The 114,459-nt window shown below is 65.7% G+C and carries 107 protein-coding genes, 4 tRNA genes and 1 pseudogene (1 of these 112 cut by a window edge); 53 read left to right on the plus strand and 59 right to left on the minus strand.

Translation table 11 applies throughout. The features are described 5' to 3' along the window. A protein-coding gene (locus G6N38_RS12240) for an NAD(P)/FAD-dependent oxidoreductase (protein WP_163747765.1) crosses the window boundary here: on the plus strand, positions 1–695 show its 3' portion. 346 nt of this gene lie to the left of the window's left edge; 695 of the gene's 1,041 nt are visible here — the last part of the coding sequence; the start codon falls outside the window, past its left edge; the stop codon is at positions 693–695. A 50-nt stretch (positions 696–745) separates the two neighbouring features. On the opposite strand, the gene pip is transcribed toward G6N38_RS12240, so the two are convergent. Then, the gene (gene pip / locus G6N38_RS12245; RefSeq protein ID WP_163747766.1) at positions 746–1,723 is read right to left on the minus strand and encodes a prolyl aminopeptidase; all 978 of its coding nucleotides are present in this window, start codon (positions 1,721–1,723) and stop codon (positions 746–748) included. Positions 1,724–1,843: 120 nt separating this feature from the next. Here pip and G6N38_RS12250 point away from each other — a divergent pair, with 120 nt between their 5' ends. Genes G6N38_RS12250 through G6N38_RS12270 form a run of 5 tightly spaced genes read left to right on the plus strand, consistent with a single transcriptional unit; the run spans position 1,844 to position 6,655 of the window. Continuing rightward, positions 1,844–3,754 carry an ArnT family glycosyltransferase gene (locus G6N38_RS12250; protein WP_425563436.1) on the plus strand — a complete coding sequence of 637 codons (1,911 nt, stop codon included), beginning with the start codon at positions 1,844–1,846 and terminating at the stop codon, positions 3,752–3,754. An 11-nt stretch (positions 3,755–3,765) separates the two neighbouring features. Then, positions 3,766–4,527 (plus strand): SCO6745 family protein, encoded by a 762-nt coding sequence (locus G6N38_RS12255; RefSeq protein WP_163747767.1) that lies wholly within the window; start codon positions 3,766–3,768, stop codon positions 4,525–4,527. Positions 4,528–4,540: 13 nt separating this feature from the next. Next, the gene (locus tag G6N38_RS12260; RefSeq protein ID WP_163747768.1) at positions 4,541–4,933 is read left to right on the plus strand and encodes a hypothetical protein; all 393 of its coding nucleotides are present in this window, start codon (positions 4,541–4,543) and stop codon (positions 4,931–4,933) included. Then, positions 4,930–5,367, plus strand: a complete 438-nt coding sequence (locus G6N38_RS12265; protein WP_163747769.1) for an RDD family protein — start codon at positions 4,930–4,932, stop codon at positions 5,365–5,367. The genes G6N38_RS12260 and G6N38_RS12265 overlap by 4 nt, the downstream gene beginning before the upstream one ends. A gap of 28 nt (positions 5,368–5,395) precedes the next feature. After that, positions 5,396–6,655 carry a protein kinase domain-containing protein gene (locus tag G6N38_RS12270; protein ID WP_163747770.1) on the plus strand — a complete coding sequence of 420 codons (1,260 nt, stop codon included), beginning with the start codon at positions 5,396–5,398 and terminating at the stop codon, positions 6,653–6,655. A 48-nt stretch (positions 6,656–6,703) separates the two neighbouring features. On the opposite strand, the gene G6N38_RS12275 is transcribed toward G6N38_RS12270, so the two are convergent. Then, positions 6,704–7,171, minus strand: coding sequence for a hypothetical protein (locus tag G6N38_RS12275; RefSeq protein ID WP_163747771.1), 468 nt, complete (start codon positions 7,169–7,171; stop codon positions 6,704–6,706). Between the two features lie 239 nt (positions 7,172–7,410). On the opposite strand from G6N38_RS12275, the gene G6N38_RS12280 reads away from it, so the two are divergent. Then, entirely contained in the window at positions 7,411–7,803 is a 393-nt protein-coding gene (locus G6N38_RS12280) for a hypothetical protein (protein WP_163747772.1), read from the plus strand. Here G6N38_RS12280 and G6N38_RS12285 read toward each other — a convergent pair. The 9 genes from G6N38_RS12285 to G6N38_RS12325 all read right to left on the minus strand — a co-directional run bounded on the left by G6N38_RS12285 (position 7,800) and on the right by G6N38_RS12325 (position 24,455). Further along, positions 7,800–9,299 carry an APC family permease gene (locus G6N38_RS12285; RefSeq protein WP_163747773.1) on the minus strand — a complete coding sequence of 500 codons (1,500 nt, stop codon included), beginning with the start codon at positions 9,297–9,299 and terminating at the stop codon, positions 7,800–7,802. The genes G6N38_RS12280 and G6N38_RS12285 overlap by 4 nt on opposite strands. Before the next feature lie 66 nt (positions 9,300–9,365). Continuing rightward, positions 9,366–10,058, minus strand: coding sequence for a hypothetical protein (locus tag G6N38_RS12290; protein ID WP_163747774.1), 693 nt, complete (start codon positions 10,056–10,058; stop codon positions 9,366–9,368). Positions 10,059–10,122: 64 nt separating this feature from the next. Then, complete coding sequence (locus G6N38_RS12295) at positions 10,123–13,329, minus strand: arabinosyltransferase domain-containing protein (protein ID WP_163747775.1); 3,207 nt, start codon at positions 13,327–13,329, stop codon at positions 10,123–10,125. Beyond that, a complete protein-coding gene (locus tag G6N38_RS12300) occupies positions 13,326–16,631 on the minus strand; it encodes an arabinosyltransferase domain-containing protein (RefSeq protein ID WP_163747776.1) in 3,306 nt (1,101 codons plus the stop codon). The genes G6N38_RS12295 and G6N38_RS12300 overlap by 4 nt, the downstream gene beginning before the upstream one ends. A gap of 76 nt (positions 16,632–16,707) precedes the next feature. Beyond that, on the minus strand, positions 16,708–19,965 hold the full coding sequence (locus tag G6N38_RS12305; RefSeq protein ID WP_179968514.1) for an arabinosyltransferase domain-containing protein: 3,258 nt from the start codon (positions 19,963–19,965) through the stop codon (positions 16,708–16,710). Between the two features lie 2 nt (positions 19,966–19,967). Beyond that, the gene (locus G6N38_RS12310; protein ID WP_163747777.1) at positions 19,968–21,809 is read right to left on the minus strand and encodes a galactan 5-O-arabinofuranosyltransferase; all 1,842 of its coding nucleotides are present in this window, start codon (positions 21,807–21,809) and stop codon (positions 19,968–19,970) included. Positions 21,810–21,817: 8 nt separating this feature from the next. After that, complete coding sequence (locus G6N38_RS12315; protein WP_163747778.1) at positions 21,818–22,597, minus strand: decaprenylphospho-beta-D-erythro-pentofuranosid-2-ulose 2-reductase; 780 nt, start codon at positions 22,595–22,597, stop codon at positions 21,818–21,820. A gap of 19 nt (positions 22,598–22,616) precedes the next feature. Then, positions 22,617–24,017, minus strand: a complete 1,401-nt coding sequence (locus G6N38_RS12320) for a decaprenylphosphoryl-beta-D-ribose oxidase (RefSeq protein ID WP_163747779.1) — start codon at positions 24,015–24,017, stop codon at positions 22,617–22,619. A gap of 27 nt (positions 24,018–24,044) precedes the next feature. Further along, entirely contained in the window at positions 24,045–24,455 is a 411-nt protein-coding gene (locus G6N38_RS12325) for a GtrA family protein (protein WP_163747780.1), read from the minus strand. A 98-nt stretch (positions 24,456–24,553) separates the two neighbouring features. On the opposite strand from G6N38_RS12325, the gene G6N38_RS12330 reads away from it, so the two are divergent. Together G6N38_RS12330 and G6N38_RS12335 are read left to right on the plus strand one after the other, a co-directional pair. After that, entirely contained in the window at positions 24,554–25,177 is a 624-nt protein-coding gene (locus G6N38_RS12330; protein WP_163747781.1) for an HD domain-containing protein, read from the plus strand. 65 nt (positions 25,178–25,242) lie between these two features. Beyond that, entirely contained in the window at positions 25,243–25,677 is a 435-nt protein-coding gene (locus G6N38_RS12335) for a pyridoxamine 5'-phosphate oxidase family protein (RefSeq protein ID WP_407662969.1), read from the plus strand. Here G6N38_RS12335 and G6N38_RS12340 read toward each other — a convergent pair. Further along, positions 25,674–27,134, minus strand: coding sequence for an HNH endonuclease signature motif containing protein (locus G6N38_RS12340; protein ID WP_163747782.1), 1,461 nt, complete (start codon positions 27,132–27,134; stop codon positions 25,674–25,676). The genes G6N38_RS12335 and G6N38_RS12340 overlap by 4 nt on opposite strands. A 107-nt stretch (positions 27,135–27,241) precedes the next feature. Here G6N38_RS12340 and G6N38_RS12345 point away from each other — a divergent pair. Beyond that, positions 27,242–27,929, plus strand: a pseudogene (locus tag G6N38_RS12345) (DDE-type integrase/transposase/recombinase); the annotation flags it as partial. A 253-nt stretch (positions 27,930–28,182) separates the two neighbouring features. Here G6N38_RS12345 and G6N38_RS31185 read toward each other — a convergent pair. The 6 genes from G6N38_RS31185 to G6N38_RS12375 all read right to left on the minus strand — a co-directional run bounded on the left by G6N38_RS31185 (position 28,183) and on the right by G6N38_RS12375 (position 33,730). Beyond that, complete coding sequence (locus tag G6N38_RS31185; RefSeq protein ID WP_163747783.1) at positions 28,183–28,407, minus strand: hypothetical protein; 225 nt, start codon at positions 28,405–28,407, stop codon at positions 28,183–28,185. 239 nt (positions 28,408–28,646) lie between these two features. Further along, positions 28,647–29,477, minus strand: coding sequence for a galactan export ABC transporter permease subunit Wzm/RfbD (wzm, locus tag G6N38_RS12355; protein ID WP_163747784.1), 831 nt, complete (start codon positions 29,475–29,477; stop codon positions 28,647–28,649). Further along, positions 29,474–30,388, minus strand: coding sequence for a galactofuranosyltransferase GlfT1 (gene glfT1, locus G6N38_RS12360; RefSeq protein WP_163747785.1), 915 nt, complete (start codon positions 30,386–30,388; stop codon positions 29,474–29,476). Before glfT1 ends, wzm begins: the two co-directional genes overlap by 4 nt. After that, positions 30,385–31,209 carry a galactan export ABC transporter ATP-binding subunit Wzt/RfbE gene (gene wzt / locus G6N38_RS12365; protein WP_163747786.1) on the minus strand — a complete coding sequence of 275 codons (825 nt, stop codon included), beginning with the start codon at positions 31,207–31,209 and terminating at the stop codon, positions 30,385–30,387. The genes glfT1 and wzt overlap by 4 nt, the downstream gene beginning before the upstream one ends. A 15-nt stretch (positions 31,210–31,224) precedes the next feature. Further along, positions 31,225–31,722 carry a bacterial proteasome activator family protein gene (locus tag G6N38_RS12370; protein WP_163747787.1) on the minus strand — a complete coding sequence of 166 codons (498 nt, stop codon included), beginning with the start codon at positions 31,720–31,722 and terminating at the stop codon, positions 31,225–31,227. A 28-nt stretch (positions 31,723–31,750) separates the two neighbouring features. Further along, on the minus strand, positions 31,751–33,730 hold the full coding sequence (locus G6N38_RS12375) for a DUF6541 family protein (RefSeq protein WP_163747788.1): 1,980 nt from the start codon (positions 33,728–33,730) through the stop codon (positions 31,751–31,753). A gap of 98 nt (positions 33,731–33,828) precedes the next feature. On the opposite strand from G6N38_RS12375, the gene G6N38_RS12380 reads away from it, so the two are divergent. After that, positions 33,829–35,025: a cysteine desulfurase-like protein gene (locus G6N38_RS12380; protein WP_163747789.1), complete on the plus strand. Its 1,197-nt coding sequence runs from the start codon at positions 33,829–33,831 to the stop codon at positions 35,023–35,025. Positions 35,026–35,028: 3 nt separating this feature from the next. On the opposite strand, the gene G6N38_RS12385 is transcribed toward G6N38_RS12380, so the two are convergent. After that, complete coding sequence (locus G6N38_RS12385; protein ID WP_163747790.1) at positions 35,029–36,012, minus strand: NAD(P)H-quinone oxidoreductase; 984 nt, start codon at positions 36,010–36,012, stop codon at positions 35,029–35,031. A gap of 63 nt (positions 36,013–36,075) precedes the next feature. Here G6N38_RS12385 and G6N38_RS12390 point away from each other — a divergent pair, with 63 nt between their 5' ends. The 3 genes from G6N38_RS12390 (at position 36,076) to G6N38_RS12400 (ending at position 37,435) form a co-directional block, all read left to right on the plus strand. Further along, positions 36,076–36,588 carry a MarR family winged helix-turn-helix transcriptional regulator gene (locus G6N38_RS12390; protein ID WP_163747791.1) on the plus strand — a complete coding sequence of 171 codons (513 nt, stop codon included), beginning with the start codon at positions 36,076–36,078 and terminating at the stop codon, positions 36,586–36,588. Between the two features lie 18 nt (positions 36,589–36,606). Then, positions 36,607–36,693, plus strand: a tRNA-Ser gene (locus G6N38_RS12395). A gap of 421 nt (positions 36,694–37,114) precedes the next feature. After that, complete coding sequence (locus G6N38_RS12400) at positions 37,115–37,435, plus strand: hypothetical protein (RefSeq protein WP_163747792.1); 321 nt, start codon at positions 37,115–37,117, stop codon at positions 37,433–37,435. 3 nt (positions 37,436–37,438) lie between these two features. On the opposite strand, the gene G6N38_RS12405 is transcribed toward G6N38_RS12400, so the two are convergent. The 4 genes from G6N38_RS12405 to cysK all read right to left on the minus strand — a co-directional run bounded on the left by G6N38_RS12405 (position 37,439) and on the right by cysK (position 41,371). Beyond that, a complete protein-coding gene (locus G6N38_RS12405) occupies positions 37,439–38,263 on the minus strand; it encodes a crotonase/enoyl-CoA hydratase family protein (RefSeq protein ID WP_163747793.1) in 825 nt (274 codons plus the stop codon). 33 nt (positions 38,264–38,296) lie between these two features. After that, on the minus strand, positions 38,297–39,754 hold the full coding sequence (locus G6N38_RS12410) for an APC family permease (RefSeq protein ID WP_163747794.1): 1,458 nt from the start codon (positions 39,752–39,754) through the stop codon (positions 38,297–38,299). A 92-nt stretch (positions 39,755–39,846) separates the two neighbouring features. After that, on the minus strand, positions 39,847–40,431 hold the full coding sequence (epsC, locus tag G6N38_RS12415) for a serine O-acetyltransferase EpsC (protein ID WP_163747795.1): 585 nt from the start codon (positions 40,429–40,431) through the stop codon (positions 39,847–39,849). A gap of 4 nt (positions 40,432–40,435) precedes the next feature. Next, positions 40,436–41,371, minus strand: a complete 936-nt coding sequence (cysK, locus tag G6N38_RS12420) for a cysteine synthase A (protein WP_163747796.1) — start codon at positions 41,369–41,371, stop codon at positions 40,436–40,438. A gap of 69 nt (positions 41,372–41,440) precedes the next feature. Between cysK and G6N38_RS12425 the strand changes: the two genes are divergently transcribed. After that, entirely contained in the window at positions 41,441–42,031 is a 591-nt protein-coding gene (locus G6N38_RS12425; RefSeq protein WP_163747797.1) for a TIGR03086 family metal-binding protein, read from the plus strand. Here G6N38_RS12425 and hisC read toward each other — a convergent pair. Then, a complete protein-coding gene (hisC, locus tag G6N38_RS12430; protein ID WP_163747798.1) occupies positions 42,018–43,088 on the minus strand; it encodes a histidinol-phosphate transaminase in 1,071 nt (356 codons plus the stop codon). The two genes, G6N38_RS12425 and hisC, sit on opposite strands and share 14 nt — an antisense overlap. A gap of 152 nt (positions 43,089–43,240) precedes the next feature. On the opposite strand from hisC, the gene G6N38_RS12435 reads away from it, so the two are divergent. The 4 genes from G6N38_RS12435 to G6N38_RS12450 all read left to right on the plus strand — a co-directional run bounded on the left by G6N38_RS12435 (position 43,241) and on the right by G6N38_RS12450 (position 45,082). Next, positions 43,241–43,329 (plus strand) — tRNA-Ser (locus G6N38_RS12435). 41 nt (positions 43,330–43,370) lie between these two features. After that, positions 43,371–43,443 (plus strand) — tRNA-Arg (locus tag G6N38_RS12440). Between the two features lie 102 nt (positions 43,444–43,545). Continuing rightward, positions 43,546–44,718, plus strand: a complete 1,173-nt coding sequence (locus tag G6N38_RS12445; protein WP_246227887.1) for a GGDEF domain-containing protein — start codon at positions 43,546–43,548, stop codon at positions 44,716–44,718. A gap of 166 nt (positions 44,719–44,884) precedes the next feature. Beyond that, positions 44,885–45,082, plus strand: a complete 198-nt coding sequence (locus G6N38_RS12450; RefSeq protein WP_163747799.1) for a three-helix bundle dimerization domain-containing protein — start codon at positions 44,885–44,887, stop codon at positions 45,080–45,082. Positions 45,083–45,091: 9 nt separating this feature from the next. Here G6N38_RS12450 and G6N38_RS12455 read toward each other — a convergent pair whose 3' ends face one another. The 8 genes from G6N38_RS12455 to G6N38_RS12490 all read right to left on the minus strand — a co-directional run bounded on the left by G6N38_RS12455 (position 45,092) and on the right by G6N38_RS12490 (position 51,030). Beyond that, positions 45,092–45,391: a hypothetical protein gene (locus tag G6N38_RS12455; protein ID WP_163747800.1), complete on the minus strand. Its 300-nt coding sequence runs from the start codon at positions 45,389–45,391 to the stop codon at positions 45,092–45,094. 100 nt (positions 45,392–45,491) lie between these two features. Next, on the minus strand, positions 45,492–45,761 hold the full coding sequence (locus tag G6N38_RS12460) for a hypothetical protein (protein WP_163747801.1): 270 nt from the start codon (positions 45,759–45,761) through the stop codon (positions 45,492–45,494). A gap of 90 nt (positions 45,762–45,851) precedes the next feature. Then, on the minus strand, positions 45,852–46,613 hold the full coding sequence (locus G6N38_RS12465; RefSeq protein WP_163747802.1) for an SDR family NAD(P)-dependent oxidoreductase: 762 nt from the start codon (positions 46,611–46,613) through the stop codon (positions 45,852–45,854). Further along, positions 46,610–47,788, minus strand: coding sequence for an acyl-CoA dehydrogenase family protein (locus G6N38_RS12470; RefSeq protein WP_163747803.1), 1,179 nt, complete (start codon positions 47,786–47,788; stop codon positions 46,610–46,612). Before G6N38_RS12470 ends, G6N38_RS12465 begins: the two co-directional genes overlap by 4 nt. Continuing rightward, complete coding sequence (locus G6N38_RS12475) at positions 47,785–48,783, minus strand: phosphotransferase family protein (RefSeq protein ID WP_246228008.1); 999 nt, start codon at positions 48,781–48,783, stop codon at positions 47,785–47,787. The genes G6N38_RS12470 and G6N38_RS12475 overlap by 4 nt, the downstream gene beginning before the upstream one ends. 40 nt (positions 48,784–48,823) lie before the next feature. Then, entirely contained in the window at positions 48,824–50,140 is a 1,317-nt protein-coding gene (locus tag G6N38_RS12480) for a threonine/serine exporter family protein (protein WP_163747805.1), read from the minus strand. A 7-nt stretch (positions 50,141–50,147) separates the two neighbouring features. Beyond that, the gene (locus G6N38_RS12485; RefSeq protein ID WP_163747806.1) at positions 50,148–50,540 is read right to left on the minus strand and encodes a DUF1622 domain-containing protein; all 393 of its coding nucleotides are present in this window, start codon (positions 50,538–50,540) and stop codon (positions 50,148–50,150) included. A gap of 7 nt (positions 50,541–50,547) precedes the next feature. Further along, entirely contained in the window at positions 50,548–51,030 is a 483-nt protein-coding gene (locus G6N38_RS12490; protein ID WP_163747807.1) for a hypothetical protein, read from the minus strand. Positions 51,031–51,190: 160 nt separating this feature from the next. Here G6N38_RS12490 and G6N38_RS12495 point away from each other — a divergent pair, with 160 nt between their 5' ends. From G6N38_RS12495 to G6N38_RS12525, 7 genes are all read left to right on the plus strand, one after another. Beyond that, positions 51,191–51,895: a response regulator transcription factor gene (locus G6N38_RS12495; protein WP_163751970.1), complete on the plus strand. Its 705-nt coding sequence runs from the start codon at positions 51,191–51,193 to the stop codon at positions 51,893–51,895. Beyond that, positions 51,873–53,372: a sensor histidine kinase gene (locus tag G6N38_RS12500; RefSeq protein ID WP_163747808.1), complete on the plus strand. Its 1,500-nt coding sequence runs from the start codon at positions 51,873–51,875 to the stop codon at positions 53,370–53,372. Before G6N38_RS12495 ends, G6N38_RS12500 begins: the two co-directional genes overlap by 23 nt. Continuing rightward, complete coding sequence (locus G6N38_RS12505) at positions 53,369–55,165, plus strand: glycosyltransferase family 39 protein (RefSeq protein WP_163747809.1); 1,797 nt, start codon at positions 53,369–53,371, stop codon at positions 55,163–55,165. The genes G6N38_RS12500 and G6N38_RS12505 overlap by 4 nt, the downstream gene beginning before the upstream one ends. Before the next feature lie 44 nt (positions 55,166–55,209). Beyond that, positions 55,210–56,451 (plus strand): bifunctional glycosyltransferase family 2/GtrA family protein, encoded by a 1,242-nt coding sequence (locus G6N38_RS12510; RefSeq protein ID WP_163747810.1) that lies wholly within the window; start codon positions 55,210–55,212, stop codon positions 56,449–56,451. Then, complete coding sequence (locus G6N38_RS12515; RefSeq protein WP_163747811.1) at positions 56,451–58,358, plus strand: ArnT family glycosyltransferase; 1,908 nt, start codon at positions 56,451–56,453, stop codon at positions 58,356–58,358. Before G6N38_RS12510 ends, G6N38_RS12515 begins: the two co-directional genes overlap by 1 nt. A 72-nt stretch (positions 58,359–58,430) precedes the next feature. Further along, entirely contained in the window at positions 58,431–60,398 is a 1,968-nt protein-coding gene (locus G6N38_RS12520; RefSeq protein ID WP_163747812.1) for an alkaline phosphatase family protein, read from the plus strand. 29 nt (positions 60,399–60,427) lie between these two features. Next, entirely contained in the window at positions 60,428–62,305 is a 1,878-nt protein-coding gene (locus G6N38_RS12525) for an alkyl/aryl-sulfatase (protein WP_163747813.1), read from the plus strand. Here the strand turns inward: G6N38_RS12525 and G6N38_RS12530 are convergent. From G6N38_RS12530 to G6N38_RS12550, 5 genes are read right to left on the minus strand one after another with little or no spacing between them, the layout of a single operon-like run. Continuing rightward, positions 62,302–63,276, minus strand: coding sequence for an NADPH:quinone oxidoreductase family protein (locus G6N38_RS12530; protein ID WP_163747814.1), 975 nt, complete (start codon positions 63,274–63,276; stop codon positions 62,302–62,304). The two genes, G6N38_RS12525 and G6N38_RS12530, sit on opposite strands and share 4 nt — an antisense overlap. Beyond that, positions 63,276–63,899, minus strand: a complete 624-nt coding sequence (locus G6N38_RS12535; RefSeq protein ID WP_163747815.1) for a TetR/AcrR family transcriptional regulator — start codon at positions 63,897–63,899, stop codon at positions 63,276–63,278. Before G6N38_RS12535 ends, G6N38_RS12530 begins: the two co-directional genes overlap by 1 nt. Further along, positions 63,896–65,215, minus strand: coding sequence for an acyl-CoA dehydrogenase family protein (locus G6N38_RS12540; RefSeq protein ID WP_163747816.1), 1,320 nt, complete (start codon positions 65,213–65,215; stop codon positions 63,896–63,898). Before G6N38_RS12540 ends, G6N38_RS12535 begins: the two co-directional genes overlap by 4 nt. 11 nt (positions 65,216–65,226) lie before the next feature. Further along, positions 65,227–65,985, minus strand: coding sequence for an SDR family NAD(P)-dependent oxidoreductase (locus G6N38_RS12545; protein ID WP_163747817.1), 759 nt, complete (start codon positions 65,983–65,985; stop codon positions 65,227–65,229). Beyond that, positions 65,986–67,029: a phosphotransferase family protein gene (locus G6N38_RS12550; RefSeq protein ID WP_163747818.1), complete on the minus strand. Its 1,044-nt coding sequence runs from the start codon at positions 67,027–67,029 to the stop codon at positions 65,986–65,988. It abuts the gene before it with no gap. A gap of 88 nt (positions 67,030–67,117) precedes the next feature. Here G6N38_RS12550 and G6N38_RS12555 point away from each other — a divergent pair, with 88 nt between their 5' ends. Next, positions 67,118–68,278 carry a CaiB/BaiF CoA transferase family protein gene (locus G6N38_RS12555; protein ID WP_163747819.1) on the plus strand — a complete coding sequence of 387 codons (1,161 nt, stop codon included), beginning with the start codon at positions 67,118–67,120 and terminating at the stop codon, positions 68,276–68,278. Here G6N38_RS12555 and G6N38_RS12560 read toward each other — a convergent pair. After that, a complete protein-coding gene (locus G6N38_RS12560) occupies positions 68,264–69,325 on the minus strand; it encodes a zinc-binding metallopeptidase family protein (RefSeq protein WP_163747820.1) in 1,062 nt (353 codons plus the stop codon). The two genes, G6N38_RS12555 and G6N38_RS12560, sit on opposite strands and share 15 nt — an antisense overlap. Positions 69,326–69,373: 48 nt before the next feature. On the opposite strand from G6N38_RS12560, the gene G6N38_RS12565 reads away from it, so the two are divergent. After that, entirely contained in the window at positions 69,374–69,982 is a 609-nt protein-coding gene (locus G6N38_RS12565; RefSeq protein ID WP_163747821.1) for a histidine phosphatase family protein, read from the plus strand. A gap of 13 nt (positions 69,983–69,995) precedes the next feature. Continuing rightward, positions 69,996–71,021, plus strand: coding sequence for a phosphotransferase family protein (locus G6N38_RS12570; protein WP_163747822.1), 1,026 nt, complete (start codon positions 69,996–69,998; stop codon positions 71,019–71,021). On the opposite strand, the gene G6N38_RS12575 is transcribed toward G6N38_RS12570, so the two are convergent. Beyond that, positions 71,018–71,389 (minus strand): LapA family protein, encoded by a 372-nt coding sequence (locus G6N38_RS12575; protein ID WP_163747823.1) that lies wholly within the window; start codon positions 71,387–71,389, stop codon positions 71,018–71,020. The genes G6N38_RS12570 and G6N38_RS12575 overlap by 4 nt on opposite strands. A 165-nt stretch (positions 71,390–71,554) precedes the next feature. On the opposite strand from G6N38_RS12575, the gene G6N38_RS12580 reads away from it, so the two are divergent. The 5 genes from G6N38_RS12580 to G6N38_RS12600 are packed head-to-tail and all read left to right on the plus strand — an operon-like array spanning position 71,555 to position 75,619. Then, entirely contained in the window at positions 71,555–72,457 is a 903-nt protein-coding gene (locus tag G6N38_RS12580; protein ID WP_407662986.1) for an ABC transporter substrate-binding protein, read from the plus strand. After that, a complete protein-coding gene (locus tag G6N38_RS12585) occupies positions 72,458–73,588 on the plus strand; it encodes an ABC transporter ATP-binding protein (protein ID WP_163747825.1) in 1,131 nt (376 codons plus the stop codon). A gap of 2 nt (positions 73,589–73,590) precedes the next feature. After that, positions 73,591–74,235, plus strand: coding sequence for an ABC transporter permease (locus tag G6N38_RS12590; RefSeq protein WP_163747826.1), 645 nt, complete (start codon positions 73,591–73,593; stop codon positions 74,233–74,235). Continuing rightward, on the plus strand, positions 74,232–75,020 hold the full coding sequence (locus tag G6N38_RS12595; RefSeq protein ID WP_163747827.1) for an ABC transporter permease: 789 nt from the start codon (positions 74,232–74,234) through the stop codon (positions 75,018–75,020). The genes G6N38_RS12590 and G6N38_RS12595 overlap by 4 nt, the downstream gene beginning before the upstream one ends. Then, positions 75,017–75,619, plus strand: a complete 603-nt coding sequence (locus G6N38_RS12600; protein ID WP_163747828.1) for a putative glycolipid-binding domain-containing protein — start codon at positions 75,017–75,019, stop codon at positions 75,617–75,619. Before G6N38_RS12595 ends, G6N38_RS12600 begins: the two co-directional genes overlap by 4 nt. On the opposite strand, the gene G6N38_RS12605 is transcribed toward G6N38_RS12600, so the two are convergent. After that, positions 75,582–76,526, minus strand: a complete 945-nt coding sequence (locus G6N38_RS12605; protein WP_246228009.1) for a prephenate dehydrogenase — start codon at positions 76,524–76,526, stop codon at positions 75,582–75,584. The two genes, G6N38_RS12600 and G6N38_RS12605, sit on opposite strands and share 38 nt — an antisense overlap. A 96-nt stretch (positions 76,527–76,622) precedes the next feature. Between G6N38_RS12605 and G6N38_RS12610 the strand changes: the two genes are divergently transcribed. From G6N38_RS12610 to G6N38_RS12630, 5 genes are all read left to right on the plus strand, one after another. Next, positions 76,623–77,141: a tRNA adenosine deaminase-associated protein gene (locus G6N38_RS12610; RefSeq protein ID WP_163747830.1), complete on the plus strand. Its 519-nt coding sequence runs from the start codon at positions 76,623–76,625 to the stop codon at positions 77,139–77,141. Continuing rightward, positions 77,141–77,602 carry a nucleoside deaminase gene (locus G6N38_RS12615; RefSeq protein ID WP_163751971.1) on the plus strand — a complete coding sequence of 154 codons (462 nt, stop codon included), beginning with the start codon at positions 77,141–77,143 and terminating at the stop codon, positions 77,600–77,602. Before G6N38_RS12610 ends, G6N38_RS12615 begins: the two co-directional genes overlap by 1 nt. 28 nt (positions 77,603–77,630) lie before the next feature. Continuing rightward, a tRNA-Ser gene (locus G6N38_RS12620) sits at positions 77,631–77,721 on the plus strand. Between the two features lie 92 nt (positions 77,722–77,813). Further along, the gene (locus G6N38_RS12625; RefSeq protein WP_163747831.1) at positions 77,814–78,101 is read left to right on the plus strand and encodes a hypothetical protein; all 288 of its coding nucleotides are present in this window, start codon (positions 77,814–77,816) and stop codon (positions 78,099–78,101) included. Between the two features lie 694 nt (positions 78,102–78,795). Then, positions 78,796–78,939, plus strand: coding sequence for a hypothetical protein (locus tag G6N38_RS12630; RefSeq protein WP_163747832.1), 144 nt, complete (start codon positions 78,796–78,798; stop codon positions 78,937–78,939). Between the two features lie 57 nt (positions 78,940–78,996). Here G6N38_RS12630 and G6N38_RS12635 read toward each other — a convergent pair whose 3' ends face one another. Next, a complete protein-coding gene (locus G6N38_RS12635; RefSeq protein ID WP_246227889.1) occupies positions 78,997–79,599 on the minus strand; it encodes a TetR/AcrR family transcriptional regulator in 603 nt (200 codons plus the stop codon). Between the two features lie 160 nt (positions 79,600–79,759). On the opposite strand from G6N38_RS12635, the gene G6N38_RS12640 reads away from it, so the two are divergent. The 6 genes from G6N38_RS12640 to G6N38_RS12665 all read left to right on the plus strand — a co-directional run bounded on the left by G6N38_RS12640 (position 79,760) and on the right by G6N38_RS12665 (position 83,947). Beyond that, positions 79,760–80,464, plus strand: a complete 705-nt coding sequence (locus G6N38_RS12640) for a hypothetical protein (RefSeq protein ID WP_163747834.1) — start codon at positions 79,760–79,762, stop codon at positions 80,462–80,464. Between the two features lie 35 nt (positions 80,465–80,499). Continuing rightward, positions 80,500–81,210 (plus strand): hypothetical protein, encoded by a 711-nt coding sequence (locus G6N38_RS12645; protein WP_163751972.1) that lies wholly within the window; start codon positions 80,500–80,502, stop codon positions 81,208–81,210. Further along, entirely contained in the window at positions 81,207–81,776 is a 570-nt protein-coding gene (locus G6N38_RS12650; protein WP_163747835.1) for a cytochrome c oxidase subunit 3, read from the plus strand. Before G6N38_RS12645 ends, G6N38_RS12650 begins: the two co-directional genes overlap by 4 nt. A 4-nt stretch (positions 81,777–81,780) precedes the next feature. Further along, positions 81,781–82,059 (plus strand): cytochrome C oxidase subunit IV family protein, encoded by a 279-nt coding sequence (locus tag G6N38_RS12655; RefSeq protein WP_163751973.1) that lies wholly within the window; start codon positions 81,781–81,783, stop codon positions 82,057–82,059. Between the two features lie 146 nt (positions 82,060–82,205). After that, positions 82,206–82,496 carry a hypothetical protein gene (locus G6N38_RS12660; RefSeq protein ID WP_163747836.1) on the plus strand — a complete coding sequence of 97 codons (291 nt, stop codon included), beginning with the start codon at positions 82,206–82,208 and terminating at the stop codon, positions 82,494–82,496. 92 nt (positions 82,497–82,588) lie between these two features. Further along, the gene (locus tag G6N38_RS12665; RefSeq protein ID WP_163747837.1) at positions 82,589–83,947 is read left to right on the plus strand and encodes a WS/DGAT/MGAT family O-acyltransferase; all 1,359 of its coding nucleotides are present in this window, start codon (positions 82,589–82,591) and stop codon (positions 83,945–83,947) included. Between the two features lie 57 nt (positions 83,948–84,004). Here G6N38_RS12665 and G6N38_RS12670 read toward each other — a convergent pair whose 3' ends face one another. Beyond that, complete coding sequence (locus G6N38_RS12670) at positions 84,005–84,514, minus strand: lipoprotein LpqH (protein WP_163747838.1); 510 nt, start codon at positions 84,512–84,514, stop codon at positions 84,005–84,007. 183 nt (positions 84,515–84,697) lie between these two features. Between G6N38_RS12670 and G6N38_RS12675 the strand changes: the two genes are divergently transcribed. The 3 genes from G6N38_RS12675 to G6N38_RS12685 are packed head-to-tail and all read left to right on the plus strand — an operon-like array spanning position 84,698 to position 88,114. Beyond that, positions 84,698–85,609, plus strand: coding sequence for a haloalkane dehalogenase (locus G6N38_RS12675; RefSeq protein WP_163747839.1), 912 nt, complete (start codon positions 84,698–84,700; stop codon positions 85,607–85,609). Between the two features lie 8 nt (positions 85,610–85,617). Further along, positions 85,618–86,850, plus strand: coding sequence for a tRNA guanosine(34) transglycosylase Tgt (gene tgt / locus G6N38_RS12680; RefSeq protein ID WP_163747840.1), 1,233 nt, complete (start codon positions 85,618–85,620; stop codon positions 86,848–86,850). Between the two features lie 4 nt (positions 86,851–86,854). Next, positions 86,855–88,114 (plus strand): cytochrome P450, encoded by a 1,260-nt coding sequence (locus G6N38_RS12685; protein ID WP_163747841.1) that lies wholly within the window; start codon positions 86,855–86,857, stop codon positions 88,112–88,114. Here the strand turns inward: G6N38_RS12685 and G6N38_RS12690 are convergent. The 4 genes from G6N38_RS12690 to G6N38_RS12705 all read right to left on the minus strand — a co-directional run bounded on the left by G6N38_RS12690 (position 88,111) and on the right by G6N38_RS12705 (position 93,675). Then, positions 88,111–89,568: a FadD7 family fatty acid--CoA ligase gene (locus G6N38_RS12690; protein ID WP_163747842.1), complete on the minus strand. Its 1,458-nt coding sequence runs from the start codon at positions 89,566–89,568 to the stop codon at positions 88,111–88,113. The genes G6N38_RS12685 and G6N38_RS12690 overlap by 4 nt on opposite strands. Positions 89,569–89,581: 13 nt before the next feature. After that, complete coding sequence (gene frc / locus G6N38_RS12695; RefSeq protein ID WP_163747843.1) at positions 89,582–90,844, minus strand: formyl-CoA transferase; 1,263 nt, start codon at positions 90,842–90,844, stop codon at positions 89,582–89,584. 16 nt (positions 90,845–90,860) lie between these two features. Then, on the minus strand, positions 90,861–92,573 hold the full coding sequence (gene oxc / locus G6N38_RS12700; protein WP_163747844.1) for an oxalyl-CoA decarboxylase: 1,713 nt from the start codon (positions 92,571–92,573) through the stop codon (positions 90,861–90,863). 64 nt (positions 92,574–92,637) lie between these two features. After that, positions 92,638–93,675: an ATP-binding protein gene (locus G6N38_RS12705; RefSeq protein WP_163747845.1), complete on the minus strand. Its 1,038-nt coding sequence runs from the start codon at positions 93,673–93,675 to the stop codon at positions 92,638–92,640. A gap of 130 nt (positions 93,676–93,805) precedes the next feature. On the opposite strand from G6N38_RS12705, the gene G6N38_RS12710 reads away from it, so the two are divergent. After that, on the plus strand, positions 93,806–94,162 hold the full coding sequence (locus G6N38_RS12710) for a response regulator transcription factor (RefSeq protein WP_163751974.1): 357 nt from the start codon (positions 93,806–93,808) through the stop codon (positions 94,160–94,162). Positions 94,163–94,173: 11 nt separating this feature from the next. On the opposite strand, the gene G6N38_RS12715 is transcribed toward G6N38_RS12710, so the two are convergent. From G6N38_RS12715 to G6N38_RS12755, 9 genes are read right to left on the minus strand one after another with little or no spacing between them, the layout of a single operon-like run. Then, complete coding sequence (locus G6N38_RS12715) at positions 94,174–94,827, minus strand: response regulator transcription factor (protein WP_163747846.1); 654 nt, start codon at positions 94,825–94,827, stop codon at positions 94,174–94,176. Between the two features lie 34 nt (positions 94,828–94,861). Then, a complete protein-coding gene (locus tag G6N38_RS12720) occupies positions 94,862–96,241 on the minus strand; it encodes a flavin monoamine oxidase family protein (RefSeq protein ID WP_163747847.1) in 1,380 nt (459 codons plus the stop codon). A 30-nt stretch (positions 96,242–96,271) separates the two neighbouring features. Next, positions 96,272–97,048, minus strand: coding sequence for an amino acid ABC transporter ATP-binding protein (locus G6N38_RS12725; protein WP_163747848.1), 777 nt, complete (start codon positions 97,046–97,048; stop codon positions 96,272–96,274). Beyond that, positions 97,045–98,517 carry an ABC transporter permease subunit gene (locus G6N38_RS12730; protein ID WP_163747849.1) on the minus strand — a complete coding sequence of 491 codons (1,473 nt, stop codon included), beginning with the start codon at positions 98,515–98,517 and terminating at the stop codon, positions 97,045–97,047. The genes G6N38_RS12725 and G6N38_RS12730 overlap by 4 nt, the downstream gene beginning before the upstream one ends. Positions 98,518–98,562: 45 nt before the next feature. Next, on the minus strand, positions 98,563–99,447 hold the full coding sequence (gene gluQRS / locus G6N38_RS12735; RefSeq protein ID WP_163747850.1) for a tRNA glutamyl-Q(34) synthetase GluQRS: 885 nt from the start codon (positions 99,445–99,447) through the stop codon (positions 98,563–98,565). Between the two features lie 14 nt (positions 99,448–99,461). Next, on the minus strand, positions 99,462–102,317 hold the full coding sequence (locus G6N38_RS12740; RefSeq protein ID WP_163747851.1) for an MMPL/RND family transporter: 2,856 nt from the start codon (positions 102,315–102,317) through the stop codon (positions 99,462–99,464). Next, positions 102,314–102,751 (minus strand): MmpS family transport accessory protein, encoded by a 438-nt coding sequence (locus tag G6N38_RS12745; protein ID WP_163747852.1) that lies wholly within the window; start codon positions 102,749–102,751, stop codon positions 102,314–102,316. The genes G6N38_RS12740 and G6N38_RS12745 overlap by 4 nt, the downstream gene beginning before the upstream one ends. Further along, positions 102,748–104,502: an ABC transporter ATP-binding protein gene (locus tag G6N38_RS12750; protein ID WP_163747853.1), complete on the minus strand. Its 1,755-nt coding sequence runs from the start codon at positions 104,500–104,502 to the stop codon at positions 102,748–102,750. The genes G6N38_RS12745 and G6N38_RS12750 overlap by 4 nt, the downstream gene beginning before the upstream one ends. Then, positions 104,499–107,072: an ABC transporter ATP-binding protein/permease gene (locus G6N38_RS12755; RefSeq protein WP_163747854.1), complete on the minus strand. Its 2,574-nt coding sequence runs from the start codon at positions 107,070–107,072 to the stop codon at positions 104,499–104,501. The genes G6N38_RS12750 and G6N38_RS12755 overlap by 4 nt, the downstream gene beginning before the upstream one ends. A gap of 368 nt (positions 107,073–107,440) precedes the next feature. Here G6N38_RS12755 and bfr point away from each other — a divergent pair, with 368 nt between their 5' ends. Continuing rightward, a complete protein-coding gene (gene bfr, locus G6N38_RS12760) occupies positions 107,441–107,929 on the plus strand; it encodes a bacterioferritin (RefSeq protein WP_163747855.1) in 489 nt (162 codons plus the stop codon). Here bfr and G6N38_RS12765 read toward each other — a convergent pair. After that, positions 107,926–108,996, minus strand: a complete 1,071-nt coding sequence (locus G6N38_RS12765) for an ATP-dependent DNA ligase (protein ID WP_163747856.1) — start codon at positions 108,994–108,996, stop codon at positions 107,926–107,928. The genes bfr and G6N38_RS12765 overlap by 4 nt on opposite strands. A gap of 84 nt (positions 108,997–109,080) precedes the next feature. Between G6N38_RS12765 and G6N38_RS12770 the strand changes: the two genes are divergently transcribed. Both G6N38_RS12770 and G6N38_RS31190 read left to right on the plus strand, forming a co-directional pair. Next, positions 109,081–110,166: a DNA polymerase domain-containing protein gene (locus G6N38_RS12770; RefSeq protein ID WP_163747857.1), complete on the plus strand. Its 1,086-nt coding sequence runs from the start codon at positions 109,081–109,083 to the stop codon at positions 110,164–110,166. Then, complete coding sequence (locus G6N38_RS31190; protein ID WP_163747858.1) at positions 110,163–110,522, plus strand: PASTA domain-containing protein; 360 nt, start codon at positions 110,163–110,165, stop codon at positions 110,520–110,522. The genes G6N38_RS12770 and G6N38_RS31190 overlap by 4 nt, the downstream gene beginning before the upstream one ends. A gap of 94 nt (positions 110,523–110,616) precedes the next feature. Here the strand turns inward: G6N38_RS31190 and G6N38_RS12780 are convergent, their stop codons facing one another. Together G6N38_RS12780 and G6N38_RS12785 are read right to left on the minus strand one after the other, a co-directional pair. Further along, on the minus strand, positions 110,617–111,858 hold the full coding sequence (locus G6N38_RS12780; protein WP_163751975.1) for a cytochrome P450: 1,242 nt from the start codon (positions 111,856–111,858) through the stop codon (positions 110,617–110,619). Between the two features lie 410 nt (positions 111,859–112,268). Further along, entirely contained in the window at positions 112,269–112,631 is a 363-nt protein-coding gene (locus G6N38_RS12785) for a hypothetical protein (RefSeq protein ID WP_163747859.1), read from the minus strand. Between the two features lie 43 nt (positions 112,632–112,674). Between G6N38_RS12785 and G6N38_RS12790 the strand changes: the two genes are divergently transcribed. Continuing rightward, positions 112,675–113,883, plus strand: a complete 1,209-nt coding sequence (locus G6N38_RS12790) for a PecA family PE domain-processing aspartic protease (RefSeq protein WP_163747860.1) — start codon at positions 112,675–112,677, stop codon at positions 113,881–113,883. 361 nt (positions 113,884–114,244) lie between these two features. Here G6N38_RS12790 and G6N38_RS12795 read toward each other — a convergent pair whose 3' ends face one another. Continuing rightward, positions 114,245–114,430 carry a hypothetical protein gene (locus G6N38_RS12795; RefSeq protein ID WP_163747870.1) on the minus strand — a complete coding sequence of 62 codons (186 nt, stop codon included), beginning with the start codon at positions 114,428–114,430 and terminating at the stop codon, positions 114,245–114,247. Positions 114,431–114,459 lie beyond the last annotated feature (29 nt).

Genomic DNA, 114,459 nt, shown 5'->3' on the forward strand with positions numbered 1-114,459 from the left:
GCCATCGGATCGAACTTCTCTCCGGGGAGCAGGTGCTTGCTCGTGAGCCGGGATTGCGCCACATCCCGTCGGTGGCCGCGTACGCGCCGGGCGACGCCGGTATCGATCCGACTGCGTTCGTCAGGGAACTCCTTCGTTGCGCCGAAGAGCACGGCGCCACAGTGCATTCCGGGCAGACTGCACTCTCGATGCTCACGGAAGGGGCGAGGGTTTGCGGTGTAGTTACTTCTGATGGGCCGGTCTACGGATCGACCATCGTGCTCGCCGCCGGCACTGCGATCCCCGGGCTCGCGGCGTCGGTCGGGCTCACCGTCGAGATCGATGCCTCGCCGTGCTGCCTGATCAGATGCTCTACGCCGTATCCCCTGGTGAAGGGGATCCTTTCGACTCCGGATTTTGAGATCAGGCAATTGGACAACACGACACTGATTGCGGCCGAGGATGTCCCGATTGGGTTCGGGGGAAACGCTCGCGAGCTCGCCGAGCCGACTCTGCGGGCGCTCCGTACGCAACTGGTTGGTGGTGAACAGGTCGACCTGGTCGATGCCGTGGTAGCTGACCGTCCGATACCCCGCGGTGACCGTCCGCTTCTGGGCTACGCAGAGGGGGTATCGGGGCTCTATCTGGCTGCGGCGCACCCTGCGATCATCCTGGCTGGAGCAATCGGGGCGCGCGTGGCCCAGGATCTCACCTGAAGAATGATCGGCTGTTCCAGCTGGGTCAGGATCTGAGCCGGCGCGCTTCTTTAGAAGCGAGACAGCGCTGGGTCGAACTGGGCGATGGCGTCGAGGACGGCGGCCCGCATTGCCGGACTGCCGGTGTGACCGGAGTCGTCAATGATCTTCAGTTCGGCGTCAGGCCAAGCCTGAGCGAGTTCCCACGCGGTGAGCAACGGGCCGGACAGATCGAGGCGGCCATGGATCAACACTCCGGGAATTCCCTTGAGGCGGTAAGCATCGCGCAACAGCTGCCCCTCTTCCAGCCATGCGCAGTGGGCGAAGTAGTGCGTACATATCCGGACAAACGCCAGCTTCGCCGCATCCGGTTTGGCGCTGTACTGGCCGGGGTTGCCGAGGTGTTCGTGCGCGATGACGGCATCCTCCCAAGCGCACCAGTCGCGAGCGGCCTGCTCTCGCACCGCGGGATCGGGGCTCTCCATCAGCCGCCGATAAGCATCGACGAGGTTGCCGTTGCGGTCTTGGTCGGGCACCCCAGCGCGGAACCGTTCCCATTCGATCGGCAACAACAGGCGTAGTCCGTGGTACAGCCAGTCGATCTCTTGTGGTCGTGTCATGGTGACCCCCACCAAGACAATGCCGATCACCCTTTCCGGGTGGCGTTCGGCGTAGGCGAGGATCAGGGTAGACGCCCACGATCCGCCGTAGAGCAGCCAACTGTCGACGCCGAGGTGCTCGCGCAGCGTTTCCATGTCCGCCAGCAGGTGTTCGGTGGTGTTGTGGGTCATATCGGTCGACGCATTGGTCGCACTGGGAATGCTGTCACCGCACCCACGCTGGTCGAACGACACGACCTGGAACACATCGGGATCAAAGCCCTTGTGGGCTCCGCGCGGCCTTCCAGATCCCGGGCCGCCGTGAACGACGAGCGCAGGCCGACCAACCGGGTTGCCTCGGACCTCCCAGTAGATACGGTTGCCGTCACCCACATCGAGGAGCCCGTGGTCATACACCTGCGGCTCGGGGAACAATCGCCGTCCAGACACAATCGATTACGCTAACGCAGACGGCCGATGAGATCTCACCGCCAACTCCGATGAGACCGCACACGGTTCATAGCCAGCTCAAAAGTCCTACCCAGCTCGGACCGGAGTCCAGCGGTCCTAATGGGTGACATGGCCACAACTCTTTCCATGCCAGGCGCCCCGGTTCCTGGTGTGGATTCGCAGGTCACCGGCCGGTTCGGGTTGTCCAGCACGGCCTGGCGTCGAATTGCGCTCGGCGCGTTGCTATTGGCCACCGCGATCACCTATCTGTGGAACATCACGATCAATGGGATGGGCAACGGTTTCTATGCCGGTGCGGCACAGGCTGGTTCGAAGAACTGGGAGGCGCTGCTGTTCGGGTCGGTCGATCCGGACAACTTCATCACCGTGGACAAACCGCCGGTCTCCCAATGGGTGATGGGCTTGTCCGGCCAGATCTTCGGGTTCAGCAGCGCCAGCATGCTGATACCGGAAGCGCTGATGGCGGTGGGTGCGGTGGCACTGCTCTACGGCGCGGTACGCCGGATCTCAGGGACCGGAGCTGCCTTGTTCGCCGGCGCGGCGTTCGCACTGACTCCGGTGGTGGCGTTGATGTTCCGCTACAACAACCCCGACGCGGTCATGGTTCTACTCATGATGTTCGGTGCCTACTGCAGTGTCCGGGCGATGGAACGGGCCAGCGCCAAGTGGCTGATGTTGGCTGGCGCCGCCCTGGGTTTCGCCTTCCTGGCCAAAATGCTTGAAGGACTGATGGTCGCACCGGCGATCGGCCTGGCTTACCTCCTCATCGCACCGACAACGTTGCGCCGCCGGCTGGTTCATCTGGTGGCGGCGCTCGGCACCTTCCTGTTGTCGTCGGGCTGGTTCGTCGCGCTGACACTGTTGTGGCCCGCGTCGTCCCGGCCGTATCTGGCGGGCTCGACGGACAACAACTTCATGAATCTGGTCATCGGCTACAACGGCCTGGCAAGAATTCTCGGGCGCAACCAAAGCGACGGGCCCGCGAAAGGCACCGGCCCGCCTGCTGGGTTCGACCAGCACGGCGACTTCGGTGGCTTCGGTCGGCAGAATCCCGGCCTCACCAGACTTTTCACCGGTGAGTTCGGGTTCGAGATGGGCTGGCTGCTTCCTGCGGCGCTGCTCGGACTGGTGTTCGTCCTGGTAGTGCGCGCCCGTGCACCGCGAACCGACCTGATTCGGGGCGGGGCCGTGCTGTTCGGCGGCTGGCTGCTGGTCGACGGACTCGTCTTGAGCTTCATGAAGGGGATGGTCCACCCGTACTACTGCCTGTCGGTGGTTCCGGCGATGGTCGCGCTGGTCGCGATCGGGGGTCGCGAGATGTGGCGTGGCCGCGACCGCATCTACGGCCGAATCAGTTTATTTGCAATGATTTTGATGACCGGTGTGTGGAGCTGGTGGCTGCTGGACCGTAACGCGGACTGGGTGCCCGCGTTGCGTTGGGCGATTCTCGCCGTGACAGTCGTCGCGTCCGTCGTGCTGCTGCTGGCGCTGAGCACCCGCCGGTGTCGACTGGCGGCGGCGGCTCTGGTCCTCGGTGTCCTCGCCGGGGGAACCGGTTCGGCCGCATATGCATTCGCGACCATAGGCCAGTCGCATGACGGCGGCGGAGCCCAGGTCGGGCCCGCGCAGCCGGTGCGCAATGGCGCTTCGGGGCATGGCCGGCAGGACCAGGATGGGGACAACGCCCAGCTCGACGGCCTCCTGGAAGCCACCGACACGAAATGGTCGGCAGCGGTGAACGGATCGTCCGCGGCGGCCGGTCTCGAGTTGGCGACCAATACCTCGGTGATGGCGATCGGCGGATTCGGGGGAAGCGACCCGGTTCCCTCGTTGACCCAGTTCCAGGCCGACGTCGCCAACCACCAGATTGGCTACTACATCGCGCCGGGCAATCAGGGTGGGCCTGGCCGCGGTAACCAGCACGCCGATATCACCGCGTGGGTGGCGGCCAACTTCGCTGCCAAGACCGTCGGATCCGACACGGTGTACGACCTGGGTACCAGTCCGTAAGCTCAGCCACCATGAGCGATATCGACGCGATCCGCGCCGCCGGTGCGGCTATCGGCGAAGCCATCAGTGTCTTCATGCTGAACCCGGACACCTTCGAGAAGAGCCTGGCGGCCGGTTACCCCGACCCGTTCGCGGCGTACTTCGCCGGCCGCGGAGGCGTCCTGGGCGATGCCACCGGTACCACGGTCAACGCGGTGTTCGCGGTCTTCGAACCGAACCTCGCGCGGTCGTGCTGGGAAAAGGGCGTCGCCGTGCACGACGCGTCGGAGAGTTGCCGCCTGTATTGGGATCAGCTCGCCAACTTCGGGCGGACGTTCCTGGCGGGTGCCGAGGGATTGGACCGGATTGCCGCGCTGGGCGAGAAGGTGATCGAGCAGGCCCCCGAACCCGGCTTGCCGCTCTACGCGGGATGGCGAGCCATGCCGCTGGCCGATGACGCTGCCGCGAGGGCGCTGCAGGTGATGTTCGTACTCCGCGAACTGCGGGCCGCGGTGCATTTCAATGCCCTCACGATCTCGGGCTTGACTCCCGTGGAGGCGCACATCCTCAATCATGGGACCGATTACGCCGCATTCATGGGTTGGCAGCCGCCGTTCGTCGACGCGGCGGACAAGAAAGCCGTCTACGACGACGTCGAAGACGTCACCAACCGGCGGATGGCGCAGATCTTCGGATCCGCGCTAACCGCTGCCGAGGCCGACGAACTGGCCCGGTTGAGCGTTGCCGTCCTGGCGTCGCTGAAGGCGAGCGCGCCGCCGCCCGTGGGCGCCTGACTACGATTCCCTCGTGTTCTGGGAACGACTTCCGCTGATCGGCGGGCCGCTGCGGGCCACGCGGGTGGAAGCCACCCGGGCCGGTGTCGCGGTGCTCACCAGGATCGCTGAGCTGGTCATCGAGCAGATCGACCTGACGGCTCTGGTCCGCGACAGCGTCGACATCGACGCGATCGTGACCGATGTCGATATCGATGCGATCATCGCGCGTATCGATCTGATCGGGCTGGCCGACCAGATCATCGACGGAGTCGATCTGCCCGCGATCATCCGCGAGTCCACCGGAACCGTTACCGCCGAGGTGATCACGGATGTGCGCTCCCAAACCGCACGGGCCGACGACATGATCTCCGGCTTCGTCGACCGGATGCTCGGCCGGGAACCGGGCACTCAGGAACCCCAGTGACCAACGCCGGCATCGTGTCCCGAGGCCTGGCCGCCCTCGTCGATATCCTCGTCGTCGTCGTCACGATGGGTGCTCTCTATCTTGCGTTGGCGCTGACGACGCTGATCCTGAACCCGGCGTCGTTCCGTTTTCCCGCGCCGAACCTGATCTTCTCGACCACGGTGACGCTGGCGGTGTCGGTGCTCTACCTGACAGGGTGCTGGACGCTGTCCGGTCGGACGGTGGGCACTGTCCTGTTGGGCATTCGTGTCGTGGACCGGCAGGCCAACCGCCTGCGGATTGCTGTCGCGGCGTTGCGGGCGGTGACGTGTGTGTTGTTCCCGGTCGGGCTGCTGTGGGTGGCCGTCGACCGGCAGCGCCGGTCGGCGCAGGACATCGTGCTGGGCAGCCGGGTGGTTTACGACCGTCCCACCCCCGGCGCTCCGGTTCGATAATCGACACCCTGCCCTTTAAGATGCCCCAATGCCGTTAGCTGACGGCCAGGTTGTTGCTGGTTACACCATCCTGCGGACACTGGGGGCCGGAGGTATGGGTGAGGTGTACCTCGTCCAGCACCCCCGGCTGCCGCGATATGACGCGCTCAAAGTGCTCGGATCCGCGGTCAGCTCCGACGAGGAGTATCGGCAGCGGTTCATCCTCGAGGCCGACATGGTGGCGACGCTGTCGAACCCACACATCGTGACGATTTATGACCGCGGCGAGTTCGACGACAAGCTCTGGATCGCGATGGAGTACGTCGACGGAACCGACGCCTCCCGGCTGCTAGCCGAGCGCTATCCGTACGGGATGCCGCCCGACGAGGTGGTCCGCGTCATTTCCGGGATCGCCGATGCGCTCGACTACGCGCACGGTCACGGCCTGCTGCATCGCGATGTCAAGCCGGCCAACATCCTGCTTGGCGTTCCCGGCTCGGGCGACCAACGCGTCATGCTGGCCGACTTCGGCATCGCCCGCTGGATGGGCCAGACGAGCCAGTTGACCGGGACCAACATGACGGTCGGCACCGTCGCTTACGCCGCCCCCGAGCAGCTCAAGGGCGAGGACGTCGACGGCCAGGCAGACCAGTACGCGCTAGCCGCCACCGCCTATCACCTCCTGACCGGCATGCCGCCGTTCACGCACACCAATCCAGCGATCGTGATCAGTCAGCACTTGAGTTCCGATCCACCCGCTATTGGCGCCAAGCGGCCCGAGTTAGCCTGCCTGAGTGCGGTTTTCGCCAAGGCACTGGCCAAGGATGCCGGCAAGCGCTACAGGCGGTGCGGCGACTTTGCGCGAGCGTTGCAGCAGGGCCTGGGCACCGCCGAACGGGAACACCACGCGAGCGACGTGACCAGCCAGGCACTTGCGGTCAAGGCCGCGCGTGGTGCCCGGCACGCCAAACCGGAGGCGACGCCCTCACGCCGCCGGCTGCTGATCCCGGCCATCCTGGGAGCTGTCGTCATCATCGTCGGCGCGGCTGCGGGGATTTCGCTTCTGTTCGGCCACCGCGATGTGAGCAACACGGCGACCATCCAGGCACCGCGGACAGCATCGCCGCCGCCCGCCGTCTCGGGCCGGATGGACCTGCCAGTGGTGGTGATCGGCGCGAACTGCGCTGTGATGGGCGCGGCGGCCGTCAGCGAGAAGGGTGCGCCAGCCTACTGTGCGCACACGACCGCGGGGGCCGCAACCACCGTCTGGTCGCTACAGCCGGAGAAGCTGAGGGTCGGCGCCGGCTAGCAGGTCCCGTTCTGCACTGCAACGCGGGCCTGCTCAGTGTCCGAGTGGTTACAGCGGGATCCACTGTCCCAGGAACCAGAATCCCCAGCCGATACCGTTGCCGGCCGGCATTGGCTGCACCCACTGACCGTTCCAGTTGAACGGCTGGTGATCCTGGCGTGCCTGGTCGACGTTGCGGTGTTGCCAGTCGGCCGGTCCGTTGTTCCAGTTGTTGTTGGGCCCGTTGTCGGGACCGTTGTCGGGACCGTTGTGCCAGTCGTTGTTGTTGGGCCCGTTGTTGGGACCGTTGTTGGGACCGTTGTTGGGACCGTTGTTCGGCCCGTTGTTGGGACCGTTGTGCCAGCCGTTGTTGTTGGGACCGTTGTTGGGCCCGTTGTTGGGTCCCTGGCACTGTTGTTGCCCAGGCCCACCGCAGCCAGGATCGGCGCTGGCGGTGCCGATCCCCAGCCCGAACAGTCCAGCGGCACCGATGCTGGCGGCTGCTGTCGAGGCGAGCACCATGCGTTTGAGGTTCATCGTCTTCTCCGTTTCATTGCCCAATGCCTTTCGTTCATGACGTTATGGGCCGCCGATTTGTGCCAGCTGTGACGCGGGTGGGCGCGGCCTGGGGGAGTCGTAACGTATCGAAAACGATTCAATCTCAACGAATTTGCCCTATTCTCAGGGGCTGAAGAGTTTATTGACAGCGGACTATACGAACCTGCGCCGTTGTGGCGCAGCGAATTTCCGCGCGTCAATAATTGATCATGTCCGTTGTGAACACACGCAGGGGCTTGTTGTTGGCGTCCTTCTCGGCGCTGGTGGTGCTGGCCGCGGTGGCATGCGGCTCCAAGGGGACGACGGCGCCGTCAACCGTCACCGTCACCTCGACGCCGACAACCACAACCACAACCACTACGGCGACTCATCACCAGTACAACTCCGGCTCAGGGGGCAGTCAGCCGCAACCGCAGCAGACGATCGTCGAGACCCAGGCGCCGCAGACCATCGTGCAGACCCAGGATCCACCGACCGTCACCAACACCGAAACGGCAACGCAGACTGAAACATCGATCGCGACGTCAGTTCAGACCTCCACCCAGACCGTTACGGTGGAGCCCAATCACCAGTTCGGGCCCAATGGTTTCGGCAACCGGAACGGCGGTTAGGTCCGTTCCCTCGGCAGGGTCTCACCGCGGAAGAAGGCCGGAGCCTTGAGATTCCACACGATCATCACTACGACGCCGAATGCCAGGCTGAGCACGCCAACGACGAAGGCCGTGCCGATGCCGAGGATGGATCCTTCGGAACCGGAAGTCGGATTCGCCATCTGGTACGCCTCGATGACGCCCACCGGAATCAGAACCAGCGCGCCGATACCGGGCAGGATCACCTGTCCCATCGCCGTGCGCCATGATCGAAAAGCGGTGCGCCAGAAATACACCACCGAGGAGATCGCCACCACGGAGTAGTAGGTCATGATCGCGATCCCCACGCTGTACACCGAATCCGCCACCACACTGTCGCTGACCACATCCAGCGCGCAGTAGATCGCCAGACTGGTCAGGCCGATGACCCAGGTCGCAAACTTCGGCGTCGAGGTCACCTCGCTCACCGACGCGAACCGATCCGGTATTGCCTTGTAGGTCGCCATCGACAGCAACCCGCGGGCTGTCGGCATGACGGTGGACATCGTCGCCGAGAACGCGGACAACCCAACGACCAGCGCCGCGATCATCGCGCCGCGCTCGCCGATGGACTGGGTGGCCAGCGTGGTGAAGACGTCGTCGACGTTGGCTTCGTTCGTCAGGCTCGTCGGGCTGTTCGGGTCGATGCCCGCGAATGCCAGTGCGGCCACGCTGAAGATCACGTAGGTGGCGACGGTGATCAGGATCGCCGTCACCCCGCTGCGACCGGCCTGCGCTGACGTCCCCGAGGTCTCCTCGGACATCGCCAGTGAGGCGTCGAAGCCCCAGAAGATGAAGATGGCCACCAGGAATCCGCCGAGCAGTCCGCTGAAGTCATGGATTGCGAACGGGTTGAACCACTCCCAGGAGAACGACTCCACATCCGGACTCTGCTGACCGCGGAAGACGGCGACGAGCATGATGACCGCGAACAGGATCAGCCCGCCGTATTGGACGATCGTCAGAATCAGCGTCGTGCGCGACGATTCCTCCGCGCCGCGGGCGACCAGCCACGTCGTCAGCAGGATGAAGATCGTGGCGACGATGATGTCGAACCACACCGGCGAGCTGTCCATCCCGAGCCAGACGGCGGTGGCATTGGTGAGGATGCCCGCGGCGCCGACGCCGGCCAGGATGCTCGACAACACCAGAGCGAAACCGCCCATCCAGCCGATGTGCGGTGCGATTGCCTTGGCGCCCCAGGTGAATACGGTCCCGGCATCCGGGGCGGCGTCGGTGAGGTGTTTGTAGGCCAGCGCCACGAAGTACATCGGGATGACCGCGATGATGAAGACGATCGGCAGCTGATAGCCCGATTCCTCCGCGCCATGCCCGAGCGCACCCGTCAGGGAATAGGCGGGCGCAGTGGCCGCCAACCCGATCGCTACCGCCCCGACCAGGGAGACCGACCCCTTCTTCAGCCCTTTGGATCGCAGGCCATGCATCAAGGGGTCGACGATCGCCGCGTCTTCAGCCATGCGCGGATTCTGCCATCCGGCATCGCCGACAAACGTGGTTACGGCCCGATCCGGACCGCCATCTGGTCAGTGCCGTGCGACTCGATTCGTAGCGGTGACCCGCCCGCTGCCGCTACCGGCTCTGGCCGGGACCGAACGCTGTTGGGGGAGTGCCGCTTTGCTCGACGTCGAGGCTGATGGCTTCACGATCTGGCGGCTGGACCGTGAGCTTGGCTGAGTCGAGCGGTGCGACGTGGCAGTTGCCTTTCCGCCGGCGGCGGCCGGGCGGATAGATGCGGCCGGCGTCACTGCGGAAAAAACGCCTTGCACCAATCTCTCGACGGCAAAAACCGCACCTACGATAGCGCCGATCGGGGCACCCACTAGTGCGCCGACGAGAGCACCGACCGAGATGAGCGGTGTAAGTGCCGATTGCGCCACCGGTATCCGGTAGATCACGCTGGCGGCTATCTGACCGCCGACAAGGAAACCGAGGAAGAGTCCGGCGCTGACGCCGGCTGCCACCTGACTGATCGCCGTCGTGAAGAGGTTGCCGATCGCCAGCGGGCTGGCAGATGCCGCGACAGTGGTCTCGGGGCGCTGACTGGCCAGGGCCTGGGGTAGTGCAACCAGCTGAACGACCTGGGTGGAGATCCGGGCGCCCGTCAACTCCGCGGCCGGATTCGGCGGCGCCACCACGGGGGTGGCCGCGATGACTACGCCTGTGGCGACTACCGCCACCATGCGGAACAACGGCTGGCAGTGCGAGTCCTGGTTCATGGTCCCAAGGTGACACCACTAGCCCGCTGTGAAGTCAGTAGCGTGCTACTGCACTTCGCGGCAGCTAGGGCTTGATCCGGATGGGCCCCGGTTTCCATAAACCGCTGCGGGTGGCTGTGCCCAGGTCGATCTGCGCGGGCTGTGCCTCGACGATCGTCTGGAACTGCCGTAACGAGCCCCAGTCTCGACCCCAGTCATGCGACAGGTAGGTCGCCATCACCTGGGCGCGTAGCAGTAGGTCGGTGATGCCGAGCAGACCCCCGTTACGGCCGTCCTCCCAGGTGTCGGTGTCCTGCTTCTTGGCGGTGTAGTCCGGAGTGATCCGGAACTTCGGCACCTCGGTGACACCGTTCGCGTGCAACATGGGCTGCTGGCACGGGAAGGCCAGACCCACCGCCCAGTCCATCAGGACCGGCTGGGTGGAGCCGACGAACTCTTGCACTGACCGCAATTCGGGTACCCGCGGCGGGGTCACCGCTAGCCAGTCGCCGGGGGTCAAGGACCGGTCGGCGGCCACGATCCGCACGGTGGTGGCGTCGGCGGGCATCTCGGAGCGAGCGAACCGCAGGTTGCGCCACGACGGTGCGGGGCCGAGGTCATACGGGCTCACCCGGCCTGCGGGAACCGGGGCGCCGTCGGGTCCGGGCCTGCCGTACTCCAGTTCCACGGTCTGGCCGTCGGTGACGCCATTGAGCACGCTGCGGCCGGCGATGGTGCCTGCGGCGGTGACGACGACCAGCGGGTGGCCGCTGTCGATGGGGGGCAGCTGATACCAGGCCGAGTTCAGCGTGGCGACCTGCTGCGGGCCGGCGACATAGCTTCCGGCCAGCGCGACCCGCGCCGGGTCGAGGCCGTAGGGCAGCGGCACGGTCGACCCGTTGATGCCCGGGGTGTCGAGCTTGATCGGTTGATCCCAGTCATAATCGGTACCCGGCTGCGGGTTCGTCATCCGAATGGCTTCGGCGACAATGTGTTCAGGAATCCCGCTCGGAGTGAAGCCGACCGGATCGGTGCCGCCAAGTGGTCCCAGCGGGCCGTAATCCCCGGGCAGCGGGGCCAGGAATCCGGCGTTGGCGTCGGGTTCGACCAGCACATCGTCGGCCAGTCCGCAGCCGCCGGAGAACGACCGCAAATTGGCCCACGCGTTGGAGTAGGTCGGGTACTGGCGCACCACGCCCGCGGCCATCGAGCCGATGAACACCAGCACCATGAACCCGGCGGCCACCGGGATCGGCGCGGCTGTGACGGCCCGGGCGATCCGACCCTCACCGTGGTCGCGGGTGTTGAAGTGCAGCCAGACCGTGTAGATCGCCGACAGCGCGAACAGTGCGAAGAAGATTGTGCTGACCGTGATTCCGCCGATTCGCGGCATCGCGTTGTTGAACGGCACGCCGTAACTCGAGACGTACCACCAGCCGTTGGTGGTGGCGAAGCAGAGAGCGAGCAGGAAGAACACCGCGGTGACAACGGTCATCCGGTTACGTGACCACCGCAGCACCTTCGGCGAGGCAAGCACGGTGGCCAGCGCCGCCATGGCCGCGCCGACCGCGGCGAACAGACCGAAGTGGTGCACCCACTTGGTGGGGGTGAACATCAGGAAGAACATCGTCGCGAAGATGACGCCCATCAGTCGCCAGACGGGTCCGCGGGCAACACCCGGAATGCGCTTGCGGCGCAGGATGATGAACATCGAGGTGAACAGCGACAGTGCGGTGATGAAGAAGCCGAACCGTCGGGACAGCGAGCCGTCCACGGTCGGCAAGAACAGGTAGTAGTAGCGCAGGTTCTCGGTGTACCAGGCCTGGCTCGGCCCGATGTCGGTGCGAATCCTGGTCGCTTCCAACACTGTTGCCAGGGTTTGATCGGCGAAGACGACGGTCAGGATGATGGTGCCCGCGGCCAGCAGCGGTGCCACCAGCGGCCAGGTGCCCACCACGGCGCGCCGGCGCACCAGGATTCGCAGGATCGGACGGCCGCCGGCGATCAGTGCGGCGACCGCGATCAGACCGGTTGGCTGGATGCCGAGCGTGAACGCTGCGCTGACGATGGCCAGCGCGGCCGGCGTCAGCCGGCCCGAGATGACGGCGCGCTCGATGAGCACGTAGGTGATCAGCGCGCCGGTGGCGATCTGTCCTTCGGGACGCAGGCCGTTGTTGAACGGCATCCACGCTGCCATCAGCACCAGCCCGGCCGCCCATAGGGCGGGCCTGCTGGCGATCACCGCAGGGCCCAGCCGGGGCAGCACCTCACGGGACAGCAGCAGCCAACACACCAGCGCACAGATCAAGTCCGGCAACCGCATCCAGATGCTGGCATCGCTGACGTGGGTCATCAGCGCCAGCACGTTGTAGAACCAGCCGAACGGGTCTTCGGGGCTGCCGAACCAGCGGAAGTAGTTCGACATGTAGCCGGCGTGGTCGGCAACCCGGGCCATCTGCAGGATGTAGCCGTCGTCGGAGGAGTTGGCGCCGATCACGTGCCAGATCAGGAAGCCGGCCACTACGGCCACGTCGACCGCGGTGAACGTCCGCCAGCGCTGCGGGATCCACGCATGCATACGGCGTCCGTCGAGCCGATCCAGCCGCCACAGCGCCAACAGTGCGATCACCGTGGCGGTCATCGCCAGCAGCATCGCCGCCAACTTCAAAGCCGTTGGAGTGGAGGAGAACCGGGTATCGATCGTCGCCGAGAAGCTCAGTCCTGGCGGTGCGGGGCCGGTCAGGTCGGTGAACACCCCGACGATTGCGGGCCGCAGGTTGGGGTCGGCGAAGCCGCTGCGCATCTCCTTGCCGGTCGTGGGATCTGTCAAGCCCACGAAGGTGGCGAACGTTCCGTCGGTGTTCGAGGTGATCTCGAGGCGTGAGCAGCCGTCGATCCTTGCCCGCGGGACGCTGGCGACCACGACATTGCGGTCGGTGATGTCGACGCGCTGGGTGCTCACGTTGACGAACAGCGAATTCAGCGCCGCCTCTTTGCCTTTCTGCGGCGCCAGCCCCAGCACCATGCCGCCTGCCGGAGGCATGGACCGGATCACCTCGCAGGGCACCGTCGCCGTCAGCGACACTGGCGCCTGGGAGATCAGCGGGGACGTGACACTGCTCAGCTGACCGGCCTGCGGCCAGTTCAGCGTCGCGGTGGTCTGCTCCACCGGCAACAGCGGGGTCAGCACGGACAGCACGAAACCCACCAGCCCGGCGATCGTGGCCACCCAGCGGGTGATTCTCACGTCGCGGGCCGAGTCGCGGGCGTTGGCGGCGAGCGTCTGTGTCATGGCAGTGCCCTTATGGGTCCGCTACGGCTCCAGCCGAATACCGTCTTGGTGCCCTGGTCGATGACGGCATCGGGAGCCTGCGCCGACGGGACCAGGCGGATGTAGCGCTCAATGGCGCCCCAGTCGCGGTACCAGTCGCCCCGCAGATACGTCGGGACGGTCGCGGTGGTCAGCAGGCCCTGGATGAACAGGAAAGGCCCACCGGCGCGGGCGGACAGCCACATATTGCTCGACACAACCACCTGTTTGAGGTTCGGCAGGATCCGGTACTCCGGGAGTTCGGCGACGCCGAGGTGTTCGGCGAACGGCCGCTGGCATGGGAAATTCGCCGCGGTGGCGATGTCCATCATCACCGGAGTCTGCGAGCCGAGGAATTGCTGGGCGGTCTGCAGCACCGGCACCCGAGGCGGGGTGAAGCCGAACCACTGGTCGGTGCTCAGGTTCGGGTCGTCGGCGACGATACGCGCGACGTTGGCCTCCGGTGGCGCCCACGCCATCGGGAATCGCAGATTGCGCCACGCCTTTTGGGCGATCACATCGATGGGCTGTACCGAGTTCAGCGCCTGGAAGCTGCCATCGGGGCGCTGCACACCCCACTGCAGTTTCAGTGACTGGCCGTAGTTGAACTGGCCCTCTTCGTCGTAGAACCAGATTGCCCCGGCTGCCGCGACCGTGACCAGCGGTCGGTCCGGGCTGCGCGGGGGCAGTTGGTACCACGCCGAAGTCGCCTTGGCCGCAACGGTGTTCTCGTTGTAACTGCCCATCACCGGCGTGGTCTTGGGGTCCAATCCGAACGGCAAGAACACCCGCGACCCGTTGACCCCGACCGGTCCGTAGCCACCGCCGGTACCCGCGGCGAAGGCGATGCCCGCGTTGGGCTTGTTGGGCGAGCCGTCGGAGTTGACGGTGCCGGGGTTGGCCACGAACGGTTCGGCTGGCTCCAGGGTGTCGCTGATCCCGTTGGGGGTGAAGCCAACCGGGTTCTCGCCGCCGAGCGGACCGTACTGGCCCCATTTCTGGCCCGGAACCGGTTGCAGCATACCGGCATTCGGATCCGGCTCGACAAGGACAGCGTCGGCCATCGCGCAGCTTGCCGAGGACAGGCCCGACGTCAGTGCGGACAGGTTGGCGGACGCGGTGGTGTACACGGGGTAGCGCTGGGCGAAGGCCTTGGTCATGGAGCCCACCTCGAGCAGCACCATGATGAGCGCGACCACCAGCAGCGGGGTCGAGGCCAGCGCCCGGTTGCGGCCGGTGTTCTTGACCTCGGTGTGGCCGCTGTAGTCCATCCGGAAGTGCAGCCATCCCGCGATGAGACCGGTCAGGATTGCCAGCGCCAGGAACATGGTCGTCACGGGCTGGTGGGCGATGACCGGCTGACGGTCGAACCACGGCACCCCATAGCTGCCGACGTAGAACCAGCCGTTGGTACCCGAAGTCGCCCATGCCAGGACGAACAGCAGTGCGGTGACATACAGGGCCAGATTGCGTCGGTTGTGTAGGCCGACCCGGGCGAAGGTGAACGCGGTGACTGCGCCGAGCGCTCCGGCCAATCCGGCGAACGCACCGAACTGGACGGCCCATTTGGTGGGGGTGAAGGTCAGCAGCAGCAAGCCGATCGCGGTGCTGCCGATCAGCCGCCACACCGGTCCTCCTGCGACACCGGGAATGTGGCCACGGCGCAGCAGCACGGCCAGCATGCCGAACAGGCACAGCAGCATCACCAGGACGGCGAAACGGCGGGTCAGCGAGCTTTCCACATTGTCTTCGACCGTGAGGAAGTAGTACCGCAGGAAGTCCTGGTACCAGGCGATCGTCGGCCCGACAACATATTTGATGCGGGCGGATTCGGCGACGGCGGCCAAGGTCTGGTCGCGGAAGACGACGACGAAGATGACGGACAACGAGGCAGCCAGCGCGGCCAGCGGCGCCAGCAAGCCGTCTTTCGCGCGGCGCGCCGTGATCACCTTGGCGACGGCGCGGGACCCCACCAGCAGCGGGGCGAGAGCGATCAGCCCCTGCGGGGCGAGCGTCACGCTGAACACCGCGATGACGATCGCGACGGCCGCTGGAACCAGCCGTCTGGTGGCGATCGTATTCTCCACCAGGATCCACGCCGCGAGCACGCCGAAGGCGATCAGCGGTTCGGGCCGCAGCCCGTTGTTGAACGGCAACCAGGCAGCCAGGAACACCGCGGCGGCGGTCCACACCGTGACCCTGTTGAGCGCCAACCGCCTGCCCAGTCGGGGCAGCACCCAGCGGCTCAGAATCAGCCAGGTGCCGATGCCGGCGGCGGTGGCGGGCAGCCGCATCCACACCCCGGCGGTGCTGATCGCCGCGAGCTGGGCGAGCACCGTCTGGTACCAGTCGAACGGCGCCTCGGTGGCCCCGAAGAAGCGGAAGTAGTTAGCGGTGTAGCCGGCCTCGCCGGAAACCCGGGCGATGGTGAGGTTGTAGCCGTCGTCGGAAGAGATGGCGCCGACGACATGCCAGAGCAGCAGCCCGCCGATCACCCCGATATCGGCCAGCCAGGTGGACGGCCCGACCCCAAGGAAGCGCCGCCACGCCCCCGGTAGGCGACTCCGATCGGCACCGGGTCGCGTTGCTCCTGCCCGTCGGCCGGAGCGCCTGTCCAGCACACCCAGCGCGATGATCGAGGCGACCACGCATGCGATGCCCAGCACCATCACCGCGATCTTGAGTGTGCCCGGGTGGGTGATGAACCGGGTGTCGATATCGATGCGTGCCGACAAGGCCGGCTCGGGGGCCACCTTCAGATCCGTGAAGATCCCGTCGACCGCTGGCTTCTTCTCGGGGGCCAGCGTGCCGGTTGCGCCGGGGATGCCGACGAAATCGGCCCCGACCCCGGCGGCCCCGGCCCAAATGCGTAGATCGCTGCAGCCGCCGGCGGCGATGGCCGGGCGTGGGGCGACCGCAGCCACGGTGTCCCGGAACGCGACGACGACGGTGGCGGCGTTGGCGCGCACGAACAGCCCGTTGCGGCTGGCGTCGATACCGGCCGGCGGGATGGTCGAGAACACCAGGCCGCCGTCGGGGGGCAACGTCGCGATCACCCGGCAGGGGATGGACACCTCGAGTGACTGCGGTGCGCCGGAGACCAGCGGTGCGGTGATATCGCTGACCATGCCGTCCGGCCCCGGTGCCTGGGGCCAGTGGATGGTGGCCGTGGTCTGGGTGACCGGCAGCAGCGGTGTGACGCCGCACAGCAGTACGCCCAGGATTCCTGCGACGACCGCGATGAGCCGGGCGATCCGGGGGGACTCGGCTCTGTCGCTTGGCACGAGGCTCGATGTTAGGCGACGAACGTGAGTGGGTTCGGAAGGCCTGCGGGCGGCGCAGCGATTCGAGACGGGATCGCTACGTCGGCCGCAGCGGAGCGGGGCTCCACAGCCCGCTGCGGGTGGCGGTGCCCAGGTCCAGCCGGGCTGGCTGCGCGCCGGGGTAGAACGGGTTGAGCCGCTGCAGTGCCCCCCAGTCCCGGAACCAGTCGTCGCGCAGATAGCTGGGCACGGACGTCGCGCGGTACAGCAGCTCGCTGATGCCGAGCGGGCCGCCGCCGATGTTGTCCATCACCGGCGAGTTCGCCTCAGCACCGAACCGGTCCGGCAGGATCCGCCATTTCGGCGGTTCGATAACGCCGTATTGATGGCCGAATGGGCGCTGGCACGGGAAAGCCAGTCCGACAAGCCAATCCAGCAGCACGGGATCTTGCGATCCGACAACGTCCTGCAGGGTCCGCAGCTTCGGGATGCGCGGGGGAGTCAATGCGATCCAGTGCTGAGGCGACAGGTCGTCATCGGTGGCGACCAATCGGATCATGGTGGCCTCGCGTGGGATCGCGGCCAGCGGAGCACGCAGGTTGCGCCACGCCGGTGCCGCCCCGACATCGCCGAAGTTCACTGAGCCGCCGGGCTTCCCGTCGGCCGCCTGTGCCTCCGTCGCCCACTGCACCTGGACCTCGTCCTGGTCGAAGCGGCCGGCCGCCGTCACCACCAATAGCGGAGAGGACGCCCAATCGGTGGGCAGCCGGTACCACGCCGAGCGCAGCACAGCGGGCTGCTGCACGCCGGCGCGCCAGCTCCCCATCACCGGTGTGCGCGCCGGGTCCAGGCCGTAGGGCAGCCGGGCGCGCGAACCGTTGACCCCGCCGACCGCGTCGGTGCCGCCCTCGGTTCCGGCTTCGCTGCTGGTGATCACGCCGTCGGTGTCGGCGAAGTTGCCGCCCCCGGGAGGTTCGGACACCGGGTCGGCTGAGATGTCGGCGGGTATCCCGCCGGGGGTGAACCCTTCGGCCGTCGTCGCACCGAGCGCGTCGCCGACCGACACCCCGGCGATCGGGGCCAGGATGCCGGCGTTGGGGTCCTCTTCGACCAGCACGTCGTCGGCCAGCCCGCATGTCTTACCGGTGAGGGCCTGCAGGTTCGAGCGGCCGACTGACCACGCCGGCCACTGTTGGGTCATCCCCAGCGTCAGCGATCCCACCTCGAAAACCACCAGCAGCCAGGCCACGATCGCTAGCGGTGAGCCCACGATGCGTGACCACCAGTGTGTCTGCCCCGCAGTGCCGTTGTCGGCGCCGGAGAAGTGGAACCAGGCCGCCACCAGCAAAGTGAGGATAGTCAGCCCGAGCAATATCGTGGTGAAGCCGAAGTGCCACTCGGGGAACTGGTTTGACCACGGCACACCGAAGTTGGACACGTACCACCAGCCGTTGACGCTGGCGAACGACAGACCGGTCATGAACAGGACAGCCGCGGCGAATAGCGCCCGGTTTCTTCGGGACCTCAGCACGTGCGCGGTGACGGCCACGGCAGCCAGTGCTCCCAGCGAGCCGGCCAGCCCGGCGAACACCCCGAAGTGATGGGTCCACTTCGTCGGGGTGAACATCATCGCGATGAACGAGATGATCGTGATCCCGATGATGCGCGTACTGGGACCTGCCGCGGTCCCGGGAATGTGGCCGCGGCGCAGGATCATCGCCACGACGACTGCGAGCGCGATGAGCAGGGCCAGCACCGCGAACCGGCGGCTGATCGAGCCGTCGGGGCTGGCCATGAACAGCCGTTCGTAGCGGATGTGTTCGTCGAACCAGCTCAGGCTTGGGCCGACCGCAGACTTCAGCACGTTGGCCTGCACTTCGCCGACCAGGGTCTGGTCGCGGAAGATCAGGATGATCGTCACTGTTCCGGCGGCCAGGATCGGGGCCAGCAGCGGCAGCAGGCCGAACTGGCGGGATCGGCGGTGCAGGATCGTGCGCAGCGGGCCGATTGCGACCAGCAGCGCGCCGATCGACGCGATGCCGGTTGGCCCGGAGAACAACGTCAGTGCGCCGATGATGCAGGCGAATGCGACGGGAAGCAGGCGGCTGGTGGCCACACCGCGTTCGACCGAGCACCAGGTGAGCAGGATGCCCAGGGCGATGATCGGTTCGGGCCGCAGGCCGTTGTTCAGTGGCAGCCAGAACACCAGGAACATGCCGGCGGCAGTCCAGATGGCGGCGCGGCTGGTTTTGACCGCGTGGCCGAGCCGGGGGATCACCTCGCGGCTGATCAGCCACCAGCACACCAGTGCCATGGCCAGCGTCGGCAGCCGCATCCAGATGCTGCTGGTGGAGACGTGCGCCCACAGCGCGAGCAGGTCGTAGTACCAGCCGAACGGTGCCTCAGGCGTGCCGAACCAGCGGTAATAGTTGGCCATGTAGCCGGCGTGCTCGGACACCTTGGCCATGGTGAGGATGTAGCCGTCGTCGGAGGTGTTGGCTCCGACGAAGTGCCACCACAACAGAACGGCGAACACCACTCCGTCCAGGGCGCTCACCGACCACCAGCGCGACGGCAGGAAGCGCCGCTGGCGCACTCCGTCGGCACTGTCCAGGAGGTGCAGGGCGACCAGCGCGATGAGCGTCATCGCGACGCCGAGCACCATCGCTGCCATCTTCCACGCCGTCGGCGCGCTGCTGTAGCGGGTGTCGATGGTGGCCGAGAGGCTCAGCCCGGGCGGCGCCGGGCCGGTCAGATCGGTGAAGACGCCGACGATCTGGGGCCGGAAGTCGTAGCCGCTGCGCTCACCCTTCAGCGGGGCGCCGGGATTGTCGCTGTCGGGGCCCTGGGTGAGGCCGACGAACTCGGCGGTCACCCGGTCGGCATGGGCGGTGAACGTCAGCTTCTGGCACGCCGGGCTGAGCATCTGTTTCAGTGGAGCGACCACGACCGGGGTGTTGCGGACCACGACGACGAGGTCGTCGTTGGCGCGCTGGATCAACAGACCGCGGTCGACGGCCTTGGGTGCTTGCTTGGGAACCGTCGACAACAACACCGTCTTGGCGGGGCTGTCCAGGCCCGCGGCCGCGCTGCACGGCACGTCGATGGTCAGGTCGGTTGCCACGTAGCTGATCAGGGGTGCTGTGACGCTGTTGAGCACACCGTTTTGCGGCCAGTTCAGCTGCGCGGTGGTCTGCTTGACCGGCAATAGCGGTGTCAGGATCGCCAGCGCAGCACCCAGCAGGCCGGCGATGACGGCGACGAGACGGGCGGTTCGGTACTTGACCTGCAGGTCATCTTGGGCCCGCGTCTGTTCCACGGAGCTAGATGGTAATTGGCCGCTCGGGTGGTCCATCGCTATGGATTCCGGATGGCCAACACGAATGGCCCGATCGTCTTGACGGTGAAGTGCGGCCCGCTGAACAGTTTGCCGTCGAAGTCGACGGTGTAGCGGCGCACGTTGGGCTGATTGGGGTAGACGTCCTGGGCCAGTCGCAGCGAGTAGGTGTCATTGGCGCCGCGGCGCATCAGGAAGACCGTCGGTGGTGGCCATGGCAGCGTGTCCAGCGCGTGGGCCAGCTGGTCGGCGTTCCTCAGGTCGGCCCAGGACTCGATGGCCGCGGCCCGTTTGTCGAATTCGGCGAGCGGGTTGGCATAGTGCGAGGTCAGGCCCTGGAACCCGTAGTACGGGTAGTACGACAGGAAGCTGTAGTCAGCGGTCAGCACGACGGTGTCCTCGCGGGGCCGGCCGGTGGCCCGCTGGATGGCGGCGTCGACTTCCGCGTAGTACTTCTCGGCTCCGGGCGGTCGGCGATCGCCGCGCTGGCCGTAGCCGTCGGTGTCGGTATAGGCGACGGTCAGGTCCGGCCGCAGCACGTCGGGGATGTCTTGGCTGAAGCCGATTGCGCCGATCAGCCCGATGGCCGCGCCGACGGGGATGACCCTGCGGCTGGTCCGTGCGGCGAGCGCGAGTGTCACCTCGATGAAGCCGAACACCCCGGCTGCCGACAGCAGCACGGTCAGCGTCGGCTGCAGCCGGAAGGACAGCAGGGTGGTGCCGAGCAGGGTGGTCAGCATCGACAGCGCCGACCAGGCGTAGACCGTCAGCACGCCGATCCCCAGTGCGGTCGCGCGAGTTGAGGTGCGCGCGCGCCACACCAGCCACAGTGTCCCGAGCATGCACAGCGCTCCGAGCAGCGAGAACTGCAGCATCGGGAACGTCAGCACCGCACCGTCGGCGGGCAGGTAGTGGTTTGCACTGCCGGCGCCGCTCATCGGGTGGCTCGTCGCGTACACCAGGAACGGCAGCCAAGTGATTGCTGCGATAGCTCCAGTGATGACGGCGATGACCGCGAGCCGCAGCAGCGGTTCGGCGCTGCGTCGCGCGACCGCTACAACGGCGGCCATCACAGCCACGGTGAATGCGGTGTAGGCCGGTATCAGGTTGTAGAAGGTGGCGGAGACACCGAGGAACAGCCCGACGCCGGCCACGGCCGCCCAGCCGCCACCCCTGGTCTTGCCGCGCAGCCCGGACCACGCCAGCACCAGCACCGGCGGCATCAGGACGGTGATGATCGCGGCATACGGCTCCGGCGAGCTGTAGGCCAGCATCACCGCGGTGGTGGCGACGGTGACGATCAGCGCGTACTCGAACCGGATGAGCGCCGACCACAGCGCCATCGCCAGCACCACGGCGATGGCGATGGAGACAATGGCCCACGGCTTGAACATCTCCCAGGCCGGCGTGCCGGTCAGGGCGGCGGCCCGGCCGCCGAGCCAGAACCACCCGGCCGGGTAGTACGGCGGCAGGCCGATGTAGGTCATATCGTGCAGCGCCGGGCTCTCGGTGAGCCGGGTGAGGTATTCGGTGCGGAACTGCTGATCGACTGAGATACCGAAGAGGTAGAGCCGGCTCGCCCCCAATGGCATCCCCAGGGTGACCACCGTGAACGCCGAGAGGAACACCGCGGCGGCGATGCGTGCGACCCACTCATATCCCTTGCGCCAGGAGAATCCGGTGCCCAGCAGCAACACCAGGCAACCGACCTGTCCAACGGTGGTCAGCGCGTGCAGCTGATTCGACGACGGGAACGCCGGCCACTGGACCCGGGATATCGCGATCAGTGCGATCGCCGAAACGACCACGGCCACAGCAACTGCCGCGATCATCTGGCCCGCGGTGGCCAGCGCGCTCCTCATCGGGTTGGCTAGATCGGCAGCTTGCGGAAGATGGGCCGCGGGATGTGCCGCAGCACCGACATCAGCACACGGACCTGCCCGGGCGCCCACACCAGGTCTTTGCCCTTGGCTGCGGACGCCACCGCCAGCTCGGCGACCTCGTCGGCGTTCACGGTGAAGGGCGCTTCCTTGGCGCCGGTGGCTTTCCAGTGGTCCAAGGTGGTGGTGGTGCGCACCTGGCCCGGCCGGATCACGAGCACGTGAACGCCAAACTCGCGCAACGCTTCTCCGAGTCCTAGGTAGAAGCCGTCCAAGCCGGCCTTGGTGGAGCCGTAGACGAAGTTGTTGCGCCGTACTCGTTCGCCGGCCACCGATGACATCGCGATGATCTGCCCGAAGCCCTGGGCGCGCATCTTCTCGCCGATCAGCACGCCGACCGAGACGGCGGCGGTGTAGTTGATCTGGGCGCTCAGTACCGCCTTGGCCTGGTTCTGCCACAGCTCTTCGGCATCGCCGAGGATGCCGAACGCGACGATCGCCACGTCCACATCGCCGTTGGCCCAGGCGGATTCGATGACGGCCGGGTGGCTTGCGGTGTCAAGGGCGTCAAAATCGAGGTACTCGACCGACTTGGCGCCGGCGGCTTCTAGCTGGGCGATGGCGGTGTCGCGCTTGGGTGCATTCGGCAGATCGGCCAGAATGACTCGGGCCTTGGCGTTGCGTAGATAGCGCTCGACGATGGCCAGGCCGATTTCGGAGGTGCCGCCCAAGAGCAGGATGGTTTGCGGATTGCCTGTGGCGTCGATCATGGTTTGTGGGGATGCCTTTCTACAGCAGTTCGAGCCGGCGGGCCATATCGGAGGCAAACACGCCATTGGGATCGGCCTTGCGGCGCACGGCAATCCATTCATCGATCCGCGGATACATCTTGTGGAAATTCTCGGCGCTCACCCGAGAGTCCTTGGCGGTATAGACGCGACCGCCGAATTTCATGACACGGCTGTCGAGTTCGTTGAGGAACGCGTTGACGCCGGGATTGTTGGGGAAATCCATGGCCACATTCCAGCCGGCCATTGGAAAGCTCAGCGGGGCAGGGTTTCCCGGACCGAACAACTTGAAGACGTTCAGCGCGGAGTAGTGGCCCTGGGTCTGGATCCACCGGATGATGTCTTTGAATTCGTCCAGCGCGTTGGGCGGCACGAGGAACTGGTGCTGCGCGAAACCGGCTGGGCCGTAAGCGTATTGCCAGCCTGTCGTGATATCCAGCATGTGGTAGAACTGCGTCAGATTGACGATCTTGTTCTGGTAGTTGCCGCTCATCCGATAGAACGCCTCGCCGACGAGGTTGAGTGACAGCTTGTTCATGACGCTGACGGGGAAGATGTTTGGCAACCCGGGCAGCTTGGGCGCACTGAACTGCAGGGGGTCTTTCGCCAGCTTCGGCGGCAGTTGGTCCAGTTTGGCCAGGCTGCCCCGGCTGACCGCAGCGCGGCCCAGCTTCGGCGGTGGGTTGATGAGATCGAACCACGCGCTGGAATAGGTGTAGTTGTCCTCGCTGCCGTCCTGGTGGACCGCGACGGTCTCGTCCAGGTCGGCCGTGGCGATACCGTCGGCGATGAAATAGGCGGTCTCGGTGCGGGTCATCGCGATGCGGGCCCGGATCACGATGCCGGTCAAACCGTTTCCGCCTACCGTGGCCCAGAACAGTTCGCTGTCAGCTCCGTCTGGTGTCAGTGTGCGGACTTCACCGTCGGCCATCAGTAGGTCTAGTGACAGCACGTGATTGCCGAAGCTGCCCGCGCTGTGGTGGTTCTTTCCGTGGATGTCGGATCCGATGGCGCCGCCGACGGTCACCTGCCGGGTGCCCGGCAGAACCGGTACCCACAAACCGAACGGGAGCGCGGCCTTCATCAGCTGGTCCAGGCTCACCCCGGCGTCCACGTCGGCGACGGCGGTTTCAGCGGATAGCGAATGGATCCGGTTCAGCCGCGTCATGTCGACGACGATGCCGCCGCCGTTGCCGGCTTGATCTCCGTAGGAGCGGCCGAGCCCGCGCGCCACGATGCCCCGGCGCAGGTAGGACGGGCTGGCGGAATCGGCGTCGGCCACCTGCCGGACGGCAGCGGCAATCACGTCCACATCGGGGGTCGACAGCACGTGCGCCACACTGGGCGCGGTGCGGCCGAACCCGGTCAGGGAACGCTGCGTCAGGGGGAGTTCGGTAGCCATGTCAGTGCCAAAGGTTACCCGGCGGGATTACTTCAACCGGAATATCACTGCTCGCTGGACCACGAAGTTGATGACGGTGGCGGTGCCTTGCGCGATGACGAAGGCGACCGGAACCTGCCACGGCTGGCCGGCGAACTTCACATAGAACAGGTAATTGATGCCGACTTGGACCGCGTAGGTCAGTGCGTATAGGGCGATCACGGCGACGAACCGGGCCGTGCTGGGCGGTGCCTGGAACGTCCACCGGCGGTTGATCAGGTACGCGGTGGTGGTGCCGGCGATGAAGCTCAGCGTCTTGGCCACATTGACCTGCAGTCCGAGCTTGAGGAACAGCACGTAGAGCCCAAAATCGACGATCGCCGACAGCCCGCCGGTGAGGATGAATCGCAGCACCTGGGTCTTCAGGCTCAGGGGCGTCGGCGGGGCAAGTTCGGCCACGTCGGAAGCTTACTGATTGTCCCGGGTCGCTTCGCTCCTGCCCGCGGGTCTCAATCCCCGGGTCGCTTCGCTCCTGCCCGCCGGTGCACCATGGTGGGGTGCAGGATCTGGTTGAAGCCTGGGCGACACTGCTGTCCCGGCACACCGACAACCCGGCAGTGGCCGCGGTGGGGCGCGACTTGGTCGCGTCTTGGACGGAACCGCACCGCCACTACCACTCTGTCGAGCACCTGCGCGACATCCTCCGCCACGTCGAGGAGCTGGCTGATTTCGCCGACGACGCAGACGCTGTCCGCCTCGCGGCCTGGTACCACGACGCGGTGTACGCCGGGCGTCCCGACGACGAGGAACTCAGCGCGCGCCGCGCGGAGCTGGACCTGTCGCGGCTGGGTCTGCAGCCGCAACTGGTCGACGAGGTGGCGCGCTTGATTCGGATGACGATCACGCATGACCCCGCGGCAGGGGACCACAACGGCGAAGTTCTGTCCGATGCCGACTTGGCGGCGTTGGCGGTGCCGAGGGACCGCTACGTACGCAATACCGCGGCCATCCGCGCCGAGTACGACCACGTTCCCGGTGACGCGTTCCGCCGCGGACGCGTGCAGGTTCTGACGGCATTGTTAGGTGGTCCAGGGGTGTTCCGAACCGAGCGCGCGCGCCGCGAGTGGGAAGCGTCTGCGCAAGGCAATCTGCGGGCCGAGTTGGCCACGCTGATCGACTGAACGGCCCGGCCGCGAGGGCCGTTCGACCCTATGCGCGCCGGTTCTTGCCGAGGGAAAATCTGATCATGATAGGCGAACAGGACCCGATCACGGTCCTCAGCGACGACGAGAGCTGGGACCTGCTGAAGAGCGCCGCGCTGGGTCGGCTGGTGACCAACGTCGGCGGTGAGCTGGAAATCTTCCCGGTCAATTTCGTGACGCAGGGCCACACAGTGCTATTTCGGACTGCCGAAGGCACAAAGCTATTCGGCACGGTAATGAACGACAAGGTGCTCTTCGAGGTCGACGATCACAACGTCGTCGAAGGTTGGAGTGTCGTCATTCGCGGGACCGCACATGTGCTGACTGCCGCCGATGAAATCCACGAAGCCGACCGCGCCCAGCTGTTGCCGTGGGTGGCCACCGAGAAGCTGCGCTACGTCCGCATCACTCCGAACGATATGTCCGGCAGGCGGTTTGTCTTCGGGCCGGAGCCCGAGCACGGGGCATACCCCAGTTAGAACGGTGGTGGGCGGTTCCGCTGGGCGACGCGGGCATCGTTGAGTTTGCGTTCGGCGGCGATGCGATAGGCCCGCTGGGCCGCGCGAGTGCGTCGTCGGGTGGGCATCATGATGCCGATGGTGGGCGGCGGTTGGCCCACGGGTGCGGGCAGTGTCGCGGTGGTGACGTTCCACTGGGGGATCAGCAATCGGCTGCCGGGTTGAGTGAGGTAGGTGTGTCCGGTGGGTGAGGTCCACACGATTGAGCCGTCAGGGTGTTGCTTATCGCGCCAGCCGGCCCAAAAAGTCTTGAGCAGGTGGTGTTTTCGGCAGATGCAGGCCAGGTTGGAAGCGTGGGTGGGTCCCCAGGGCCAGGGGATGGTGTGGTCGACATCGCAGAACTCGGCCGGCATATCGCAGTTGGGGAACCGACAGGTGATATCGCGCATCCGGACAAACTCGTCCAACGCCGTCGAGGGGCGATAGCCCGGCTCGGGCTCCTCGTCCGGCCGTCGCAGCACCCGGACCTTCGCGCCGGCTGTAATCAGCTGCGCCAGCAACGGGGCCGGCACAACCCCACGATGTCCGGTCACCACACCACCAGCGGTGTGCGGGCCGGGCGACTCGGTTGGGGTACCGGCCCCTTCGGTCGGCATCGGCGGATCGGCAACCGTGCCCATCACGTCGGCCTCAGCCACCACATGCACCACCACGCTGGCCGCCCGGCCGTCGGGCTCGGCGGCCGGGCACTCGGGATTGCCGCAGTTGCAGGCCAGCCGATCCGACCCGGCATTGATCGCCCCTATGGCATCGGATCGGCGCTCACCGATGGTGCGCGGATCGTCCTCACACACCCCGTGCGCCATCACAGCCAACCGCCGATCCAGTGCAATGCCGTCGGTGATCAACAGCTCACCGCGGAGTTCCACGACCCCGTCGCGCGCATTGCCGACATCGACAACCACATCGCGATCCCGCAACCGGGACTGGGTCCGGCGCAGCGCACCCGGGTCAAACTCGTCCACCCACACATCGATGGCGCGCTGAAGTTTGAGGTCCGACAGCGGTCCCCACGACACCGCGTGCTCGGCAAGCGCGGCATCCACGAGCGCCAGCGTCTGCGGGTCGCCGATCAGGTCAGTGCGCGACACGATCGCTGCACACATCCGATAACTCAACACACCGGCCAACAACAACGCACCCACCTGCGGTACCCGATCCCGCAACGACAACGCCAGATGCATCTGCGCCGACGCCCGGCCATGGGTCACCCCCAGCTCGGCCGACACCTCGGCTGCCACGGCGTCCCAGTCATCACAGGCCCACCATGCGCGCTCCTCGTCACCGCAACGGCGCCGAACCAACTCCGCGATCGCCGCCAACCGCAGCCCCTCACCCTGAGCCGCCTGCCGAGCGCCGTCCCTGATCGCAGTCACCACCACCGCATCAGCCGAGGACCGTAACCCAACATCGAACACATGTTCGAGTATGCCACTGGGGTCTGACGGAAATCTGTCATCTCTCAGGACATCGGTGACAGTTCGGGTGGTCTTGGTGGTGACACTTGTGCCTCCAGGCTCGGGCGGTGGCTGTCAATGAACCCATCGATCCCCGCGTGCGGCTTGCGATCTCGCAGTGGCCTGATGACGCGCCCCGCGGGGCGGTCTCGACGTTCTGCGCCGAGCACGGTATCTCGCGAAAGTCGTTCTACGAGTTGCGTAAACGCTGCAGAAGCGACGGTCCGGCCGCGGTGCTCGAACCCAAAACGCGGCGACCGAAATCGAGCCCGTCGAAACTGAGCGATGAAGTCAAGGATCAGGCCGTGGCCGTGCGTGGTGCACTGGAGGCCTCCGGCCTGGACCTCGGGCCGATCAGTGTGCACGACAAGATGCACGCGATGGGCCTAGATCAGGTCCCCTCACACCGCGTCGCTGGCACGGATCTTCCGAGAAGCCCGTGTGGCCCGTGTTGAGCCGAAGAAGAAACCGCGCTCGGCATGGCGACGGTTCGTCTACCCGGCCCCGAACGCGTGCTGGCAGCTCGATGCCACCGAATACGTCCTCACCGGCGGGCGTAAATGCGTGATCTTCCAGCTCATTGACGATCACTCCCGCTACGCCGTTGCCTCGCATGTGGCCTGGGGTGAGACCGCTGCGGCCGCGATCACGGTGTTCGACAAGGCGGTGGCCGCCCACGGGGTGCCCCAACGGCTGCTGTCTGACAATGGGGCTGCGCTGAACCCTTCGCGGCGCGGGCACCTCGGCCGACTCGTCGGTATCAACTAAGTCGGCAACGGCCGACCCAGCGGCCCCCAACCCAAGACCAAAGAACTGTCACCGAAGTCCTGACACACCAACCGTCACCGATGTCCTGATACATCCCAGTCTGACCGTGTTGCCTCATCGGAAATGCGCGCGTAGACGGCGCGTCTGCCGGCTTGGTCAGCAATGACTTCGGTAGGTCCAGCTGATGGGGTTGATATTGGGCGAACGCGGAGCAGTGACGCTAGGCAGCGGCGATCCGCTATCAGCAGGCCAGTAAGCGCGGGAAGAGCCGGATTCTCGACGAGTTGTGCGCCAATACCGGCTGGCATCGCTGCCATGCCCGAAAGGCGCTCACAGCCGCGCTGATGCCCACGATCGCCACCGTGCGCGGTCGGCGGCCCGCGACGTACAGACCCGAGGTCATCGCCGCATTGACGGTCTGCTGGACGGTGCTGGGAATGCCCGCCGGCAAACGGCTCGCCCCCATGCTCGCAGTGCTGGTGGCAGTGCTGCGTTTACCCGGTCAGAGGACGTGTGCTCTTCACCCTGGCACCCTGGCACCCTGGCACCCTGGCACCCTGGCACCCTGGCACCCTGGCACCCTGGCACCCTGGCACCCTGGCACCCTGGCACCCTGGCACCCTGGCACCCTGGCCACCAGTAAAACCCCAGCCGGCACCCCCGCTTCAGTCACCAAGCGCGCACGCTTACGTGAGGCAACACCCTCTAGACCCAGTAGGCCACCCGCGATCGGTACTGCCGCAGCGCGAAAGCCGCCACCAGCCAGCCGAGAAGCGTCAGCACTATCACGACGACCCAATGCCGCAAGTGTTGGTCAGCGCCCAACAGGGGAGCTCGCAGGATGTCGAGGTAATGCAGCAGCGGATTCAGCTCGATGATCTTCGCCCACTGGCCGGCGCCCTGCTGCTGGAGCGTGTTGTCATTCCAGATGATCGGTGTCATGAAGAACAGCAGCTGCACGATCGAGAACAGCAGTGGGCCGATATCGCGGTACCGGGTGGCCAGGATGCCGAAGCAGAACGACACCCAGACGCAGTTCAGCATGATCAGCAGCAGCGCCGGGATCGCCGCCAAGTCGGCCCATGACCACGGTTTCGGGAAGATGATCGCAATCACCACATAGATGACGATGTTGTGTGCGAACAGAATCATCTGCCGCCACACCAGCCGATACACGTGCACGCTCAGTGGCGTTGGCAGTTGCTTGATCAAACCTTCGTTGGCGATGAACACATCGGAGCCCTCGAGGATCGCGGCGTTGATCATGTTCCAGATGATCAACCCGAGCGTCACATAGGGCAGGTGCTCGGAGAGTTTGAGGTGGAACAGCTGCGAGTACAGCCCACCCATCGCGACGGCGGTGGTCCCGGTCGCGATGGTGATCCAGAACGGGCCGAGCACTGAGCGGCGGTACTTCTGCTTGATGTCCTGCCAGCCGAGGTGCAGCCACAATTCGCGCTTGTGGAACCCGTCGCGAAGGTCGCCCCACGCGCGGGTGAACGTCTTCGACTGGGCTGCGGCGTCAATGAATGTCAAGACTGCTCCCGAGAATCCGGTGGACCAAACTGTTCGCGACGGCCGAGGCGCCGCAACCTGATCCACTCCCGAAGCCCGGCCGGATCGCGCCGAGTGATCAGGAAGTACCAGCCGAACCGCACCCACTCCTGCAACAGCAGCTTGCGCAGGCCGGGCTGCGACAACAGGTACCCGCGATTGCGGTAGGTGAAATACCGTTTGGTCGGATCGTCGGGGTACTGGGTGTGCATGCGACCGCCCAGGATCGGCTTGAATTCGTCGGTGCCGTACGGGTGTAGGTACACCGCATCCAGACAGGTGCCGAACGGCAAGCCGCTGCGTACCAGCCTGCGATGCAGTTCCACCTCGTCACCGCGCACGAACAACCGCAGATCCGGAACACCAACCGCGACAAAGGTTTCAGCGCGGAACAATGCACCGTTGAACAGTGACGCGATTCCTGGAAGCAGATCACCAGAGCCGTCGACGCGCAGTTCCGAGACTCGTCGCCGCCACACCAGGCCGCGGCGCAGCGGGAAGGCCAGCCGGTCAGGGTCGTTGATATCGCACACCATCGGCGACACCTCGGCCAGCCGGTGGTGGTCGGCGCAGGCCAGCAGTGTGGCCAGGACTTCGGCGTCCTTGGGGCGCCCGTCGTCGTCGGCCAGCCACACCCAATCCGCGCCCAGCGTCAGTGCATGCAGTATGCCCAACGCGAATCCGCCTGCGCCGCCGAGATTTCGGCGTGAGCCGAGGTAAGTCGACGGCACCGGTTGCCCGGCGACCAGGTCGCGCACCCGGTCGTCGGAATCGTTGTCGACGACGATCAGATGGTCGACCATGCGGCTCTGTGTGCTCAGCACGTCCAGCGACTTGGCCAGTTCATCAGGACGGCGATGCGTGACGACGACGGCGCACACCTTGCCGGTCACGGGGTGGCGACCCCGTCCGACCAGTCTGACTTGTGCTCCTCGAGCACCTCTCGCACATGCCGTGCGGCGTCCTCACCCTCGTAAGCCCGCACCACATCTTCGATGCCGCCGGTCATCTTGATTGTCCCGTGGTCGATCCACATCGCGTTCTTGCACAACCGGGCCAGGAACTCGTTGGAATGGCTGGCGAACACCAGGATTCCGGATCGCTCGACCAGATTCTGCAGACGCGATTGCGCCTTCTTGAGGAAGTCGGCGTCGACTGCGCCGATGCCCTCGTCGAGCAGCAGGATCTCCGGGTCGATGCTGGTGACCACGCCCATGGCCAGCCGCACCCGCATACCGGTGGAATACGTCCGCAGCGGCATCGACAGGTACTCGCCGAGTTCGGTGAATTCGGCGATCTCGTCGACCTTGGCTGCCATCTGCTTTCGCGTCTGGCCGAGGAAAAGGCCGCGGATGATGATGTTCTCGTAGCCGGAGATCTCCGGATCCATGCCGACGCCGAGGTCGAACACCGGCGCCACCCGCCCGCGAACGGTCGCCGAACCGCGGGTGGGCTCGTAGATCCCGGACAACAGCCGCAGCAGCGTCGACTTGCCCGCGCCGTTGTGGCCGACCAGGCCGATCCGATCGCCCATCTTCAACGACAACGTGATGTCCCGCAGCGCCTCGATGACGACGACGTTCTCGGTGTTGCGCCCGATCGCGCCGCCGGCCGCACCCAGGAAGGTCTTCTTCAGCGAGCGCGTCTTGGCATCAAAGATCGGAAACTCAACCCAGGCGTCGCGGGTTTCGATGAAGGGATCGTCGGCAGCCACCGTGAGTCTCGTGTGTTACAGGTACTGCCCGGTGCCATGACCGGGGACTCCAGGCGGGCCGGGCGGGGTCATGCCGGGCGGCAGTGCGCCCTGGCGCATGTGCTCGAGCTGCGCGCGCGCAGCCATCTGCTGGGCGAACAACGCGGTCTGGATTCCGTGGAACAGACCCTCGAGCCAGCCGACCAGCTGCGCCTGCGCGATGCGCAGCTCGGCGTCCGACGGGATGGTGTCGTCGGTGAACGGCAGCGCCAGGCGCTCCAGTTCGTCGCGCAGCTCGGGAGCCAGCCCGTCTTCGAGCTCGCGGATGGACGTCGCGTGAATCTCGCGCAGCCGGGCGCGGCTCGCGTCATCCAGCGGTGCGGCCCGCACCTCTTCGAGCAGCTGCTTGATCATCGTGCCGATCCGCATCACCTTGGCTGGCTGTTCGACCAGGTCGGTCACGGAGCGCCCGTCGTCGTCCCCGGCGTCGGGCCCGATGATCTCGATGTTGTCGTCGTCTGTGTTCGTCGTCATGCGGTGAGCGTTCCCTCGTGTCCCACTGTTATTGGGTGTCCGGCGGCGGAGATCCGCGCCATTCGTAGATGCGGGCCTCGCCGTTGTCGTAGATCTTCGCCCACGACTTGGACTTGTCTAGTGACACTAGTCCGTCGGGCATGACGAACCCGCGGACCACCGGCGTACTGGTCAACACATAGCGGATGTTCAGCGCCTTCACCGCCTCGGCGATTCGCGGATCGTGGTCGGCGTCGTCGGCGTAGGCCCAGAAGATGAAGCGGTGGTAACCCGGTCCCTGCTGCACGGGGTAGTCGTAGTGCGTCCACAGCGGGTGCAGGCCGGCCACCGCGTACATCCACGCGGTGCCGTCGACGTTGGCATCGCCGATCAGGGTGTCGCGGGCCCCCGGCAGGGTCGCCAGGTACGCCATCGCCTCCAGATCTTTGTCGTCGATGATCACCCGGTCGTACTTCTCGCCGATCAGGTAGCGGTGTCGGGGGAAGTAGTGCCAGGCCAACCCGACGGTGGCGGCCACCAGCAGCACCGCAGTCGCGCCGATCCAGAATCCGCGGCCGGGATCCCGGGCGGCGGCCCACCGCTGCGTCAACCGGCGCGCGCCAGCCACGATCAGCAGCGCCGCGGCGTACAACGCGATCCCGGCCATCGGCGCCAGCAACAGCGTCACCACCGCCGATAGCCGACGCGGGTCGCTGTAGAACAGGTCGCTGTACTTGCCGATGATGGCCCCCACGGGGCCGCCGAACGGCGCCCCGGAATGCACGATCGACACCATCATCAGCAGCCAGACCGCGGCCGGCCACCAGATGCGCTTGGTCAGTAGCAGTACGAAGCCCACCGCCGCCAGTCCGATCAGGACGTTCTGGATCGGGAAGTCATTGAGGTGCCGGGTGTGCTGGACGATCGCGTTGAACAGCGTCCGTTTGCGGCCCTGATAGGTGAGGAAGGCGTGCCCGGCGATGACCTCGGCCTGCTGCAGAACTCCGAGGAACTGCGGCAGCAGCACGGCCAGGGAAGGGGCCGCGATCGCGACCAGCGTGATGAAGTCGCGCGCCCGGCCCAATACCGGTCGCCTGAGCGCGTCCAGCAGCCACCACGCCACCACCAACGTGACCACGACCACGCCGCCGGTGATGTGCACCGAGAACACCCCCACCAATGCCAGCACGGCCAGTGGGACGCGATCTCGATGCCGCAGCGACGACGTGATCAGCACGAACGTTGGCACTGCGAGGCCGTAGGCCACCATGTTGGGCATCGAGGCCGTGTCGAACTCGACGTAGGGCACCGCGGTGAACGACGCCGACAGCGCAGCGGCAGTCGCGGCGGCCCCCGCCGTACGCCACTGCGTCGTGGTCCTGCGCAGCAGCTGCCAGGTCAGCAGCGCCGCGCTGAGTGGGAACAGCCACACCGCCCCCGCCAGCGAGCTCAACGTGTAGGCAGTGGTCGGTGCGGCGCCGATGAGCTGGGCTAGTACGGCGCCCAGCGCATGAAACACCGAGGGGTAATAGAGGGCCGCGTGCGTTTCGACGTTGCGCAGCTCACCCATGTGGGTCGACGAGGCCTGGCCGGTGTCGAGGATCCAGCGGATGGTGTTGGCATGCCAGACGGAGTCCCAGTTGCTGGGGATCGACTGCCAGTGCGGCATGCCCTTGGCGGCCGCTATTGCGATGAAGAGTGCGCCGAGGACGACCCCCGCCGCGACCGTCAGCGCTGGCCACACCGACACCGCGCCGCCGCTCGAATCGGCGTCGCGATATCGGGCGAGCAGAATCCGCAAACCGAATACCGCCGCCGTTACGATGGCCAGGGCAAGAAGCGCCGTCCAGGTGTTCCAGCGGATGCCGATCGCGCCGAACGGGATGATGGCCAGGCCTACAACGCCGTACGTCAGTGCCGGGCCTACCCCGAGTGCGACCGGCCAACTCAACCGCCCGGCCAGCGCGACCACCGCACCCGGCAGGATCAGCAACAAGACCGCGATCACCAGTCCGAACGCGAAGCTCACTGGACTAGTATGGCTGGCCAGGTGATCCTGTCCTCGGGGACCGCAGGCGCCCTTGCTGTCTCGATAGCGCTATCACCAACGCTTTAAGGTGGTTCTCCATGGCATATGACGTCGCCCGGGTGCGTGGTCTGCACCCAGCGCTGGGCGACGGATGGATGCGCTTTGACGCTCAGGCCGGGATGTTGATCCCGGAGTCGGTGGCCACGACGGTCTCCACGGCGTTCCGCGGTTCGGTGCCCAATACCGCCAGCCCCCACCCGGCGGCCCGGCGCAGCGTGGCTGTGCTGGAGGCCGCCCGCCAGGCGGTGGCCGACCTGGTCAACGGTGATCCGGGCGGCGTGGTGCTCGGCGCCGACCGCTCGATCCTGTTGACGTCACTGGCCGACGCGTCGTCCTCGCGGGCCGGGATTGGCTACGAGGTCGTCGTCAGCCGGCTCGACGATGAAGCAAACATCGCGCCGTGGCTGCGCGCGGCCAACCGGTACGGGGCCAAGGTCAAGTGGGCCGAGGTCGACATCGAAACCGGTGAGCTGCCGTCGTGGCAGTGGGAGAGCCTGATCACGCCGCCCACCAAGCTGGTGGCCATGTCGTCGGCATCGTCGACCCTCGGCACGATCACCGACGTCGGGGCGGTCACCAAACTCGTGCACGACGTCAGCGGTCTGGTTGTGGTGGACCACTCGGCGGCGGCGCCGTATCAGCTGATCGACATCAACGAGATCGAGGCCGACGTGGTTGCGCTCAATGCGCCGGCTTGGGGTGGCCCGCCGATCGGCGCGCTGGTTTTCCGCAACCCGTCTCTCATCGACACCTTCGGTTCGGTATCGATGAACCCCTACGCCAGCGGGCCGGCCCGGCTGGAATTGGGTGGACACCAATACGGACTGCTGGCCGGTGTGGTCGCCAGCATCGAGTATCTGGCCGGCCTGGACGAATCAGCGCGCGGCACCCGTCGTGAAAGGCTCGCGCTCTCAATGCAGTCCGCGGGTTCCTACCTCGGCGGCCTGTTCGACTATCTGATGGTGTCGCTGCGGTCGCTGCCCTTGGTCATGGTGATCGGCCGGCCCGAGGTGCACATACCGGTGGTCAGCTTCGCGGTCACCGGGGTGCCCGCCGAGCGGGTGGTCCAGCGGTTGGCCGACAACGGAATTCTGGCTGTTTCCAACGCCAATTCGCGGGTCCTGGACCTGATCGGGGTCAACGACATCGGCGGTGCGGTCACCGTCGGGCTGGCGCATTACTCGACGATGGCTGAGGTGGATCAGCTGGTGCGGGCGCTGGCGTCGCTGGGCTGACGCTCAGCTTTCGATAGTCAGCAGAATCTTGCCGAACGTCTCCCCGGAGGCCAGCACTCGGTGCGCTTCGGCAGCATCGGTGATGGGGAAGCGCGCACCGATGATCGGGCGGACCCGACCGTCGCCGATCATCGGCCACACCGAGTCCACCACCGCATCGACGATGGCGCCCTTGCCATGGGTACCGTCGACGGGCCGGCCCCGCAACGACGTAGCGATCACGCTGAGTCGCTTGGAGACCATCTTGGCAATGTTCAGTTCGCCTTTGATCCCGCCCTGCATGCCGATGATCACGAGTCGACCGTCGGGCGCGAGCGCGTCGAGGTTCCGGTCGAGATAGGCTGCGCCCATGATGTCGAAGATGACGTCGGCGCCGCGACCATCTGTGGCATTATTAACGCGCGCGACGAAATCCTCGTCGCGGTAAGAGATTTGCGTGTTGGCGCCCAATTCGGCGCATAGCGCGAGCTTGGATTGCGAGCCTGCGGTCACCGCGACCCGGCTGCCCAGAGCCGTCGCCACCTGAATAGCGTGCGTGCCGATGCCGCTGGCGCCACCGTGGACGAGGAGCATCTCGCCGGGCGCCAGATGCGCGGTCATGACGAGGTTCGACCACACCGTGCAGGCGACCTCCGGCAGTGCGGCCGCCTCGGCCACGCTGACGCCGGCGGGAATGGGCATCACCTGGCGGGCCGGCACCGCGACGTACTGGGCGTAGCCGCCTCCGGCCAAAAGTGCGCAGACCTGTTGTCCAACAGTCCATTCCGATACTTCGTCGCCCACTGCCTCGATGACGCCGGCGACTTCCAAACCCAAGATCTCGCTTTCGCCTGGCGGGGGTGGGTAGTGCCCGGCTGCCTGCAACAGATCAGCACGGTTGACCCCTGCGGTGCCGACCTTGATCAACACCTCGCCGGGTCTGGGGGCAACATCGGGTACCTCGCGCCAGATCAGGCGGTCGGCGGATTCAGCGACGATGGCCAGCATCGGAACAGGTTACTCCCGAGCCATTTCGGCATCGTACCGCGCTGTGTCGCTTACGATTGCGCTATGGGAGGGACCATTGGGGGGCGGACCGCGAGTGAGATGCCGGGGTTGGATATAGCCGAGCAGCGAGCTTGGCAGAACTTCCTCGACGCAGCACTGCGGCTCTACGGAACGCTGAATCGCGGACTCGTCGACAAGCACAAGTTGAGCTTGGTCGACGTTCGCTTGTTAGAGATACTGGACAACTCCGAAACGGGCTCGGCACGGATGGGGGATCTGGCCGAGCAGCTCATGTCATTACCGAGCCGGGTGACCCGTCAGATCCGCCGGCTGGAGACGGCCGGGCTGGTCCATCGGGAGGCGAGTCCCGACGACGGGCGCGGAGTCTTGGCTGGGATCACTGACCGTGGGCGCGAGGTCGTCGAGGACGCGATGCTGACGTACGCGACGGGGGTTCGGGAGAATTTCCTGGGCCCGCTGTCACGTCCGCAGATGGCGGCGATGGGGGAGAGCTGCCGCCGGATCAGTGCCTCATTGAAGGACAGCGGCGACTCGGCCAAGGTCGGCCGCGTCTGAACCGCTACGCTTGTCGGCGGTGGCGTGGCAGAGCGGCCTAATGCACTCGCCTTGAAAGCGAGAGACGGCTAACACCGTCCGGGGGTTCAAATCCCTCCGCCACCGCTTTTCGCGCGCTGCCGGGTATCCAGCGAACGTCCATTCGCCGCCCCGCTGCTTCCAGCGCGGCGACCGCGCGCCGGTAAGTGCTGGGTGCCCCAGAAGATGAGATTGGTTTTGTGCCAAGGTAATTGGAGCGTGCGCGCGGCCTCCAAGGCCGCCACATGGTAGCGCTTGAAAAGTCCCCGGGGCGGCTTCGAAGCCCGCATCGGGCAGCGCCCGCAGTGGGGCCCGTCGGCAGTCGTACATGGATGCTGTCACCACGATCACTGACTGCGAGCTACCTGTGGGGCTGGCTCCGGACTTCTGTGGATCAGCTTGGGATACGTGCTATTTGGTGCCGATCGGGCATACAAAGGAATGAAGGCGTTCGAATGGTTGCTTGGCGGCTCATGTGAGTGGCCAAGCTATCTGACGTTACGCAAAAATGTCCCGAAAGGTGCTGGTCAACATGTCCTCCCCCAAGAAGCTTCGGAAAAGCTTGGCTTTGGATAAGAGGTTGCTGGGTACCGTTGTGGGTGGTGGCGCGATCGCCGTTCTCGGCCTGTTTGGTCTGACCCACCCCGCCCCGGTCTCGGTAACCGGAAACGTCACCGCCGACTCCGGCGACGAGACGAAGTTCCCGCCCTACTCCTCGCCGGCCGTCGCCGGTATGAACATGGGTGCGACCACGACGACGCAGCCCACCGATGAACCAACCGCCTTGGCGACCACCAAGGCAGTTCCGGCCATCAAAGCCGGCAAATAGCAGCTATTCGCCGGTGAATTCCGGCTTCCGCTTGCCAAACATTGCCGAGATACCCTCGGACAGGTCCTTGGACGGCAGGAACGCCGAGTTCCACGCCGCCACGTACCGCAGGCTGGCCGCCACATCGGCGGTGCGCTGCTCGTCGAGGACGTCCTTGATGCCGTGGGTGACCAGCGGTGAGTTGGCGGCGATCTCTGCGGCCGTCTCGTGCGCGGCGGCCAGCGTGGCCTCGGCGTCCGGGTAGACGTCGTTGACCAGTCCGATCTTCTCGGCGCGCGCGGCGTCGATGTCCTTGCCGGTCAATGCCAATTCGCGCAGGTGTCCGTCGGACAGGATGTAAGGCAACCGGGCCAGGCTGCCGACGTCGGCGACGATCGATAGCTTGACCTCGCGCACCGAGAACTTCGCGTCGGCGCTGGCGTAGCGGATGTCGACCGCGCTGATCAGGTCGACGCCACCGCCGATGCACCAGCCATGGATCGCGGCGATGGTGGGGGTGCGGCAATCGGCCACCGCGGTGATCGACTGCTGCATGCGCTTGAGCTTGGTGTGGAAGTCCTTGCGTGGGCGCGCCGACACCTCCGTGGTCATGGCGCCGCCGATGGTGTCGCCCATGGCGACCAGATCCAGGCCGTAGCTGAAGTTGCGGCCCGACCCGGTCAGCACGATCGCCCGGACATCGGGATCGGCGTCGAGGTCGGCGAAGACCACCGGCATCTCGGCCCAGAATTGCGGGCCCATCGCATTGCCCTTCCCCGGGCCGATCAGCGTGACCTGGGCGACGTGGTCCTTGACCTCGACAGTGAGGGATTCATACGGCTCGCTCATGACCATGAAGGCTACGGCGCGCCGCCGCCTGCGTCACTCGAGGGTCACGTGGGGGCGCCGGGCCGCGATACCGGCACCGAGCGCGAAGAACGCGACCAACAGCGCAACCACCCCGATGGCGATCGGTGTCGAGTTGCCGACCAGGCCGGGCAGGTTCTGCAGGATCAGCACGAAGGAGATCACCAGGCCAACCAGCCCCAGAGCGGGCGCGATGAATGCCCGCCAGGTCGACACCTCCAGCTGGCCGGCGCGCTTGCGGCGGGTGAAGAAGGCCAGCACGGCGACGGTGGTCGCGATCAGCAGGCTGGTGACGCCAACCGTGGAGATGCCGGCCAGCCAGGTGTAGAACTGCGTCACCGGGTCGAGCTGGAACAGGATTGCGACGCCGATGGCCACCGCCACGACGATCGCGTCCACCCCGGAGGCGATGTGCGGGGAACCGTGGGTGGCGTGCGCCTCGCCGAACTGACCCGGGAACACCCTGCGGTTGGACAGCGTGAACACGTAGCGCGCGACGATGTTGTGGAACGACAGGATGCAGGCGAACAGGCTGGTGACAAACAGCACCTGGACGATGTGCAGTCCGACCGTGCCGAGGTATTGCTCGGTGGCGTTGGGTAACAGGGTGGACGGGTCGGCCTGTGCCTGCTCGACCGCCTTGCTGTCACCGACTGCGGAGATGAGCGCCCACGTCGAGACGGTGTAGAACACCCCGATCAGGATGACGGCCAGATATGTGGCCTTGGGGATGGTGCGCAGCGGGTCGCGCGCCTCGTCACGGAACACCGCGGTGGCCTCGAAGCCGATGAAGCTCAGGATTGCGAAGAGAAGTGCGATACCCGGTGCGCCCGAGAGGATTTCGGACGGGGTCACGATTCCGGTGGACAGACCTTCCTGGCCGCCACTAAAGACGACGGCGGCATCGAGCGCGAGCACGATTGCCACTTCACCGATCAGCAGGACGCCGAGAACGTTGCGGGACAGGTCGATGTTGAAGTGGCCCAGGGCTGTCACGATCGCGAAGGCAACGAAAGCCCAAATGCCCCAATGGATACTCGGAAGGCCATAGGAGGCAAACAGCGCCTGAGCGCCCTGACCGATCAGTCCGTAGACGGCGACCTCCAGCGTCAGGTAGGAGATCAGCGCGACGAACGCGAAGCCGAAGCCGGTCACTCGGCCCAAGCCCTTACCGATGTAGGAGTAGAAGGCACCCGCGTCTGGGACGTAAGGCGTCAGTGCGGTGAAACCGACCGCGAACAGCAGGATGATCAATGTGCTGACGACGAAGATGGCGGGAAATCCGATCCCGTTGCCGCTGGCGATGCCCAGGGGAACCGGGCCACCCATGACCCCCAGTGGCGATGCGGCAGCCACGACCACGAAGACGATGCCCCAGACACCAAGCGTCCCCCGAAGCTTGCGGTGTGGGCGGCCATCGGCCGTCGCCGCAGCAGCCGGAGCGCTGCTGGATTCCTCAATTTGGTTAGACATGATGCCCTTTCGACGGGTTCGCGCCTGCAGACGCTAATCCCGGCGAGGGTTCGATCAGACCCTTCGGATCAGCCGGATTCGAGGGTGCCGGCTCAGATGTACATGGCGGGATCGACATAGGTCGTCGGATCCACAAGCTGTTCGCGCTGCTTCGCGGTGCGGCGACGTACGACGGCGGGGATGCCGGTTGCGATCGAATCCGCAGGCACGTCGTGCGTGACGACGGCGTTGGCGCCGACGGCCGAATCGTCACCAATAGTCAAGGGGCCCAGTACCTTGGCGCCGGCGCCGACGACTACGCGATTTCCGAGGGTGGGATGGCGCTTCCCGTGCTCCAGGGAGCGGCCGCCGAGGGTGACACCGTGGTACAGCATCACGTCGTCGCCGATCTCGGCGGTCTCGCCGATCACCACGCCCATCCCGTGGTCGATGAAGAATCGACGGCCGATGGTGGCGCCGGGGTGAATTTCGATACCGGTGCAGAAGCGGGTCAGTTGCGACAGCACGCGCGCCGGGCCGCGCAGTGAAGGCCTGAGCCACAGCCGGTGCGCCAGCCGATAAGCCCAGATCGCGTGGAGGCCGGAGTAGACCAAGGCGTTCTCAAGGTCGCCGCGCGCAGCTGGGTCATGACCGCGCGCGTTGATCAGGTCTTCGCGAACTGTCGACAGCAGCCCCATGAATTCAGTCCCGGATGTGTTCGTAGAGCACGGTAGAGATGTAGCGCTCGCCATAATCACAGACCACCGCAACGATGAGTTTGCCGGCGTTTTCCGGACGCTTAGCGAGTTCCAGTGCAGCCCAGACGATCGCGCCTGACGAGATCCCGCCCAGAATGCCTTCCTGGGTCCCCAGATCCCTGGCAACCCGAATGGAGTCGTCGAGTTCGACATCGATGATCTCGTCGTAGACATCGCGATCGAGCACCTCGGGAACGAAGTTGGCCCCGATTCCCTGAATCTTGTGTGGCCCGGCGGTGCCCTCCGTAAGTAGCGGGGAATCCTTGGGTTCGACTCCGACGATCTGTACGCCGGGTTTGCGCGCCTTCAGCACGTGCCCCACCCCGGTGAGGGTTCCGCCGGTGCCGATACCAGCGACGAAGATGTCGACCTTGCCCTCGGTGTCCGCCCAGATCTCTTCGGCCGTGGTCTTTTCGTGGATCGCCGGATTCGCGGGGTTCGCGAACTGGTTTGCCGAGACGGCATTGTCGCTTTCGGCGATGATCTGCTTAGCCCGATCCACCGCGCCCGCCATACCCTCCGAGCCAGGGGTCAGCACGATCTCGGCACCGTAGGCGCGCAGCATCACCCGGCGCTCCGTGGACATCGTCTCCGGCATCGTGAGGATCACCTTGTAGCCGCGAGCCGCACCGACCATCGCCAGCGCTATGCCGGTGTTGCCACTGGTGGCCTCGACGATCGTGCCACCGGGCTTCAGCTCACCGGACGCTTCGACCGCGTCGATGATCGCCGCGCCGATCCGGTCCTTGACGCTGTTGGCCGGGTTGTAGAACTCGAGCTTCACCGCGACTTCGGCGTCGAGGCCCTCGGTCAAGCGGTTGAGCCGGACCAGCGGTGTACGGCCGACCAGCTCGGTGACGTTGTCATAGATCTTGCCCATGCTGCGCGTCCCTTCTCGGTCTACTCCAACGAACACTATTCTGTCGGCGCACAGTCGTACGGTTGGGGCATGGCTCACGAACTCTCCCCAGGACCGGACGCGCCGCCTGTCGACGAATTAGCCAGTGCCGAGGCGACGCTGCAGGTTCTTCAACAAGTAGTCCACGGTATTGCTTCCGATGATTTGAAAAAGCAGACCCCGTGCCGTGAGTTCGACATTGCGGGGCTGACCGATCACCTGCTGAACTCGATCACGGTGTTGGGCGGGGCGGCCGGTGCGGAACTGCCGGAGCGCAACCGCGACGACTCTGTCGAACGGCAGATCGTCGGCGCCGCCCGTCCGGCGCTGGACGCCTGGCACCGCCGCGGGCTGGACGGCACGGTTCCGTTCGGCGACAACGAGGCCCCCGCCCAATTGATGGTCGCCATTCTGTCGCTCGAATTCCTGGTTCACGCTTGGGATTACGCATCAGCGATTGACCAGCCGATCGACGCTCCGGACTCGCTGACCGAGTACGTGACAGCACTGGCCCAGCGGATCATCACCCCGGAGGGGAGGGTCAGGGCCGGGTTCGACGACCCGGTCGACGTCGCCGCGCACGCTTCCAAGCTGGACCGGCTCGTCGCCTACACCGGCCGGGTGCCCGTCAGCGGGGCGTGATCCACGTCTTGGCGAACGCCAGGAAGGTGTCGTTCTCCTCCGGCGCGCCGATGGTCACCCGCACGCCATCGGTGCCGTAGGGGCGGACCAGCACGCGGGCGTCGGCGGCCTGCTCGACGAAGTCGGGCGTCTGCTCGGGCGACAGGGGCAGCCAGACGAAGTTGGCCTGCGACGGCGGGAAGGTGTAACCCAGCTCGCTCAGCGCGGCGCAGACCCGGCGCCGTTCCTCGACGACAGCGTCGGTACGCGCCAGTAGTTCGTCGGCGGCGTGTACCGAGGCGATCGCTGCAGCCTGCGACACGGTGGTTGCCGTGAACGGCACGTAGACCTTGCCCAGGGCGGTGATGATGTCGGGATCGCCGACGGCGTAGCCGATGCGCAGGCCAGCCAGGCCGTATGCCTTGGAAAAAGTGCGCAGCACAACGACATTAGGGTAGCTGCGGGCCAGGCCCAAGCTGTCGGGGAGCATGCCGTCGCGGATGTACTCGACGTAGGCCTCGTCGATGACGATGAGGATGTCCGACGGCACGGCGGCGACGAAGCGGGCTAGCTCGTCGGGGTCGACGACGGTGGAGGTCGGGTTGTTCGGGTTGCAGACGAAGATCAGCCGGGTGCGGTCGGTGATCGCGGCCAGCATGGCGTCCAGGTCGAAGGTGTAGTCGCGCAGCGGCACCTGAACCGCGGTGGCGCCGGCGACCCGCACCTGCAGGGGATAGATCTCGAAGCTGCGCCAACCGAAGATCACCTCGTCGCCGACCGATGAGGTGATTTGGATGAGCTGTTGACACAGGCTGACCGACCCGCAGCCCACGGCGATGTGCTCGGGGGCGAAAGCTTGATGCTTGCTCAGGTGCTTGGCGAGGTGCTCTTTGAGCTCCACGTAGCCGTTGTCGGGGTAGCGGTTGATGGTCTCGGCGGCCGTGGCGATGGCAGCGCGGACGCTGGGAAGCGGCCCGTGCACGGTCTCGTTGCTGGCCAGCTTGATGGCACCCAGCACGGTCTTACCCGGGGTATAGGCCGGTAGATCGGCCAGTTCGGGGCGCAGGCGGGCGGTCACTCGGTCAAGTCTAGGGGCCTGCCGAATTCGTTCCCGGGCCGCTCCGCTCCTGCCCGAAGGAAGCTGCTTTGCCACGAGCCGTGGACGCTGTGTACTCTCATCCATCGGCGGTTCGGGGCATCAACCAGGCTCCGGTACGCTCAGGTAGTTCAGGAGGCGTGCCAGAGCGGCCGAATGGGACTCACTGCTAATGAGTTGTCCCCCTTAAAGGGGACCGGAGGTTCAAATCCTCTCGCCTCCGCCGCGGCTGATTCGTCAGCCACGAACAATTGAAGATGTACGGCGCCCGTAGCTCAACGGATAGAGCATCTGACTACGGATCAGAAGGTTAGGGGTTCGAATCCCTTCGGGCGCACTCACAGTGTTCACCGCTATCGTGGAGCGGTTATTCTCGTTCGAAACTAATTTCTGCGCCGTTTAGTCGGGGTGCTGGACGGGTGGCCCGACAACGGGTCGCGTGCAGGAAACTGCTAACGGGGGCACCGCCTTGCCGGCATATTCGCGACGTTTCGCCGTCTTCGGCCCCCACCTCCGTAACTGGTGGAGCGGGCCGGTCGACTACGCCGCGCAGGTGCATTACTTCACCCAGCGGGAAATCTCGGCACCGATCAAATTGCTCATCGGCGTCGGTACCGCGATCAACGGGGTGATCTCGCTGCTAGTCCTGCTTCCCTCAGCGCATACCCCCGCCGCGCGAGGCGTTGTCGCCATGTTCGCCGTGCTACAGCTCTTCTGGGGGTGGGTGTGGTGCTATCGACCGTGGCCGTCGCGGCGGACATCGCTCGCCTTCGTCATCTCCGCTGACATCGGGATAGCAGCGGTCGCAGTGTTGGATGCAAGCTGGCTATTGGGATTGTTCGGGTTCAACGCCTTCGCGATGATCTCGGTTTACCTGATGTTCTTCGACGGTCCGAAAACGCTTGTTGTGCATGCCCTGTGGATACTTCTCGCGACTGCGGCCTTCGCCGTGCACGCCAGTATCCTCAACAACTTCGACGAAGTCGCCTTCACGGCGAAGACACTCGCGTCGGTGGCACCGGTTGTCGCGACTCCCCTGGGAATTCAACTCGGGATCTGGGCCCTGCGCAACGAAGCGAACGCCTCGGTCATCGACCCACTGACCGGCGTGCTCAACCGGCGCGGCCTCCACCTGCACATCGGAGATCTGTGGCGTGACGTCACACCGACGGATGCCGAAGTCGCCGTCATGGTGATCGACCTGGACCGCTTCAAACACATCAACGACACCTTCGGCCATACGGTCGGTGACGAGGTCCTGATTCGCAGTGCTCGACGGATCACTCGGGTGGTGAGCAGCAGCGCATTGGTGGCCCGGACCGGCGGTGAGGAATTCGTGGTCGTCGATCTTGCCGGACCCGGCCAGGCAAAGCGGAGCGCAGACCGCATCCGGAATGCGATCGCCGCGCCGAGCGACCATGCGATCACCGCGAGTGTCGGTGTCACCAGCGTCGTCATTGCGCATTTCACCGCTGCCGGAACCGATCCAGTGCCATTGCTCGAGACAATCGTCGAACGAGCCGACTATGCGATGTTCGACGCAAAACGCAACGGCGGTAACGCAACAATCCACATATCGCCTGTCGACGAAGGTGAATCCGCTAAGCCCTGAGCAACAACCCGATTCTCGGGGAACGGTACTGGCACCAGCTGTCTGGGGAATGGCCATGCCCTGTGCCCGCCCACTACCTCAGCGATCCGGCACCGTGACGAACTTCCGGTTGACGAGGCTGGTCGGATGGCTCAGAGTTAATGAAGTGGGAACCGTAAGTGAAGTTATGTTGATCGAGCAGCTGGTGGACCGCTTGGCGGCGGCCTACTCCGACCTGCCTCGTGACGACGTAGCTCGCGTGGTGGCCAACGCGCACGATCATTTCCAGCACAGCGCGATTCGCGAGTTCATCCCATTACTGGTCGAGCGCCGCGCTCGCGCTGAGCTCTCGCGCAGCGAATCGTTGCTGGTCTGGTCGTCGTAACCGACCGGGTTAGACAGCCCCGGCGTTCTCGCCCTCATTGGTGTACTCGGGGGCGTTCGGCTGGGGAGCATTACCCGTGCCGCCAGCGTCCTGGCCCTCTTTCCAATACAGGTCGTCGGTCGGCAGTGGCGCGGGACCGGTGCCACCGGCGTTCTCGTTGGCGTCCCAGTAGTACGGGTCGGTGGTATCCGGCCACAACAGGCCGCTGCCTGAGTCGTCGGCAGAGGCCGTCGCAGCGGCAGAGAGCGTGATCGCGGTCATCGCCAGGGCGGCGAGCCCCGCCGAGGCCAGTTTTGCGCGCACCATCACGAACGGATCTCCTCCTCGTAGGACATCAACAGTCGCCGACGTCGGCCAGCGGCAGAAGAATTGTGCCGCACTTTTACGGCGAGGGAAACCTGACGTCCGGTCAGGAACGCAAGCTGACGTCGTGCAGTGCGGCCAGCGGAGCCAAATCCAGCTCCTCGGAGTGTGCCGGGCGAAGGCGTCGCGCGATGAATCGGACCGAGTAGACCTGAACTGCTCCAATCAAAATGAGGGGCCACAGCGCGCCAGCCGCCGCCGACCAGAAGCCGCGGGCAATGTCACCGGGCGGGTCAACGGACTGAAAGTGTGGGCTGACCAACCAGGCAGCGACGGCTACGAGCAACGCTGCCGCCAGGTACAGGTCGATCCACATGACACGAGAGTCCCAGAAACTTCTTAAAAAGAGATGGTGCAAGTGTGTGAAGGTGCTGAGAGGGATCGAATGGATGTGTGACCGTTATCACTACGTGATGGTCAGGCCCCCGTCGACGACAATTGTCTGCCCCGTCACATAACCCGCCGCCCGAGACGCCAGCCATATTGCGGTAGCGGCCAATTCGGCCGGATCGCCTAGTCTGCCCAGCACGATCCGTGGCAGCTGCTGTTCCAAATAGCCGGGCTGGTAATCGTCGGTCATCTCGCTCCTGAAGAAGCCCGGCGCCAGCGCATTGACGCGAATTCCCTTGCGGGAACCCCACTGTTGAGCTAAATCGCGGGTCAGCCCCATCACCCCGGCTTTGGAAGCGCTGTATGCGGCCTGTGGCAGACCGCCGGTGGTGATGCCAAGAATGCTGGCAATATTGATGATTGAGCTTCCGGGCTGCATCACCCGCCCGCAGGACTGCGCCATCCAGTACGACCCGTTGAGGTTGACGTCGATGACCTTACGGAACTCTTCGGGGGTTTCGCGGGTCGCCGGTACGGCGGTGCCCACCCCGGCGTTGTTGATCAGCACGTCGACTCGGCCGAATTCACTGATCGCGGCATCGACCAGCTGCTGGCATTGCTCGGGGTCGGCGACGTCGGTCTTTCGGGTGTGCACCTTGCGGCCGGCTTGTTCGACGAGGGCCGCGGTGTTCGCGAGTTGCTCCACCCGCCGGGCGCCGAGCACCAGATTCGCGCCCGCCTCGGCGAAGGCCTGCGCGAATGACACCCCCAGGCCCGAGGATGCGCCGGTGACGATCACGACCTTGCCGTCGAGGCGGAATGAATCGAGCACACTCATGATGGGTTCCTCAGGACCTGGCGGGCGATCGCATACTTGTGCACCTCGGTCGGGCCGTCGTAAATGCGGAACGCGCGCATATCGGAAAAGATCATGCCGACCGGTGTTTCGTCAGAAATGCCCATACCGCCGAGGATTTGCACACAGCGGTCGGCCACCTTGAACAGTTCCTCGGACACGTAGGCCTTGACCATCGAACTCTCGTGGCGGCCCTTGGCGCCGGTGTCCAACGCCCAGCAGGCCCACCAGATAGCGAGCCGGCACTGTTGCAGCGCAATCTCGTTGTCGGCCAACATGAAGCCCACGCCCTGATGCTCGCCGAGCGGCTTACCGAATCCGGTCCGGGTGCGGGCATGTTCGATCGCGATCGAATGGGCTCGTGACGCCGCACCCAGCCACCGCATGCAGTGCGTCAACCGTGCTGGGGTAAGCCGCAATTGGGCGTACCGCAACGCCTGGCCAACCTCGCCCAACACCGCCGACGCCGGCAGGCGCAGGTTGTTGAAACCGATCACGCCGTGGCCCTCGACGTAGTTGCGATCCATCGTGTCCATCACACGCTCGAGCTCGATACCCGGTGTCTGTCCATCGCACAGGAACAGCGTCGGGCCGTCGGCGCCATGGGAATTCGGCGCCACCCGCGCCATGATTATCCAGGTCCGCGCCTTGTTGGCTCCGGTGATCAGCCACTTGCGTCCGTTGATCACGTAGTCGGTCCCGTCGAAAACCGCTTCGGTGGCAAGCTGATTCGGGTCGGATCCGGCTCCGCCGGGTTCTGTCATCGCGAACACCGACCGCTGCCTGCCGTCAATCACCGGAACCAGGAACTTCTCGGCCTGCTCCTCGGTGGCGATCTTGGACAGCACGAACATGTTGCCCTCGTCGGGGGCCGCGCAGTTCAGCGCGACCGGCCCGAGGGTTGACCAGCCGGCGGCCTCGAACAGCACGGCCTGCTCGCGGTGCGACGGCTCACGACCGCCGAATCGGTGCGGCGCCTGAAAGGTCAGCAGGCCGGCGTCCCGGGCCAGTCCGACGAGTTCGGTGCGCAGCTCCTCGTCGGGACCGTGCCGAGTGACGCGTGGATCCCGTTCGTAGGGAATGATTTTGTCGACGACGAACGCGCGTATCTCGTCGCGTTGCGCCGCCAGGTCGCTGGGAATCTCGAAATCGATCATCGTTGCCCCTCCATCAGTGCCAAAGCTCGTTCAAACAAGCGCACCGTCGCGATATGCAGGCGATCGCCAATCTCCTTGGGCGCCAGACCCGCAGCGGCTCGTGCGTTCGATCCCTCCAGGATGATGCCGAGTTTGAAACAGGCCATCACCGTGTACCAGTCGATGTTGGACAGGTCGCGGGTGGTGTTCTGCGCATAGCGCTCGATCAGTTCGTCCGGGGTGGCCAGACCACCGGCATCCATCAGGACGTTGGTCAACACCGAGTCGCGGCCGGGCGTGAACCAGGTGGCCAGCATCCAGCCGAGGTCCAGCAGGGGATCGCCGATGGTGCACATCTCCCAGTCGACGATGGCCACCACCTCGGGACCGGTCGGCGAGAACATGACGTTGGCGGCGTGGTAGTCGCCGTGCATGATGCCCGGCTGCCACTCGGCGGGCTGGTTCTGTTGCAACCAGGTGGCGACGGCATCGACGTCGCCGATATCGGGACCTGAATAGTTGTCCAACCCGCTGTAGGACTCTAGCTCGGAAAGCCACCGCGGCACTTGGCGTTCCAGGAATCCCTCTGGCTTGCCGAAGTCAGCCAGGCCGACCGCGACATGGTCGACGGCGCCGAGCTTGGCCACCGACTCGGCCATCGACAGGCCCATCTCGTGGCGGATAACAGAGTCGCCGGCATGCAGCGCGGGCAGTGCGGCACCGGCGTTGAAGCCATCGACCGGTTCCATCAGATAGAAGACCGCGTCGCCGAGTACCGCAGTGTCCTCGCATACCGCGATCAGCCGAGGGTGCGGGACGTCTGTGCCGGCCAGCGCGTGCAGCACGCGGGTCTCCCGCAGGATCACCTTGTTGCTCACCGGTCGCAGGTGGCGGGGCCCCCGGCGGAATACGTACTCACGGCCCGATCGGGTAAAGCGAAGCATGACGTTCTGGGTGCCACCGGCGATCTCGGAGGCGTTTTCCAGTGGGCCGTCGCCCAGGCCCTGCTCCGACATCCACGCGCTCACTGCGCTCAGGTCGTCCACCCCGGTGAACCTACCGTACGGTTGGTTGAGCCAATCCCTTCGGCCACGGCAACCGGCTGTCGATAGTGCGGAACACGCTCCAGCCGACCACCGTGCCCAGCGCGATCGACAGGATCGCTGCACCGGTGACCCCGAGGCTGGCCACACCGACGTTGCCGCCGGTGGCGGCCTGGGTCACCGACTCGAAGCTCAGGGCACCAGGGACCAGCGCCCAGAATGCCGCGAGCATCATCACGATCGCCGGGGGAGACGTCTTGATCCGCGCGGCCAGCATCGCGAACGGAACTGTCAGGAATGCGCCGATGAAGCCGGAATACGCTGCGGCCACGAACTTTCCGGCGATCGCCTGCCCAACCAGCGCGACAGCGATCGCGGCGGCCAGCCAGAACAATGAGCCGCGGGGCGCGGACAGATAGACGTAGAGCCCGACTGCCACCACGAGGATCGCCACGTATAACGACCAGGGACCCATCTGCGCTGAGGCCGCCTGTGGTTTGACCTCTCCGGCAACGTGCACACCCAGCGCCACCCCGAACACCAGCAGCGCCAGCTGGGCGATGCCGTAAACCAGCCGACTGGTGCCCCCGATCAGCTGATTGCTGGCCAACTCCATCGCGCCGATGGTCAATGCCATCCCGGGCAGCATCGCCACGAGTGCGGGCGCGATCACCCGCAGCAGCCCGTCGTTGGCGGTGTCGGCGACGAACCAGGTGGCCAGGATGGTGACGAGCGTCGCCGCCAAGGTGGGCAGTACCGGACTGAGCGATGGAAACGGTCGGCCCAGTTGGGCGACCGCCCCGACGACCAGGCCGAGGAACAGGTATCCCGGCAGCGATGCCCACGTGGGGTTGATGACCATGCCGAAACCGATTGTCGTAACGGCATATCCGATGGTCGTCGCGACCGGACCGAAACGCGGACGCAGGTTGCGCGCCTGGTTGATCGCCCCGATCGCGTCGGCGGGGGTGATCGCCCCGACGGAGGCCAGGGTCGCGATGTCGTCAATGCGGCCGGCCATGTCCAGCTGCAGTGAGTACGTCGTCGAGGTGTCCACCTCGTAGCCGACGGTGCCCACCTGAATCATCAGGACGGTCGGTAGCACGACGATCCGCACCGGTTGGGTGGTGTACTGCGCGGCGATCGCCAGTAGCCGCGCGTATACCAGCTGAGTCGGCTGCTCGACCTCGAGCAGAGCGATGCCGATCTCTCGCAACATCGCGGCGACCTCAGGCTGGTCGTGGGAGTCCGGTGGACTCAGCGCCTCCGGTGGTGTCTTACGGATCTTGTCGAGGATCCGTGCCCGCCGGGCCCGCCGTTTTTCGTCCATACCAGCATCATTGCGGATGCGTGGCGGTCTCAGGTGTCGGTTCGGCGGGGTCGGGCGTGGCTTGCGGCTGTCGGTTTTTCTGCCACGGCCAATACCCCGTGATCTCCAGCTCCAGCGAGAAACTGAGGAACGTGCGGATTAACACGATCCCCGCCAGCACGGCCACACTTCGTGCGTCGGGTGTGACGGCTACCGTGCGGATGATGTCGGCGGCCACCAGCAGTTCCAGGCCGAGCAGGATCGAGCGGCCAAGCTGCTGGCGAAACGCCCGGTAGGCATCGCCGGTGCGTAGTCGCCGGAGGATGCCCGCCGCTGAGAGCAACGCGCCGATCGCGATCACAGCGACGCCGACTGCGTCGATCGCCTTGCCGACCGTCTCGATGATCTCGAAGAAGTTCACCGACAGATTATCGGGCCGGCATCACCGCAGTCGCCGTTGCCGCGCCGCCGCCCTGCTGGGTCGCCCGTACCGACACCTGTTCACCGGTCTGCAGTGGCTGCGGCGGTTTGCGGGTGTCGGTGTTGATCACATAGGTCTGGCTGAAGCCGTCCTGGCTGCGGACGGTGACGGAGGTGTCGGAAGCCGCGGTGACGTCGCCTGTCTGAGTCAGCTCGGTGCTGAATCCGCCCTCGTCGTCGGAGACGACGTTCTGACCGTGCAGGGTCCGCTGAAAGCCACCGGGGCTACCGGGACCGCCTGGGCCGCCCCAGCCGGGCGGGCCGCCCGCGTTCCCTTGGCCTTCGCTACCGCCGGTAGCGGCGTAGACCACCACGCCACCAACCGCAGCCAGTGCTGCGGCGATACCGACGGCAGCCACCGTCGTTCGGGTTGACCAGGTCTTCGGGCGCTCAGTGGGAGTACCCCACACCGGTTGCTGTTCAGCACTCATGTCACCACCGTGGGGAGCTAACCTGGGCGCTCGCTGTGTGTGCGATCAGCGCGCCATGTGCGCAGGGTTTCATAGCGGACACATAGGTATGCCATAGGAATGCCTCATCGGCGTTCCCATACTGGAGAGCATGACCTCTTCAGCGGCTGAGCGTGTGGTGATGCGGCGAGCCGACGGAAACCCGATCACAGTTCTTGTGGTCGACGACGAGACCGTGCTCGCCGAGATGGTGTCGATGGCCCTGCGGTACGAGGGCTGGAACATCGCCACCGCCGCCGATGGTGCGTCGGCGATCGCGGCTGCGCGCGGGTCACGCCCGGACGCGGTGGTGCTCGACATCATGCTGCCCGATATGAGCGGGCTGGACGTGCTGCGCAAGCTGCGTGAGCAGAACCCGCAGCTGCCGGTGCTCCTGCTGACCGCAAAGGATGCGATCGAGGACCGTATCGCCGGCCTGACCGCTGGCGGTGACGACTATGTCACCAAGCCGTTCTCCATCGAGGAGGTCGTGCTGCGGCTTCGGGCCCTGTTGCGCCGCACGGGTGTCACCACCGAGGACAGCGGCGCTCAGATTGTCGTCGGTGATCTAGTGCTCGATGAGGACAGCCACGAGGTGACTCGCGCCGGCGAACCGGTCGCGCTGACCTCGACCGAATTCGAGCTGCTCCGGTTCCTCATGCGCAATCCCAAGCGGGTGTTGTCGAAAGCTCAAATCCTGGACCGGGTTTGGAGCTACGACTTCGGCGGTCGCTCCAATATCGTCGAGCTCTACATCTCCTACCTGCGCAAGAAAATCGACAGCGGGCGCGAACCGATGATCCACACCTTGCGCGGCGCGGGCTATGTTCTCAAGCCTGCGAGCTAGCACCTGGTCGCTGAGTGCGCGGTTGCTCGTCGGTCAGGTCTGCCTGCTGGCGGCGGTCTGCGTCGGTATCGGCGCCGTGACGGTGCTTGCCCTGCACCAATACCTGATCGGCGAGGTCGACAACCAGCTTCGCGAGACCGCGCACCGGTCGGCCATCATGTACGGCGAACCCCTGCCTCCGCTGCCGCCGTCGATGCGGGACAACCGGCCGCCGTGGCCGCAGCCGGGGCCCGGCCCACAGTTCCTGGACGCGCCCGGCCAACCGATCGGAATGGTCGCCGCCGTCATCACCAACGGATCCGCGGCTGAGGCGGGAGTGCTCGGCCCGGGCGGCGTGCGTGCGGCGGTACCGCCCGGCGCGCTCACGCAACTGGTGCAGAACGACGGACTGCGCCACCCCGTCACTCGCAATCTTGACAATTTGGGTGCCTATCGGGTGATCGCGGTGCGCAGTCGGTTGACCGGCGAGACGCTGGTGATCGGGCTGAGCATGGGCAACGTCAACGCAACGCTGTGGCGGGTGGCGCTGATCTTCGGGGTGGTGACGGCAGTCGCAATGGCGGTGGCCACGACCGTGGGCATCTGGATCAACCGCCGCGCGCTGGCGCCGCTGACCCGGGTCGTGGCGACCGCGGGCGAGGTGGCGAATCTTCCGCTCGACCGCGGTGAAGTGCAGTTGCCGGTTCGGGTTTCCGAACCCGACGCGAATCCCTATACCGAGGTGGGCCGGCTGGGCCTGGCGCTGAACCGAATGCTCGACCACATCTCGACTGCACTGTCGACGCGGCAGGCCAGTGAGAGCCGGGTGCGCCAGTTCGTCGCCGACGCCAGCCACGAACTGCGCACCCCGCTGGCCGCGATCCGCGGTTACACCGAACTGGCGCAGCGGAAACGCGACCAGGTGCCCGACGACGTCGCGCATGCGATGGGCCGGGTGGAGTCCGAAGCCGTCCGAATGACGCAACTCGTTGAAGACCTGTTGCTGCTGGCGCGGTTGGATTCTGGCCGCCCGCTGGAACGTGAACCGGTCGACCTGTCGCGGCTGTCGGCCGACGTCACCAGCGACGCTCACGTCGCCGGGCCGGATCACCAGTGGAACCTGGATGTGCCAACGGATCCGCTCTACGTCACCGGTGACGATGCCCGGTTGCACCAGGTGGTGGCCAACCTGCTGGCCAACGCTCGCACTCACACTCCGCCCGGGACATCGGTGACGCTGTCGCTGCATGCTGAGCCGGACGAGGCGGTACTGCGGGTGTCCGATGACGGTCCGGGCATTCCGGCCGAGTTGCAGTCGGAGGTGTTCGAGCGCTTCGCCCGCGGCGATACGTCGCGATCCCGCAAGGGCGGGTCCACCGGACTGGGTCTGGCGATCGCGTCGGCGGTGGTGCGGGCGCATAGCGGCAGCATCGAACTGCGCAGCGTGCCTGGCTGGACCGAATTCACAGTGCGGTTACCGCGGGCTGTCGAATCGTGATCCGCGCCCGACATCACGGCGGGCTGGCGGTTCTACTGCTCGCGACGGCCGTGCTCTACGTGTGGGACCTCGGTGCCAGTGGCTGGGCCAACCCGTTCTATTCCGCTGCCGCCCAAGCTGGTTCGGAGAGCTGGACGGCCTGGTTGTTCGGGTCCAGCGACGCTGCCAACGCCATCACCGTCGACAAGACCCCCGCGGCGCTGTGGGTGACGGGGTTGTCGGCGCGGCTGTTCGGTGTCAATCCATGGAGCATCCTGCTGCCGCAGGCGCTGGCCGGGGTGGCTGCGGTGGCGGTGTTGTACGTCGCGGTGCGACGGGTCAGCGGGCCGTGGGCGGGCTTGTTCGCCGGTGCGGTTCTGGCATTGACTCCGGCGGCGGCGCTGATGTTCCGGTTCAACAATCCCGATGCACTACTGGTGCTTTCGCTCGTTGTCGCCGCCTACTTCACGCAGCGCGCGCTGGACCGCAACGCGGCTTGGTGGTGGCTGCCGCTGGCCGGTGCCGCGGTTGGAGTCGGCTTCTTGGCCAAGATGCTCCAGGCGTTCTTGGTGCTGCCCGCCCTTGCCGTCGTGTTCCTGTTCGCCGCCGACGTACCCATCAGGAGCCGATTGGTACGGCTCGCCGCCGCGGTCGGCGCCTTGGTCGTGTCGGCCGGCTGGTATCTGCTCTTGGTCGCGCTGTGGCCGGCCGATGCGCGGCCCTACATCGGCGGTTCGCAGCACAACTCAATTCTGGAATTGGCGCTGGGCTACAACGGTCTGGGTCGGCTCACCGGCGAGGAGACCGGGGGGCTGGGCAACCTCAATCATGACGCCGGCTGGACGCGGCTGTTCGGCCCTGAAATGGGCACGTATATCGCGTGGCTGGTACCCGCCGCGGTCTTTGCGATCATCGCCGGCCTGGTGATCACCCGGCGGGCACCGCGCACCGACCTCACCCGTGCGGCGCTGCTGCTGTGGGGCGGGTGGCTGGTCGTCACCGCGGTGGTGTTCAGTTTCGCCAACGGCATCCTGCATGCGTACTACTCCGTTGCACTGGCCCCCGCAGTCGGCGCCGGTCTGGCGATCGGCACGACTCTGCTGTGGCGGCGTCGCGGTGATGTCCGGGCTGCCACCACGCTTTCCGGGATCGTCGTGATCACCGCGGTTCTGGCCTATATTCTGCTGCAACGGAATTCGCAGTGGCTGCCTTGGCTTCGAGTATCTGTTGTGGTCATCGCGATAGCCAGCTCGCTCCTTCTGTTGGTGGTGGGGCGTCTGCCCCGGCGGGTGGGCACTGCGGTGGGCGTGCTGGCCCTCGTCGCCGCGCTGGCCGGGCCGGTCGCCTTCTCACTGGCCACCGTCGCCGCACCGCACAGTGGCGCCATCCCGTCCGTCGGCCCCTCGGGGGGGAGCGGCGGACCGCCGGGCGGATTGTTCGACGCGCCCAAGCCCGGCATCGAGCTGACGGCGGCGTTGCGCCGAGACGCCGACGAATACACCTGGGTTGCTGCCGCCGTCGGATCGAGTAACGCTGCCGGATATCAGCTGGCCACGGGCTTGCCGGTGATGGCTGTCGGCGGCTTCAACGGCACCGACCCCGCCCCTACCCTCGAGCAGTTCCAGTCCTATGTCGCGCAGCGGCGTATCCACTGGTTCGTGGAGAGCGGCATGCCTGGATTCGGGTTCGGTAACCGCTCTGGCAGCGACGCCGCCGAGCAGATCCAACGCTGGGTCAGCGCGAATTTCACCCCTCGCGAGGTAGACGGCGTGACCGTCTACGACCTGTCGCAAGGATTCACAGCGGCCACATAGCAAACACAAATTCCCCGCCCACCGCCACCGTAGACGATCTAAATATGACCATCACCGACGTCCGCGTGGCACGCCGACGCAACGCAGCCCTGATCGCTTCCGACCGCGGCGTGCCCGTGCTCGACGTCGTGGTGCCGGTCTACAACGAGGAGGTCGCGCTGGCCGACTCGATTCACCGGCTGTACCGCCACCTGAGCGAGGACTTTCCGTTCTCGTTCCGGATCACCATCGCCGACAACGCCAGCATCGACGCCACCCCAGCGGTCGCCGCCAAGCTGGCCGACGAACTGCCCGAGGTGCGCTCGGTGCGCCTCGAGCAGAAGGGCCGGGGGCGGGCGCTGCACGCGGTGTGGTCGACCTCGGATGCGCCGGTGCTGGCCTACATGGACGTCGACCTGTCGACCGACCTGGCGGCGCTGTCACCGCTGGTGGCCCCGCTGGTGTCCGGGCATTCCGACCTCGCGATCGGCACTCGGTTGGGCCGCGGTTCCCGGGTCGTGCGTGGGGCGAAGCGGGAGATCATCTCGCGTTGCTACAACCTGATCCTGCGCTCGACGTTGTCCGCGAAGTTCAGCGATGCCCAGTGCGGATTCAAGGCGATCCGCGCCGACGTCGCTGCCGAGCTGCTGCCCCACGTCGAGGACACCGGCTGGTTCTTCGACACCGAGCTGCTGGTGCTGGCCGAACGCAGCGGCCTGCGGATCCACGAGGTTCCCGTTGACTGGGTCGACGATCCGGATAGCCGGGTGGACATCGTGGCCACCGCAGTCGCCGACTTGAAGGGAATCGCTCGTTTGCTCAAAGGTTTCGGTACCGGCCAGATCCCGGTCCAGGCGATCGGCGCCCAGTTCGGCAATCAGGCCGGGGCACCGAAGTCGCTGCTGAATCAGGGCGTGCGATTCGCGGCTATCGGCATCGCATCCACCCTGGCCTATCTGGTGCTGTTCCTGCTGTTGCGTCCGATCGGACCGCAGGGCGCGAACCTGGTCGCCCTGCTGGTGACCGCGATCGCCAACACCGCGGCCAACCGGCGGTTCACCTTCGGGGTCCGTGGCCGTGCCGGCGTCGCGCGGCATCAGTTCGAGGGGTTCGTCGTCTTCGGTATCGGACTTGCCCTGACCAGCGGTGCACTGGCTCTGTTGCACCTGCTTGGCGAGCCGCACCGCGTCATCGAACTGCTGGTGCTGATCGCGGCCAACTTGATGGCCACCGTCGTCCGCTTCGTGCTGCTGCGCGGCTGGGTGTTCCACCCCCGTCGCACCGGCCAGACTGTTGGAGCCAAGTAATGACTGTGCTCGTTGAACACGCAGAAACGCCGGTATCGGCGCAGCCGCAGGAGGCGCCAGAGTCTGCGCGGCCGCGATGGGTGCGGCCGGCGCTGTTCGCACTGCTCGCCGTGACCGCGGCGCTCTACCTGTGGGGTTTGAGTGCCGCCGGGTGGGCCAACGATTACTACGCGGCCGCTGTGCAGGCCGGCACGCAGAGCTGGAAAGCGCTGCTGTTCGGTTCGATCGACGCCGGCAACGCGATCACGGTGGACAAGCCGCCCGCCGCGTTGTGGGTGATGGCGCTGTCCGGACGGCTCTTCGGGTTCGGCACACTGTCGATGCTGGTGCCCGAAGCCTTGATGGGTGTGGCCTCCGTGGCGCTGGTATACGGCGCGGTGCGCCGTGTCAGCGGTTACGGGGCAGGCCTGCTGGCCGGCGCGGCGCTGGCGCTGACTCCGGTGGCGGCGTTGATGTTTCGCTTCAACAACCCGGACGCACTGCTGGTGCTGCTCATGGTGGTCGCCGGCTACTGCGTGATCCGTGCGCTGGACGGCAAGGCCACCACCCGCTGGATCGCCCTGGCCGGTGTCGCAATCGGATTCGCGTTCCTGGCCAAACTCCTGCAGGCCCTGCTGGTCACGCCCGCACTTGCCCTGGTGGTGCTGGTCGCCATTCCGGGAAGCGTGTGGCAGCGGCTGCGTGACCTCGCGGTCGGCCTGGTTGCGATCGTGGTCTCGGCCGGCTGGTACCTGGCCTTGGTGAGTTTGTGGCCCAGCGACTCTCGGCCCTACATCGGCGGCTCCACCAATAACAGCCTGTTGCAGCTGACTCTTGGCTACAACGGCCTGGGCCGGGTGTTCGGCGGCGACGGCAACCCGGGCGGCAGTTCCGGCGGGGGCCCCAGCGAGGGCCCCGGCCCGGGTGGCGGGATGTTTGGCGGGTCGACTGGCATCACCCGGATGTTCGACGCCTCGATGGGCACTGAGATCTCTTGGCTGCTGCCCGCCGCCTTGATCGGGCTGGTGGCAGGACTGTGGTTCACCCGGCGGGCGCCACGCACCGACCACACCCGCGCGGCGCTGCTGCTGTGGGGAGGCTGGTTGCTGGTCACCGCGGTGGTGCTCAGCTTCATGAAGGGGATCATGCACCCCTACTACACGATTGCCCTGGCACCGGCGATCGCCGCGGTGATCGCCATCAGCGTTCGAGAACTGTGGCGTGGCAAGCAGTTTGTGGCGTCTCGGATAGTGCTGGCGGCCATGCTCATGGGCACCGGCGTGTGGAACTTCATCCTGCTCGATCGCACTCCCGAGTGGCTGCCCTGGCTGCGATGGGCGGTGCTGGCCGGCTCGATCGTGGTCGCCGCGGTGTTGCTGGCCGGCGGACATCGCCTCGGTCGTTGGACGGTTGTGCTGGCCGCGGCGGGTCTGCTCATCGGTCTCGGCGCTAGCGCTGCCTACACGGTGGAGACCGTGGCGACCAGCCACAGCGGCTCGATTCCGACCTCGGGCCCGCCCCGCTCCGATAGCGGTATGGGCTTCGGCGGCCCCGGTGGCCCTGGTGGACAACGGGCATCCGATAATGCCGAACTCAAGACGATGCTCACCCAGGCCGATAATCGTTGGGCCGCAGCGACTATCGGGTCCATGAGTGCGAGCCCGCTGGAGTTGAGTACTGGCGCCTCGGTCATGTCGATCGGTGGCTTCGGTGGTGGCGACAACTCGCCGACACTGGAGCAATTCCAGTCCTACGTGGCCGCGGGACAGGTCCACTACTTCATCGTGAGCGACGGCCCCGGTGGCGGCCACCATGGGCCCGGCGGCGACTCGGGTGCGGGCACTCAGATCACCAAGTGGGTGCAACAGCACTTCACCGCAACCGATGTGGGCGGCACCGAGGTATACGACCTGACTGTTCCGAACTGACCTGTCCAATTCCCTCCCAAGAAGGCCCGTGCTTCGTACCATCTGGTGTATCAGCTGGCGGGAGTACGGGTCATGGGGAACGCAGCACGCATCGGTCGGCTCGGGGCACTGGCGGTGGCGCTCGGGGTAGGTTCGGCGATCGCGAGCATGCCGTGTATCGCCGCCGCCCAACCTTCGGATTCGCCGTCAGCGGCGTCTGGCGCAACTGCGGGGCCGCACGCCGGCGGGCCGGCCCGCGCGCCCGACCGCACCACCCGCACTGCGTCGAAAGTGGCTGCGCCGAAAGCGAATTTGACGGCAGCCAAGCCCATGCGCAGTGGCGCACCGGTCCTTTCTGGCGCGGCGAAGCTCCCCACCCCCGATAGGGCTTTGCAAACGTTGACCGCTGTGCTGGAGTTGGTGGGCAGTGAGTTGCAGCGGATCGGGCGCGGTCGGCCCGCCGGGCCCGTCTCTGGTGTGGTGACCACCACCCCGACCACGGGCCCCAACCTTCTGACGAATCCTGGTGCCGAACTCGGCGACGCAGCCGGATACGGGAACAGCGCAGTGAGCGTGCCTGGCTGGACGGCGACCGGTACACCGACAGTCGTCCAGTACGGTGAACTCCGCAACGCGTGGCCGGTCGGTCTCAGCTTCGCATGGCCCAATCTCCCGGCAATCGTGTCATTCCCCGGCGTCAAAGCCGCGCCGCCCAATGGCGGCAACCAGTTCTTCGGCGGCGGTGACGTGGCCACCTCGTCGCTCTCCCAGACGGTGGACCTGGGTGCTTCCAGTGCCGCGATCGACAGCGGCGGGGTGCCGTTCAACCTCAGCGGTTACCTGGGCGGTTACCTCCTGGACCCGTCCTACGCGACGGTGAAAGTCACGTTCCTGGACCAGAATCAGCTCTACCTCGGAAGTTCCACGATCGGGCCGGTCTCTAATCTGGATCGCTGGGGGCAGACCGGATTCCGTCAGCGCACCTCCACCGGGACCGTGCCGGTAGGCACGCGCAGCGCCGTCGTGACCCTCACCATGCACGACCTGAATCCGGTCGTGATCGGTTTCACCGCCAGATACAACAATGCGTACGCCGACAACCTGTCGTTCAGCATCGGCACCGCCCAGTCGGCGCCACCCGCACCGCAGCCGCCGGCGTCCAATGTTGGGCAGCTCGACCATGTGTTCCTGGTGTATATGGAGAACAAGGGCTACAGCGACATTGTCGGAAGCCCCAACGCGCCGTTCACCAACAGCTTGATCAACGCGTACGGGTTCGCTGACAACTACTACGCCGTGACCCATCCCAGCCTGCCGAACTATTACGCGATCGCCGGGGGACAGGTATTCGGCAAAACCTATAACTGCGAGTCGGTGTGCATCAACGATCCGAACAACCTCGCCTTCACCATCGACAACGCGGGTAAGACGTGGGCGGCGTACGCGCAGGGCATGACGCCCGGGCAGCCACTGTTGTCGACCGGGAACTATTCGACGGACCAGACCCCCTGGCCGGCCTTCGCCGGAATCGGCGACAACCAGGCCTACGCGGCCGCGCACATGTTCCCGCTCACCCAGATGGCCGTCGACCTCCAGTCGAACGCCACCACACCGGACTTCGTGTGGTTCGCCGCCGACGAGAATTCCAACGGCGAGGGCCCGGTCAACACCCTGGCGGGGGTGGCACACTTCGCGTTCTCGCAGGTCGACCCGCGCCATCAGTACAACGTCTCCGCGCTTGACCAGTTCTTGCAGGAGAACGTGCCGACGATCATGAACTCGGAGGTCTGGCAGACCACGAAGTCGGTGCTGATCGTCACCTTCGACGAGGACAACAACAACATCACGCTGGGCTTCGGTAATGAGGGCAATCACGTCGTCACAGTGGTGATCCCATCGCCGCTGGCGGTCAGTGACGGCGGGATGAAAGGCGGCGCGTTCGTCGTCACCGACCATTACGACCACTACAGCACGCTGCGCACCATCGAGGATGCCCTCGGGTTGCCGACGATGACCAACAACGACAAGTACGCTGAGCCGCTCAACGGATTCTGGACCTGAGCCCGTCGCTCTAGGCGAGGATTGTGGCTATGGAACACAAGCCGCCGAGCCCCGTCATCGAGGCCGCGCACGCCGAGCACCTGACGTCCCTGCCGTTCGAGGACACCGCTGATTTCGCTGACGCCGACCGTGGTTTCATCGCCGCCTTGACGCCGTGCGTGGTCAAAGCCGCCGATGGACGGGTGGTGTGGGACAACGACGCCTACGGGTTCTTGGGCGGTGACGCACCGACGTCGGTCCATCCAAGTCTGTGGCGACAGAGCACGCTGGCCGCCAAGCAGGGCCTCTACGAAGTGGTCGAAGGTATCTACCAGGTGCGCGGACTGGACCTGTCCAACATCAGCTTCATCGAGGGCGACACCGGCATTGTCGTCATCGACCCGCTGGTCTCCACCGAAACCGCGGCCGCCGCTCTGGCGCTTTACCGCGCGCATCGCGGTGATCGGCCCGTCGTCGCCGTCATTTATACCCACTCCCACGTCGACCACTTCGGCGGTGTTCTCGGGGTGACCACGCAGGCCGACGTCGACGCGGGCAAGGTCGCCATCTTGGCGCCCGAGGGGTTCACCGAGCACGCGGTTCAGGAGAACGTCTACGCAGGTACCGCGATGGCGCGCCGGGCCGGTTACATGTACGGAGCGGTCCTGGACCGTGGGCCGCAGGGGCAGGTCGGCTGCGGGTTGGGCCAGACCCCGTCGACCGGTGAGGTCGCGATCATCGTGCCCACCGTCGACATCACCACCACCGGCGAGACGCACACCATCGACGGTATCGAGATCGAGTTTCAGATGGCCCCGGGCACCGAGGCGCCCGCCGAAATGCATTTCTATTTCCCGCAATTCCGCGCCCTGTGCATGGCCGAGAACGCGACGCACAACCTGCACAATCTACTGACGCTGCGCGGGGCCCTGGTCCGCGACCCGCACGGCTGGGCTGGGTATCTGACCGAGGCCATTGACACCTTCGCCGACCGCACCGACGTGGTGTTCGCCTCTCATCACTGGCCGACGTGGGGACAGGACAACATCGTCGGTTTCCTTTCCCTGCAACGTGATCTCTACGCCTATCTGCACGACCAGACTCTGCGCCAGCTCAACCAGGGCTTCACCGGCATCGAGATCGCCGAGAGCTTCCAGATGCCGCCCGCGTTGCACAAGGCGTGGCATGCCCACGGCTACTACGGTTCGGTCAGCCACAACGTCAAAGCCGTCTACCAGCGCTACATGGGCTGGTTCGATGGCAATCCCGCGCGGTTGTGGGCGCATCCGCCGGAAGCGATCGGCCCCCGCTACGTCGAGGCGATGGGCGGCGCCGACCGGGTGGTCGAACTGGCGAGGAATGCCGCCGATTCCGGTGATTATCGTTGGGCAGCAACACTACTGGACCACGTCATCTTCACAGACGAAAACCATGCCGACGCCCGCGAACTCTACGCGGACACTCTGGAGCAGATGGCGTACGGCGCCGAGTGCGCGACGTGGCGTAACTTCTTCCTCTCCGGTTCCACTGAGTTGCGCGACGGTAACTTCGGTACGCCCACCCAGGTGTCGCCGACGACGCTGCTCGCTCAGCTCACCCCGGAGCAGATGTTCGACGTGTTGGCGATCAGCGTAAATGGCCCGCGGGCCTGGGATCTCGACATCGCACTCGATATCACCTTCGCTGACCTCGGGACCAATTACCGGCTCACCCTGCGCAACGGTGTGCTGGTCTACCGCGAGTGTGACGCCGACGAGTCGACGGCGACGGCCACCATCCGGTTCGTCAGCAAGCTGCGGCTATTGGCCGTCGCAGCAGGTGATTTCACCTCACCGGGCATGGAGACCACCGGTGACGCCCAGGCGCTTCAGACGCTGCTCGGTGCGCTGGATCAACCCAATCCGAGCTTCAACATCATCACGCCCTAGCCGACGTCGATGACGACCTTGCCGATCGCTTTGCGATCGGCGACGTAACGCAGTGCGGTGGCCGCCTGCTCCAGCGGGAACCGCGCACCGAGGTAGGGGCGGAGCCGTCCGTCGGCGAACAGCTGCGCCAGCTCGGCGTCGTCGCGACCGATCTCGTCGGGGTAATCGGTCGCGAAGGTCCGGATCTCCATGCCTTGCACGGTGATTCCCTTCAACAACACCAGGTTCAACGGAATCGCCGGTATTGAGCCGGCCGCATAGCCGAGCGTGACGAACTTTCCGCCGCGGCCCAGGCTGCGCAGCGCCGGCTCGGAGTAGGGTCCGCCGACGGGGTCCACCACGATCTGCGCGCCACTGTCCCCGGTGATCTCCTTGAGCCGGGTTTTCAGGTCCTCTGTGTCGTAGTTGACGACGGCGTGCGCCCCGCGCTGACGGCACACTTCGAGCTTCTCGGCACCCGACGCCACGGCAATCACCCTGGCGCCCATCAAGACCGCGATGTCGACGGCGGCCAGGCCCACCCCGCCGCCGGCGCCGAGCACCACGACCCAGTCGCCGGGCGTGACCGGTGCGACCGTGCGCAGCGTGTAGTAGGCGGTCCGGTTGGTGACCCCGAACGCGGCGGCGTCGGCATAGTCGGCGCCGTCGGGAATGTGCGTGAGACCGCGGGCGTCCACCAGTGCCTGCTCGGCGAAACCACCGACAAATGTGGTGGCCGAAACCCGGTCGCCGGGGCGAAGGTCGACCCCTTCACCCACGGACAGCACGTCACCGGCCAGCTCACTGCCCGGGCTGAACGGGGGTGGCACCTTGATCTGATACTTGCCTGCGATGAGCAGCACATCGGGATAGTTGACCGCGGCGGCGCGCACCTTGACCACCACCTGCCCGGGACCCGGGGTGGGGTCGGGCAGTTCATCCACGACGAGGTCCTCTGGGGTGCCGTATTCGCGGCAGACGACGGCGCGCATCAGCGCTCTCCTTTCGGCGCGCCGAGCCCGCGCAGGCAGAACCCGACGAGGTGGCTGATGTCCTTGCGACCCGGTTGGTCGGTGGAGTCCACGTAGCGGCGCATCGTGCCGACGGTACACACGAACACCGCGTCGGCATCACGCTGGGGATCGGCACTGCCCAGATCGCGGATCGGCTCGACCAGCAGCTCGCGCATGGCGGCCATGGTCTCCTCCTCGCCGAGTCGCCGCTTGTCCGAATCCGACATCTGCCCGACCAGCGCCCTGCTCATGCCAATCAGTTCGGGGTCGGCCACCTGGGCCAGCGCCCCGCTGATCCAGCGGGTGATCTTGCCTTCCGGCGTGTTCTCCTTTTCCATCTGGTGCTCGAGGTACGAGACCACAAGACCTACACCGCGTTCCATGACAGCCAGCATCAGGTCGTCCTTGCCGGCGAAATAGCGGTAGAACGCCTTGTTGGACACCCCGGCCGCGGCGACGATGTCGCTGACCCGCGGGGCGTCGGGGGAGACTCGCTGCATCACCGTGATAGCAGCCGACAGGATGCGTTCCACCTCTTCGGTGGCCTCCCGCTGGCGATCGTCGAGCGCCCGATCCACGGCGGCCGCGGCCCGGCTGGTCACGGCGAAACAGGTAGCGCGGGAATGCGATCGATCAGGTGTCCGTACTTTTCGCGGGCCCGCTCGATGCGGTTGGTCAAGAACTCGCTGGGCCAGACCGGATCTTCGGCCTCGTACTCTTTGAGGATCTGACGGGCGAGGTTGACCTTGTGTGCCTCCGTGGGCCCGTCGGCCAGGCCCAGCGTGATCCCACCGAGCAGCGCACTGGTCAGCGGCATCTGGTCGGTCAGCCCGAGGCCGCCGTGCACCTGGATCGCGCGCAGGCCGATGGACTTGAGTACGTTCGAGGTTTGGATCTTGCAGGCCGCGATCTCCTCGCGCGCGGCACGTTCGCCTGCGGTATCGACGAGCCAGGCGGCGTGCAACACCATCAGGCGGAACTGGGTCAGCTCGACGAAGGAGTCGGCGACGAACTCCTGGATCAGCTGCTTGTCGGCAAGCAGACTGCCCTGGGTGAAGCGACTTTTCGCGCGCCGGGCCATCATGTCGATGGCGCGCTGCGCCACCCCGATCGAGCGCATCGCGTGGTGCAGGCGGCCGCCGGCCAACCGGGACTGCGCGACGTGGAAGCCCTGCCCCTCCCCGCCCAGCATCGCCGATGCGGGCACCCGGACATTGTCGTAGTGCACGAGGGAATGGCCGGGGTCGTGGGGGTGCGAGCCAACCAGGTGGTGTGTGGCTTCGATGTTCACCCCGGGGGTGTCGGCAGGCACCAGGAACGTCGACGCCCCCGTGTGCACAGGCACGTCGGGATCGGTGATCGCTACGACGATGAAGAACGACGCCACCGTTGCGTTGGACGACCAGTACTTGCGGCCGTTGATGATCCAGTCTGCGTCTTCTCCTGAACCGTCGCGGACCGCGCGGGTGGTGAACACCCGCGGATCGGAGCCGCCTTGCGGTTCGGTCATCGAGAAGGTCGAGAAGATCTCGCCGGACAGCAGGCCGGTCAGGTAACGGTCCTTCTGCGCACTCGTGCCGAACCGGGCGAGGATCTCCGCGTTACCGGTGTCGGGAGCCTGCGTGCCGAAGATGATCGATGACCATGTTGCGCGGCCGAGGATTTCGTTGATCAGCGTGAGCTTGACCGCGCCGAAACCCTGCCCGCCCAGCTCAGGCCCGAGGTGTGGCGCCCACAGACCCTGGTCACGGACCCGCTGCTTGAGCGGGTCGACGATCCGGCGGCGCTCCTCATTGAGCGGCAAGAATTCGCAACTGGGGAAGATCACTTCGAGCGGTTCGATGTCCTCGCGGACGAAGTTCCGGATCCACTCGAGCTTCTCCTCGAACTCCGGCTCGGTGGAAAAATCCCATGCCATTGCGTGACTCCTTAGGGGATGCCGCCGTCGGCCCGAAGGATCGACCCGGTGGTGAAGCTGGATGCGTCCGACATCAAGAACAATGCGGCGCCGATGATTTCAGCGGGCTCGCCAGCCCGCTGCAGGGCGTGCCGGCCGAACGGATTCTCAGTGCCGAAGTCCCACGCCTTGCTGATGTCAGTTAAAAAGGGCCCCGGCATCAGGGTGTTGACGCGCACGGTCGGCCCGAAGGCCGCGGCCAGACCTTCGGTCATCGCGTTCAGGCCGGCTTTGGATGCGGCGTACGGAATGAACGACGGATGCGGCCGCAACGATCCGTGGGTGCTGACGTTGATGATGACCCCGCCGCCGTCGGCGACCATGCGTTCGCCCACTAGTGCCGAAAGCCGGAACGGCCCTTTGAGATTGAGGTTGACCACGGCATCGAACAGTTTTTCGCTGACGTTGGTCAACTTGTCGTAGGTCGGTGACATACCGGCGTTGTTCACTAGCACGTCAAGCTTGCCGAACCGGTCGTAAACCGCCGACACCAGCCCATCCAGCTCGTCCCAGCGGCCGACGTGCACACCGTATGGCATTGCAGTGCGGCCGGTTTCGCCCTCGATCTCCTTGGCTGTCGCTACGCACGAGTCGTACTTGCGGCTGGCGATGACCACGTCGGCGCCGCAGCGCGCGGCGGCCAGCGCCATCTCGCGGCCCAGCCCGCGGCTGCCGCCCGTGATCAGTACCACCCGGCCGGTCAGGTCGAAAAGTTCATCTGCATAGCCCATTTAGGCCGCCTCCCCAGACTGCACCAATTCGGCGGCGGTGGCGATCAGACCGGGCACCATGGCGCCGAATGCCTCGGTCATTGTCGGGTCGCCCTTGCCGCTGGTGACCGCGGCAGCATATGTCTTCTCCAGCACGATGCCCAGCTTCCAGTTCGCCAGCACGAGGTAGTAGTGGATGTTTTCCGTCGACAGGCCGCTGATCGCCTCGTAGTGCGCCAGCAGCTCACTACGCGTCGGCATGCCCGCCATCGGCAGGTAGAAGCCACCGTCCTTCGGCTGCTCGCCGTCATAGCCCAGCAGCGCCCACGCGACGTCGAGCAGCGGGTCGCCGATGGTGGTCATCTCCCAGTCCACGATCGCGGCCAGCCGCCCCGGTGCCCCGTGGGCGTACATGACATTGGCGAACTGGTAGTCGCCGTGCATGATGCCGGGCGTGAAGTGCGCGGGCCGGTTATTGCCCAACCACTCCGATGCGACGTCCAGGCCGGGCAGTTCGCGCACCTGAAACGCGGATAGGAAGGACAGCCAGCGGTCCACCTGACGTTCGTGGAAGTTGTCGGGCCTACCGAACCCCTCGAGCCCCTGGGCCTTCCAATCGAGTCGGCCGAGTTTGGCTGCGCCTTCGACGAGCTGGAACGCGAGGTCCCGGCGAGCGCCGAGATCGGTGTCGAATGGCGTCTCCCAGCCGCCGTCCATTGGGCTCCAACCGTCGACCTCCTTCATCAGGTAGAAGGGTTTACCCAGCACCGCACCGCTCTCGTCGGCGGCGATCAGCTCGGCATGCGGCACGTCGGTGCCCGCCAGGGCGCGTTCCAGCCGAATCTCGCGGAGCAGCTCGCCCAGCCGCCGGTCGTCGGCGCGGGGGCCGGGCATCCGCAGCACCATGTCCTGACCGCCGCGGGTGATCCGATAGAGCATGTTCTGCGAGCCGCCCTTGAGAACCTCGGCGGCGGGCTCCTCGCCGGCACCGGGGGTCTCTTGGGTGTCGAGCCACCGGCCGAGTGTCGCGGTGTCCAGGTCGACGGGGTTTTCCGTTCTTGTCATGGAAATCCTCACTCTCGTCGTGGAGAATAGCATTCTCGTGACGTCGAGCCGCTAGCGTTGGCGAGCGCAGTGAGCGAAAGGGGCGACGATGACCGGTCCGCTGGATGGCATCAGAGTTGTCGAGCTTGGGGTGTGGGTCGCCGGACCGGCCGCCGGGGGAATCCTGGCGGACTGGGGCGCCGACGTCGTGAAGATCGAACCGCCTACCGGTGACCCGGCCCGGCAGTTCGGCCGGATGCTCGGTCTCGACGACGGCAGCAACCCGCCGTTCGAGATGGACAACCGGTCCAAGCGCAGCATCGTGGTTGACCTGACCACCGACGGCGGCCTGGCAACAGCGCGCCAATTACTCGAGGGTGCGGACGTTTTCGTCACCAACGTGCGCCCCGATGCGCTGGCTCGGCTCGACCTGGATTATCCGAAGGTGGCCGCGCTCAACCCCGGCCTGGTGTACGGCCTGATCACCGGATACGGCGAGACGGGTCCGGAAGTCAACCGCCCGGCCTACGACGTCGCGGCGTTCTGGGCCCGGTCCGGGGTGGCCGACCTGCTCACCCGTCCAGGCGACAGCCCGCCCTTCCAACGCGGCGGTATGGGTGACCATATGACCGGCATGACACTGGCTGCCGCCATCAACGCCGCGCTCGTTGCGCGCGGCCGCACTGGCGAGGGGCAGCTGGTCACCACCTCGCTGTACCGTCAGGGCACTTACACCGTGAGCTTCGACCTCAACACGTTCTTGCTGAGCGGGCGGCCCATTGCGATCGGCCAGCGCGAGACCATGTTCAACCCGTGCATGAACAACTATCTGGCGGCCGACGGGCGCCGGTTCTGGATTGTCGGGTTGGAGGCCGACCGGCACTGGCCATCGCTGTGCCGGGCGGTGGGCCATCCGGAATGGTTGAGTGACAACCGATTTGCCACCGCCCGCGACCGGGCGATCAACTCCCGTGAGCTCATCGCGGCACTCGACGAGATCTTCGCGACCAAGCCGCTGGCGCAGTGGGCGCAAGCATTCGACGATGAACCCGAGCTGTTCTGGTCTCCGGTGAACTCGATGGAAGACGTCCTCGGTGACGAGCAGTTCCACGCTGCAGGCGGTCTGGTCGACGTTCCCGACGATGGCGGGTCGCTGCCGATGATCGCCACACCGGCCGATTTCCATGGCACGCCATGGGCGCCGCGGTCGGCCGCCCCGAAGCTCGGTGAGCACACCGAGGAGATCCTGGCCGAGCTAGGCGGCCGCTAACCCCCGCAGCACGGCGTGCACGAACCCCAACTTGTCGGCCACCGGCTGGCTGATCTCGAACGGGTACAGCGGGCCCTTGCCCATCGCGGTGTTGACTCGGTTGAAGAACAGTGAGATCCACTTCCAGTCGTCGAGCAGCCGCTGGATCGGCGCCTCGGCGTAGGACTCCAGCGGGACGACATCGCGCGGCGCGGCGAAGCGCACCCGGTCGGCATGTAACACCATGCCCGCTTCCCGGCTGGTGTCGATGGTGTCGGTGATGTGCAGGTAGTGCGCGAAGCACTCGGCGAAGTCCTCCCACGGATGCATGGTGGCGTACTCCGAGATGAATGATGACCGCCAGTCGGCCGGTGCGCCGAATTCGTAATGCCGGGTCAGGGCGTCGGCGTAGCTGGCTCGCTCGTCGCCGAACAGTTCGCGACAGCGCGCCAGGTAACGCTGCGCGCCCACGCCAGTCTCGACGAGGACGTTCTGGTAGTAGTGGCCGGCTTCGTGACGGAAGTGGCCCAGCATGGTGCGGTATGGCTCGCCCAGCTGTACCCGCAGTGATTCCCGGTATGCGTCAAGGGATTCCACCAGATCGATGGTGATCACCCCACCCGCGTGCCCGATCATGATTCGCTCGCTGGTGCTGTAACTGGACAACAGGTCGAAGGCCAGGCCACCGTCGCGCTGCCAGTACGGCTCGACCGGTAGGCCGAGTTCGTCGAGCTGGTAGACCAGCCGGCGCAACGCCTGGGTGGCCGGCAGCAGCTTCTCGCGGGCGATCGTGTCGTCGGGGTCGGGTTCGCGCCGGATCAGCGCATGGGCCAGGCACCGGCCCCGGGCCGTGACTCCCGCCGACTCCGATGCCAGCCAGTTGCAGGCCAGCGGTGTGGACTGGGTGCAGCGCGTCCACCTGACGCCGTCGACCATCGCCGCCCCATCGCTCAGCGCCACCATCGACCTGCTCGGCAGATGCAGGCCCACCGGGGTGCCGCACGACTGACACGCGCTGCCCTCGAAGGGAACGAAGTCGCGGCACACCGGACAGACGAAGGCGCGCATGGGCCTTATCGTTGCACGGGCGTCAGCACCGAAAGGACTATCTCACTCATGCAGTTGCTGCTTGTCAGGCATGCGTTGCCGCACCGGACCGAGGCCGGCGAAGGAGCCGATCCCGAACTGTCCGGGCAAGGCTGGCAGCAGGCTGCGCGCCTGCCAGAAGCGCTGGCCCGATTCCCGATCACCCGGCTGGTCAGCAGCCCGCAACGGCGCGCGATCCAGACCGCTGAACCCGTGGCGCAGGCCCGCGAGCTGACCCTCGACGTCGACGACCGGCTCGCCGAGTACGACCGCGGCATGTCCCACTACGTGCCGATCGAACAGGTGCGCACCGAACGGCCCGAAGAGTGGGCCCGGATGGCGGAGGGCAAGCTACCCAGCAGCGTCGACGAGCACGAGTTCCGCGGCCGGGTAGGCGCGGCGCTATCGGACATCGTCGCCGCCGCCGGACACGAGGACACGGTGGCCGTGTTCAGCCACGGCGGGGTGATCAACGTGATTCTGCACGAGCTGCTGGGCACCCAACGACTGCTGTCATTCCCGATCGACTACGTGTCGATCACCCGCCTGCTCTATGCCCGCAACGGGTTCGGCACCGTGGCGGCGGTGAACACCACCGAGCACGTCTGGGACCTCCTACCGCGCAATCAACGCTATTAGCTATACATAGCTGGTGACTTCACTAGACGGGCTCGACCTGGCAGCACTGGACCGGCATCTGCGGGCAGTGGGGATCCCGCGCACCGGGGAGCTGCGGGGCAAGTTCATCTCCGGCGGTCGTTCCAACCTGACTTTCCTGGTCTTCGACGACGCCTCCACCTGGGTGCTGCGGCGCCCGCCACTGCACGGGCTCACGCCGTCTGCTCACGACATGGGCCGCGAATATCGCGTGGTGGCTGCGCTGGCCGACAGCCCGGTGCCGGTGGCACCGGCGGTGACGATGCGCGATGACGACTCCGTGCTGGGTGCGCCATTCCAGATGGTCGAGTACGTGGCGGGCAACGTGGTTCGCAGCCGGACCGACCTGGACGCCCTCGGTGGTCCCGACGTGGTCAGCGCGTCGGTCGACAGTCTGATCCGGGTTCTCGTCGATCTGCACGAGGTCGACCCCGCTGCCGTGGGCTTAAGTGACTTCGGCAAGCCGAGCGGCTATCTGGAACGGCAAGTGCGGCGATGGGGTTCGCAGTGGCAGCATGTCCGGCTGCCCGACGACCCGCGCAACGGCGATGTCGAGCGGCTGCACGCCAAGCTGGCCGACGCGGTTCCCGAGCAGAGCCGCACCTCGATCGTGCACGGCGACTACCGCATCGACAACACTATTCTCGACGCCGATGACCCGACTGTTGTTCGCGCCGTGCTGGATTGGGAGATGTCCACCCTCGGTGACCCGCTCTCGGATGCGGCGCTGATGTGCGTGCACCGCGATCCGGCACTGAATCTGATTCTCAACGAGGAGACGGCCTGGACCGCACCGCAGATGCCGTCGGCTGAGGAGCTTGCGCACCGCTATGCGGTGGCGTCCGGACATCCTCTGGCGCACTGGGATTTTCAGATGGCGCTGGGGTATTTCAAGCTGGCGATCATCGCGGCGGGCATCGACTTCCGCCGGCGAATGGCGTCCGAGCGGTCCGACAACGACGACCGCGCCGGGGAGGCGGTTGCCGTCCTGATCAGTCGCGGCCTGGAGACGCTGAGCTAGTTGCTCCTGGCGGCTTTGAGATTCTTCTTCGCCGCGCGGCGAAGTTGGAAGATCCGCGCCGCCCCCGCCAGCACGGTCACCAGGCCGCCGCACACCGCGGCCATGAGGATCGCCACCCCGGCCGGCAGCGACCAGCGCCAGCCCAGGAACGCGAATGACGTCGATTCGGTGTTTTGGGCGATGAAGATCAGCAGAATCGTCAGGATCAAGAATCCGACGATCAGCGAGGACCATAGTGCCGCGGCACGGGTGAATTTGACCTCGTTGACCGACGCCGCCGGGCTGGGTGCGGGCGGCTCCGAGGGCGGCGGCGCCGGGGTAACCGGCAGCGTCGGATCGTAGGGCGGGCCCGGAACTTCACTGCTCATCACACTATCTTTGCCCGTTCTGAGCGATAAGGAAACAACCGGGGTTTAAACCTGGGCGGCTGGTGGTCACTGCCGCTACTGTCGGTGAAACACGTCAGGGGTGAAAGGACGCTCATGAACGCGTCGCGGGGCGGAAAGCGACTGTGGTTGGCAGCAACTCTGTTCATGCTCGTCCTGCCGGTGGCAGCGGCCTGCGGCAGCGCCAATCCGCTTGGCGGCGGATCGGCGTCGGGTGATCTGAAAACCCTCGTCGTCGGCTCCGCGGACTTCCCGGAATCGAAGATCATCGCCGAGATCTACGCCCAGGCATTGGAAGCAAACGGTTTCACGGTCGGACGGCAATTCGGCATCGGCAGCCGCGAGACCTACATTCCGGCGGTGCGCGATCATTCGATCGACCTGGTGCCCGAGTACACCGGAAATCTCTTGCAGTACTTCGATCCCAAGACGACGGTGACCACACCCGACGAGGTGGAGCTGGCGTTGTTCCGGGCGCTGCCGGGGGATCTGTCGATCCTCACTCCGTCACCGGCCAATGACACCGACACCGTTGCGGTTTCCGAATCTACGGCACAGAAGTGGAATCTCAAGACCATTGGTGATTTGGCGGCGCATTCCCCGGAGGTGAAGTTCGGTGCCCCCTCGGAGTTCCTGAACCGCACCGAGGGACTGCCGGGGCTAAAAGCCAAGTATGGCTTGGACATCAAGCCGGACAATTTCGTCGCGATCAGTGATGGAGGCGGCCCGGCCACGGTGCGCGCGCTGGTGGACGGCACCGTCACTGCCGCCGATATTTTCAGTACCTCACCGGCGATCCCGCAGAACAAGCTGGTGGTGCTGGAGGATCCGAAGAACAACTTCCTGGCCGCCAACGTGGTGCCGCTGGTCAGTTCGCAGAAGAAATCCGATGAGCTCAAAAAGGTGCTGGATGCGGTGTCGGCCAAGCTGAGCACGGAGGGCCTCATCGAACTGAACACCGCCGTGTCCGGGAACTCCGGGGTCGACCCCGACGAGGCCGCACGAAAGTGGATCCACGACAACGGTTTCGACAAGCCGATCGGGAAATAGATGATCACCTTCGATACGGTCACCAAGACGTACCCGGATGGCACTGTTGCCGTCGATAGCCTGAGCATGGAGGTTCCGACCGGCACCCTCACGGTCTTCGTGGGCCCGTCGGGCTGCGGGAAGACCACCTCGATGCGGATGATCAACCGGATGATCGAGCCCAGCTCGGGGACGATCACCGTCGACGGCCGCGACATCGCCACGGTGAACCCGAACAATCTGCGGCTCGGGATCGGCTATGTCATCCAGAGTGGTGGGCTCATGCCGCACCAGCGGGTGATCGACAACGTCGCGACGGTGCCGGTGCTCAAGGGCGAGTCACGGCGCACCGCCCGCAAGGCCGCCTACGAGGTTCTGGAGCGGGTGGGCCTGGATCCCAAACTGGGGGACCGCTATCCGGCACAATTGTCCGGCGGTCAGCAGCAACGTGTCGGTGTGGCCAGGGCATTGGCCGCCGACCCGCCGGTCCTGTTGATGGACGAACCGTTCTCGGCGGTCGACCCGGTGGTACGCGACGAGCTGCAGGCCGAAATCCTGCGTCTGCAAGGCGAATTGCAGAAGACCATCGTCTTCGTCACCCACGACATCGACGAGGCGATAAAACTCGGCGACCGGGTCGCGGTGTTCGGGCCCGGCGGCACCCTGCAACAGTACGACGCGCCGGCGCGGTTGCTGTCCAATCCCGCCAACGAATTCGTCTCAGGCTTCATCGGCGCCGACCGTGGCTACCGCGGCCTGCAGTTCCGGCAGGCAACCGGGTTGCCGCTACACGATATTCAGACCGTGAAAGAGGCCGAGATCGACGCGCTTTCGCTGACGCCCGGCGACTGGCGGTTGGTGACCAAGGACGACGGCTGGCCGTACGGGTGGCTCAATGCCGAGGGGGTCGAGCTGCATCGGGGCGGAAGTTCGTTGTATGACAGCACCATCGCGGGCGGTTCGCTGTTCGAACCGGGTGGCACTCTGCGGCTGGCACTGGATGCGGCGCTGTCGTCGCCGTCCGGCCTCGGCGTGGCCGTTGACGACCACGGCCACGTGATCGGCGGGGTAAGAGCCGACGATGTAGTTGAGGCGCTGGACAGGCAGCGGGACCCGGCGGGGCAGGAGCGTAGCGACTCGGGTGGTGGCTGAGCATGAACTATCTGCTGACCCATCTCGACAAGGCCTGGGCGCTGACCGTCATCCACCTTCGGCTCTCGCTGGTTCCGGTGGTGCTGGGTCTGGTGATCGCGGTGCCGCTGGGCGCCTACGTGTGGCGGACCACTGCCCTGCGGCGGCTGACCACCGTGACGGCGAGCATCATCTTCACCATCCCGTCGCTGGCGCTGTTCGTGGTGCTGCCGCTGATCATCCCGACCCGGATCCTCGACGAAACCAACGTCATCGTCGCGCTCACGCTCTACACCACCGCGCTACTGGTGCGGGCGGTGCCCGAGGCGCTCGATGCGGTACCCGCCCAGGTGCGTGACGCTGCCACCGCGGTCGGCTATACCAGGCTGACGCGGATGCTCAAAGTCGATCTGCCACTGTCGATTCCGGTTCTCATCGCGGGTCTGCGCGTGGTCGCGGTGACCAATATCTCGATGGTGTCGGTGGGTTCGGTCATCGGGATTGGCGGGCTGGGAACCTGGTTCACCGAGGGTTATCAGGCCGACAAGAGCGACCAGATCGTCGCCGGCATCATCGCGATCTTCCTGCTGGCGATCGTCATCGACGTGCTGATCCTGTTGGCGGGCCGGCTCATCACGCCGTGGGCCCGGGTCAAGGCGTCGTCATGAACTTCTTGCACCAGGCGCTCGCCTACATCTTCACCGCCGCCAACTGGGAGGGGAGGGCCGGTCTGGGGGTCCGCATCCTCGAGCACCTGCAGTACACCGCGGTGGCCGTCGTCTTCTCCGCGTTGATCGCCATCCCGATCGGGATGGCGATCGGGCATACCGGGCGCGGCACCTTTCTCGTCGTCACCGGGGTCAACGCACTGCGGGCACTGCCCACCCTCGGTGTGCTGCTGCTCGGCGTGCTGCTGTGGGGGTTAGGACTGTTGCCACCGACCGTCGCGCTCATGCTGCTAGGCATCCCGCCGCTGCTGGCAGGAACCTATGCGGGGATCGCCAACGTCGATCCGACGGTGGTCGATGCCGCCCGGTCGATGGGGATGACCGAGACGCGGGTTTTGCTGCGCGTCGAAGTGCCCAATGCGCTGCCGCTGATCCTGGGGGGGTTGCGGACCGCGACGCTGCAGGTGGTCGCGACCGCGACGGTGGCCGCGTACGCCAGCCTCGGCGGGCTCGGCCGCTATCTGATCGACGGCATCAAGGTCCGCCAGTTTTATCTGGCTTTGGTGGGAGCGTTGTTGGTGACGGTGTTGGCCCTGGTGCTCGACGGGCTGCTGGCGCTGGCGGTGTGGTCCTCGGTACCCGGAACCGGGCGATTCCGGCGGATGCCGCAACCCCTGCTCGACGACGAGGTGAGTTTCGATGCGCAAGCACCCGCGTCACGGAAGGGTCGCAGTTCGCAACCTGGTTACGAACGGGGTGGCCCGTCGCATACGGTAGACGGGTGAGTGCAGCCAACGACGCGACAGAAAGCGCCTGGCCGGCCATCCTGACCTGGCGTGCGCACGACGATTCGCGGATGGAATCGGCTCGGGTCCAGCTATCGGGTAACCGGATCAAAGCCTATGGCCGCATCGTGGCCGCGGCCGCCGCGACGAATCCCGCCTTCAGCGCGTCCTACGACCTGGTGACCGATGAATCCGGCGCCACCAAGCGGCTGTCGCTGAGCGTGACCCTTGCCGAGCGGGATCGGCAATTGTCGATCGCCCGCGACGAAGAGAACATGTGGCTGATCACCGACCACCAGGGCCAGACGCGGGCCTCCTACGAAGGCGCCCTTGACGTCGACGTCGTCTTCAGCCCGTTCTTCAACGCGCTGCCTATCCGGCGCACCGGCCTGTACCGCCGAACCGATTCGGTGAATTTGCCGGTGGTGTACGTGAGTTTGCCCGACCTGACCGTCAAGCAGGCGTCGATCAGCTACACCAGCCTCGGCCCGGATAGCGGGGAAGGCATCAAGCTGCACTCGCCGGTCGCCCAGACCACGATCACCGTCGACAACGACGGGTTCATCCTCGACTACCCAGGACTGGCAGCGCGGATCTGATCACCCCGCCGGCGCGACCGGCGGCGGCCAGTTCTTCACGCCAGTTCTCCTCGCCGATGGCGATCGTCACGATCTGCGGGCGCGAGAAGCTGTCGTAGCGGATGCGGGCGGCGTGGCCGGCTTCGACCAGCTCGGCGACCGAACTCTTCTGAGCCAACGAGTCACGGGCCTGATTGAGCAGCTCCAGCGCGCGGTCCAGGGCAGGCAGCAGTTGCGCCGTGTTGGCTTCGCACATCGCCCGCACGAGGTCGGGGGCGGTGGCCGCGACCCTCGTGCCGTCGCGGAACGAGCCAGCAGCCAGGGCAAAGGCCAACGGCACTTCGCCGGCCGTGACGGCCAGTGCTTCGGCAAGCAGATGCGGCAGGTGCGAAATGCTCGCCGCGGCCGCGTCGTGCTCGTCGGACTTGGCCGGGACCACGACGGCATGGCAGTCCAGAGCCAGGTCCATCACCTGAGCCCACACGTGCGCATCGACGTGCTCGTCGACGCCGAGGACCCAGGGCGCGCCGGTGAACAGCCGCGCATCGCCCGCGGTCCAGCCCGAGTGCGCGGTGCCCGCCATCGGGTGGCCGCCGACGTAGCGATCCAGTAGCCCGGCCCTGCGCACCTCGTCGAGAACGGCGCCTTTCACGCTGATGACGTCCGTCAGTGGACAATCGGCGGCGACGTCCTTGACATGGCCGAGCAGTAAGGACACCGCCGGCATCGGGACGGCCAGCACGATCAGCGCGTTGCGATCGGCGGCCCATTGCAGGGCTTCAGTCAGGTCGGTGGTGGCGGCGAAGCCGTCGAAGCGGGCGCCCTGGGCGCCGTCGACGGATCGGTTGTAGCCGAACGCCTCACGGCCGGCTGCCACCGCCGCGCGCAGGAGCGACCCGCCGATCAGACCGAGGCCGAGGACGCACACGGGTGTCTTGGTCACCTGTCCAGGTTGACACATCAACGCGCCACGACTGGGGGGTACCTGGTCAAAACGCCTGATCAGCGACTAGCGTATGCGCCCATGGCGGCACAGCGAGCGCAGAACAGCCCGGGGTCGGACACCCCGGATGGCTTCGCGGTTGCCGTAGTGCGCGAGGACGGCAAGTGGCGTTGCTCGGCCATGAATGCGACAGTGCTGACCAGCCTGAGTGCCGCAGAGACGGAGTTGCGAGAATTGCGCAGCGCCGGCGCGGTGTTCGGGTTGTTGGACATCGACGACGAGTTCTTTCTGATCGTCCGGCCCGCCCCGTCAGGCACTCGACTGCTGCTGTCGGATGCGACCGCGGCGCTGGATTACGACATTGCCGCCGAGGCGCTGGAGACGTTGGACGCCGACATTTCTCCCGAAGACCTCGAAGATGCCGATCCCTTCGAGGAGGGTGATCTGGCTGTGCTTGCCGACATCGGGCTGCCCGAGCCGGTGCTGAGCGTGATCCTCGACGAGACCGATCTGTATGCCGACGAACAGCTTGGCCGGATCGCGCGGGAGATGGGTTTTGCCGACGAGCTGGCAGCCGTGCTCGACCGCCTCGATCGGTGATCTCATCTGACGAATCGTTGATTCGAGCGGCGATTTCTGCTGCTGGTTTAGCCGGCCCCGAGGACGTGCCGATCGGCGCGGTGGTGTTCGGGCCGGACGGCACCGAGCTGGCTCGTGCGGCCAATGCCCGCGAGCAGTTGGGCGACCCGACTGCGCATGCCGAGATCCTGGCGTTGCGGGCGGCGGCCCGGGTGTACGGCGACGGGTGGCGGCTGGAGGGGACGACGCTGGCGGTGACAGTCGAGCCGTGCACGATGTGCGCGGGTGCACTGGTGATGGCGCGGGTGGCACGGGTGGTGTTCGGCGCGTGGGAGCCCAAAACCGGTGCGGCGGGATCGCTTTGGGATGTGGTGCGGGATCGGCGGTTGACCCATCGGCCGGAGGTACGTGGGGGAGTGCTGGCGCAGGAGGGCGCCGCGCTGTTGGAGGGGTTCTTCGCCCGTCAGCGCGATTTGGGTTAGTCCGGCCGCGACACGTAAGCTCTTCGGCGGTGGCGTGTCCGAGCGGCCTAAGGAGCACGCCTCGAAAGCGTGTGACGGGTAACCCCCGTCCGAGGGTTCAAATCCCTCCGCCACCGCCATAGCCCTCCGACTGAATTGCCTGGTCGGAGGGCATTTGCGTCTGATCGTTTGGTGACTTGCCGGGCAACAACCAACTTCTAGAGTCGGCTCCATGGGTTTGCTGGACATAAACTGTGCCGCGCTGGACCAGCTTGCCGCGGATTGCCAGTCGCTGGGAGTCCAGATTGGGGCGGCGTCAATCGTTGAGCCAGTTGCGGCGGGTTGGTGGGCGACAGCCGTGGCGGTCAGCGCCGCCAACGCCGATATCACCCTTGCTGCTCAAGTGATGGCGGCGCGTATGTACCAGACAGCCGCCGGTCTGGTCACCGTGAGCCGGCAGTTCACCGCCACCGACAAGCTTTCGGCGGCCTACCTCCGTGCCCTGGTGACTGAGGTGTAGATGTCCGGCAGTGGTCCTATCCCGTCGTTATCGCAGGTTCGTGCGTGGGACACGGCACATCTGAGCGAGGCGGCGGCTCACTGGACCGACACCGCCACTACGTGGGAATACGTGTTCACCTATGTGCCATCTCTGATGGCCAGCCCGGGCGGTACTCCTTGGGAGGGTGTGGCCGCCGAGGCCGCCCAAGGGCGGGCTTACTCGGACCGCCTGAAGGTCCCCAGCGCGGCTGATCAACTTCATGATGCCGCGAGCCTCGCCCGTCGCGGAGCCGACCAGATCAGGTATGCCAAACAGCGGGTTCTTGACGCCGTGCGAAGGGGCGAGCAGGCCGGTTTCACTGTCGGCGAGTACTTTTCGGTCACCAGCCGACGAACAGGCACGCCCGCGCACGTCGCGGCCTCGCGAGCGCAAGCCGAAGCTCTCGCAACCGATATTGGCGCTCGTCTCGGTGAGCTAATCGCAGCAGATTGTAAGACCTCCGCTGAAATTGCCTGTGCTACAGCGGGTGTCGGCGATGTTACGTTCAACGATGCTCGGAAGCGCGTTGACGAGGGCGCCGTGAGATTCGTCGACTTCAAACAAGCACCCACGGATGACACCACAACTCCGCAAGTTCCAGGTGGCGGATACGGCAGTTACCACTATGGCTACCAATTCAGTACATCTGCGAGCTGGGACCAAGGAACAGATCATGAGCGAAATCCAACAGCTGACGTCCGTCGCGGTCCTGTTGGCGGTCCGGTGTAAGCGCTCTTGGAAGGCCACGGCATTCTGGGCTGCCCCGATCCTGCCAATCCTCGTCAGCGTCTATTTGCTCATTGTGGTTGCGACGTGAGCGGTTCGACGCGCTCAACGGGCAACTGGCCCAGCGGCGATAGTCGGCCTGACCGGTCTAACCCGCCGAAGGTAGCAGGCTGCGCAGGGTGCTCGTGACGAACGCCCCGAGTACTTCATCGCGTTCAGGGCCCAACTCCCGGTTGGTCGACAGCAGCGCGTACAGGCCGACCAGGAAGAAGGCGGCGCTGTGGTGGGCAGTGATGTCGGGGTAGACCTCGCCGCGATGTCGCGCGCGTTCGATCTCGGCGGTCAACAGCACGAACGTCGGGTGCCGTGGCCACTGCTCGTCGGGTCGCGACGATGAGAAGAGCATTCCGGTGACGTCGCGGAACAACGATGCGCCCCATTGCTTTTCGAGTTCGAGGACGAGCCGCACGAGGGTGTCCAGAACTGCGGGCAAGTCGTGCGGGGTGTCGAGGAATCTACTGAGCTCTTCGGCGAGCTGATCTTCGTCGAGCCGAATCAACTCCAGGAGAACGTGTTCCTTGGTCGGAAAGTGGAAGTAGAAGGTGCTGCGCGAGACGCCGGCCGCTTCGACGATCGCGTTGATATCGGCCGAGCTCGTGCCGGCCCGCTGGAACTCCTCGATGGCTGCATCGAGCACGCGGGCGCGCGTTCGGCGGCGCTGGGCTTCGCGGCCCGTCGAGGTGTCTGGCACCCGTTCATTATGCAGTCGGCCCGCCGATATCGCTGACATATGTCGGCGAAATCGCCGACGATCAGCCACAATGCTGGGTGAACGGAGACATTTCGTTGTCATTTGTCAGCCACCGTGTTAGACCTATGAACACCCAGGCCACGCACACGGGACGGTGTCGATGAATACCCGAGGTCAGCGCATTCTGTTGTGGACGGCGCCGCCGGCGGTGGCGTTGTTCCTGCTCGCCTACCTGGTGTTCCCGGTGTTCTGGCCACCGTTGTCACCGACGTTGACCCCCGAGGAGATCGCGGCGTTCTTCCGCGACAACACCACCGGCATCCTCGGCGTCGTGATCCTGTGCAATCTCATCGCCGGGACTCTGGTGCCGCTGTTCGCCGTCACCGCCGTGCAGATCTCCCGCGTCGCCACCTCGAGCAGCGTCTTCACCTACGCCTACCTCATCTGCGTCGGTATCGGCATGACGGCGTTCATCCTGGCCGACTACTGCTGGGGGGTGGCCGCCTTCCGGCCCGACCGTGACCCGCAGCTGATCAGTCTGCTCAACGACATGGCCTGGTTCTTCTTCATCGCGCCGGTCGGCACCATCATCGTGCAGAATCTGTGCTTCGCGCTCAGCGTCTACCTCGACGAGCGGTCAGAGCCGATCTTTCCGCGCTGGGTGGCTCACTTCAACATCGTGGTCGCCGCGCTACTGATCCCGAGCGCCTTCACGGTCCTGTTCAAATCGGGACCGCTGGCATGGAACGGTTCGGTGTCATTCACGCTGCGGCTCATCGTGTTTGCGGCCTACATCGTGGTGATGTTCCTCGTCCTGCTGCGCGCGGTGAATCGGCAGGGCAGCGAGCGGGCGGTGCTCGTGTGAAGAGCAAGAAGCGCGATCAGTGGATTGCGTTCTGGATGGTCCCGGCATTCTTCAGTATTTTCGGCCTGGTCTTCGTCCCGCTGAGCTGGATGATGCCGCCCCGGTCGCCGAGCGCTCCCGAGGCGCAGATCGTCGCGTTCATGCAGTCGCACAATCTGTTGGTCGCCTGTGCAGTTCTGACTCTGTTCTTCGGCTTCTCCGCGGTGGGGAATGCGGTGTACCTCATGCAGATCAAGCGGATGTCGGTCAGTCCGGTGTTCCGCTACACCGTGATGGTTGGCGCGACGACCGGTGCGATCGTCGGGATGCTCTTTCCGATGTTCTGTTTCGGCCTCGGTGCATTCCGGCCAGGATATCGGCCATCGATCTTGGTGATGCTCTACGACTTCGGCTATCTGGCGTACATCGGCTCGCTGGGCTGTTTCTGCGTCATGTGGATGGCGTTCGCGTTGGCGATCATTCTCGATCAGAACAATGTCCTGCCAAAGTGGTTGGGCTACTACACCATTTGGCAGTATATGACCGAGCTGATGGCGGCACCGGTGTGGATCGCCAGATCGGGGCCGTTCGCCTGGAATGGCCTGATGACGTTCTGGTTGGCGATGGTGTTGTACGTGCCGTGGCAGGTCATCGTCTACGTCTGCATCTATCGAGCCATCAAGAACCAGCCCGACGAAGAACTCGAAAACTCTTGGCTGGAAAGGACACTGACAACACCTGACATCCGGCCGAAGGCGACCACATGACAGCCGACGCCGACACGGGGCGCCGTATTCCCGGTGCGCCGAGCATGTGGTTCTTCGTCGTCGGCGACCTGATCATCTTCGGCTTCTATTTTGTCGCGTACATGTATTACCGCGGACAAGATCATGTGTTGTTCCTCCAGAGCCAGGCGCGTCTGAACCTCGATATCGGCGCGGTGAACACGGTCCTGCTGATCACCAGTTCGCTGTTCGTCGCGCTGGGAACTTCGGCTGCCCGCGTGGGAAAGCGGGCCGATGCGATCCGATTGTTCGGCGTCGGCCTGGCGTTCGGTGCGGCGTTTCCGCTCCTCAAAGTGTTCGAGTACGTTCCCGAGATCCTCGGCGGCGTAACGCCGGGAACCAACCTGTTCTTCATGTACTACTTCGTGATGACGGGACTGCACCTGTGCCATGTGCTGCTTGGCCTGGTGATCATCGGCTTCGTCATCCGCAACCTGCGGGCGACCGCGACGCCCGATATCGCGTTGGTGGAGACCGGGGCTACGTACTGGCACATGGTCGATCTCGTGTGGCTGGTCCTGTTCGCGTTGCTCTATTTGATGAGGTGAACCGCTGACGACGTATCTCCGCAATCCGCTGACGATCGTGTGGGCTGTGCTCACGGCGGTCACAGTCGCGTCGTGGTTGACCGCACGGGACGGCGGCGCAGCGCATCTGGTGAATGCGACGGTTACCGTCGTCGTCCTTGTCATCGCTGCGGTGAAGACGCAGATCGTCATCTGGCATTTCATGGAAGTCCGGCGCGCCCCAGCGTGGTTGAGGGCGACCACCAGTGGGTGGTTGGTTGTTCTCTTCGGGCTCCTGCTGGGCATGTACTTCTGGGATCTCTAGCTTCATCGCCAGGCCGGTTGGCTGCGGTCCTGCTGTGAATCCACGAGGACGAAGCGCGATTCCCAGGAACCTGACCTACCCTGGCGATCCGGAGACGCAGCGCTGTAGGCCGGACGTCATCGAGGACCGCTTGGGGGTATGTGATCATGACGACCGCTTCTACCAGCACTCGTCGTTTACTTTATGCCGCAATTGGATTGGTGATCGCGGCTGCCCCGGCGGTCGCGGTGTTCGCCGGGATCGGAACCCCCGCACCGCAGCTGGCGGCGCAGTGTCAGGACACCGACACCGAGGACAGCTTCTCGATGAACTGCGCCCCGACCGTCATCCCCGACACCAGCGACCAGCTCACCGAGGCCGAGGTCGCCGAGCCAGGCTTCAACGGCGGCGGAACCCACAGCAGTGGCGGCGGCGGTGGGGGCGGCGGCCACCACTAGCCTTCGATAGGCAGACTCCTGCGCGAGGCTCCGTGCCGTGTGGCGAACCGGTGTAATGGGCACACGGGCTAGAACCAACGCGGAGGTGCCTGATGGAACTGATTTCGCCAACCGATTCGATGTTCTTGCTGGCCGAGTCGCGTGAACACCCCATGCACGTCGGCGGCTTGCAACTGTTCGAGTTGCCTGAAGGGGCCGGCCCGGAATTCCTCGCCGACATCTACGCCGAGATGCTCGCCGACAACGACGTGCAGCCCACGTTCCGCAAGCATCCCGGTGAGCTGCTTGGCGGCATCGCCAACCTCACCTGGTCCTTCGACCGCGACATCGACCTCGAATACCACCTGCGTCGGTCGGCTCTTCCTTCGCCCGGACGGGTTCGCGAACTGCTCGAGCTGACCTCGCGGCTGCACGGCAGCCTCCTGGACCGGCACCGCCCGCTGTGGGAGACCCACCTCGTCGAGGGGCTCAACGATGGGCGGGTCGCCGTCTACACCAAGGTCCATCACTCGCTGCTCGACGGCGTCTCGGCAATGAAGCTCGTGCGTCGCTCGCTGTCCACGGATCCGCAAGACACGCAGGTGCGGGCGCCGTACAGCCTTGCGCCGCGTCGACGCACCAAGGAAAAGGACAGCGTGACGCCGGTGGGCGAGCTGAAACGACTGGCCGGATCGATCGCGGGCCTTGGCCCCTCGGCGTTGACCTTCGCCCGTGCCGGCCTGCTGGAACAGCAGCTGACGTTGCCGTTCGTGGCGCCCAAGACGATGTTCAACGTGGCCATCGGTGGGGCCCGCCGGGTTGCGGCGCAGTCCTGGCCGATCAAACGCATCGTCGCGATCAAGGACGCCGCCGGTGTCACCGTCAACGACGTCATCCTGGCGATGTGCGCCGGCGCCCTACGTGCCTACCTCATCGAGCACGACGCACTGCCGGACCGGCCGCTTATCGCCATGGTCCCGGTCAACCTGCGCTCCGAGAACGACCACTCCGGCGGCAATCAGGTCGGCAGCATCCTGTGCAGCCTGGCCACCGACCTCAGTGATCCCGGGCAACGCCTGGCTACGATCCACGCGTCGATCAGCGGCAACAAGGAAGTGTTCTCGCAGTTGCCCAGACTGCAGCAGCTGGCTCTGTCGGCGTTCAACGTTGCACCGCTGGCGTTGACCCTGCTGCCGGCGCTCGCGGCCGCGGCCCAGCCGCCGTTCAACATCGTGATCTCCAACGTGCCCGGCTCCCGTGAGCCGCTGTATTGGCGAGGAGCCCGGCTCGACGGGAATTACCCGCTGTCGATCGCGCTGGACGGACAGGCGCTCAACATCACGCTGTCTAACAATGCCGACAACCTCGACTTCGGGCTGGTCGGCTGCCGGCGCAGCATCCCGCATCTGCAGCGGTTGCTGGTTCACCTGGAAAACTCGCTGACCGCGCTCGAAGAGGCAGTCGGAGGGTAGCCGAACATAAAGAAGCGGCGGTGACCCCTCAGGGCACCGCCGCTTCGTTGTCCCCCGCTACGGGCAGGTGACCTGGATTTCGAAGGGCTTGGTCACCGGCTGCATCGGGTTGGCCATGTCCACACCCGTGGCAGTTCCGCTGATCTTGTAGGTGCTGCCGTCCTTGGTGACGGTCGCGTTGGCCCCACCGGGCACACCGGCCGTGTAACCCAGCGTCACGCCGTTGACGTTGCCGAGCCCGACGGACTGGACGGTCGAGCCGTCCGCGGACAGCACTGCTGCGATACCGGTCATCGCCTCGCCGATCGCGATGTTGACGTTGCCGCCCGCCGTCGCGCAGACGACCTGACCCTGGACGTTCTGCGCCTGGCCGTCGATCGTGACCTTGGTGCTGCCGGCGCCGGCGCTCGCGGTCGCTGACCCTGCCGCACTCGTTGTCGCCGCAGCGGAGGTAGTAGCGGTCGCGGTCGCTGTCGACGTTGACTTGTTGTCGTCCTTGGAACAACCGGATAACCCGGCCACCAAGACTGCGGCGCCGGCTACGGTCACCACCAATCCACGTTTCACCGATGTCTCCTTAGGTAGGCGTGATCCGTCGACATTGACGGATCATCGAGTGAAGTATGTGTCGCGAATTTCCGCTGGTGGCAGGAATGGACGAAATATCCGCCTGACAGCTGACTCGCAGTAATTATCTCGAGTACCGGGCAAATCCGTGTCGGCGCAAGAAAAGTCGGTATCTTCACCGTCGTGCAGACGTTACGAACTCCCGATGAGCGATTTGCCGAGATCCCCAATTTCCCTTATGTGCCGCATTATTGCGAGCTCGACGACGGCGACGGCGGCCGTATCAGGGTGGCCTGGATCGAGGACGGACCCGCCGATGCCGACCCGATTCTGCTGCTGCATGGCGAACCGTCCTGGTCATTTTTGTACCGCAAGATGATTCCCGTTCTGGTCGCCGCCGGATATCGCGTCGTCTGCCCGGATCTGGTCGGATTCGGCCGTTCGGACAAGCCGACCCGCCGCGAGGATCACACCTACGCCCGGCATGTCGAATGGATGCGCGCGTGCGTGTTCGATGTCCTCGATCTGCGCCGGGTGACCTTGTTCGGTCAGGACTGGGGCGGGCTGATCGGGCTACGTCTGGCGGCCGAGAATCCGGACCGCATTTCCCGCATCGTCGTCGCCAACACGGGGCTGCCGACCGGCGACTTCGCTATGCCCGAAGTGTGGTGGCGATTCCGTGAGGCGATCCAGACCTCGCCGCGCATCGATGTGGGGCGGTTCGTTGAGTCGGGCTGTCTGCGGCCGATGGACGACGAGGTACGCGAGGCCTACAACGCGCCGTTCCCCGATGACAGCTTCTGCGCCGGTCCGCGGGCCATGCCCGGCTTGGTGCCGACCACCCCGGACGATCCCGCCTCTGACGCCAACCGGAGTGCGTGGGCCGCTTTGACGGCCAGCTCGGCGCCGATGCTGGTGGCCTTCAGCGACGGCGACCCCATCACCGGCGCCATGGCCCCGATCTTCCAGCAGATGCGAGGTGCCCAGGGTATCGACCACCCGACCATCCACGGTGCCGGGCACTTCCTGCAGGAGGATGCCGGCGAGGAGCTCGCCGGGTACATCGTGCGGTTCCTACCGCCCGGCGCTGGTTAGATAGCCCGGTGCCGTTTTTCACCGTCGATGCCGAGCTGCCCGGGCGTCGTGGGCGCACCGGCACCATCCACACGCCGCACGGCGATATCCACACCCCGGCGTTCATTGCGGTGGGCACCAAGGCATCGGTCAAGGCGGTGCTGCCCGAGACGATGCGTGAGCTCGGTGCGCAGGCCGTCCTCGCCAACGCCTATCACCTTTATCTGCAGCCCGGCCCTGACATCGTCGACGAGGCGGGCGGCCTTGGCGCATTCATGAACTGGCCGGGGCCGACGTTCACCGACAGCGGCGGCTTCCAAGTGCTCTCACTCGGGGCGGGCTTCCGCAAGGTGCTGTCGATGGACGCCAACCGGGTGCAGGCCGACGACGTGATCGCCGAAGGCAAGCAGCGCCTGGCCCATGTCGATGACGACGGGGTGACGTTCATCTCGCATCTCGATGGGTCGACGCATCGGTTCACCCCTGAGGTGTCGATGCAGATACAGCACAAGATCGGCGCGGACATCATCTTCGCCTTCGACGAACTGACGACATTGGTGAATACCCGCGGCTACCAAGAGGAATCGGTGGCGCGCACCCAGGCGTGGGCGGTGCGCTGCCTGACCGAACACCGCCGGCTCACCGCCGAGCGCCCGGAGCGCCCCAGCCAGGCGCTGTTCGGGGTGGTGCAGGGCGCACAGTACGAGGACCTTCGTCGCCAGGCGTCCCGAGACCTGGCAGGCATCGTCGACGCGCAGGGGCGTGGCTTTGATGGCTACGGCATCGGGGGAGCGCTCGAGAAACAGAACCTGGCCACGATCGTGGGGTGGTGCACCGACGAGCTGCCCGACGACAAGCCGCGTCATCTGCTCGGGATCAGCGAGCCTGACGACCTGTTCGCCGCCGTCGCCGCCGGTGCCGACACCTTCGACTGTGTGTCGCCGTCGCGGGTGGCGCGCAATGCGGCGGTGTACTCCCCGACGGGCCGGTTCAACATCACCGGCGCGCGATACCGTCGCGACTTCACCCCGATCGACACCGAGTGCGACTGCTACACCTGCGCCCACTACACCCGGGCCTACCTGCACCATCTGTTCAAGGCCAAGGAGATCCTGTCCGCGACGCTGTGCACCATCCACAACGAGCGGTTCGTCATCCGGCTGGTCGACCAGATCCGTGCCGCGATCGTCGCTGGTGAGTTCGATGAACTGCGTGATCACGTTCTCGGCCAGTACTACGGCCATTCGACGCGTGCACAATAGGTAGATGACTGCTGCCGCCGAGCCGCAAGAACTGCTGATGAAGCTGCTCGACCCCGCAATCCGGGCCAATCCGTACCCGGTCTACCGGGAGATCCTCGATGGCGGGCCGATGCAGATGCCCGAGTCCACGTTGCACGTTCTGTCCAGCTTCGCCGATTGCGACGAGGTGTTGCGGCACCCCGACTCGTGCAGTGACCGGCTGAAGTCCACCGCCGCGCAGCGGGCCATTGCGGCCGGGGAACAGCCTCGGCCGTTCGGCACGCCCGGGTTCCTGTTCCTCGACCCGCCGGATCACACCCGGCTGCGCAGGCTGGTCAGCAAGGCGTTTTCGCCCAGGGTGGTCAAGGCGCTGGAGCCCGATATCACCGGGCTGGTCGACGACCTGCTGGACCGGGCCGACGAGGCCGGCCAGTTCGATGCGGTCGAGGCCCTCGCCCATCCGCTGCCGGTCGCGGTGATCTGCCGGCTGCTGGGTGTGCCGATCGAGGACGAGCCCCAATTCAGTGCGGCATCAACACTTCTGGCTCAGGGACTGGATCCGTTTGTGACGTTCTCCGGTGAGGCGCAGGGTCTCGAGGAACGCATGGCGGCCGGGCTCTGGCTACGGGGCTACCTGCGCGAGCTGCTCGAGCGGCGGCGCTCGCAGCCCGCCGACGATCTCATGTCGGCGCTGATCTCCGTCGAGGAATCCGGTGACCAGCTGACCGAGGAAGAGATCGTCGCGACCTGCAACCTGCTGCTGATCGCCGGTCACGAGACGACGGTGAACCTGATCGCCAACGGAATCCTGGCGATGTTGCGGAATCGGGAGCACTGGATGGCGTTGAGCGCCGACCCCAGTCGGGTGTCGGCCATCATCGAGGAGACGCTGCGCTACGACCCGCCGGTACAACTGGCCAGCCGGGTCGCGGGTGCCGATATGGAGATCGGTGCTGGTTCCGGCGGGCAGGAGCGCAGCGACTCGGGGATCATCCGAGTTCCGAAGGGCGACATCATGATGGTGTTGCTGGCCGCGGCGCATCGCGATCCCGCGGTCGCCGAACGCCCTGATGAGTTCGACCCGACGCGCGGCACGATTCGCCATCTGGCGTTTGGGCACGGCCCGCATTTCTGCCTGGGCGCCCCGCTGGCGCGAATGGAGGCCGCGGTGGCGTTGTCCGCGGTGACGAAGCGGTTCCCGGATGCCCGCCTGGCCGACGAACCGATCTACAAGCCGCACGTCACGCTGCGGGGCATGGCCCGCCTCGACGTCGCCGTTGGCTAGCCGAACAGCTGGGCCAGCCGGTTGCGGTCGACCGACCCTTTGGCAGTCACCGGCAACTCGTCAACCGGCGAAATCTTCTCCGGCACTTCGAATCGTGCCAGCCGCGACGCGCAGAACGATTGCAGCGCTTCGCCGTCGAATGATGCATCGGCCCGCAGCACCACCACCGCGGCGACCTGCTCGCCGTACTTGGCGTCGGGCACCGGGAACACCGCCGCCTGCACAACGTCGGGGTGGGCCAACAACACGTCTTCCACCCGCTCGGGGGAGATCTTCTCGCCGCCGCGGTTGATAATGTTCTTGATCCGGCCCTGAAGTGTCAGCACGCCAACAGCATTCACCGATCCGAGGTCACCGGTGCGCAACCAGCCGTCGGCGAATGTCGCGGCGGTGGCGGCCGCGTCATTGAGGTAGCCGCGAGCCACGGCGGGCCCACGCAACCAGACCTCACCGGTATCGGCGATCCGCAGCTCCGAGCCGACCGGCGCACCGACCGTCTGCAGGCGGGTCTCGGTGTCGGCGGTCGCCGCCACCGCGCACGCTTGGTGTGTTGCCTCCGTCATCCCGTATGCGGGCAGCACCGGTGCGCCGAATGCCGCTTCCAGGCGCGCGGCGACCGCGGGCGGCAGCGGGGCGCTGCAACTGCGCAGAAACCGCAGCCGAGCCGCCGCTGGAGCTCCCGCTGGTGCGACGTCCAACAGGACTTGATAGATCGTCGGCACCGCGGTGACCCAGGTGGCCTTCGTCGCGGCCAGCTCCTGGAAGAACGTATGGGCCGAAAAGCGCGCCTTCTCAGGTAGTCCCAGCGTTCCGCCGCTGGACAATGTCGCCAACAATCCGGCCACCAAACCATGCCCGTGGAACATCGGCATCACGGCGACGGTGGCGTCATCGGCGCCCAGCCCGTAGGCGGAGACGACGTTGTTCATCGCCGCCGCCAGCGTGTCATGGGTCCACGGCACCATCTTCGGCTTGCCGGTGGTGCCCGAGGTGAACATCACCATGGCGTCGTCGGGCGTGAGGCCGATCGCCGACGGATCGCCACCGGCGGCCGGGGTGCCGCTGATCGTGCACTGTGATCCGTCGATTCCGACGGCGATTTCGGGCGCGCTATCCAGTGCTGCGGCCGGGGTGTCGGTGAGTACGGCCCGGGCGCCAAGCCGTTGCATGCGGTCCTGCTGCTCGGCGGGTGGAAGCGCCGGGTCCAGCGGAGCGACCACCAACCCGGCCCGCGCGGCGCCGAGCAGTCCGACGATGTAGGCGACGGTGTTCGCCGCCCGCAGTCCCACCACGTCACCGTCGGTCAACCCGGTGCTCGCCAGTGCGTTCGCGGCCTGCTCGATCAGGTCGGCCAGCTCGGGGTAGGTGATGCAACGGTTCTCGGCGGTGACGACCAGCGCAACCGCGTGTGGGGTGGTCGCGGCAGTGCGCGCGACCAGTTCACCCAGCAACATAATCGGCCTCCGGTCAGATGACGTGTGCGGTCTTGAGCTCTGCGATCTGGTCTGTGGTGTAGCCGAGGTCGCTGAGCACATCGATTGTGTGCTCTCCCAGCAGCGGTGCGCCGGTGATTGTCGGGGAGAAGTCGGAGAACTTCACCGGGCTGCCGACGGTCAGGTACTTGCCGCGCCCCTCCTGCTCGACCTCGACGACGGTGCCGCTGGCTCGCAATGCCGGGTCGTAGGCGATCTCCTTCATGCTCAGCACCGGTGCGCAGGGCACGTCGTAGGTGCGCAGGATGTCGACGGCCTCGTACTTCGTCTTGTCGGCCAGCCACTTCTCGATATCGGCGAAGATGTCGAAGATGTGCGGCTGGCGGGCCTCGGCCGTGCTGTAGGCGGGATCGTCCACCCATTCCGGCTTGCCGACCGCTTCGCAGGTCTTCGCCCAGTTCTGCTCCTGGATGGTGAAGTAGATGTAGGAGTTGGGATCGTCCTGCCAGCCTTTGCATTTGAGCACCCACCCGGGCTGCCCGCCACCGCCGGCATTGCCGCCGCGCGGCACCGCATCGCCGAAGGGTGTGTTGGGGTATTGCGGGTACTCCTCGAGGTAGCCGACGGCTTCCAGGCGTTCCTGGTCGCGCAGCTTCACCCGGCACAGGTTGAGCACCGCGTCCTGCATGGACACCGAAACCTTCTGTCCCACCCCGGTCTTCTCGCGAGCCAACAGCGCGGTGAGGATCCCGATCAGCAGGTGCATCCCGGTATTGCTGTCACCGAGCGCCGCGGAGCTCACGGTCGGCGGCCCGTCCCAGAACCCGGTGGTCGACAGCGCACCGCCCGCGGCCTGCGCCACGTTCTCGTAGACCTTGAGGTCCTTCCACGGCGACTGCTCGTTGAAGCCCTTCACCGATCCGAAGATCAGCCGGGGGTTCAATTCGTGGATGTGGTCCCAGGACAAACCCATTCGGTCGAGAGCTCCCGGTGCGAAGTTCTCCACCAGCACGTCGGCCTCGCGAATCAGCTTCTCCATCACCGCAAGCCCCTCCGGGGTCTTGGTGTTGATGGCCAGCGAGCGCTTGTTGCTGTTGAGCATGGTGAAGTACAGCGCGTCGTGATCGGGAATGTCACGCAATTGGTGGCGGGTGACGTCGCCACCGTCGAGGCGCTCCACCTTCAGGACGTCGGCGCCGAACCACGCCATCATCTGGGTGCAGGCCGGGCCGGCTTGAACGCCGGTGAAGTCGATCACCTTGACGCCGGAAAGGGGTTGTGGGACTTCTGTATTCATCGGTCGTCCTTCTCGATCAGGCGCGGGTGGATTGCAGTGCGCTACGCGGGTTGAGGTTGGTCAGGTGACCGCTTTCGGTGCCGGCCGACGGATCCAGCTCGCAGTCGATGAGTGCGGGCCGTCGGGATGCAACCGCGGCGGCCAGGGCGCTGGCCAGTGCATCGGGGGTGTCCACGTGATAGCCCGTCCCGCCGAACGCTTCGATGAGCCGTTCGTGGTGGGCGCGCGGTGCCAGCACCGTGGGCTCCGGGTCGGTGCCGTAGGGGTCGATACCATCGCCGCGGTACACGCCACCGTTGTTGAGGATGACCACGGTGATGGGAAGGCCGTAGCGGCAGATGGTTTCGATTTCCATCCCGCTGAACCCGAAGGCGCTGTCTCCTTCGATGGCGATGACAGGCTGGCCGGTCTCGACGGCCGCCGCGATCGCGTACCCCATCCCGATGCCCATGACGCCCCAGGTGCCGCAGTCCAGCCGGTGCCGCGGCACCCGCATGTCGACGACGTTGCGGGTGATGTCCAGCGCGTTGGCGCCTTCGTTCACCAGGTACACCTCGGGGTGGTCACCGACGAAGTCCCGGATCGGGCGCAAGGCGTTGTAGAAGCGCATCGGCCGGGGGTCCTCGGCCAGCCGGCCGGCCATAGCGGCAGCGTTGTGTTCGCGCTTGTCGGCCAGCTCGGCGCGCCAGTCCTGCGGGCACATGATGGGGTGACGCTGTAGTCCGGCGCCGAGTGCGGTGATGACCGATGTGATGTCGCCGGCCAGGGGGACTGCGGTCGGTTGATTGCTGTCGAACTCGGTCGGGTCGATATCGATCTGGATGAACTTGGTGTCGGCGGACCAATGCGGGGCCTCACCGTGCTGCAACAGCCAGTTCAGCCGTGCGCCGACGAGCAACACGACGTCGGCCTTCGCCATCGCCAGTGACCGCGCGGCAGCGGCCGAGAGCTGATGGTCGTCGGGAATCAGTCCCTTGGCCATCGACATCGGCAGGAACGGAATGCCGGTGGTCTCGACGAATGAGCGGATCTGCTGGTCGGCCTTTGCGTAGGCGGCGCCCTTGCCTAGCACGATCAGCGGGCGCTGTGCCCCGGCCAGTAACTCCAACGCCCGCAAAACCGCTTCGTGCGCGGGGGATTGGGCAGGCGCGGGGTCGGTGACCTTCCACAGGGTCGCCGCGCCGGTCGCCGCGTCGATGGTCTGAGCCAGAACGTCACCGGGGATGTCGAGGTACACCCCGCCGGGTCGGCCGGACACCGCGGTGCGGAATGCCCGGGCGATTCCGCGCCCGATGTCCTCCACCCGGTCGACGCGATAGCTCGCCTTGGCAAGGGGTTTGGCGATGGCCATCTGGTCGAGCTCTTCGTAATCGCCGCGCTGCAGATCGACGATGGCCCGGGTGCTCGATCCGGCGATGTGGACCATGGGGAAGCAGTTCACCGTTGCGTTGGCCAGCGCCACCATTCCGTTGAGGAATCCGGGACCCGAAACCGTCAGGCAGACACCGGGCTTGCCAGTCAGGAAGCCGGCAGCGGCGGCGGCATGGCCGGCGTCGGACTCGTGCCGGAATCCGATGTAGCGGATGCCGCAGGCCTGAGCCAGCCGGGCGAGATCGGTGATCGGGATACCGACCACCCCGTAGATGGTGGCGACATCGTTGAGTTTGAGCGCGTCGACCACGAGGTGGAACCCGTCGGTCAGTGGACCGTTGATGTCAGGCGAAGTCATGGTTGAAGTGTGCGCGACGTGACGGGCGGGGACCAGAGCGCTAGCGGTACATCGCGAGGTAGGGCTAGCCCCCAGTGGGCAATGGGATCGTCACACTGATTGTCGTCCCGGCGCCGTCCAAGCTGGCGATGCCGAGCCGGCCGGACAGCGCCTCAACCCGGTCCTTGAGCCCGATCAAACCCGATCCGCCGCCGGGACCGGCGCCACCGATGCCGTCGTCGGCGATGCGCAGCGTCAGCTCGGCGTCGGTCGCCGTGGCCGACACGGTGACTTCGTCGGCCTGTGCGTGTTTGGCCGCGTTGGTGAGCGCCTCGGCGACCACGTAGTAGGCGGCGACCTCCACGGATTCGGGTAGCCGGCGGTCGACGTCGAGGTCCAGGCTGACCGGGACCGCGGAGCGCCGGGCCAGCGTCTTGATCGCGGGTCCCAAGCCACCCCTGGACAGGATCGCCGGGTGAATACCCCGGGACAGCTCCTGCAGGTCGGCGTGCAGGTGGGCCACCCCGTCGATGATCTCGCTGAGCTGCTCGCGGATCTCGGTCAGCTCCTCGGGCACGGACGCCTCGAGCGCACGCAGCTCCAACCCGAGCGACACGATCCGCTGCTGGGCACCATCGTGCAGGTCGCGCTCGAATCCCCGGCGGGCCTGATCAGCCGCGGTGACGATGCGTGCCCGCGAGGCCTGCAGCTCAAGGCTGATCTGGATGGCTTCGGCGCCGCGTTGCCGGGCCTGGCCCACGAGAAGATTGGTCAGCAGTGCCAACGTCAGGAACACCACCACCGCGGGGATCAGGCTGCCGCTGCCCTCGTTGACGTGAAACCACACATAGGCCATGGCACTGGCCAGTGAGGTCGCCACCGCCAGACCGAAGCCCCAGCTGGCCGACACCACCAGGACGCCCAGCAGGAAAATCGCCCCGAAGGCGTCGTCGGGGGCCACGCGCTTGAGAACGTGGACAATCACCGTCTCCACGGCGATGAACGAGAGCGCGGTGAGCACGCCCCATAGCAGCGGTGGCGGGGTCGGCCGGATCAGTAACGCCGGCAGGCGATCACGCAGGGGCACGGCGGGGCGGGAAGCTGCAGCTGAGGACGGAGTCATGGTGTGGAATCGATGGTAAAGGGCACCCGCGGGTCAGGTACCTGCAAGGCGACGTTTACCGCTAGCAGCAATGCCAAGTCCCGACCGGTTCTGCGATCCTGAAAGACATGTTCGGCTTCGGAGGTTCGTGATGCGCTGTTTGATCGTCGATGACAGCGTTCAGTTCCGCACGACAGCCAGCACGATTCTGCAGCGCGGCGGGATCGCCGTGGTCGGCATGGCGACGAACACCGCCGACGCGCTGCGCAGCTACCAGGAACTGCGCCCCGACGTGACGCTCGTGGACGTCGACCTCGGTGCCGAAAGCGGATTCGACGTCGTACAAGCACTCCACGAGGTCGGGGCACCCGCGTCCGGGATGATCCTGATCTCCACCCATGCCGAATCCGACCTGGCCGACCTGATTGCCGTCAGCCCGGTATCGGGGTTCCTGCCGAAGTTCGCGTTCTCCACCCAGGCGGTACGGGATCTCGTCGGCGACGTGTAATCGACTGCTGTTCAGAGTGATTCGAGGTAGACGATCACCGCGCGCACTCGGCGGTGGTCGTCGTTGGTCTCCGGCAGGTCCAGTTTGGTCAAGATGCTGCGGACATGCTTTTCCACCGTGCCCTCGGTGACGAAGATTCGCCGGCCGATACCGCCATTGGACAGCCCTTCGGCCATCAGCGCTAGTACTTCTCGCTCCCGGCTGCTCAGCGCTTCCAGCGGGTCGTTGCGACGGCGGGCCGAGACCAGCTCGGTCACCAGAGCCGGGTCGATCACCGACGCACCGTTGACGACGCGGCCGACCGTGTCGAGGAAATCGTTGACGTCGGTGACCCGGCTCTTCAGCAGATAGCCGATGGCATGGCCTCCAGACAACAACTCCAGGGCGTGGTCGACGTCGACGTGAGCCGACAGCACGAGGATCGCGGTGTTCGGTGCTTCCTCGCGAATGAGCCGGGCCGCGTCCAGACCTTCGGTGGTGTGGGTGGGCGGCATGCGGATATCGGTAACCACCAGGTCGGGGTGCTCCCCGCGGACCAAGTCCAGCAGCTCGGTGCCGTCACCGGCCTGCCCGACGACCTCCAGACCTGAGCGGCTGAGCAGGCTGGCCAGCCCCTCCCGCAGCAGCACATCGTCATCGGCCACGACCACGCGTGTGCCTGCCATTGCCCCTCCTGACCCGAACCGAGCCTTCAGTGTCTCATCGACGCTCAAGGAGTTCGACGACGACTGCCTGGGCCGCCCGCTCGCCGGCGTCGACGGCACCCTCCATATAGGCGCTCCAATAGGTGGCGGTATCCGTTGACGCCCAATGGATCACGCCTATCGGTGCGCTGAGGGCGGGGCCGTACGAAGTCCACACATGGGGGCCGAGGTTGGCGTTGTAGCAGCCGCGCGTCCACTGCCGATCCGACCATTCCCCGTCCACATAGAACTCCGGCTTTGCCGCCTTGCTGCCGTAGTGGCGCACCAGTTCCGCGGTCAGCGCGGCCCGGCGCTCTTCTTCGGGAAGACGCCCGAAGGTGCGGGCCTGGTCGCCTTCCAAGAACATCAGGATCACGCCGTGGTTGTCGCCGGGGATGCAGGTGTCGTTGGACATCCGGGCGGGGCCGGCGTCGGAGATCAGCTGCCCGTTCAAGCCGTCGGCGCGCCAGAAGGGTTCGTCGTAGACGAAGAACGCCTTCATCGACGAACCGTTGGGCAGTCGTTGAGTGAGCTGGTCACGGACGCCGGAAAGTGGCGGGTCGTACATGATTCGGCCCGCAAGCGTCGGCGAGATGGCGACGATCACCCGTCGGCCACGGGCGACCACTCCACCGCGGCAGTGCACGGTGACGCCGGTGGCGGAGTGTTCGATCAGTTGAACCGGAGCGTTGAGCACGATGTGGTCGGTGATCAACGCGGCCAGCCGGCGGGGGATTTCACTGGTGCCGCCGACGAACCGCGTGGTCTGGGCACCACCCTCGGATTCGGCGAACAGCTCCGAGGTCACTCCGCAGGTCTGAATGGTGAACAGCAGATGCAGGAAGGACACCTCGGCAGTGGGCACCGCCAGGATCCCGACCGTACAGATCTCCAGCAGGGTGCGGGCAACCGTCGACAGGCCCTGCGCGTCGTACCAGGCGCCGGCCGTGACACCGTCCCATTCCGCGGCCCGCGGCGCCAACCAGGGCGCCTCCACCGGAACTTCGGCGGCCAACTCGTCGAGGCGGCGCAACACGCGCTCGAGTTCGGCCAACTCGTCGGCGTAGCGGGTGTGAAACTCATTCTCGCGCAGCACGCCGGTGTCGCCGAACTCGTAGGACGTCTCGCCGTCCTCGAACTGCGGGTAGGTCTCGACCCCGAGGTCGGCGGCCAGTGCGAACATCCGCTCGTGGGTATCGCCGATCCACTGGGCGCCGAGCTCCACCGGCAATCCCGGCAGGACTTCCTCGGTGAGGATGCGGCCGCCGACGCGCTCGTCGGCCTCCAGCACCACCGGTTGCAAACCGGCCTCGAGAAGTTTGCGGGCGGCGATCATTCCCGAAAGCCCTGCGCCCACAATGATGACGTCCGCGTCGATGTCCTTCTGCTTCGGCATGGTGGACACTTTGGCACAGGGCCGGTTCGGCTACAGCGGATTGAGGACTCGATCCAGGAACTGCCGGGTGCGCTCCTCCTTCGGATTCCCGATCACCTCCGACGGTGGCCCCTTCTCCAGAATGACGCCACCGTCGGTGAACAGCACCTGGCTGGAAACCTGCTTGGCGAACTGGATTTCGTGGGTGACGATCACCAGCGTCCACCCTTCGACCGCAAGGTCCTTGATCACCGAGAGCACCTCGCCGACCAGTTCGGGGTCCAGCGCTGAGGTCGGTTCGTCGAACAGGACCAGTTTGGGCTTGAGCGCCAGTGCCCTGGCGATACCGACCCGCTGCTGCTGTCCGCCGGACAGTTGGTAGGGATATTGGTCCTTCTTGGCGGCCAGCCCGACCTGGTCGAGGAGTTCGACGGCTTCGGCCACCGCCTCCTCCTTGGGCCGCTTCTGCACGATCACCGGGCCTTCGATGATGTTCTCCAGCACGGTCTTGTGCGGAAACAGGTTGTGCCCCTGGAACACGAAGCCGCTACGGGATTGGAATCTGCGCACCTCGGGTTTGGGTGTCGGCGTCGAGAAGTCGATCTCGATGTCGTCGACCCGGATCACCCCGGCATCGGCCCTGTCGAGCGCGTTGAGCGTGCGTAACAGTGTCGTCTTGCCCGACCCGGACGGCCCGATGATCGCGGTCGCCGTGCCCCGCTCCACGGTGAACGAGACGCCTTTGAGTACCTTGTTGTCGCCGAACGCCTTCTGCACGTTGTCGGCGACGACGCGGTATTCGACCTCGCCGGTGGTGGTGTCAGTCATCGCGCCACGTACCTTTCCAGTCGGCGTTCAAGGCGGCTTTGGCCGAACGAGAGCACCAGGCAGATGATCCAGTAATACACAGCTGCTGTGCCGTACAGCGCGAAGAACTCGAAGGTCGGCGCCGCGGCCACCTGTGCGGTGCGCAGCAGCTCGGTCACCAGGATCGTCGACGCCAGGGAGGTGTCTTTGACCAGAGAGATCAGCGTGTTGGACAGCGGCGGCACCGCCACCCGGGCCGCTTGCGGGAGGATGATCCGCCGCAGCGCGCCGGCGTAGTGGTAGCCGATGGTTTCGGCGGCCTCCCATTGGCCCTTGGGAATGCTCTGGATCGCCGAGCGGATGATCTCAGCCGCGTAGCCGCCGACATTGAGGCTGAAGGCGATCACCGCAGCCAGGAACGGCTCGAGTTTGATACCGATCTGCGGCAGTGCGAAGAAGATGATGAACAACTGCACCAGCAGTGGGGTGCCGCGAATGATCGAAATGTAGAACCGGGAGACGTTCGACACCACCACATTCCTGGACAACCGGCCCAGCGCTACCACGAGCGCAATCACTAGGCCGAAGATGAAGCTGATCACGGTGAGCGGTACGGTCACCGTGATCGCGGCCTTGGCCAGCGGCCACAAGTTGTCGGCGATGAGCTTCCACACTGAGCGGTGGCCGGCTTCGGCTCCGCCGGCCGCCGGCGCCCCGGTGGCGTTGGCCTTCAGATACTTCTGCGAGATCGCCGCCAGCGTGCCGTCGGCCTTCAGCTCATCGAGTGCCTTGTTCAGGTCGGGCAGCAGGCCGCTGTTCTTGCGGGCCGCGAAGCCCTGCTCGCTCTTCTCGCCGATCGTCGCGCCGATCTTGACCGACTGGTTGTTGGTCTCGGCCTGGTAGGCGTGAAAGGCGATGCTGTCGTTGACAACAGCGTCCACCCGGCCCTGGTTGAGTAGGGTGATCGCCTGGGTGAAGCCCTCCACCGGTGCCACTGTCGCGCCGGCGTCGCGGGAGATCTGGGCCCAGTTGCTGGTGATGCTCGCACCGACGGTCTTGTCCTTGAGATCATCGAGGGACTTGATCGAGTCGTCGTTCGCCCGGGTGATGATGACGCCTTCGCCTACCGAGTAGGGTTCGGAGAGGTCGTATTTGCTCTGCCGTTCGGGGGTGATGGTGACTTCGTTGGCCACCACATCGAATCGGTTGGCTTCCAATGCGGCGAAGATAGAATCCCATGGTGTCTGGACGAATTCGACCTTCTTGCCCAGCTTTTGGCCGACTGCGTTAGCGACGTCGACATCGTAACCGGCAAGTTGTCCGGTCGCGGGATCCTGGAAACTGAACGGCGCATAGGTGCCCTCGGTGCCGACTCGCAGCACACCGGAGGACAGCGGACCGCCACCGTCGGGCTGCGATCCGCAGCCGCCCACCAGCACGGCGGCGATCATCGCGATGGCCACTAGCGCAGCGCGTGGTAGGTGACGCATGTGCGGGACTGTAATGAGGCCAGGGATGCCCGCCAAGGGTTGCGATCAAACGGGTTGATATACCCACGGCTCACGGGGAATTTGGGCGGGGTCGAAGCGTCTCAGAAGTTCGGCCATGTCCGCTGCCGGCCAGCCCAGTGATTCGGTGATCAACCCAAAGGCCCGAGGGACCCCCAGCTCGGCCAGGGTCACTGCGCCGTCGCGTTTGGCCAGTCGCTTCCCTTCGGTGTTGACGACCAGCGGCACGTGGGCGTACACCGGCTGCGGATAGCCGAGCAGGTTCGCCAGGTACGCCTGCCGCGGGGAGGACGACAGCAGGTCGTCACCGCGGACTACCTGGTCGATGCCGGACTGCGCATCATCGACGACGACGGCCAGGTTGTAGGCCGGCACGCCGTCACCGCGACGCAACACGAAATCGTCGACCACGCCGGTGTAGCTGCCGTGCACCAGATCGGAGACCCTGTACTCAGCGCTGTCGGCCCGCAGCCGCAGCGCGGGCGGTCGGCCGGTCTCGCGCTTGGCGGTTCGTTCGGCGTCGCTCAACTCGCGACAGGTGCCAGGGTAGGCCCCTTCGGGAGCGTGCGGTGCACGCGGAGCGCCGAGAATATCCTTTCGGCTGCAATAGCATTCGTAGACAAGGCCGCGATCAGCCAGGCGAGCGATCACCGCGTCGTAGCGCTCTCGCTGCCGGGATTGCCACTGCGGCTGGCCATCCCAGGTGACGCCGATGGCGGCCAGATCGGCCAGTTGCTGGTGCGCCACCTCGTCGTGGGTCCGGTCGTCGAGGTCTTCGACGCGCATCAGGAAGCGCCGTCCGGTCGAGCGGGCGAACAGCCACGCGAGCACAGCGGTGCGCAAGTTGCCGATGTGCAAGTCGGCTGACGGGCTCGGGGCGAACCGGCCCGCGCCCGATGTTGGGCGGGTCACGCCCGCAATCTAGCTCAGTTGTGCACCGGAACCGAAGTCTCGGTCGCGGATTTCGTAGGGCGGGCGGGACGGCTACGGACATTGATCGGCCACCAGAACCACCGGCCCAGCAGTGCGGCGATCGCCGGTGTCATGAAGGACCGCACCACAAGGGTGTCCAGTAGCAGTCCCAGCCCGATGGTGGTGCCGATCTGACCGATGATGCGCAGATCGCTGACCACCATCGACGCCATGGTGGCGGCGAACACCAAGCCGGCCACCGTGACGACGCTGCCGGTCCCACCCATCGAGCGGATGATGCCGGTCTTGATACCGGCCGGCAGCTCTTCTTTGAACCGGGACACCAAGAGCAGGTTGTAGTCCGAGCCGACTGCCAGCAGGGCGATCACCGACATCGCCAGCACCAGCCAGTGCAGTTCGATACCGAAGATGTACTGCCAGATGAGGATCGACAGCCCGAAGGCTGCGCCCAACGACGCGACCACGGTCCCCACGATGACCAGCGCTGCGACCAGGCTTCGGGTCACCACCACCATGATCATGAAGATCAGGCACAGCGCAGCGATCCCGGCGATCAGTAGATCGTATTTCGAACCGTCGGCCATGTCTTTGAAGGTGGCCGCCGTGCCCGCCAGGGAAATCTTGGCGTCCTCCAACGGGGTGGCCTTGACCGCCTCGATCGCGGCGACCTTGATCGGTTCGACGAGGGACAGCCCTTCGGGTGATGCCGCATCGCCGCGATGAGAAATGATGAACCGCACCGACTTACCGTCCGGCGACACGAAACTCTTCATCCCGCGCTGGAAGTCAGGGTTGTCGAACACATCAGGCGGCAGATAGAAGGAGTCGTCGTTCTTGGCGTCATCGAAGGCTTTGCCCATGGCCGTCGAGCTCTGGCTCAGCTCATCGAGCTGGTTCCACATGCCCGCCATGGTGCTGTGCGTGGTCAGCATCATCTGCTGCATGTTCTGCATTGTGGTGATCATCGGCGGGACCGTGACCAGCATTTCCGGCAAGAGCCGGTCCAATTCGCCCATGTTGGCGATGACTTTGTCCATGGTGGCGGTCATCGTGTCGACGCCGTCCATGGTGTCGAATATCGACCTGGTGGACCAGCACAATGGGATGTTGTAGCAGTGCGGTTCCCAGTACAGATAGTTGCGGATTGGCCGGTAGAAATCGTCGAAATCAGCTATCCGGTCCCGTAATTCGTGAACCGTTCCCTGGAGTTCGATGGTCTGGCCGACCATGTCGTGCGTCACGCCGGTCATTTGGGACATCAGGTTGTACATGCGCTGCATCGTGGCGACGGTGGTGCCCATCTCATCGGCCTGCCGCTTCATGTCGGCCATCCGGTCCTTCATCAGCTTCATGTTCTGGACCATGCCGACGTTCTGCATGCTGACCAGGAATGGGAGCGATGTGTGGGCGATCGGCATCCCGTCGGGACGGGTGATCGTCTGCACCCGCGCGATACCGGGAACCCGGAAGACGGACTTGGCGATCTTGTCGATGACCAGGAAGTCGGCGGAGTTGCGCAGGTCGTGATCGGCCTGAATCAGCAGTATCTCGGGATTCATCCGAGCCTGGCTGAAGTGCCGGTCGGCGGCCTGAAAGCCCTCGTTGGCCGGGATGTTCTGGGGGATGTATCGAGTGTCGTTGTAGCTGGTGCGGTACCCGGGCAAGGCTGCCAGCCCGAGCAGGACGACGGCCAGCGAGGCGGTAAGGATCGGTCCCGGCCACCGCACGATCGCGGCACCGATCCTGCGCCACATTCGGATTCGCATGGTGCGCTTGGGTTCCAGTAGCCCGAATCGGCTGCCGACTGTGACGATGGCCGGGCCCAGCGTGAGGGCGACCGCGACACCAGCCACGATGCCGGCGGCGCACGGAGGACCCAATGATTGGAAGAACGGCAGTCGGGTGAAGCTCAGGCAGTATGACGCACCGGCAATGGTCAGGCCGGATCCCAGCACGACAGGTGCCGTGCCGTTGAACATTTCGTAGTACGCCGCTTCGCGGTCCGCACCGGCCTGGCGTGCTTCCTGGTAACGGCCGACGAGGAAGATCGCATAATCGGTACCCGCCGCGATCGCCAGTGAGACAAGCAGATTGACGGCAAACGTCGATAGTCCGATGACGTTGTGATAGGCCAGCGCGGCCACGATGCCGCGTGCCGCCGCCACCTGGACCAACACCGTCGCGATCAGCAACACCACTGTCACGATCGAACGGTAGAAGAACAGCAGGATCGTGATGATCACGGCGAAGCTGACCAGCGCGATCTTGGCCATACTGTGTTCGCCGGCAGCTTCGATATCCGCCTGCAGCGCAGCAGGTCCGGTCACATAGGCAGTGACTCCGGCCGGCGGCGGCGTGTCGGTCACCGCCTTGCGCACAGCGGCCACCGACTCGTTGGACTGGGTCGTACCGATGTTGCCGGCCAGGTTCAGCTGAACGTAGACCGCCTTGCCGTCGGAACTCTGCGCCGCCGCCTCGGTCAGTGGATCGCCCCAGAAGTCCTGGACGTGCGTGACGTGAGAGGTATCGGCCCGAAGTTTCTGAATGATGTTGTCGTAGTAGCGGTGTGCGTCCGGACCTAGCGGTTGATCGCCTTCGAGCACGATCATCACAACGCTGTCGGACTCGGACTCCCCGAAGGCGCGGCCCATCTGTGTCATCGCCTGCACCGACGGCGCATCCGGTGCGCTCATCGGCACCGCACGCATCTTGGCTACGGTTTCCAGCGGCGGTATGGCGATGCTGGACACGACGACGACGCCCAGCCAGCCGAGGATGATCGGGATGGCCAGTCTCCGAATCCAGCGCGGCAGCGGCCGGGAATCCCTGAGCGATGACGACGGTGTCATGCCGACTTCACAAAGCAGTAGACGTAGGCACTCACCGCGTCCGCGGTCCGTTCCATCTTGATCTCTCCATCTGCGGTGATGCGGCACCCGATCGAATCGTTATTGCCCTGCGCCAACACATTTCCTGCCATGGCGGGCGCATTCGTGACGATCTCCACCGACCATGGCAACGTTGCCCCGTTGATCTGGTGCGGGGTTCCGCTGTCATCGAGGTAGTTGATGTCGGCGACTGTCCCCGGCGGGCCGAAGATCTGGTAGACCACACGTTTGGGATCCGACTTGCGCTTCTCGTCGGATTTGCTGCCGGCATACGTCGGCAGCTGGTGGGAGCCGAACACTCCGCGGACCCGGGAGACGGCCAAACCACCGGCCGCGATCACCACTACCAGAACCAGCGGAATCCAGAACCGCCTGGCGACACCAAGAATTTTCATACCCGACCGGATGCCTCCGCCGCGATCTGCCAGCCGGCGCTGGTCTCCTGTTGACGCCAGAACTCGGCGAATCGCCCACCGCGCGTGTTGAGTTCGTCGATGGTTCCCTGCTCGAGGATCACACCGTCATTGACGAACAGCACCTGGTCGGCGTTGCGGATGGCGTCGAGCCGGTGCGCGATGATGACCCGGGTGCGCTGATGCGGATCGTCGCTGATCGCCTGGGTGATCGACGCCTCGTTCTCGGTATCCAGCGCGCTGGTCGCCTCGTCGATCAGCAGGACCCCGGCCGGCTTGGCCAGGGCGCGCGCGATGCTGACGCGCTGGCGTTCACCGCCGGACAGCGCGGTGCCGGCCTCGCCGACCTTGGTCTGCGCGCCGTCGGGCAGCCGCTCGACGATATCGTCGACACGAGCCAGGGTCATGGCGCGGTGAATGGTGTCGTCGTCGGCCGCCGGATGGCCGGCCCGGATGTTGTCGGCGATCGTCCCGTCGAACAGGTACGGATGTTGGAACACCACACTGACCAGCGCACGCCGGGCCTCGGGGTCGATTTCGGTGACATCGGTGCCGTCGATGAAGATCTGACCGCGCGTGGGCGTGTGCAGGCCGGCGATCAGGGACAGGATCGTGCTCTTACCCGAACCCGATGGGCCGACGACGGCGGTGGTGGTGGCCGGTTCGAGGGTGAAGGTGACGTTCTTGAGTACCTCGGAGTCTTGGTAGCCAAAGCCCACCGAGCGGAATTCGATTCGGGGCGGACGGGATTCACCGGATGGCAGCGGCCCGCGTCGCGGCTGTTCGTCGAGCGGTGCGGTGACGACGGTGTTCAGCCGGTCCAGCAGCCCGCGAGATGACTCCATGGCGCTGGAAAGATCGGCGAGCACGGTGAAGGGCTCGAGGAACCGCACCATGACGATCGCCAGTGCCACCGCCGAGGGAGCGCCGAGGTGGCCTTGCAATGTCAGCGTCGTGATCGTGCCCGCCAACAGGATCAGCGCGATCTGGCTGGCCACGCTGAACAGAAGCTGACCGGGGATTCCGAATAGCAACAGCCGCAGGGTGGCCCCCCGCACGGCGGTGATGGCCTCCCCGGTCTGGCTACGGGCGGCTGTGACGCGGCGGCTGGCCCGCAATGCTTGCTGGGTGCGGGCGAACTCGACGAGGCGTTCGGTGAGGGCGCTGTGGGCGCTGGCGTCGGCGGCGTCGGCGGCACGGACCAGCCGCTGGCTTGCGGCGAGTGCGCCGAGCATGAATGGCAGCGCGATCGCGGCGGCTACTGCCACCTGCCAGGAGACGAAGAACAGCCCGATGGTGATCGCGGCCGGCAGCAGCAGCGCACCGATGAACGGGCTGAGCAGGTTGGCGATGAAACCGACGAGGTCGGGAGCGCTGGCCGCGATGGCCTGTCGAGCCGCCGCGGTGTTGTCGGCGGTGAACCAGCGCAGGGGAGTTTGGGTGAGCCGGTTGGCCATTGCGTGCTGGGTGGTGTCCGCCAGCGTGAAGCCGATGCCGTAGCCGATGCGTGCCAGGGTCATGTCGATGACCCATCCGCTGACGGTGACCGCGGTGAGCGCGCCGACCCACGGCCAGGCGTCGGCTGGGTCTGAGCCGAACAACACCGCCAGTAGTGGCACCAATAGCAACGCGCTCGCCGCGCGCAGGATGACCGAAATCAGCGACAGCACAACGTAGGTGACGAGTCGCCCCCGTAGGTGTGCGGGGATCAACCGGATCAGGGACCGGATCATCGGGCGACCTCACCGGTCAGCGCACCGGTTGTGTCCGATGTGTTGGCCAGCCTGCTGTCCCACAGGCGCCGGTAGCGGCCGTCGGCGGCAAGCAGCCCGGTGTGGGTGCCGACCTCCGCGATGCGGCCGTGGTCGAGGACGACAATCTGGTCGGCGCCGGTGATGGTGTGCAGCCGGTGTGCGATCACCAACACCGTACGGTTCTGGATGAGTGAGCTGAGTGCTTGTTGCACAAGGTATTCCGATTCTGGATCGGCAAACGCGGTGGCCTCGTCGAGGATCAGGATCGGGGTGTCGGCGAGCAGTGCGCGGGCGATGGTGAGGCGTTGCTTCTCGCCGCCGGACAGCTGGCTGTCGGCCCCGAGGACCGTGTCGTAGCCGGCTGGCAGCCGCAGGATTCGCTCGTGGATCTGTGCGCTGCGTGCTGCGGTCTCCACTTCTGAGGCGCTGGCTTCCGGGCGGGCCAGCGCGATGTTGTCGCGGACCGTGCCCGCCACGAGCTGCACGTCCTGGAACACGAATCCGATCTTCGAATAGAGCTCGTCGGGCTCCCACGATCGGATGTCGCGGCCGTCGATCCGGATCGCGCCGGTGTCAACGTCGTGGAACCGCGCCAGCAGTGCCGCCAGGGTCGACTTGCCCGATCCGGACGGGCCGACCAGGGCGGTCACCGTCGCGGGGTTCAGACCCAGCGTCACATCGTGGATCACCGGCACACCCGGGCGGTAACCGAAGCTGATGCCCTCGAACGTCACCCCGGGGATGGTCGGAGACGACGGCACATCCTGCTGTGTGCTCAATTCGGTCTCGTTGAGCGTGACTGCGATGCGCTTGGCGGCCTGCGTGCCCTCCCTGATACCGCCCAATCCGTAGGCGATGCCCAGCAGGCGGCTGCCAAACGTGGTGCCCAGCACCAGGAATGGCAGCAGCGTGGTCGGGGCGGTCCAGCCGGCTACGACGAACCCGGTGCCTGCCGTCACGATCAGCCACAGGAATGTCGATGGTCGGGTGACCAGATCCATGAAGGTCTTCTTGGCGATGAACGGTCGCTGCCACTCGTTGAGGAAGGCGATGTAGTCGTCCAGGCGCCGGCGGAATGACGAGGCCGCCGCACCGCCGAACACCCGGATCACGGGCTGGCCCTCTAGGAAGGCGGCCGACTCGCCGTTCATCCGCTCGGCCCACTTCGAGGCTTCGGCGATCTTTGGTCCGCTCTGGTACATCATCGTCGCGGTGGTCACGATATAGACGAGGATCGGCAGGAACAGGATCAGCGCGATCCGCCAGTCGACGGAGAACAGGTAGATCAGTACGGCTATCGGCGCGACCACCGCAGCGACCGCGTCGCACACGGCGTGGGTCACCAGGTAGTGCAGCGACAGGGTGTCGTCCTGGATGAGCTTTTTGACCGCGCCGGAGCCGCGATCGGTGAACCAGCCCAACGGCATTCGAGCGAGCTTGTCCAGCAGGCGGCGCCGCACCTCGGCGCTGAACCGCATATCGACCACGTGCAGCCAGAGCACGAGGACCGCGCCCAGCGTGGTGCCGGTGGTCAGTAGCACCACGAACACTGTCACGGTCTTCCACACCCGGGAAGGGTCTGTGCCGCTCAGTAACTGCTGAGTCAACTCGACCAGTACCACGAACGGGGCCAGTTGGAGCAGGGTGAGCAGCGCTTGGAGCACGCCGGCGACGATCAATTGCGATTTCACCGGCGCCAGTAGGTCTTTGCCCGCTTGCGAGCGCCACTTACCCTTGGCGGCAGGGCCGGGCTGGGCGGGCGCGGACGAGGCGGGGACTTCCCTTGCGGGCGCTGGCGCGTCGTCGTCGCGACTGCTGCCCATCTCGCGGCCTCGGGTCCAGTACGCCTGGGCCTTCAGTTCGGTCTTGGGGAACCCGAAGGTGTCCTTCAGGCGCTTGCGCAGGTGCTTGAGCGCGCCGGCTTCGGGGCCGGCCCACGCCGACCAGTTCGACCAATCCCGGTCCTCGATAGCATCCGCCAGCGAGGTGTCGTCGGTTCGGGTCACCCAGTGCAGGCGACGGCGCGGGTGCTCGGTGAGTGGGATGAGTTCGTCCTCGTCGCAGTGGCGTTCGAGATACACCTCGATGTCGACGTCGGGCGGGAGCGCAGCCACGATGGAGTTGATTGCCGGTATCGATGCCGAATCGCCGACGAGGAGGAAGCCCGCTGGCAGTTCCTCCGGGACTTCGAACCGCGTCGACCCAAGGGACACAACCGGGATGGTCATCCCCGGCGCGGCCGCCGAAGCCCAGGCGCAGGCGGGACCGGCGGGCTCGTGCAGTACGACGTCGACGGCGAACCGGCCGGCGTCGGGGTCAGCCCAGACGAGTGTGTAGGCACGCTGGAACTCGGTTTTTCCGCCGGCCGGATCGGGGAACCAGAACCGTAGCCATGTTGTCGGCCCCACGCTGACATCGGAGAATACGGTCGGCGACGACATGGTGATCCGGACGCAGTGCGGGGCGATGTGGGCGACCTGCTCCACGGTCGCGAGGTGATCGCGCCCGCCGAAGCCGCGCAGCATCGCGCCTCCGATGCCTCGTCCCATATCGGTGTCCTCTGCTAGCCGGCCTGCAGGTAGTTAGCTTAACCTAAGCTAACTACGGCCTGGGGCTCCCCGGGGTCGGCGAGATGCCGGCAGTGCAGCGGAATTGGATTACCCGCCGCGGACGCAATTCGAGAGCTCGATAGTTTTCAGCCGACCGCTTATTTCGGCGGTCAACTAAGGCGAGACTAACCGAATTGAGCTGAAGTCAGCCAAGCCTTATCTTATTTGCCGTCGCGGGTCGAAATGTGCCAATCTTCAAGCAACACAACCCGTCTGACCACGATAAGCGGTGCACCGTCGGCGAATCTGTATTACGTTCATCGAATACGGATTTGCTTGCGGTCTGCGATATTTGACAGGAGAAAGCCATGCAAGGCGACAGCGAGATTCTCACTCTCCTCAATCAACAGCTGACAAGCGAACTGACCGCGATCAACCAGTACTTTCTGCACTCGAAGATGCAGGACAACTGGGGCTTCACCGAGCTTGCGAAGCACACCAGGGACGAGTCGTTCGACGAGATGCGCCACGCGGAGCGCGTCACCGACCGGATCCTGCTCCTCGACGGGCTGCCCAACTACCAGCGGATCGGCACGCTGAACATCGGCCAGACGATCCGCGAACAGTTCGAGAGCGACCTGGCCCTCGAGTACGAGGTGGTCAACCGGCTGAAGCCGGCCATCGTGCTCTGCCGCGAGAAGCAGGACTCCACCACGGCCAATCTGTTCGAGGACATCGTGTCCGACGAGGAAAACCACATCGACTACCTCGAGACTCAGCTCGAGCTGATGAACAAGCTTGGTGTGGAGCTGTACTCGGCGCAGTGCGTCTCCCGGCCGCCGGGCGCGCTGGGCTAGCGGGCCTGGAGCCCAGGAATGATGTCGGCAAGACTGAACGTCAGCGGGCGCTCGAGCTGCTCGTAGGTGCACGAGCGCGGGTCGCGGTCGGGCCGCCAGCGATTGAACTGCGCGGTGTGCCGAAACCGCTCACCCTCCATGTGGTCATAGCGCACCTCGACCACCCGCTCGGGCCGCAGTGGCACGAACGAGAGATCTTTCCCCGCGTTCCACCGGGATCCGGCATTCTTCTGGGGCGTGCGCTCGCCTGCCTGGTGCGCCGCCCAGTTCCATGGGTGAAGCTCGAATTCGGTTACCAGAGGCTGTAATTCGGTGAACAGCCGGCGGCGTTCGGCCATCGGAAATGCGCCGATGACACCCACCGACGCCAGGGTGCCGTCGTCCTTGTAGAGCCCGAGGAGTAGCGAACCGATGGCATCCTCTCCCGACTTGTGCACTCGGTAACCCGCGACCACGCAGTCGGCGGTCCGCTCGTGTTTGACCTTGTACATCACTCGCTTGTCGGGCTGGTAGGTGATCATGAGCGGCTTGGCGATCACTCCGTCCAGGCCGGCGCCCTCGAATTCGGAGAACCAGCGCTGCGCGGTCGGCAGATCCGTGGTGGCCGGCGTGACATGAAACGACGGCCCGGCGTCGGCCAGGGCCTGCACCAGAGTGGCGCGCCGCTCGCTGAACGGCCGGCCGGTGTAGTCGTCGTCGCCGAGTGCGAGCAGGTCGAAGGCGACGAACGCCGCCGGGGTTTTCTCGGCGAGCATGCGCACCCGGGAGTCGGCGGGATGGATGCGCTGCTGCAGGGCATCGAAGTCCAGACCCGTCCCGGTGGCGATGACGATCTCACCGTCGATCACGCAGCGCTGCGGCAGCTCGGCCAGGGCGGCGCCGACCAGCTCTGGAAAGTACCGCGTCAGCGGCTTCTCGTTGCGGCTACCGAGGACGACGTCGTCGCCATCGCGAAAGCACACCGACCGAAACCCGTCCCATTTCGGTTCGTAGGAGGCATCGGGCGGTATGGCGGGCACCGACTTGGCGAGCATCGGCGACACCGGGGGATTGACGGGCAGCTGCATCGGTTCATTCTCGTCTCGTCCGGGTTGGCTTCGTGTCGGTAGGTTGAAGAGCGTGAGCGGATTCCAATTCAACCCGTCGCGCTGATGGCGGCCAAGGCTGAAGAGATCGACGTCGACGGTGTCGCCGTCCGGCTCACCAACCCGGACAAGGTGTACTTCCCCAAGCTGGGTTCGAACGGCACCAAGGGGAAGCTGGTCGAGTACTACCGGACAGTGGGAGCCGGCTGGCAGCAGCGCAGCGACTCAGGGAGTGGTCTGAGCCCGTTGCTGACGGCGCTACGGGATCGGCCGACGCATCTGCAGCGCTTCCCCGACGGTATCGAGGGCGAAGAGATCTACCAGAAGCGCGTCCCCGAAAAACATCCCGAATACCTGCAGACCTGCCGGGTGACATTCCCGTCCGGGCGTACCGCCGATGCGTTGAAGGTGACCCACCCGTCGGCGATCGTCTGGGCGGCGCAGATGGGCACAGTGACGTTGCACCCGTGGCAGGTTCGCTGCCCGGACACCGACCACCCCGACGAGCTCCGGGTGGACCTCGACCCGCAGCCGGGCACGGGCTTCGCCGAGGCGCGCACGATCGCTGTCGACATCCTCAAGCCGGTGCTCGACGAACTCGGGTTGATCGGTTTTCCGAAGACGTCCGGCGGGCGCGGGGTGCACGTGTACGTGCGGATCCGGCCGGACTGGGATTTCATCGCGGTGCGCCGAGCTGGGATCGCGCTGGCGCGTGAATTGGAGCGCCGGGCACCCGATCTGGTGACCACCTCGTGGTGGAAAGAGGAACGCGGCAAGCGGGTGTTCATCGACTACAACCAGAATGCCCGTGACCGGACGTTCGCCAGCGCGTACTCGGTGCGGGCGACCCCGATCGCCACCGTCTCCACACCGTTGACGTGGCAGGAGCTGGCAAGCGCCAATCCCGATGATTTCACCATGGCCACCGTGCCGGCACTGATCGCCGAGCGTGGTGACCCGATGGCCGAGCTGGATTCGGTTGTCCAGTCGATTGATCCGCTGCTGGAGATGGTGGCCGCCGACGAGGATCGCGGTCTCGCGGATCTGCCCTACCCGCCGAACTATCCGAAGATGCCGGGCGAACCGCCGCGCGTGCAGCCGAGTAAAAAAGTCGCGGCGAACTGGGATGAGGACGGTAACCCCAAGAAGTGAAAGCACTACGCGCAGTGATTATTGCGGGCTGCACGGTCTGCGTGGTCGGAGGCTGCTCATCGGGTGGTCATGCCGTCGTCGCGACTGATGCGAGTGTCACCAGTGCGCTCGCACCGACTTACACGGCGAGTCCGCCGACGCATCCGCGCGACTCCCTGGTCATGCCCGACCTGCGCGGCATGTACTGGACCGACGCGGATCCAGCTCTTCGTACGCTCGGCTGGACGGGTGTGCTGTCGAAGGCCCCTGATCTGGCGAACTCGCAATACCAGAGCAATCACATTGCCGCGCAGGTGCCGGCCCCCGGCCAAGTCATCGCTAGCGATGCCGTCATCACCTTGCAGTTCGCCCGGTAATGCAGATCGATTGAGCGCTCAATCAACACCTGGCGGTAATAGATGGCCAGCCCGGGTTGACCGCCTCGATGTACTGCTCGGAAATCGACATGGGCTAATCCTTCCGCGGATTGATCGTCACGGGCATGTGCCGGACTCCGCTGTGCTTGTTGCTGCGAACGTATTCGATGGGTCCGGTCAGTGTCACCGAGGCGACGCGGTCGAGCAGGACGTCGAACATCACCCGCATCTCGATGCGGGCCAGCGATGCGCCGAGGCAGAAGTGGACTCCGCGTCCAAAGGCAAGATGTGGGTTGGGATTTCGGTCGATATCGAAGGCGTAGGGATCCGCAAAAACTGCGTCGTCCCGGTTAGCTGACGCCCACCACAGGGAGACCTTGTCGCCGGCCTTGATCTGTTGGCCGTGCATCTCGATGTCGCGCGTGGCGGTGCGCCGGTTGTAGGGCGTGCTCGATGCCCAGCGCAGCATCTCCTCGACCGCCGTTGGAAGCAGCTCGCGGTTGTCGCGCAGTCGTTCCCACGTCTCCGGCCGCTCACTGAGGGCCGACATCGCGATGGCGATGGAGTTGCGCGTCGTCTCACTACCGGCCGCGATAATCAGGCTGAGGAACAGGCGCTGCTCGTTCTCGCTGAGTGGCTCGTCATTGATCAGCGCGTGCGTCACGATGGACAGTAGATCGCTAGTGGGTGGCTCGGATCGCTTGCGCGCCAGCAGATTCGTTCCGTAGGTGAACATCCGGGCTTGCGCCTGAGCGAGGATCTCGTTGACCTCGCCGAGTTCGCGTCCCTCATAGTCGAGGGTGACGTTGGCCCAGTTCATCAACTCATGCCGATCGGATTGCGGCACCCCCGCCAAGTCGGCCACCGCTTGCAGCGGCAACTCGGCAGAGACGTCGATGAGAAAGTCGCAGTCGCCCTTGGCGATCGCCGCGTCGACGATGTCGATGGCCCGGCGACGCAGGTCCTCTTCGATGATGCGGAGGGCCCGAGGCGTCGTGCTCGGGGTCAGCAATCGGCGGAATTGTGCATGACGTGGGTCGTCCATCATGTTCAGCAGGGCACCGACGGCGAACTCCATCGGCATGTCCTCCAACGTGGTGCCGCCGCCCACGCGGTTACCGCCCGTCTCGGACGAGAACGTCGCGTCGTCTGCGGACGCGGCGACGATGTCGGCGTAGCGGCTCAGTACCCAGAAACCCTCGCCTCCCGGGGTGTGGGCGGTTGGCGGATGCCACCAAACCGGAGCGTCTCGACGCAGATCGTCGAAGACGCGGTAAGGGAACCCGGCCGTAAATCGGTCCAGGTCGGCAAGGTCAATGTCGTCCAACTTCGGCATCGCATCCTCCGGCAGCCTCGTCACTTGGACCATACACTCGAGCATCCAGTGTCTTGTCGACCTTGTCGCTGACTCTCAGAAGACCCAGCTCGTCTCGACGCCGTTGATGTGTCCGGCATTCTGGTCGATCTGTCCACCGGCTGGCAGATTCGTACGCGACTGCCAGGCGGGTTTGCTATTGCCGCCCCGGCCTCCTGTGGTAGACACTCAGCAAACTAGCGACTGCGCAATGGGCTGTCGCCGCCTTTGGTGCATGAGGGGGAAGCGATGAGCCACAGTGACAGCGGGCAGCCCCGCGGGGACGGCAAGCATCGATCCCGGCGCAATCGCCGCCGGCCGTACGCGTGGCTGGGTGCCGGTGCCGTAACCCTGGGCCTCGGCGCCGCCCTGGCCAGCGGATCCGCGGTCGCCTACGCCGACACCGGCGCCGGCTCGGGTGCCGGTAAGACATCGTCAGCCAGTTCCGAAAGCGGCTCATCGTCCTCGACCGCCACCGGTTCGTCGACCGCGGCGAAGGCCACCGCCCATTCGGCGCGCAGCAGTGCCACCACCTCATCGGGTGGAAACGTCAGCTCGCGCAAGGCGTCGACCGCTGCGGCGAGCAACGCCCCAGCGGCCGCCGTTGTCGACACCACGGCGACCCAGACCGCGACGGCTACGGCCACGGCCGCGGAGACGTCGTCGACGGGCCATTCCGCGCGCGGGGCCGCCGCAAGCGCCGCAGCGAGCGACAGCTCGTCGACCGCCGCTGCCAATTCGACCCCGAGCAGCACCTCCTGGTTGCCGTCGACGCCGCCGGTTGTGGCGAATGTCGCGGTGAGTCTGGCCCAAGAACAGATCTCTGAAGCGCAGTCGCTGTTGCAGCAACAGACCTGGGGCAGTGGCAATATCGCCGCGGGCCTGGTGTCGATCGCCCCGCAGATCCTGCTCGCGCAGGCCGCATTGGCATTGAACACCTGGGGGGCCGCGATAACGCCGGCCCAAGAGCTCTACGCGAAGACATCCGGCGTTCCGATCGTGCACGAGTTGGCCGGGGTGACCTTGCTGGGCGCGTTGTTGCTGCCGACGCTTGCCACCACCGCACTGAACAGCACGGGACTGATCCTCCCGCTGGTCGGTGCCTTCGAGGGAACCGGCGCCATCACGCCGGTGCAGAACGCAGTCAGCACGGCGGCGCTCAACGGTCGGGTGTACGCCCTGGTCCCGGTGACCATGCGGTCCACCACCGAGCCGATCGTCTACATCACGGTCAACGGCGGCCCGAGCACGCCGGTGCTGGTCGACACCGGTTCGTCTGGACTGGTGCTCACCGCCGCATCGGTGGGCGATGCTGTGCCTCTTGGCGCTTCGACCGGTAGCGGTACGAGTGGTTACAGCGGCGGGCTGAGCTATAGCTACACGACCTACACGACGACGGTGAACTTCGGGAGCGGCATCGTCTCCGGGCCGACCAGCGTCAACATCGTCGACGCCAACGACGCGGCGGCGGCCCTGGCCTTCTTCCACCAGCTTGGTGGTGCCTCCGGAGTGCTGGGGATCGGGGCGAACGCCGCCGGCCCCGGTCCTGTTGGTATTCCGACCACCGCGCTGCCCGGTGACCTCAGCCAAGGCGTATTCCTCTATCAGGGCTTGTTCTTCGGCCTCGCCGGCGTGATGGTCTTCGGCCCGAACCCGCTGCCGACCCGAACGTCGGTATCCGGCGCGCCTGACGCGTATCTCAAGGTGAAGATCAACAACGGCACGCCGACTCAAGTCGGGGCGATCATCGACTCCGGTGGCGTATACGGCACCATCCTGTCCTCGATGATCGGCGGGGGCAGCAGTGTGCCGGTCGGGACGAAGATCTCGGTGTACACCGCGGACGGGGTGTTTCTGTACTCCTACATCGTCACTTCGCAGAACCGCCCGGAGGTGATCTCGAGCGGGTTGATCAACACCGGTTATGTGCCGTTCCAGCAAGGCCCGGTCTACATCGACTACACCACGCCCGACGGCATGGGTTCGACTAATTTTGACTACGCCTGATTCTTTGGCGTTCAACGCGACTCGGTAACTTCAGCAAACCCATATCTGACAGTTTCGGCAATTTGCGGTCTTGCGCCGCTCGACGGGTTTACCCTCCGCAAAGGCATAGTGGCCGCTGGTCGGGGAGGTAGACAATCATGGGTGCTTCACGCTTTGTGGGCCGGGTTGGCGGATTGGCGGTGGCCCTCGGTGTGGGCGCCGCACTGTTCTCAACGGGATACGGCGTCGCATGGGCCGACGCGTCGACGGGATCGTCGGCGGCAGGCGGGAATTCCTCGACGGCCAGTTCTCCAGGTGCTGGGTCCCAGAGCTCGTCCCACTCCACCGCTTTGTCGAAGCGGTCCGGGACGGCTGGATCGGGTCAGGCTGTCAGCACCGGCGGTGCCAAGACGAGTTCGAAGCACTCGAACTCAGGGTCAAGCCAGAACCAGACTGCTGCCACATCGTCGTCGGCGGATTCCAGTTCGGCTGAGGTGACGGCAAACACCTCACCGAGTGCCAGCGCCCAGACGCTGTCGGCGACCCCGGTCGCCACGCGCCTGACCACCGCGGTGCACGATGCGTTCGATCAGTTGA

The organism is Mycolicibacterium helvum (genome assembly GCF_010731895.1).
GTDB classification, from domain to species: domain Bacteria; phylum Actinomycetota; class Actinomycetes; order Mycobacteriales; family Mycobacteriaceae; genus Mycobacterium; species Mycobacterium helvum.

Bases quoted from the DNA above. Each gene is read 5' to 3' on its own strand.
- G6N38_RS12450 (WP_163747799.1), top strand. From the start codon at position 44,885: ATGTTGATCGAGCAGCTGGTGGACCGCTTGGCGGCGGCCTACTCCGAC.
- G6N38_RS12270 (WP_163747770.1), top strand. From the start codon at position 5,396: ATGCCGTTAGCTGACGGCCAGGTTGTTGCTGGTTACACCATCCTGCGG.
- G6N38_RS12765 (WP_163747856.1), bottom strand. From the start codon at position 108,996: ATGCAGCTGCCCGTCAATCCCCCGGTGTCGCCGATGCTCGCCAAGTCG.
- G6N38_RS12750 (WP_163747853.1), bottom strand. From the start codon at position 104,502: ATGATCCGGTCCCTGATCCGGTTGATCCCCGCACACCTACGGGGGCGA.
- G6N38_RS12585 (WP_163747825.1), top strand. From the start codon at position 72,458: ATGATCACCTTCGATACGGTCACCAAGACGTACCCGGATGGCACTGTT.
- G6N38_RS12555 (WP_163747819.1), top strand. From the start codon at position 67,118: ATGACCGGTCCGCTGGATGGCATCAGAGTTGTCGAGCTTGGGGTGTGG.
- G6N38_RS31185 (WP_163747783.1), bottom strand. From the start codon at position 28,407: ATGGGGGCGAGCCGTTTGCCGGCGGGCATTCCCAGCACCGTCCAGCAG.
- G6N38_RS12745 (WP_163747852.1), bottom strand. From the start codon at position 102,751: ATGAAAATTCTTGGTGTCGCCAGGCGGTTCTGGATTCCGCTGGTTCTG.
- G6N38_RS12525 (WP_163747813.1), top strand. From the start codon at position 60,428: ATGGAACACAAGCCGCCGAGCCCCGTCATCGAGGCCGCGCACGCCGAG.
- G6N38_RS12470 (WP_163747803.1), bottom strand. From the start codon at position 47,788: ATGATCGATTTCGAGATTCCCAGCGACCTGGCGGCGCAACGCGACGAG.
- G6N38_RS12630 (WP_163747832.1), top strand. From the start codon at position 78,796: ATGAGCGAAATCCAACAGCTGACGTCCGTCGCGGTCCTGTTGGCGGTC.
- G6N38_RS12740 (WP_163747851.1), bottom strand. From the start codon at position 102,317: ATGACACCGTCGTCATCGCTCAGGGATTCCCGGCCGCTGCCGCGCTGG.
- G6N38_RS12385 (WP_163747790.1), bottom strand. From the start codon at position 36,012: ATGCTGGCCATCGTCGCTGAATCCGCCGACCGCCTGATCTGGCGCGAG.
- G6N38_RS12715 (WP_163747846.1), bottom strand. From the start codon at position 94,827: ATGGCAGGCACACGCGTGGTCGTGGCCGATGACGATGTGCTGCTGCGG.
- G6N38_RS12310 (WP_163747777.1), bottom strand. From the start codon at position 21,809: ATGAGGAGCGCGCTGGCCACCGCGGGCCAGATGATCGCGGCAGTTGCT.
- G6N38_RS12410 (WP_163747794.1), bottom strand. From the start codon at position 39,754: ATGTCTAACCAAATTGAGGAATCCAGCAGCGCTCCGGCTGCTGCGGCG.
- G6N38_RS12685 (WP_163747841.1), top strand. From the start codon at position 86,855: ATGACTGCTGCCGCCGAGCCGCAAGAACTGCTGATGAAGCTGCTCGAC.
- G6N38_RS12285 (WP_163747773.1), bottom strand. From the start codon at position 9,299: ATGGCTGAAGACGCGGCGATCGTCGACCCCTTGATGCATGGCCTGCGA.
- G6N38_RS12710 (WP_163751974.1), top strand. From the start codon at position 93,806: ATGCGCTGTTTGATCGTCGATGACAGCGTTCAGTTCCGCACGACAGCC.
- G6N38_RS12475 (WP_246228008.1), bottom strand. From the start codon at position 48,783: ATGTCGGAGCAGGGCCTGGGCGACGGCCCACTGGAAAACGCCTCCGAG.
- G6N38_RS12370 (WP_163747787.1), bottom strand. From the start codon at position 31,722: ATGACGACGAACACAGACGACGACAACATCGAGATCATCGGGCCCGAC.
- G6N38_RS12550 (WP_163747818.1), bottom strand. From the start codon at position 67,029: ATGACAAGAACGGAAAACCCCGTCGACCTGGACACCGCGACACTCGGC.
- G6N38_RS12480 (WP_163747805.1), bottom strand. From the start codon at position 50,140: ATGGACGAAAAACGGCGGGCCCGGCGGGCACGGATCCTCGACAAGATC.
- G6N38_RS12315 (WP_163747778.1), bottom strand. From the start codon at position 22,597: ATGATCGACGCCACAGGCAATCCGCAAACCATCCTGCTCTTGGGCGGC.
- G6N38_RS12465 (WP_163747802.1), bottom strand. From the start codon at position 46,613: ATGAGTGTGCTCGATTCATTCCGCCTCGACGGCAAGGTCGTGATCGTC.
- G6N38_RS12690 (WP_163747842.1), bottom strand. From the start codon at position 89,568: ATGTTGCTGGGTGAACTGGTCGCGCGCACTGCCGCGACCACCCCACAC.
- G6N38_RS12705 (WP_163747845.1), bottom strand. From the start codon at position 93,675: ATGACTCCGTCCTCAGCTGCAGCTTCCCGCCCCGCCGTGCCCCTGCGT.
- G6N38_RS12540 (WP_163747816.1), bottom strand. From the start codon at position 65,215: ATGGCATGGGATTTTTCCACCGAGCCGGAGTTCGAGGAGAAGCTCGAG.
- G6N38_RS12400 (WP_163747792.1), top strand. From the start codon at position 37,115: ATGTCCCGAAAGGTGCTGGTCAACATGTCCTCCCCCAAGAAGCTTCGG.
- G6N38_RS12575 (WP_163747823.1), bottom strand. From the start codon at position 71,389: ATGAGCAGTGAAGTTCCGGGCCCGCCCTACGATCCGACGCTGCCGGTT.
- G6N38_RS12490 (WP_163747807.1), bottom strand. From the start codon at position 51,030: ATGAGTGCTGAACAGCAACCGGTGTGGGGTACTCCCACTGAGCGCCCG.
- G6N38_RS12520 (WP_163747812.1), top strand. From the start codon at position 58,431: ATGGGGAACGCAGCACGCATCGGTCGGCTCGGGGCACTGGCGGTGGCG.
- G6N38_RS12770 (WP_163747857.1), top strand. From the start codon at position 109,081: ATGGCGGCCAAGGCTGAAGAGATCGACGTCGACGGTGTCGCCGTCCGG.
- G6N38_RS12250 (WP_425563436.1), top strand. From the start codon at position 1,844: ATGGGTGACATGGCCACAACTCTTTCCATGCCAGGCGCCCCGGTTCCT.
- G6N38_RS12625 (WP_163747831.1), top strand. From the start codon at position 77,814: ATGGGTTTGCTGGACATAAACTGTGCCGCGCTGGACCAGCTTGCCGCG.
- G6N38_RS12730 (WP_163747849.1), bottom strand. From the start codon at position 98,517: ATGCGTCACCTACCACGCGCTGCGCTAGTGGCCATCGCGATGATCGCC.
- G6N38_RS12290 (WP_163747774.1), bottom strand. From the start codon at position 10,058: ATGAACCAGGACTCGCACTGCCAGCCGTTGTTCCGCATGGTGGCGGTA.
- G6N38_RS12665 (WP_163747837.1), top strand. From the start codon at position 82,589: ATGGAACTGATTTCGCCAACCGATTCGATGTTCTTGCTGGCCGAGTCG.
- G6N38_RS12335 (WP_407662969.1), top strand. From the start codon at position 25,243: ATGATAGGCGAACAGGACCCGATCACGGTCCTCAGCGACGACGAGAGC.
- G6N38_RS12545 (WP_163747817.1), bottom strand. From the start codon at position 65,985: ATGGGCTATGCAGATGAACTTTTCGACCTGACCGGCCGGGTGGTACTG.
- cysK (WP_163747796.1), bottom strand. From the start codon at position 41,371: ATGGGCAAGATCTATGACAACGTCACCGAGCTGGTCGGCCGTACACCG.
- G6N38_RS12645 (WP_163751972.1), top strand. From the start codon at position 80,500: ATGGTCCCGGCATTCTTCAGTATTTTCGGCCTGGTCTTCGTCCCGCTG.
- G6N38_RS12510 (WP_163747810.1), top strand. From the start codon at position 55,210: ATGACCATCACCGACGTCCGCGTGGCACGCCGACGCAACGCAGCCCTG.
- G6N38_RS12780 (WP_163751975.1), bottom strand. From the start codon at position 111,858: ATGCCGAAGTTGGACGACATTGACCTTGCCGACCTGGACCGATTTACG.
- G6N38_RS12380 (WP_163747789.1), top strand. From the start codon at position 33,829: ATGGCATATGACGTCGCCCGGGTGCGTGGTCTGCACCCAGCGCTGGGC.
- G6N38_RS12495 (WP_163751970.1), top strand. From the start codon at position 51,191: ATGCGGCGAGCCGACGGAAACCCGATCACAGTTCTTGTGGTCGACGAC.
- G6N38_RS12390 (WP_163747791.1), top strand. From the start codon at position 36,076: ATGGGAGGGACCATTGGGGGGCGGACCGCGAGTGAGATGCCGGGGTTG.
- G6N38_RS12595 (WP_163747827.1), top strand. From the start codon at position 74,232: ATGAACTTCTTGCACCAGGCGCTCGCCTACATCTTCACCGCCGCCAAC.
- epsC (WP_163747795.1), bottom strand. From the start codon at position 40,431: ATGGGGCTGCTGTCGACAGTTCGCGAAGACCTGATCAACGCGCGCGGT.
- G6N38_RS12660 (WP_163747836.1), top strand. From the start codon at position 82,206: ATGACGACCGCTTCTACCAGCACTCGTCGTTTACTTTATGCCGCAATT.
- bfr (WP_163747855.1), top strand. From the start codon at position 107,441: ATGCAAGGCGACAGCGAGATTCTCACTCTCCTCAATCAACAGCTGACA.
- frc (WP_163747843.1), bottom strand. From the start codon at position 90,844: ATGAATACAGAAGTCCCACAACCCCTTTCCGGCGTCAAGGTGATCGAC.
- G6N38_RS12295 (WP_163747775.1), bottom strand. From the start codon at position 13,329: ATGACACAGACGCTCGCCGCCAACGCCCGCGACTCGGCCCGCGACGTG.
- oxc (WP_163747844.1), bottom strand. From the start codon at position 92,573: ATGACTTCGCCTGACATCAACGGTCCACTGACCGACGGGTTCCACCTC.
- G6N38_RS12755 (WP_163747854.1), bottom strand. From the start codon at position 107,072: ATGGGACGAGGCATCGGAGGCGCGATGCTGCGCGGCTTCGGCGGGCGC.
- G6N38_RS12530 (WP_163747814.1), bottom strand. From the start codon at position 63,276: ATGCGCGCCGTCGTCTGCCGCGAATACGGCACCCCAGAGGACCTCGTC.
- G6N38_RS12305 (WP_179968514.1), bottom strand. From the start codon at position 19,965: ATGGACCACCCGAGCGGCCAATTACCATCTAGCTCCGTGGAACAGACG.
- G6N38_RS12405 (WP_163747793.1), bottom strand. From the start codon at position 38,263: ATGAGCGAGCCGTATGAATCCCTCACTGTCGAGGTCAAGGACCACGTC.
- G6N38_RS12255 (WP_163747767.1), top strand. From the start codon at position 3,766: ATGAGCGATATCGACGCGATCCGCGCCGCCGGTGCGGCTATCGGCGAA.
- G6N38_RS12720 (WP_163747847.1), bottom strand. From the start codon at position 96,241: ATGCCGAAGCAGAAGGACATCGACGCGGACGTCATCATTGTGGGCGCA.
- G6N38_RS12560 (WP_163747820.1), bottom strand. From the start codon at position 69,325: ATGCGCGCCTTCGTCTGTCCGGTGTGCCGCGACTTCGTTCCCTTCGAG.
- G6N38_RS12275 (WP_163747771.1), bottom strand. From the start codon at position 7,171: ATGAACCTCAAACGCATGGTGCTCGCCTCGACAGCAGCCGCCAGCATC.
- G6N38_RS12425 (WP_163747797.1), top strand. From the start codon at position 41,441: ATGGCTCACGAACTCTCCCCAGGACCGGACGCGCCGCCTGTCGACGAA.
- G6N38_RS12500 (WP_163747808.1), top strand. From the start codon at position 51,873: ATGTTCTCAAGCCTGCGAGCTAGCACCTGGTCGCTGAGTGCGCGGTTG.
- G6N38_RS12650 (WP_163747835.1), top strand. From the start codon at position 81,207: ATGACAGCCGACGCCGACACGGGGCGCCGTATTCCCGGTGCGCCGAGC.
- G6N38_RS12320 (WP_163747779.1), bottom strand. From the start codon at position 24,017: ATGGCTACCGAACTCCCCCTGACGCAGCGTTCCCTGACCGGGTTCGGC.
- G6N38_RS12640 (WP_163747834.1), top strand. From the start codon at position 79,760: ATGAATACCCGAGGTCAGCGCATTCTGTTGTGGACGGCGCCGCCGGCG.
- G6N38_RS12460 (WP_163747801.1), bottom strand. From the start codon at position 45,761: ATGTGGATCGACCTGTACCTGGCGGCAGCGTTGCTCGTAGCCGTCGCT.
- G6N38_RS12590 (WP_163747826.1), top strand. From the start codon at position 73,591: ATGAACTATCTGCTGACCCATCTCGACAAGGCCTGGGCGCTGACCGTC.
- G6N38_RS12610 (WP_163747830.1), top strand. From the start codon at position 76,623: ATGGCGGCACAGCGAGCGCAGAACAGCCCGGGGTCGGACACCCCGGAT.
- G6N38_RS12580 (WP_407662986.1), top strand. From the start codon at position 71,555: ATGCTCGTCCTGCCGGTGGCAGCGGCCTGCGGCAGCGCCAATCCGCTT.
- G6N38_RS12515 (WP_163747811.1), top strand. From the start codon at position 56,451: ATGACTGTGCTCGTTGAACACGCAGAAACGCCGGTATCGGCGCAGCCG.
- G6N38_RS12565 (WP_163747821.1), top strand. From the start codon at position 69,374: ATGCAGTTGCTGCTTGTCAGGCATGCGTTGCCGCACCGGACCGAGGCC.
- G6N38_RS12725 (WP_163747848.1), bottom strand. From the start codon at position 97,048: ATGACTGACACCACCACCGGCGAGGTCGAATACCGCGTCGTCGCCGAC.